This is a genomic window from Sphaerisporangium rhizosphaerae, assembly GCF_042665155.1.
In the GTDB taxonomy this organism is placed as follows: Bacteria; Actinomycetota; Actinomycetes; order Streptosporangiales; family Streptosporangiaceae; genus Sphaerisporangium; species Sphaerisporangium rhizosphaerae.
In genome coordinates this window covers 1-115,343 of sequence record NZ_JBHTCG010000008.1, presented here as the reverse complement: position 1 = coordinate 115,343, position 115,343 = coordinate 1, and the positions used below count along the sequence as shown (strand labels likewise).

At 71.8% G+C, this 115,343-nt stretch carries 98 protein-coding genes and 1 tRNA gene (1 of these 99 running past the window's edge); 72 read left to right on the top strand and 27 right to left on the bottom strand.

Annotation, left to right across the window (positions count from 1 at the left end):
- Positions 1 to 938, bottom strand: the 5' portion of a protein-coding gene (locus ACFQSB_RS14340; protein WP_380826869.1) for a tetratricopeptide repeat protein. It extends 382 nt beyond the left edge of the window; the window shows 938 of its 1,320 coding nt (coding positions 1–938); it begins with the start codon at positions 936 to 938; its stop codon lies off the left edge, out of view.
- Positions 939 to 1,164: 226 nt separating this feature from the next.
- Positions 1,165 to 2,556, bottom strand: coding sequence for a DUF4331 domain-containing protein (locus tag ACFQSB_RS14335; protein ID WP_354842113.1), 1,392 nt, complete (start codon positions 2,554 to 2,556; stop codon positions 1,165 to 1,167).
- Between the two features lie 244 nt (positions 2,557 to 2,800).
- Here ACFQSB_RS14335 and ACFQSB_RS14330 point away from each other — a divergent pair, with 244 nt between their 5' ends.
- From ACFQSB_RS14330 to ACFQSB_RS14280, 11 genes are all read left to right on the top strand, one after another.
- Positions 2,801 to 3,733 carry a MurR/RpiR family transcriptional regulator gene (locus tag ACFQSB_RS14330; protein ID WP_380826867.1) on the top strand — a complete coding sequence of 311 codons (933 nt, stop codon included), beginning with the start codon at positions 2,801 to 2,803 and terminating at the stop codon, positions 3,731 to 3,733.
- A 26-nt stretch (positions 3,734 to 3,759) separates the two neighbouring features.
- The gene (locus ACFQSB_RS14325; RefSeq protein ID WP_380826865.1) at positions 3,760 to 4,455 is read left to right on the top strand and encodes an SDR family oxidoreductase; all 696 of its coding nucleotides are present in this window, start codon (positions 3,760 to 3,762) and stop codon (positions 4,453 to 4,455) included.
- A 97-nt stretch (positions 4,456 to 4,552) separates the two neighbouring features.
- Positions 4,553 to 5,908: a formimidoylglutamate deiminase gene (locus tag ACFQSB_RS14320; RefSeq protein ID WP_380826864.1), complete on the top strand. Its 1,356-nt coding sequence runs from the start codon at positions 4,553 to 4,555 to the stop codon at positions 5,906 to 5,908.
- A 243-nt stretch (positions 5,909 to 6,151) separates the two neighbouring features.
- The gene (locus tag ACFQSB_RS14315) at positions 6,152 to 7,093 is read left to right on the top strand and encodes a sigma-70 family RNA polymerase sigma factor (RefSeq protein WP_354842125.1); all 942 of its coding nucleotides are present in this window, start codon (positions 6,152 to 6,154) and stop codon (positions 7,091 to 7,093) included.
- Between the two features lie 251 nt (positions 7,094 to 7,344).
- Positions 7,345 to 8,658 carry an ammonium transporter gene (locus ACFQSB_RS14310; RefSeq protein ID WP_354842128.1) on the top strand — a complete coding sequence of 438 codons (1,314 nt, stop codon included), beginning with the start codon at positions 7,345 to 7,347 and terminating at the stop codon, positions 8,656 to 8,658.
- A complete protein-coding gene (locus ACFQSB_RS14305) occupies positions 8,655 to 8,993 on the top strand; it encodes a P-II family nitrogen regulator (protein WP_354842131.1) in 339 nt (112 codons plus the stop codon). Before ACFQSB_RS14310 ends, ACFQSB_RS14305 begins: the two co-directional genes overlap by 4 nt.
- A gap of 7 nt (positions 8,994 to 9,000) precedes the next feature.
- On the top strand, positions 9,001 to 11,364 hold the full coding sequence (locus ACFQSB_RS14300) for a [protein-PII] uridylyltransferase (RefSeq protein WP_380826861.1): 2,364 nt from the start codon (positions 9,001 to 9,003) through the stop codon (positions 11,362 to 11,364).
- Between the two features lie 169 nt (positions 11,365 to 11,533).
- Positions 11,534 to 15,220, top strand: a complete 3,687-nt coding sequence (locus ACFQSB_RS14295) for a sensor histidine kinase (RefSeq protein WP_380827133.1) — start codon at positions 11,534 to 11,536, stop codon at positions 15,218 to 15,220.
- Positions 15,221 to 15,251: 31 nt separating this feature from the next.
- Positions 15,252 to 15,674 (top strand): roadblock/LC7 domain-containing protein, encoded by a 423-nt coding sequence (locus tag ACFQSB_RS14290; RefSeq protein ID WP_380826859.1) that lies wholly within the window; start codon positions 15,252 to 15,254, stop codon positions 15,672 to 15,674.
- Positions 15,674 to 16,033 (top strand): DUF742 domain-containing protein, encoded by a 360-nt coding sequence (locus ACFQSB_RS14285; RefSeq protein ID WP_354842137.1) that lies wholly within the window; start codon positions 15,674 to 15,676, stop codon positions 16,031 to 16,033. Before ACFQSB_RS14290 ends, ACFQSB_RS14285 begins: the two co-directional genes overlap by 1 nt.
- Positions 16,034 to 16,046: 13 nt before the next feature.
- Positions 16,047 to 16,604 carry a GTP-binding protein gene (locus tag ACFQSB_RS14280; protein WP_354842381.1) on the top strand — a complete coding sequence of 186 codons (558 nt, stop codon included), beginning with the start codon at positions 16,047 to 16,049 and terminating at the stop codon, positions 16,602 to 16,604.
- Positions 16,605 to 16,772: 168 nt separating this feature from the next.
- Here the strand turns inward: ACFQSB_RS14280 and ACFQSB_RS14275 are convergent, their stop codons facing one another.
- The gene (locus tag ACFQSB_RS14275; RefSeq protein ID WP_380826856.1) at positions 16,773 to 17,756 is read right to left on the bottom strand and encodes an SIS domain-containing protein; all 984 of its coding nucleotides are present in this window, start codon (positions 17,754 to 17,756) and stop codon (positions 16,773 to 16,775) included.
- Positions 17,753 to 18,892, bottom strand: coding sequence for a hypothetical protein (locus tag ACFQSB_RS14270; RefSeq protein WP_380826855.1), 1,140 nt, complete (start codon positions 18,890 to 18,892; stop codon positions 17,753 to 17,755). The genes ACFQSB_RS14275 and ACFQSB_RS14270 overlap by 4 nt, the downstream gene beginning before the upstream one ends.
- A 153-nt stretch (positions 18,893 to 19,045) precedes the next feature.
- On the opposite strand from ACFQSB_RS14270, the gene ACFQSB_RS14265 reads away from it, so the two are divergent.
- Genes ACFQSB_RS14265 through ACFQSB_RS14250 form a run of 4 tightly spaced genes read left to right on the top strand, consistent with a single transcriptional unit; the run spans position 19,046 to position 22,958 of the window.
- Positions 19,046 to 20,182, top strand: a complete 1,137-nt coding sequence (locus ACFQSB_RS14265; protein ID WP_354929078.1) for a polyamine ABC transporter substrate-binding protein — start codon at positions 19,046 to 19,048, stop codon at positions 20,180 to 20,182.
- A 10-nt stretch (positions 20,183 to 20,192) separates the two neighbouring features.
- Positions 20,193 to 21,131 carry an ABC transporter permease gene (locus ACFQSB_RS14260; RefSeq protein WP_354842148.1) on the top strand — a complete coding sequence of 313 codons (939 nt, stop codon included), beginning with the start codon at positions 20,193 to 20,195 and terminating at the stop codon, positions 21,129 to 21,131.
- A complete protein-coding gene (locus tag ACFQSB_RS14255; RefSeq protein ID WP_354842151.1) occupies positions 21,124 to 21,897 on the top strand; it encodes an ABC transporter permease in 774 nt (257 codons plus the stop codon). Before ACFQSB_RS14260 ends, ACFQSB_RS14255 begins: the two co-directional genes overlap by 8 nt.
- On the top strand, positions 21,894 to 22,958 hold the full coding sequence (locus tag ACFQSB_RS14250) for an ABC transporter ATP-binding protein (RefSeq protein WP_354842154.1): 1,065 nt from the start codon (positions 21,894 to 21,896) through the stop codon (positions 22,956 to 22,958). Before ACFQSB_RS14255 ends, ACFQSB_RS14250 begins: the two co-directional genes overlap by 4 nt.
- 95 nt (positions 22,959 to 23,053) lie before the next feature.
- Here ACFQSB_RS14250 and ACFQSB_RS14245 read toward each other — a convergent pair whose 3' ends face one another.
- Positions 23,054 to 23,668 carry a TetR/AcrR family transcriptional regulator gene (locus ACFQSB_RS14245; RefSeq protein ID WP_380826851.1) on the bottom strand — a complete coding sequence of 205 codons (615 nt, stop codon included), beginning with the start codon at positions 23,666 to 23,668 and terminating at the stop codon, positions 23,054 to 23,056.
- Positions 23,669 to 23,801: 133 nt separating this feature from the next.
- On the opposite strand from ACFQSB_RS14245, the gene ACFQSB_RS14240 reads away from it, so the two are divergent.
- From ACFQSB_RS14240 to ACFQSB_RS14215, 6 genes are all read left to right on the top strand, one after another.
- Positions 23,802 to 25,085 (top strand): glycosyltransferase, encoded by a 1,284-nt coding sequence (locus ACFQSB_RS14240; protein ID WP_380826850.1) that lies wholly within the window; start codon positions 23,802 to 23,804, stop codon positions 25,083 to 25,085.
- Positions 25,086 to 25,158: 73 nt separating this feature from the next.
- Positions 25,159 to 26,589 carry an aminobutyraldehyde dehydrogenase gene (locus tag ACFQSB_RS14235; RefSeq protein ID WP_380826848.1) on the top strand — a complete coding sequence of 477 codons (1,431 nt, stop codon included), beginning with the start codon at positions 25,159 to 25,161 and terminating at the stop codon, positions 26,587 to 26,589.
- Positions 26,590 to 26,898: 309 nt separating this feature from the next.
- Positions 26,899 to 30,006, top strand: coding sequence for a sensor histidine kinase (locus ACFQSB_RS14230; protein WP_380826846.1), 3,108 nt, complete (start codon positions 26,899 to 26,901; stop codon positions 30,004 to 30,006).
- A complete protein-coding gene (locus ACFQSB_RS14225) occupies positions 30,003 to 30,425 on the top strand; it encodes a roadblock/LC7 domain-containing protein (protein ID WP_275411993.1) in 423 nt (140 codons plus the stop codon). Before ACFQSB_RS14230 ends, ACFQSB_RS14225 begins: the two co-directional genes overlap by 4 nt.
- A gap of 23 nt (positions 30,426 to 30,448) precedes the next feature.
- Positions 30,449 to 30,910 (top strand): DUF742 domain-containing protein, encoded by a 462-nt coding sequence (locus tag ACFQSB_RS14220; RefSeq protein WP_380826844.1) that lies wholly within the window; start codon positions 30,449 to 30,451, stop codon positions 30,908 to 30,910.
- Positions 30,911 to 30,923: 13 nt separating this feature from the next.
- A complete protein-coding gene (locus tag ACFQSB_RS14215) occupies positions 30,924 to 31,487 on the top strand; it encodes a GTP-binding protein (protein ID WP_354842388.1) in 564 nt (187 codons plus the stop codon).
- A gap of 150 nt (positions 31,488 to 31,637) precedes the next feature.
- On the opposite strand, the gene ACFQSB_RS14210 is transcribed toward ACFQSB_RS14215, so the two are convergent.
- Genes ACFQSB_RS14210 through ACFQSB_RS14195 form a run of 4 tightly spaced genes read right to left on the bottom strand, consistent with a single transcriptional unit; the run spans position 31,638 to position 35,067 of the window.
- The gene (locus ACFQSB_RS14210; RefSeq protein ID WP_380826842.1) at positions 31,638 to 32,435 is read right to left on the bottom strand and encodes an ABC transporter ATP-binding protein; all 798 of its coding nucleotides are present in this window, start codon (positions 32,433 to 32,435) and stop codon (positions 31,638 to 31,640) included.
- A 9-nt stretch (positions 32,436 to 32,444) separates the two neighbouring features.
- Positions 32,445 to 33,311, bottom strand: coding sequence for an ABC transporter permease (locus ACFQSB_RS14205; protein WP_380826841.1), 867 nt, complete (start codon positions 33,309 to 33,311; stop codon positions 32,445 to 32,447).
- Positions 33,308 to 34,081 (bottom strand): ABC transporter permease, encoded by a 774-nt coding sequence (locus ACFQSB_RS14200; protein WP_354842174.1) that lies wholly within the window; start codon positions 34,079 to 34,081, stop codon positions 33,308 to 33,310. The genes ACFQSB_RS14205 and ACFQSB_RS14200 overlap by 4 nt, the downstream gene beginning before the upstream one ends.
- On the bottom strand, positions 34,078 to 35,067 hold the full coding sequence (locus ACFQSB_RS14195; RefSeq protein WP_380826839.1) for an ABC transporter substrate-binding protein: 990 nt from the start codon (positions 35,065 to 35,067) through the stop codon (positions 34,078 to 34,080). Before ACFQSB_RS14195 ends, ACFQSB_RS14200 begins: the two co-directional genes overlap by 4 nt.
- A gap of 544 nt (positions 35,068 to 35,611) precedes the next feature.
- On the opposite strand from ACFQSB_RS14195, the gene ACFQSB_RS14190 reads away from it, so the two are divergent.
- The 18 genes from ACFQSB_RS14190 to dprA all read left to right on the top strand — a co-directional run bounded on the left by ACFQSB_RS14190 (position 35,612) and on the right by dprA (position 54,895).
- On the top strand, positions 35,612 to 38,803 hold the full coding sequence (locus tag ACFQSB_RS14190) for a nitrate- and nitrite sensing domain-containing protein (protein WP_380826837.1): 3,192 nt from the start codon (positions 35,612 to 35,614) through the stop codon (positions 38,801 to 38,803).
- A complete protein-coding gene (locus ACFQSB_RS14185) occupies positions 38,800 to 39,222 on the top strand; it encodes a roadblock/LC7 domain-containing protein (RefSeq protein ID WP_248960559.1) in 423 nt (140 codons plus the stop codon). Before ACFQSB_RS14190 ends, ACFQSB_RS14185 begins: the two co-directional genes overlap by 4 nt.
- Positions 39,223 to 39,227: 5 nt before the next feature.
- Entirely contained in the window at positions 39,228 to 39,611 is a 384-nt protein-coding gene (locus tag ACFQSB_RS14180; RefSeq protein WP_354842392.1) for a DUF742 domain-containing protein, read from the top strand.
- A gap of 10 nt (positions 39,612 to 39,621) precedes the next feature.
- Entirely contained in the window at positions 39,622 to 40,182 is a 561-nt protein-coding gene (locus tag ACFQSB_RS14175; RefSeq protein WP_354842182.1) for a GTP-binding protein, read from the top strand.
- 124 nt (positions 40,183 to 40,306) lie between these two features.
- Positions 40,307 to 41,860 (top strand): signal recognition particle protein, encoded by a 1,554-nt coding sequence (gene ffh, locus ACFQSB_RS14170; protein ID WP_380826834.1) that lies wholly within the window; start codon positions 40,307 to 40,309, stop codon positions 41,858 to 41,860.
- A 241-nt stretch (positions 41,861 to 42,101) separates the two neighbouring features.
- Entirely contained in the window at positions 42,102 to 42,569 is a 468-nt protein-coding gene (rpsP, locus tag ACFQSB_RS14165) for a 30S ribosomal protein S16 (protein ID WP_354842188.1), read from the top strand.
- A gap of 1 nt (position 42,570) precedes the next feature.
- Positions 42,571 to 42,813, top strand: a complete 243-nt coding sequence (locus ACFQSB_RS14160) for an RNA-binding protein (protein ID WP_354842190.1) — start codon at positions 42,571 to 42,573, stop codon at positions 42,811 to 42,813.
- Between the two features lie 143 nt (positions 42,814 to 42,956).
- Positions 42,957 to 43,472 (top strand): ribosome maturation factor RimM, encoded by a 516-nt coding sequence (rimM, locus tag ACFQSB_RS14155; RefSeq protein WP_380826833.1) that lies wholly within the window; start codon positions 42,957 to 42,959, stop codon positions 43,470 to 43,472.
- A gap of 40 nt (positions 43,473 to 43,512) precedes the next feature.
- Complete coding sequence (gene trmD / locus ACFQSB_RS14150; RefSeq protein WP_380826832.1) at positions 43,513 to 44,349, top strand: tRNA (guanosine(37)-N1)-methyltransferase TrmD; 837 nt, start codon at positions 43,513 to 43,515, stop codon at positions 44,347 to 44,349.
- A 234-nt stretch (positions 44,350 to 44,583) separates the two neighbouring features.
- The gene (gene rplS, locus ACFQSB_RS14145) at positions 44,584 to 44,949 is read left to right on the top strand and encodes a 50S ribosomal protein L19 (RefSeq protein ID WP_354842196.1); all 366 of its coding nucleotides are present in this window, start codon (positions 44,584 to 44,586) and stop codon (positions 44,947 to 44,949) included.
- 269 nt (positions 44,950 to 45,218) lie between these two features.
- Positions 45,219 to 46,040 carry a signal peptidase I gene (lepB, locus tag ACFQSB_RS14140; protein ID WP_354842198.1) on the top strand — a complete coding sequence of 274 codons (822 nt, stop codon included), beginning with the start codon at positions 45,219 to 45,221 and terminating at the stop codon, positions 46,038 to 46,040.
- 150 nt (positions 46,041 to 46,190) lie between these two features.
- Complete coding sequence (gene lepB, locus ACFQSB_RS14135; RefSeq protein ID WP_380826831.1) at positions 46,191 to 46,967, top strand: signal peptidase I; 777 nt, start codon at positions 46,191 to 46,193, stop codon at positions 46,965 to 46,967.
- Positions 46,968 to 47,097: 130 nt separating this feature from the next.
- Positions 47,098 to 47,793 carry a ribonuclease HII gene (locus ACFQSB_RS14130; RefSeq protein WP_380826829.1) on the top strand — a complete coding sequence of 232 codons (696 nt, stop codon included), beginning with the start codon at positions 47,098 to 47,100 and terminating at the stop codon, positions 47,791 to 47,793.
- A gap of 39 nt (positions 47,794 to 47,832) precedes the next feature.
- The gene (locus tag ACFQSB_RS14125; protein WP_012888569.1) at positions 47,833 to 48,156 is read left to right on the top strand and encodes a DUF2469 domain-containing protein; all 324 of its coding nucleotides are present in this window, start codon (positions 47,833 to 47,835) and stop codon (positions 48,154 to 48,156) included.
- Between the two features lie 510 nt (positions 48,157 to 48,666).
- Positions 48,667 to 50,853 (top strand): CehA/McbA family metallohydrolase, encoded by a 2,187-nt coding sequence (locus ACFQSB_RS14120; RefSeq protein ID WP_380826827.1) that lies wholly within the window; start codon positions 48,667 to 48,669, stop codon positions 50,851 to 50,853.
- Between the two features lie 326 nt (positions 50,854 to 51,179).
- Positions 51,180 to 51,533, top strand: coding sequence for a YraN family protein (locus ACFQSB_RS14115; RefSeq protein ID WP_354842211.1), 354 nt, complete (start codon positions 51,180 to 51,182; stop codon positions 51,531 to 51,533).
- On the top strand, positions 51,534 to 53,081 hold the full coding sequence (locus tag ACFQSB_RS14110) for a YifB family Mg chelatase-like AAA ATPase (protein ID WP_380826825.1): 1,548 nt from the start codon (positions 51,534 to 51,536) through the stop codon (positions 53,079 to 53,081).
- A 683-nt stretch (positions 53,082 to 53,764) separates the two neighbouring features.
- Complete coding sequence (dprA, locus tag ACFQSB_RS14105; RefSeq protein ID WP_380826824.1) at positions 53,765 to 54,895, top strand: DNA-processing protein DprA; 1,131 nt, start codon at positions 53,765 to 53,767, stop codon at positions 54,893 to 54,895.
- 349 nt (positions 54,896 to 55,244) lie between these two features.
- On the opposite strand, the gene ACFQSB_RS14100 is transcribed toward dprA, so the two are convergent.
- Positions 55,245 to 55,862 (bottom strand): M23 family metallopeptidase, encoded by a 618-nt coding sequence (locus tag ACFQSB_RS14100; RefSeq protein ID WP_380827132.1) that lies wholly within the window; start codon positions 55,860 to 55,862, stop codon positions 55,245 to 55,247.
- A 228-nt stretch (positions 55,863 to 56,090) separates the two neighbouring features.
- Here ACFQSB_RS14100 and ACFQSB_RS14095 point away from each other — a divergent pair, with 228 nt between their 5' ends.
- Entirely contained in the window at positions 56,091 to 57,761 is a 1,671-nt protein-coding gene (locus tag ACFQSB_RS14095; protein ID WP_380826823.1) for a CoA transferase, read from the top strand.
- Positions 57,762 to 57,781: 20 nt separating this feature from the next.
- Here ACFQSB_RS14095 and ACFQSB_RS14090 read toward each other — a convergent pair whose 3' ends face one another.
- Positions 57,782 to 59,206 (bottom strand): MFS transporter, encoded by a 1,425-nt coding sequence (locus tag ACFQSB_RS14090; RefSeq protein ID WP_380826821.1) that lies wholly within the window; start codon positions 59,204 to 59,206, stop codon positions 57,782 to 57,784.
- Positions 59,207 to 59,487: 281 nt separating this feature from the next.
- On the opposite strand from ACFQSB_RS14090, the gene ACFQSB_RS14085 reads away from it, so the two are divergent.
- The 6 genes from ACFQSB_RS14085 (at position 59,488) to ACFQSB_RS14060 (ending at position 64,856) form a co-directional block, all read left to right on the top strand.
- Positions 59,488 to 60,066: a helix-turn-helix domain-containing protein gene (locus ACFQSB_RS14085; RefSeq protein ID WP_354842229.1), complete on the top strand. Its 579-nt coding sequence runs from the start codon at positions 59,488 to 59,490 to the stop codon at positions 60,064 to 60,066.
- 300 nt (positions 60,067 to 60,366) lie between these two features.
- Complete coding sequence (gene rpsB, locus ACFQSB_RS14080) at positions 60,367 to 61,344, top strand: 30S ribosomal protein S2 (RefSeq protein ID WP_380826819.1); 978 nt, start codon at positions 60,367 to 60,369, stop codon at positions 61,342 to 61,344.
- A 114-nt stretch (positions 61,345 to 61,458) separates the two neighbouring features.
- Positions 61,459 to 62,292: a translation elongation factor Ts gene (gene tsf / locus ACFQSB_RS14075; protein ID WP_354842234.1), complete on the top strand. Its 834-nt coding sequence runs from the start codon at positions 61,459 to 61,461 to the stop codon at positions 62,290 to 62,292.
- Positions 62,293 to 62,421: 129 nt separating this feature from the next.
- Positions 62,422 to 63,120, top strand: coding sequence for a UMP kinase (pyrH, locus tag ACFQSB_RS14070; protein WP_248960581.1), 699 nt, complete (start codon positions 62,422 to 62,424; stop codon positions 63,118 to 63,120).
- Positions 63,121 to 63,129: 9 nt separating this feature from the next.
- A complete protein-coding gene (gene frr, locus ACFQSB_RS14065) occupies positions 63,130 to 63,687 on the top strand; it encodes a ribosome recycling factor (RefSeq protein ID WP_354842238.1) in 558 nt (185 codons plus the stop codon).
- 167 nt (positions 63,688 to 63,854) lie between these two features.
- Positions 63,855 to 64,856, top strand: coding sequence for a phosphatidate cytidylyltransferase (locus tag ACFQSB_RS14060; RefSeq protein ID WP_380826815.1), 1,002 nt, complete (start codon positions 63,855 to 63,857; stop codon positions 64,854 to 64,856).
- A gap of 9 nt (positions 64,857 to 64,865) precedes the next feature.
- Here ACFQSB_RS14060 and ACFQSB_RS14055 read toward each other — a convergent pair whose 3' ends face one another.
- On the bottom strand, positions 64,866 to 65,894 hold the full coding sequence (locus ACFQSB_RS14055) for a suppressor of fused domain protein (RefSeq protein WP_354928834.1): 1,029 nt from the start codon (positions 65,892 to 65,894) through the stop codon (positions 64,866 to 64,868).
- Positions 65,895 to 66,002: 108 nt separating this feature from the next.
- Here ACFQSB_RS14055 and rlmN point away from each other — a divergent pair, with 108 nt between their 5' ends.
- A complete protein-coding gene (gene rlmN, locus ACFQSB_RS14050; RefSeq protein ID WP_380826813.1) occupies positions 66,003 to 67,103 on the top strand; it encodes a dual-specificity RNA methyltransferase RlmN in 1,101 nt (366 codons plus the stop codon).
- 2 nt (positions 67,104 to 67,105) lie between these two features.
- Here the strand turns inward: rlmN and ACFQSB_RS14045 are convergent, their stop codons facing one another.
- Positions 67,106 to 67,360, bottom strand: a complete 255-nt coding sequence (locus ACFQSB_RS14045; RefSeq protein ID WP_380826812.1) for a hypothetical protein — start codon at positions 67,358 to 67,360, stop codon at positions 67,106 to 67,108.
- A 312-nt stretch (positions 67,361 to 67,672) separates the two neighbouring features.
- Between ACFQSB_RS14045 and rnhA the strand changes: the two genes are divergently transcribed.
- Positions 67,673 to 68,158, top strand: a complete 486-nt coding sequence (rnhA, locus tag ACFQSB_RS14040) for a ribonuclease HI (protein ID WP_380826810.1) — start codon at positions 67,673 to 67,675, stop codon at positions 68,156 to 68,158.
- Between the two features lie 308 nt (positions 68,159 to 68,466).
- On the top strand, positions 68,467 to 69,348 hold the full coding sequence (locus tag ACFQSB_RS14035) for an LLM class F420-dependent oxidoreductase (RefSeq protein WP_380826809.1): 882 nt from the start codon (positions 68,467 to 68,469) through the stop codon (positions 69,346 to 69,348).
- Here ACFQSB_RS14035 and ACFQSB_RS14030 read toward each other — a convergent pair.
- The 3 genes from ACFQSB_RS14030 to ACFQSB_RS14020 form a co-directional block, all read right to left on the bottom strand.
- On the bottom strand, positions 69,332 to 70,138 hold the full coding sequence (locus ACFQSB_RS14030; RefSeq protein WP_380826808.1) for a methyltransferase domain-containing protein: 807 nt from the start codon (positions 70,136 to 70,138) through the stop codon (positions 69,332 to 69,334). The genes ACFQSB_RS14035 and ACFQSB_RS14030 overlap by 17 nt on opposite strands.
- A 206-nt stretch (positions 70,139 to 70,344) precedes the next feature.
- Positions 70,345 to 71,028, bottom strand: coding sequence for a hypothetical protein (locus ACFQSB_RS14025; protein WP_380826807.1), 684 nt, complete (start codon positions 71,026 to 71,028; stop codon positions 70,345 to 70,347).
- Positions 71,025 to 71,987, bottom strand: coding sequence for an ABC transporter ATP-binding protein (locus ACFQSB_RS14020; protein WP_380826805.1), 963 nt, complete (start codon positions 71,985 to 71,987; stop codon positions 71,025 to 71,027). Before ACFQSB_RS14020 ends, ACFQSB_RS14025 begins: the two co-directional genes overlap by 4 nt.
- A 112-nt stretch (positions 71,988 to 72,099) precedes the next feature.
- On the opposite strand from ACFQSB_RS14020, the gene ACFQSB_RS14015 reads away from it, so the two are divergent.
- Positions 72,100 to 73,236, top strand: a complete 1,137-nt coding sequence (locus ACFQSB_RS14015) for a DivIVA domain-containing protein (protein ID WP_380826804.1) — start codon at positions 72,100 to 72,102, stop codon at positions 73,234 to 73,236.
- Positions 73,237 to 73,267: 31 nt separating this feature from the next.
- On the opposite strand, the gene ACFQSB_RS14010 is transcribed toward ACFQSB_RS14015, so the two are convergent.
- Positions 73,268 to 73,768: an Lrp/AsnC family transcriptional regulator gene (locus ACFQSB_RS14010; RefSeq protein WP_354928852.1), complete on the bottom strand. Its 501-nt coding sequence runs from the start codon at positions 73,766 to 73,768 to the stop codon at positions 73,268 to 73,270.
- A 216-nt stretch (positions 73,769 to 73,984) separates the two neighbouring features.
- Here ACFQSB_RS14010 and ACFQSB_RS14005 point away from each other — a divergent pair, with 216 nt between their 5' ends.
- The 6 genes from ACFQSB_RS14005 to ACFQSB_RS13980 all read left to right on the top strand — a co-directional run bounded on the left by ACFQSB_RS14005 (position 73,985) and on the right by ACFQSB_RS13980 (position 81,118).
- A complete protein-coding gene (locus tag ACFQSB_RS14005) occupies positions 73,985 to 75,418 on the top strand; it encodes a gamma-aminobutyraldehyde dehydrogenase (protein WP_354842277.1) in 1,434 nt (477 codons plus the stop codon).
- A 64-nt stretch (positions 75,419 to 75,482) separates the two neighbouring features.
- On the top strand, positions 75,483 to 76,634 hold the full coding sequence (locus ACFQSB_RS14000) for an ABC transporter ATP-binding protein (protein WP_354842280.1): 1,152 nt from the start codon (positions 75,483 to 75,485) through the stop codon (positions 76,632 to 76,634).
- Between the two features lie 8 nt (positions 76,635 to 76,642).
- On the top strand, positions 76,643 to 77,914 hold the full coding sequence (locus tag ACFQSB_RS13995; protein ID WP_380826802.1) for an ABC transporter substrate-binding protein: 1,272 nt from the start codon (positions 76,643 to 76,645) through the stop codon (positions 77,912 to 77,914).
- Between the two features lie 4 nt (positions 77,915 to 77,918).
- A complete protein-coding gene (locus ACFQSB_RS13990) occupies positions 77,919 to 78,773 on the top strand; it encodes an ABC transporter permease (RefSeq protein ID WP_380826800.1) in 855 nt (284 codons plus the stop codon).
- 44 nt (positions 78,774 to 78,817) lie between these two features.
- Positions 78,818 to 79,657 carry an ABC transporter permease gene (locus ACFQSB_RS13985; RefSeq protein ID WP_380826799.1) on the top strand — a complete coding sequence of 280 codons (840 nt, stop codon included), beginning with the start codon at positions 78,818 to 78,820 and terminating at the stop codon, positions 79,655 to 79,657.
- 66 nt (positions 79,658 to 79,723) lie between these two features.
- Entirely contained in the window at positions 79,724 to 81,118 is a 1,395-nt protein-coding gene (locus tag ACFQSB_RS13980) for an NAD(P)/FAD-dependent oxidoreductase (protein ID WP_380826798.1), read from the top strand.
- Between the two features lie 112 nt (positions 81,119 to 81,230).
- Here ACFQSB_RS13980 and ACFQSB_RS13975 read toward each other — a convergent pair whose 3' ends face one another.
- Positions 81,231 to 83,687 carry an N-acetylmuramoyl-L-alanine amidase gene (locus tag ACFQSB_RS13975; RefSeq protein ID WP_380826796.1) on the bottom strand — a complete coding sequence of 819 codons (2,457 nt, stop codon included), beginning with the start codon at positions 83,685 to 83,687 and terminating at the stop codon, positions 81,231 to 81,233.
- Positions 83,688 to 83,943: 256 nt separating this feature from the next.
- Here ACFQSB_RS13975 and ACFQSB_RS13970 point away from each other — a divergent pair, with 256 nt between their 5' ends.
- The 8 genes from ACFQSB_RS13970 (at position 83,944) to ACFQSB_RS13935 (ending at position 95,110) form a co-directional block, all read left to right on the top strand.
- On the top strand, positions 83,944 to 86,505 hold the full coding sequence (locus ACFQSB_RS13970) for a glutamate--cysteine ligase (RefSeq protein WP_380826795.1): 2,562 nt from the start codon (positions 83,944 to 83,946) through the stop codon (positions 86,503 to 86,505).
- Positions 86,505 to 88,334, top strand: a complete 1,830-nt coding sequence (locus ACFQSB_RS13965; protein WP_380826794.1) for an N-acetylglutaminylglutamine amidotransferase — start codon at positions 86,505 to 86,507, stop codon at positions 88,332 to 88,334. The genes ACFQSB_RS13970 and ACFQSB_RS13965 overlap by 1 nt, the downstream gene beginning before the upstream one ends.
- Complete coding sequence (locus ACFQSB_RS13960) at positions 88,294 to 90,081, top strand: S9 family peptidase (RefSeq protein ID WP_380826793.1); 1,788 nt, start codon at positions 88,294 to 88,296, stop codon at positions 90,079 to 90,081. Before ACFQSB_RS13965 ends, ACFQSB_RS13960 begins: the two co-directional genes overlap by 41 nt.
- A 119-nt stretch (positions 90,082 to 90,200) precedes the next feature.
- Positions 90,201 to 91,088: an alpha/beta hydrolase gene (locus tag ACFQSB_RS13955; RefSeq protein WP_354928882.1), complete on the top strand. Its 888-nt coding sequence runs from the start codon at positions 90,201 to 90,203 to the stop codon at positions 91,086 to 91,088.
- An 8-nt stretch (positions 91,089 to 91,096) separates the two neighbouring features.
- Positions 91,097 to 92,035, top strand: coding sequence for a ribonuclease Z (locus tag ACFQSB_RS13950; RefSeq protein ID WP_380826790.1), 939 nt, complete (start codon positions 91,097 to 91,099; stop codon positions 92,033 to 92,035).
- 26 nt (positions 92,036 to 92,061) lie between these two features.
- On the top strand, positions 92,062 to 92,850 hold the full coding sequence (locus tag ACFQSB_RS13945; RefSeq protein ID WP_380826789.1) for an IclR family transcriptional regulator: 789 nt from the start codon (positions 92,062 to 92,064) through the stop codon (positions 92,848 to 92,850).
- Positions 92,851 to 92,930: 80 nt separating this feature from the next.
- Positions 92,931 to 93,944 (top strand): zinc-dependent alcohol dehydrogenase, encoded by a 1,014-nt coding sequence (locus tag ACFQSB_RS13940; protein ID WP_380826788.1) that lies wholly within the window; start codon positions 92,931 to 92,933, stop codon positions 93,942 to 93,944.
- Positions 93,945 to 94,036: 92 nt separating this feature from the next.
- Positions 94,037 to 95,110, top strand: coding sequence for a zinc-dependent alcohol dehydrogenase (locus ACFQSB_RS13935; RefSeq protein ID WP_380826787.1), 1,074 nt, complete (start codon positions 94,037 to 94,039; stop codon positions 95,108 to 95,110).
- Between the two features lie 98 nt (positions 95,111 to 95,208).
- On the opposite strand, the gene ACFQSB_RS13930 is transcribed toward ACFQSB_RS13935, so the two are convergent.
- Positions 95,209 to 96,924 (bottom strand): IlvD/Edd family dehydratase, encoded by a 1,716-nt coding sequence (locus tag ACFQSB_RS13930; protein ID WP_380826785.1) that lies wholly within the window; start codon positions 96,922 to 96,924, stop codon positions 95,209 to 95,211.
- A gap of 376 nt (positions 96,925 to 97,300) precedes the next feature.
- Positions 97,301 to 97,374, bottom strand: a tRNA-Met gene (locus ACFQSB_RS13925).
- 201 nt (positions 97,375 to 97,575) lie between these two features.
- On the opposite strand from ACFQSB_RS13925, the gene ACFQSB_RS13920 reads away from it, so the two are divergent.
- The 3 genes from ACFQSB_RS13920 to ACFQSB_RS13910 all read left to right on the top strand — a co-directional run bounded on the left by ACFQSB_RS13920 (position 97,576) and on the right by ACFQSB_RS13910 (position 100,953).
- Positions 97,576 to 98,727, top strand: coding sequence for a Gfo/Idh/MocA family protein (locus tag ACFQSB_RS13920; protein WP_380826783.1), 1,152 nt, complete (start codon positions 97,576 to 97,578; stop codon positions 98,725 to 98,727).
- A gap of 181 nt (positions 98,728 to 98,908) precedes the next feature.
- On the top strand, positions 98,909 to 100,057 hold the full coding sequence (locus ACFQSB_RS13915) for a dihydrodipicolinate synthase family protein (RefSeq protein ID WP_380826782.1): 1,149 nt from the start codon (positions 98,909 to 98,911) through the stop codon (positions 100,055 to 100,057).
- On the top strand, positions 100,054 to 100,953 hold the full coding sequence (locus ACFQSB_RS13910; RefSeq protein ID WP_380826781.1) for a sugar phosphate isomerase/epimerase family protein: 900 nt from the start codon (positions 100,054 to 100,056) through the stop codon (positions 100,951 to 100,953). The genes ACFQSB_RS13915 and ACFQSB_RS13910 overlap by 4 nt, the downstream gene beginning before the upstream one ends.
- An 85-nt stretch (positions 100,954 to 101,038) precedes the next feature.
- On the opposite strand, the gene ACFQSB_RS13905 is transcribed toward ACFQSB_RS13910, so the two are convergent.
- The gene (locus tag ACFQSB_RS13905; protein WP_380826780.1) at positions 101,039 to 101,473 is read right to left on the bottom strand and encodes a hypothetical protein; all 435 of its coding nucleotides are present in this window, start codon (positions 101,471 to 101,473) and stop codon (positions 101,039 to 101,041) included.
- A 164-nt stretch (positions 101,474 to 101,637) separates the two neighbouring features.
- Here ACFQSB_RS13905 and ACFQSB_RS13900 point away from each other — a divergent pair, with 164 nt between their 5' ends.
- Positions 101,638 to 102,549, top strand: a complete 912-nt coding sequence (locus ACFQSB_RS13900) for a TIGR03564 family F420-dependent LLM class oxidoreductase (protein WP_354842331.1) — start codon at positions 101,638 to 101,640, stop codon at positions 102,547 to 102,549.
- 349 nt (positions 102,550 to 102,898) lie between these two features.
- On the opposite strand, the gene ACFQSB_RS13895 is transcribed toward ACFQSB_RS13900, so the two are convergent.
- From ACFQSB_RS13895 to ACFQSB_RS13885, 3 genes are all read right to left on the bottom strand, one after another.
- Positions 102,899 to 105,571 carry a PEP/pyruvate-binding domain-containing protein gene (locus ACFQSB_RS13895; RefSeq protein ID WP_380826778.1) on the bottom strand — a complete coding sequence of 891 codons (2,673 nt, stop codon included), beginning with the start codon at positions 105,569 to 105,571 and terminating at the stop codon, positions 102,899 to 102,901.
- A 133-nt stretch (positions 105,572 to 105,704) separates the two neighbouring features.
- Positions 105,705 to 106,424, bottom strand: coding sequence for an SDR family oxidoreductase (locus ACFQSB_RS13890; RefSeq protein ID WP_380826776.1), 720 nt, complete (start codon positions 106,422 to 106,424; stop codon positions 105,705 to 105,707).
- Positions 106,425 to 106,618: 194 nt separating this feature from the next.
- Positions 106,619 to 107,269, bottom strand: coding sequence for a VC0807 family protein (locus tag ACFQSB_RS13885; protein ID WP_354842338.1), 651 nt, complete (start codon positions 107,267 to 107,269; stop codon positions 106,619 to 106,621).
- 275 nt (positions 107,270 to 107,544) lie between these two features.
- On the opposite strand from ACFQSB_RS13885, the gene ACFQSB_RS13880 reads away from it, so the two are divergent.
- Positions 107,545 to 107,886, top strand: a complete 342-nt coding sequence (locus ACFQSB_RS13880; RefSeq protein WP_380826775.1) for a luciferase domain-containing protein — start codon at positions 107,545 to 107,547, stop codon at positions 107,884 to 107,886.
- Positions 107,887 to 107,920: 34 nt separating this feature from the next.
- Here ACFQSB_RS13880 and leuE read toward each other — a convergent pair whose 3' ends face one another.
- Entirely contained in the window at positions 107,921 to 108,586 is a 666-nt protein-coding gene (gene leuE / locus ACFQSB_RS13875) for a leucine efflux protein LeuE (protein WP_380826773.1), read from the bottom strand.
- A gap of 480 nt (positions 108,587 to 109,066) precedes the next feature.
- Between leuE and ACFQSB_RS13870 the strand changes: the two genes are divergently transcribed.
- The 3 genes from ACFQSB_RS13870 to ACFQSB_RS13860 all read left to right on the top strand — a co-directional run bounded on the left by ACFQSB_RS13870 (position 109,067) and on the right by ACFQSB_RS13860 (position 113,609).
- On the top strand, positions 109,067 to 110,434 hold the full coding sequence (locus ACFQSB_RS13870; protein ID WP_380826772.1) for a cellulose binding domain-containing protein: 1,368 nt from the start codon (positions 109,067 to 109,069) through the stop codon (positions 110,432 to 110,434).
- Positions 110,435 to 110,446: 12 nt separating this feature from the next.
- Positions 110,447 to 112,000, top strand: coding sequence for a glycoside hydrolase family 18 protein (locus ACFQSB_RS13865; RefSeq protein ID WP_380826770.1), 1,554 nt, complete (start codon positions 110,447 to 110,449; stop codon positions 111,998 to 112,000).
- Positions 112,001 to 112,364: 364 nt separating this feature from the next.
- Positions 112,365 to 113,609 (top strand): hypothetical protein, encoded by a 1,245-nt coding sequence (locus ACFQSB_RS13860; RefSeq protein WP_380826769.1) that lies wholly within the window; start codon positions 112,365 to 112,367, stop codon positions 113,607 to 113,609.
- A 125-nt stretch (positions 113,610 to 113,734) separates the two neighbouring features.
- Here the strand turns inward: ACFQSB_RS13860 and ACFQSB_RS13855 are convergent, their stop codons facing one another.
- Positions 113,735 to 114,784, bottom strand: a complete 1,050-nt coding sequence (locus tag ACFQSB_RS13855) for an AI-2E family transporter (RefSeq protein ID WP_380826768.1) — start codon at positions 114,782 to 114,784, stop codon at positions 113,735 to 113,737.
- A gap of 379 nt (positions 114,785 to 115,163) precedes the next feature.
- Positions 115,164 to 115,343: hypothetical protein (locus tag ACFQSB_RS13850; RefSeq protein ID WP_380826767.1), on the bottom strand; the 180-nt coding region annotated here is incomplete at its 5' end.

Genomic DNA, 115,343 nt, shown 5'->3' with positions numbered 1-115,343 from the left:
GCGGGGTCCCTGCCGAGCTTCCGCAGGACCTCGCCGTACTCGACGATGTACTGGGCCAGGGGGAGGCGCTCGACCACGGCGGCGTACCCGGCGGCGGCGTCGCCGAGCCGTCCGCCGAGCGCCTCGGCGCGGGCCCGGCCCGCCAGGGCGGGGACGAAGCCGGGCAGGGCGCGGAGCGCCTCCTGGTACATCCGCCCGGCCCGCGCCAGGTCGCCCGCGCGCAGCGCCAGTTCACCCAGGTAGTAGCGGCAGTAGGCGACGTCCTCGGGGGCGAGCGCGTCGTCCAGGGCCGCCGACAGCATCCGCCGGGCCTCGTGGAGGTCTCCGCGCAGCTCGGCGTCGTAGGAGGCGCGGGTGAAGGAGGCGACGCCGGGCCGCAGGTCCATCATGCGCCGCACGGCGGCGGTGGCGCCCGCGTAGTCGCCGAGTTGGGTGCGGGCGTCGGTCAGCACGCCGTAGGCGGCGGCGCCGTAGGGATCGGCCGCGATCGCCCGCAGTGCCAGGCGGGCCGCGTCGGCGAAGTCGTGGCGCCCGGCGGCGAGCGCGGCCCGGCCGGTGAGGACGGCCGGGTCGCCCGGCGCCAGGGCGGTCGCGCGGGCCAGCGCCCGTTCGGCCCTGACGTAGGACGAGGGGTCGGCGGTGACCCGGGCCTGCTCCACGTAGGCGACGCCGAGCGACGCCCACGCCTGGTGGTCCTCGGGCAGCCTCCTCAGCCGCTCCGTCAGGGTCTTCACGGCCGCGGCCGCCTCCGCGGGCGAGCGCGGCGCCGCGGCGAGCGCGGGGGCCTGGGCGGCGGGCGCGGCGGCGGCGGCGGGCGAGGCCGGCGACGGGGGCAGCAAGGTCGCCGCGGCCGTGACCGCCAGGGCCACCGCGAGGGCACCAGCCCCCGTGAGGGCCGCCGCGCGCAGGCCGCCGCGATGGCGATCGAGATGGGACATGGTGATTCTCCTGGTGCTCCCGTGATCGTTCCTGGACGGCCGTGGCGGTCCCCACCGGCCGTGGAGGCCGGTGAAAGGACTGGAGGAGGCGGCGGCGCCGGGGGACGCGGCGAGGCGGCGGGGGGTCGCCGGCCTCGTCGCGAAGGGGTGTGGTGCGCCGGGGCGCGGTCAGCGATATGGCGCGCGCCGGGGTGGGGTCAGCGGTGTGGCGCGCGCCGGGGCGCGGTCAGCGCTGGTTGACGGCGGCGGAGCCGGGCAGCGGGATGTAGGGGAAGTGCGGCTGGGACGGCTTGTCGTTGGCGTCGACCTTGTCGCCCGCGGCCAGGGCGTCGACCAGCTTGCCGGTCAGCGCGGCGCCTTCGACGGCCTGGAGCGAGATGTCCACGACGTCGTCGCCCAGACGGCGCCCGTTCGGGAAGCCCTGCAGGTCGCCCGCGAGGACGCCGAGCCGGTTGGGGTCGCGCGCCGGCGGCACCGCCATGTTCAGCCGCAGCATCTCCGAGGGCCGGAACGCCCTGGGGTCGGCGTCCCTGTTCAGGATCTGCGAGTTGAGGTCGGCCTTGATGGGACCGTTGGCCTTGGCGATGCCGGTCAGGAAGATCTCGACCAGGTCGGCGCGGGGCGTCTTGGGCGCGGGGATCTTGTAGATGCCCTCGACGAGCTTGGGCAGCTCGGGGTGGGTGACCCGCTTGACGACCGCCGGGATGCCGGCGTCCTTGTCCGGGCTGATCGCGTTGAAGGTGTCCTTCAGGGCGGCGGGCACCACGACCTCGTTGACCAGCGGGTTGCCGAGCCGCGACACCTGCCGGTACCCGCCCGGGCTCCACTTCTCGGTGGTGGACCACACGCCGATGACCGGGTTGCGCCGGGCGTCGCCCTTCAGCGCCACCTCGTCCTTGGGCACCTGGATGGCGATGCTGTGGACGTTGTAGCCCCTGGTGGTGTCCTGGCCGACCTCCGACAGGTCGCCGCCGTACAGCAGGTCGAAGACCCGCAGGTCCACGAAGAACGCCTCGTCGGCCTGCCCGGCGAAGCTCTGGCCGCCGCCGGGCAGCCGGCGCAGCGACTGGGCGCGCAGCCTGCCGTAGTCGGGCATCGACGCGGCGCCGGTGTTGCTCGGCGCGACCACGCCGTCCTTGACCACCGTCGTCCACCCGTCGCGGGCCGTGAACTTCTTGAGCGTGTAGCGCTGGCGGAACAGCAGGTTCTCGTCGCCGATCGAGGTGACCGGACCGTTGTTGTACAGGAAGGTGGAGGCGCCGCGGCGGTCCTCGTCGCGGAAGGTCCACTGGTAGGTGACGTCCGGCAGCCCGTTGCCGTTGTTGTCGATCTTGATGTTGTAGCGCGACCTGGTGTCGAAGGTGTAGAAGTTCGGCCCGCCGGCCGGCTCCTCGAACGGGATCCAGTTGGCGATGAGCGTGACGGTGTCGGGCCTGTCGGGGCTGACGAAGGCGTACACGTCGGTGTTGTCGTTGCGCGGGTCGCCGGCGATGAGCGGCGCCTCGCGGTGGGAGGAGGCGCCGCCGGCCTCGGGGCGCAGCAGGGTGAGCGAGGAAGCGGCCACCACCCCGGCGACGCCCAGAGCCAGCAGGGCTCGCCGGTTGATCCGGAGCTCCATGTCGTCGAATCCTTTCGGCCACCGGTCGCGTCGCGACCGGGTGTCGGCTTGTGTGGAAGAGGTCCGGCCGGGTCCTCACGACGAGATACGGGGCCGCGGCGACTTCGGATTGGCCGTGGACGCGGAATCGTGAAAACGGTTCCGGCGGCGGCCCGGCCGCGCGGGGCCAAGGGCGGTCGGGCGTAACGGGGTTCCCGGGCGGGCCGATCCTGATCGGCGGGGATGAGGACGGCGGTCTTGTGCGTTGTCGATCGCGGGGGGCGCGCCCCGGGGGCTGGAGGTGACGGTGGCGGACGGGCTCGGGCAACTGATCGGGGACAGGCGTCTTTCACCCGTGCAGCAGCGCATCGCGCACTACTTGAGCGAGAACCTCCCTGACGCGATCTTCCTGTCGAGCGTTGAGTTGGCCGAGCGCGCAGGGGTGAGCCAGCCGTCGGTGACCCGGTTCGCGATGGCCCTGGGCTTCGCCGGGTACCCGGAGTTCCGCCACGCGCTCCGTCCGCTCGTGCTGAACGGCGACGGTCCCGCCGACGCCGTGCCGCGTGCCGCGGGCGACGGGGCCGCCGTGGGGCGCTCCCTGCTGGAGATGATCGACCGCGAGATCCGCAACCTCGCGGCCGTCCGCGACCGCCTGGCCGGCGGGGTCCCGTCGCCAGGCCGGCCCGCCGACGGCCTGTCCGGGCGCATCCGGGGGCTCGGCGCGGCGCTCGCGGTGTGCGAACCGCTGCCGGTGGTCGGGCTGCGGGTGTCCTCCGGGCCGGTCATGACCTTCGCCTACTACGCCCGGCGCATCCACCCCGACGTGCGGCCGCTCGTCCACGGTGGCTCCGAGCTGACCGACGGGCTGCACGCCGCCCGCCGGGCGGGTTCTGAGTGGCTGCTGGCCGTCGTCCTGCCCCGCTATCCGCTGGAGGTCGTGCAGGCGCTGGAGTACGCCGCCAAGCTGGGCCTGCGCACGGCGGTGATCACCGACCGCGCCGAGGTGCCGTTCCCGGCGGACGTGGTGCTGCACGCGCCGGTGGGGGAGGAGCCGGTCTGCGGTTCCCACGCGGCGCCGCTGACGGTGGCGATGCTGCTGCTCGCGGCCATGGCCGAGGCGGCGCCGCTGCGCACCCGGGCCCGGCTGGAGGAGGACGAGCGCATGAGCGGCCAGACCGGGGTCTTCCTCCAGCCCTGAGCGCTCCTGCGCCTAAGGTGAGGCGCATGACGGCACGACCCATCGCACTGATCACCGGCGGCTCCCGTGGCGTGGGCGCGGCCATCGCCCGGGCCCTGGCCCCCACGCACGACCTGATCCTCGGCGGGCGCGACGGCACCGCGCTGCGCGCCGTCTGCGACGAGCTCGGCGCGCGGCCCTGGTCGGTGGAGCTGACCGACGAGCGCGCCGTGGCCGAGGCGGCGGCGGACGTCGAGCGCCTCGACCTGCTCGTGCACAGCGCGGGCGTGGCGCGGCTCGGCACGGTTGCCGAGCTGCCGGTGCGGGCGTGGCGCGAGACGATGGAGGTCAACGTGATCGCCGTCGCCGAGCTGACACGCCTGCTGCTGCCGGCGCTGCGGGCCGCCCGCGGGCACGTGGTGCTGATCAACTCCGGGGCCGGCCGGCGGGCCAACCCCGGCTGGGCCGCCTACGCCGCCGGCAAGTTCGCGCTGCGCGCCCTCGCCGACGCGCTGCGGCAGGAGGAGGAGCCGCACGGCGTGCGCGTCACCTCGGTGTACCCGGGGCGGGTGAACACCGACATGCAGCGGGACGTGCGCGAGCAGGAGGGCGGCGCGTTCGAGCCCGAGCGCTATCTGGTGCCCGAGTCGGTGGCGCGGGCCGTCCTCGCGGCCGTGACGGCGGGCGGGGACGCGCATATCACCGAGATCGACATACGCCCCTCCGCGGGACCGGTCGCCTGAGCGTCATCTCTTCCCGGCATCCCCCTTCCCGACATTTCATATGACGCAAATGAATTGATTCATATATCGGGACATACGTTGACTTTTTCCTGGACAGATGGGGGGAGTGTCCGACCTTAGCTACTGGTGCGAGCTGGCCTGGTTGCATCCCGGCGAGGTGGTCGCCGGGGTCCTGGTCCAGGTGGAGGGCAGCCGCATCTGCGAGGTCTCGCGCGGCGTCCCCGCGCCCCGGGGAGTCGTGCGCCTCACCGGCCTGACGGTGCCCGGCCTGGCGAATGCCCACTCCCACGCCTTCCACCGCGCCCTGCGCGGCCAGGCCCAGGGCGGCACCGAGAGCTTCCAGGCCTGGCGCGAGCGCATGCACGCGGTGGCGGCGCGGCTCGACCCCGACACCTACCTCGACCTGGCCAGGGCGACCTTCGCCGAGATGGCGCTGGCCGGCATCACCTGCGTCGGCGAGTTCCACTACCTGCACCACGGCGTGGGCGGGCGGCCGTACGCCGACCCCAACGCGATGGGCCACGCTCTCATCCGGGCCGCGAGGGAGGCCGGCCTGCGCATCACCCTCCTGGACGCCTGCTACCTGACCGGTGGCATGGGCGCGACGCCGAGCGGCCCGCAGCTGCGCTTCGGTGACCGTGACGTGGACCGCTGGGCCGAACGGGTGGACGCCCTGGCCGGCGAGTACGCGGGCAGCGGCGACGTGGTGGTCGGCGGGGCCGTGCACTCGGTGCGCGCCTGCCCGCCCGAGCGGATGCCCGTGGTCGCCGAGTTCGGCCACCGCAGGGCCGCTCCCGTGCACGTCCAGGTCTCCGAGCGGCGCACCGAGAACCGTCACTGCGTCGAGACCTACTGCGCCACGCCGGTCCAGGTGCTGTACGAGCACGGCGTCCTCGGCCCCCGCACGACGGCCGTCCACGCCACCCACCTTTCGGACGTCGACGTGGCCCTGCTCGGCGGGTCCTCCACCCACGTGTGCGTGTGCCCGACCACCGAGCGCGACCTGGCCGACGGCATCGGCCCGGCCCGCCGGCTGCACGACGCGGGGTCGCCGGTCACCCTCGGGAGCGACAGCAACGCCATGATCGACCTGCTGGAGGAGGCCCGGGCCGTCGAGCTGGGGGAGCGCCTGACGACGGGCGAGCGGGGCCACTGGACGGCCGCCGACCTGCTCAGATCGGCCACGATGGTCGGGCAGGCCTCGCTCGGCCACCCCGACGCGGGCTTCATCACCCCCGGCGCCTGGGCCGACCTGGTGTCGGTGCGGCTGGACTCGGTGCGCACCGCGGGCGCGGGCAGCGGCTGCCCCGCCGAGACCGTCGTCTTCGGCGCCTCGGCCTGCGACGTCCACTCGGTCGTCTCCGGCGGCCGCAGGGTGGTCGTCGAGGGCGGCCACGTTCTCGGCGACGTCGGGCCGATGCTGGCCGACGCCATCTCCGCGCTACGCGAATGATCCCATTTGTCGCTGTTTGACGGTCGGTTATCCGGGCATCCGTGTGTCTCTCAGGTGCGAAGTCATCCTTGAGGAGGAGCCCGGAAACCATTCTCCGGTCGTATCTCTTTAGGGAATCTTTGCCTTGGACTGAACGTTGATCCGGCAAAGAGGGGGAAGCGCGTCGCACCGGTCACTGGACGGCCGGCACGACGGGCTCACCCGCACACCAGGGCGGGCGCGGCGAGACGAGGTGCCATCAGGATGGCAAGGCCGACGGGGATTCGGACGCAGGACCAGCAGGCCGCTGAGAGGGACCTTCTCGGCACCTACCTGGCCGAGATCGGGCGGGTGCCACTGCTCAGCGCGGACCAGGAGGTCGAGCTGGCCAAGCGCATCGAGGCGGGGCTGTTCGCCGAGCAACTGCTCGACAGCGGGGAGCCGGAGCCCAAGATCGCCGGCGCCCTCGACGAGGAGCTCGAACGGCTCGCGGTCTCGGGGCAGCGGGCCAAGGACGAGTTCATCCAGGCCAACCTCCGGCTCGTGGTGGCCGTCGCGCGCAAGTACTCCGGCAGGGGGATGCCGCTGATCGACCTGGTCCAGGAGGGGAACCTGGGCCTGGTCAGGGCCGTGGAGAAGTTCGACTACCGCCGGGGCTACAAGTTCTCGACCTACGCCACCTGGTGGATCCGCCAGTCGGTCGGCCGCGCCATCCACGAGCAGGCCAGGCCGGTACGCCTGCCCACCCACGCCGGTGAGCAGATGACCCGCCTGATGCGCGTGCGCCGCGACATGATGGCCGAGCTGGACGCCGAGCCGACCGACGCCGACCTCGCCGAGGTCCTCGACCTGCCGATCGAGCGGGTGCGCGAGCTGCGCCGCTGGGCCTCCGACCCGGTGTCGCTGCAGCTCGGCGTGGGGGACGAGGACGAGACGGAGCTCGGCGACATGATCGCCGACGACACCTGGGCCGACCCCGAGCAGCAGGCGATGGACACCCTCGAGCGCGAGCGCCTGGACGACTGGCTGCAGGGCCTGGAAGGCCGCACCCGCGAGATGTTGCGCTGGCGTTACGGCCTGGTCGACGGGCGTGAGCACACCCTCACCGAGGTCGGCGAGCGGTACGGCATCGGCCGCGACCGCGCGCGGCGCATCGAGCGCGACGCGCTGGCCCGCCTGCGCAAGATGGCCCAGGCGGCCGCCTAGCGCTTTTCTGGAACACCCGCATCGGCGCGTCCTTTTGGGACGCGCCGATGTCGTTCTGGCGACCCTCCGAAACGTGGCCGAAACATCGATGTCGTGAGTTTCACGTACGTGAAACACGCCAGGTCCAGACCTGAAACGGCAGAAGAACACGCTTTCGCCCAACGTCAGTGTGCAGCCGGTCAATGAAGCCCTGGAGCGCCCACTGCGGGAGAAAACGGCCACACGCCATTTGTAAGGGAGGGTCGCATCGAATGAAGATCGATAGCGGCACCACAGCCTGGATGCTCGCGGCCACCGCGTTGGTGCTGCTGATGACTCCGGGCCTCGCGTTCTTCTACGGGGGCATGACCAGGGCCAAGAGCGTCCTGAACATGATGATGATGTCGTTCGTCAGCATCATCACGGTAACCATCGCCTGGGTCATCTACGGTCACTCGCTGGCGTTCGGCACGAACGGCAACGACTTCCTCAACAAGTTCGTCGGCGGGCTCAAGGAGGTCGGGCTGCAGAGCCTGGTCGACACCGCCACCAAGGACGACGGCACCGGCATGCCGAGCCTGGTGTTCTCCGCCTTCCAGCTCACCTTCGCCATCATCACCGTCGCTCTGATCAGCGGTGCGATCGCCGACCGGGCCAAGTTCGGCGCCTGGGTCGTCTTCTCCATCGTGTGGGCGACGATCGTGTACTTCCCGGTGGCCCACTGGGTCTGGGGCGGCGGCTGGCTGACCCAGCTCGGCATCGAGGACTTCGCCGGCGGCACGGTGGTCCACGTCAACGCCGGTGCGGCGGGTCTCGCGCTCGCCCTGGTGATCGGCAAGCGCAGCGGCTGGCGCAAGGACCCGATGCGTCCGCACAACCTGACCCTGGTGCTGCTGGGCGTCGGCCTGCTGTGGTTCGGCTGGTTCGGCTTCAACGCCGGCTCCGAGCTGGCCGTCGACGGCACCGCGGGCCTGGCCTTCATGAACACCCAGGTCGCGACGGCGGTCGCCGCCGGCGCCTGGATCCTGGTCGAGAAGCTCCGTGACGGGCACTCCACCACGCTGGGCGTGGCCTCCGGCGCCGTCGCCGGTCTGGTCGCCATCACCCCGGCCTGTGGTTTCGTCGACCCCTGGGCGGCGATCGTCATCGGCGCCATCGCCGGCGCGGTCTGCGCCTACGCCGTGGGCCTGAAGTACAAGCTCGGCTACGACGACTCGCTCGACGTGGTCGGCGTCCACCTGGTCGGCGGCGCGCTCGGCGCCATCTCCCTGGGCTTCCTGGCCGCCTACCCCTTCCTGGACCCGCAGGCCAAGGGTCTGTTCTACGGCGGAGGGTTCACCCAGCTCGGCCGCCAGATCCTGGGCCCGGTCGTCGTGGGCCTCTACTCCTTCATTCTCGCCTGGATCATCGGCAAGATCATTGACAAGACGATGGGCTTCAGGGTCACTGAAGAGGACGAGGTCACCGGCATCGACATCACCACCCACGCCGAGACCGGCTACGACCTCGGCTCCGTTCACGCCTCCGGCGTCGCCGCCAAGGTGAACGGCCCAGTCCCATCAGTGGCGAAGAAGGTAGACGCATGAGGCTCATCACAGCGGTGATCAAGCCCTTCAAGCTCGACGACGTCAAGGCCGCTCTCGAGCAGTTCGGGGTCAAGGGCATGACCGTCAGCGAGACCAGCGGTTACGGCCGGCAGCGCGGCCACACCGAGGTCTACCGCGGCGCCGAGTACCAGGTCGACCTGGTGCCCAAGGTGCGCGTCGAGGTGCTCACCGAGGAGGAGGACGCCGAGGACGTCATCGACGTCATCGTCAAGGCGGCGCAGACGGGCAAGATCGGCGACGGCAAGGTCTGGTCCGTGCCCGTGGAGACCGTGATCAGGGTCAGAACGGGAGAACGCGGACCGGAGGCCCTCTAACCGGATGATGAGAGGCGACGCTCGCTCATATGCCGCGGCCCGCAAGGAGCGGGCCGCGGACATCGACCGCTGGCTGGCCGACCTCTTCCGCACGGCGTATCCACAGCCGCACGGAGGACGCGAAGGCCGGATCGGGCTCGGGGGGGCCAAGAGCGGGTTCTCCTCCGGAGACGAACGCGGCGCCGGCATCTCCCTCGGGGGAACCGGCGCACCGTCCGCGGGGGCCGGCGCGGCCCTGACGGGCACCGGCATCGCGCTGGTGGCCGTCGGAAGCCTGGGCCGCGCCGAGTTGGCCCCCGGCAGTGACCTCGACCTGGTGCTGCTGCACAACGGGCAGGAGGACATCGGCCGCATCGCCGATCGCCTCTGGTACCCGATCTGGGACTCCGGCCTCGGGCTGGACCACTCGGTGCGCACCGTCGAGGAGGCCACCAAGGTGGCCCGCGAAGACCTCAAGGCGGTGCTCGGGCTGATCCAGGCCCGGCACATCGCCGGCGACCCCGAGCTGACGCGGGCCGCCCGCGAGGCCGTGCTGGCCGAGTGGCGCTCCGACTCCCGCCGCAGGCTGGCCGAACTGCACGAGTCGGCCGACAAGCGCGCCGAGTCCTCCGGCGAGCTGGCCTTCCTGCTCGAACCCGACCTCAGGGACTCTCGCGGGGGCCTGCGCGATGTGCAGGCCATGCAGGCCGTGGCCGCCGCGTGGGTGGCCTCCGCGCCCGGCCCGCGGGTCCGCGAGGCCTACGAGTTCCTCCTGGACGTGCGCCACGGGCTGCACCTGGTCACCGCCCGCGGCGCCGACCGCCTGGTGCTGCAGGAGCAGGACGCCGTGGCCGGGGCGCTCGGCCTGCTGGACGCCGAGGCCCTGATGCGCCGCATGGCCGAGGCGGGCCGCACGATCTCCCATGCCTTCGACGCCACCTGGCGCACCGTGGACCGCCTGCTGTCCGGGCCGGCTCCGCGCGGGCGGCGCCCGCTGGCCGACGGCGTGGTCGAGCACGGCGGGGAGGTCGTCCTCGCGCGCGGGATCAACCCCAAGAACGACCCCATCCTGGTGCTCAGGGCGGCGGCCGCCGCGGCCGAGGCCGGGCTGCCGATCGCCCCCGCCACCGTCTCGGTGCTCGCGGCCCAGTCGCCGCCGCTGCCGGTGCCCTGGCCCGACGAGGCCCGCGACGCGCTGGTCGCGCTGCTCGGCGCCGGGCGCGCGGCCGTGCCGGTGTGGGAGGAGCTCGACCAGGCCGGCGTCATCGTCCGGCTCATCCCCGACTGGGAGCGGGTGCGGCACCGCCCGCAGCGCAACCCCGTCCACCGCTTCACCGTCGACCGGCACCTCATCGAGGCGGCCACGGGCGCGGCGTCGTTCACCCGCGAGGTGTCCCGGCCCGACCTGCTGCTGATCTCCGCCCTGCTGCACGACATCGGCAAGGGCTGGCCGGGCGACCACTCGACCACCGGCGAGATCGTCGCCAGGGACATCGGCGCCCGCATGGGCCTGGTTCCCGCGGACGTCGACACCCTGGCCACCGTGGTGCGCCACCACCTGCTGCTGCCCGAGACCGCCACCCGCCGTGACCTCGACGACCCGGTGACGATCTCGCGGGTCGCCGAGGCGGTCGGCACCCGCGAGGTGCTGGAGCTGCTGGCCGCCCTCGCGGTCGCCGACGGCAACGCCACCGGGCCGGCGGCCTGGAACACCTGGAAGGCGTCCCTGGTCTCCGAGCTGGTGCGCAAGGTGCGGTCGGCGCTGTCGGGCAGCCCGCCCGCGCCCGCGCCCTCGCTGTCGGCGCAGCAGGCGTCGCTGGCCAGGCACGGCGGCGGCGCGGTGCGCGTCAACGGCGGCGCGGTCACCGTGGTCGCGCCGGACCGGCCGGGCCTGCTCTGGCGGGCGGCCGGCGTGCTGGCGGCGCACCGCATGGTCGTGCGCTCGGCCTCGGCCGCGTCGGCGTCCTCCACGGCGGTGATCGAGTTCGCGGTCATCCCCGAGTACGGCACGCCGCCCGACCCCGCCACCCTGGAGGCCGATCTGCGCCTGGTGCTGGCCGGGCGGCTGGACATCGAGCAGAGGCTGGCGCGGCGCACCCGGTCGGTGCGCCCGGCGCGGGTTCCGGTTGCCCCGCCGCGGGTCAGCCTGGTCGACGACGCCTCGCAGACGGCCACGGTCGTCGAGGTGCGGGCGCACGACCGTCCGGGACTGCTGTGGCGCATCGGGCGCGCCTTCGGCGAGTGCAACCTTGACGTGAGGGCGGCTCGCGTGGAGACTCTGGGCGCGGAAGCGGTGGACGTCTTCTACGTGGTCGACCGATCGGGGCAGCCCATCATGGACGCCGCGCAGCGGGTGCAGGTGCGCGAGCACGTGCTCGCCGCCCTGCGCTGAACCCGCAGGTCAGCCGACCAAGATCGCTCCCCGATTCATAACAATTACGTTGGGTGTGCCGGTTCGGTCCTCGGCAATGGTGACCTTGTGGTCGAATTGTCCCGGTTATGTCCTTATCAGCCATGCCGTCATCCATGCATGGAAGAGCGCAGGGGGTGGCGCGGTGAGCATGATGGATCCCGAGACCAAGGCGGCACACCCGGGGGCCCACCCGGAGGCCGGCACGGGCGCCAAGCGGCGCAGGCACGGGGGCGGGCAGGCAGGCCAGAGCGGCCCCGGCGGCCAGCACGGGGCACACGGCCAGCACGGCCAGCACAGCCAGCATGGTCAGCGTGCCCGTCGCGGGCCGGGGCGCCTCGCGCCGCGCAACTGGCGGGTGCCCGCGCGCCTGACGGCGCTCATCCTGGTGCCCACGCTCGTCGGTGTCCTGCTGGCGGGTCTGCGCGTCGTGTCCTCGATCGACGGCGTCGCCGCCTACCAGCGCAACGCCGCCGAGGCCACGATCGCCGCCCATCTGCGCGAACTCAGCCTGCAACTGGGGTTGGAACGCGACAGGTCGGTCTGGTTCCAGACCACCCGCCAGCAGCGCGCCGCCCTGCTCGACCAGCGCGGCGCCGTCGACGCGGCGATGACGAAGGTGCGCGGCGACCTCGGCACCATCGACTCCGAGTACGGCGTGCGCGCCGTCCAGGACGCCCAGCAGGTCAAGAACCGCCTGGACACCATGCCGGTCATCCGCAAGGGCGGCCAGGCGGCCAAGTACACCGACATCGTGTCCTCGCTGCTGCGGCTGCACGACGAGATCATCCAGAGCAGCGAGGACCCGCAGCTCGTCGGCGACCTGCGTGGCCTGAGCGCCCTCGCCCACGCCAAGGAAGAGGCCTCCCAGCAGCGCGGCACGCTCATCGGCACCCTGGCGCGCGGCCAGCGGTTCACCGCGGACAAGCTGGAGGACTTCATCGCCGCCCGGTCGCGGCAGAAGAGCGCCGTCGCCACCTTCAGCGGTGAGGCCGGGGCCGACAACGGCCGGCTGCTGTCGTCCACGCTCGTGGGCGAGCAGGCGATCAGGGCCGAGCTGACCAAGTCGTGGGCGATCGCCCTGGCCTCGCGGAATCTGCCGGTGCAGGCGAACGGGGCGCGCGGGCCCGCGGCGGTCAAGCAGTGGTTCGACGACAGCACCAAGACCATCGACCTGTTCCAGCGGGTGGAGAACCAGGTGGCCGCCACGGTCGCGGCCCGCGCCTCCGCGCTGGAGTCGGCCGAGCGCCGCAACGCGATCATCGCCGGGGTGCTCATCCTCGCCCTGATCCTGCTGGTGCTGGCCACCACGGTGCTCATCGCCCGCTCGCTGGTCCGCCCGCTGCGGCGCCTGCGCTCGGAGGCGCTGGAGATCGCCGGGTTCCGCCTGCCGGCCGTCGTGCGGCGCATGCGCGAGAGCGGCGACGTCGCCGAGGCCGCGGACGTCCAGCCGATCGTGGTGGGGACCAACGACGAGATCGGCGAGGTGGCGTCCGCCTTCGACGAGGTCCACCGGCAGGCCCTGCGGCTGGCCGCCGAGGAGTCCCAGCTCCGCGGCAACGTCAACGCGATGTTCGTCAACCTCTCACGGCGGATCCAGACGCTCGTCGAGCGGCAGATCTCCCTCATCGACGGCCTTGAGCGCGGCGAGCAGGACGGCTCGCGCCTGGCCGACCTGTTCAAGCTGGACCACCTGGCCACCCGCATGCGGCGCAACAGTGAGAACCTGCTGGTCCTGGCCGGGCACGAGGCCGCGCGCAAGCGCAGCCAGCCCGCCAAGCTGGTGGACGTGGTCCGCGCGTCGCTGTCGGAGGTGGAGGACTACGAGCGCGTCAGCGTCAAGGTCCACCGCAACGCGGCCATCGCCGGGCACGCGGCCAACGACGTGGTCCACCTGGTCGCCGAGCTGGTCGAGAACGCCCTGGCCTTCTCGCCGGGCAACACCCGCGTGGTGGTGTCCAGCAGCATGATCGAGGGCGGCGGCGCGCTGCTGGCCGTCAGCGACTCCGGCATCGGCATGACCGTCGAGGAGATCACCGAGACCAACCGCAAGCTGGCCGACCCGCCGGTCGTGGACGTCTCGGTGTCGCGCCGCATGGGCCTGTTCGTGGTCGGCCGCCTGGCCTTGCGCCACGACATCCGCGTGCAGCTCCGGCGCGGCGACGCGGCCGGGCTCATCGCCATGGTCCTGTTCCCGCCGCAGCTCATCTCGGTGTCCGCCGGGCGCGGGCCGGTCCTCCCGCAGCGCGGCGCGGCGCAGGAGACCCCCTCGCCCGCGTTCGGCGGCTCCGACGGGGTCGCCAACGCCGCCAACGGCGCCTATGGCGGCGGCGAGCCGTTCGCCGCCTTCAACGGGCGCGGCGCCCAGCCCGCCGCCGGCGCCGGCCCGCTCACGAACGGCGCCACGCCGCCGCCGAACGGCGGCGGGCCCACCCCGGTGCCGAACGGCACCGGGCCGTACTCCTCGCAGAGCCCGTTCCAGCCGTTCCGCACCGGCGCGGGCGCGGCGGTGGTCGGCGGGGACACCCCGGCGTCCGGGGCGCGCCTGAGCGCCTTCGGCGGTCCCGCGCCCGACGCCGCCCCCGGTGGCACCGGCCCGGTCCCCGCCGGCCCCGGTCGCGGGCGGGGCGCGCGGGGCGACGAACCGCTCTTCGGGGCCGTGCGCGGCGACGAAGGCGCCTTCGTCGGCGGCAGGGGCGACGAGGCGGCGTTCGGTCCCGTGGGCCCCTCCACGGGGCCCTCCGGGCCGTCCGGACCCCTCACGCCGCCCGTGTGGCCCACCGAACCCGCGGGCTCCGCGGAGCACGCGGGCCCGTCCACCGATTCCTCCGGCCGCTTCGCCGCCTCGGCCGGTCCGTCCACCGGAGCCGCGGGCACGTCCGCCGGTCCCGCGACCGGTCCCGCCGGTTCCGCGGGTCCGTCCGGGAGGCCGGCCGGTCCGTCCGCCGGGCTGCCCGTGCGCGCGCCCGGCCGGTACACCCAGGCCGACCCGCCGACCGCGCCCTTCTCGCCCGGCCTCCCGCCCGCTGACGCCTCCGGGCCGCGGACGGGCGCCGGCGCCTCCGGCGCGCACGCGGGCCCGGCGGGCCCGCGCACCGGCCCTCTGGAGCCGGACACCGGCCCCGCCGGGCCGAGCGGCCCGCGCACCGGCCCGTCCAGTCCGTCCGGCTCGTTTGGCTCGTCTGGTCCGGCCGGCTCGGCCGGTCCGGCCGGCTCGGCCGGTCCGGCCGGTCCGCGGACGGCGCCGCCGGTGCCCGCCGAGTCGCTGCTGGAGCATGGCGACGAGTTCCTGCCGATCTTCGCCGCCGTCGAGTCGGCGTGGTTCCGCCGTCCCGACCCGCACGAGATCGCCGTCGCCCGGGGTCAGGCCCCGGCCGGCCAGGCGGCGGGCGCGGAGACGGCTCGCCCCGAGGACGTCGAGGAACCGGCCGGCTACGCCGAGCAGGAGTCCGGGACGTGGGAGCCCGAGGCGCGCGAGCCCGAGCGCCGGGAGGCCGTGCTCCGTGAGGCCGGGCTGCGTGAGACCGAGCCGCCCGCCGCGGGCGCGGCGGCATGGGGTTCCACGGCCGACTCCGGATGGCAGGCCGCCGACGCGGCGAAGGAGCCCTCCCTCGGCGGCGTCACCGCCGCGGGCTTGCCGAAGCGGACGCCGAAGGCCAACCTTGTCCCGGGATCGGTCGCCGGTCCGTCCGCTCCGGCGGCCGCGCCTCCGCTCCCGTCGCCGCAGGTGTCCGCCGACCAGGTGCGCGCCAGGATGTCGCGGTTCCAGCAGGGCATCCAGCGCGGCCGCGCCGACATCACCGAGGCGTCCCGCACCACCGACAACGACAACCCCTGACCACTTGACGCGGTACTGATGAGGAGGGCTCGTGATCGACCTGAGTCACGAGGCACGCAGGTTCGACTGGCTGATCACCGAGTTCGTCAGCGGGACACCGGGCGTGGCGCACGCGGTCGTCGTCTCGGCCGACGGACTGCGGCTGGCCAACTCCGAGGGGTTCCCGCCGGACCGGGCCGACCAGCTCGCCGCGGTGGCCGCCGGCCTGCTGAGCCTGACGGTGGGCGCATCCCGCGTGTTCGACGGCGGCGGTGTGACCCAGACCGTCGTCGAGATGCAGTACGGCATCATGCTGGTCATGGCGATCAGCGACGGCTCCTGCCTGGCCGTGCTGGCCTCCCCCGACTGTGACATGGGCCTGGTGGCCTACCAGATGACGCTGCTGGTGGAGCGCGCCGGGCAGGTGCTGACGCCCGCGCTGCGCGCCGAGTTGCAGACCTCCAGGATCCGGTGATGCTCGAGGGTGACGGGACCGAGGACGAGCCCCTCTTCCGTCCGTACGCCGTCACCGGGGGCCGTGCCGAGCCGAGCTACCACCTCGCGATGGAAACTCTGGTCTCATCGGCCCCCATAATGGGCGATGATTTGTCCCTGCTCACTCCCGAGCAAGAAGCGATCATCGTGCTCTGCCACTCCGTGCGTTCGGTCGCCGAGATCTCCGCGCTGCTGCGGGTGCCGCTCGGCGTGGCCCGCGTGCTGATCGCGGACATGGCCGACGAAGGTCTGGTACGCCTGCATCTGCCGCGGCTCAACCAGGGACAACCAGACCACAACCTGCTTGAAAGGGTTCTCAGTGGACTTCGCAGGCTCTAGCCGCGGCCCGGCGCTGACGTCGACGAAGATCGTCGTCGCGGGCGGGTTCGGCGTCGGCAAGACCACCTTCGTTGGAGCGGTGTCGGAGATCCTCCCGCTGACCACCGAGGCGGTCATGACCGACGCCAGCGCGGGCATCGACGACCTGGGTCTGACCCCGCACAAGACCACGACCACGGTGGCGATGGACTTCGGCCGGCTCTCCCTGGACCAGGACCTGATCCTGTACCTGTTCGGCACGCCGGGGCAGCACCGGTTCTGGTTCATGTGGGACGACCTGGTGCGGGGCGCCATCGGCGCCGTCGTGCTGGTGGACACGCGCCGTCTGGCCGACTGCTTCCCGGCGATCGACTACTTCGAAGAGGCAGGGCTGCCCTTCGTGGTGGGCATCAACGGCTGGGACGGGCACTACCCGCACGTCGAGCAGGAGGTGCGCGAGGCGCTCACGCTCGCCCCGCACATCCCGATCGTCCGGACCGACGCCCGCTCGCGGGACGCCGTGAAGTCCACCCTGATCACGCTCGTCGAGTACGTCCTGACCCTCAGGTCGGCCTACGGCCGCACCAGTTAGTGCGCCGTCCGGGAACGTTCACCGGCTCGGGCGCCGCAGCGGGCGCCGGCATCGCCGCACCGCGACCCGCCGACCCGGCGCCTTTCATCTCCAGCACACGGCGGGATGAGGAGCCGCTCCCAGTGGACGTAGGTGGGTCACCGCATCAGCGGCCAAGCGGCCGGCGTGTCAGGCGGCCGAGCCGGACCACCAGGTCGCGGCGACCAGTTCGGCGACGAGGGTCTCGGTGAGCAGGGCCACGTCGGCGTCCTCGTCGCCCGCGTACCTGAGCGTGCGCGCCCCCTCCAGCGCCCCCTTCGCCGCGCCCTCCGTCGCGCCGCCGACGGCGAGTACGGCCGAGCCCCGCTGCCGCACCCACTCCATGGCCTGGCCGTCGTAACGCGAGCCGGGGAACAGGATGGCCCGGTAGTCGAGGGTCTTGGTGAGGTACACGTCCACGTGGGCCCAGTCGCCGGTCTCGCACGCGTCGGCCGGCCGGCGCGGCCCCTCGCGGACCATCAGCGCCGACTGCTCGGCCGAGGACAGCCGCTCGGCGGGGGCGATGGCGTAGACGCCGTGCGGCCCGTCGAGCAGGGTCAGCGCGTCGGCCAGCCAGACGCCGCGACGGTCCAGCAGGTCGGCGTTCGCCTCCGCGGCCCGGCGCACCAGGCCGGGGACGTCGGCCTTGACCCCGGTCAGCCTGGCCTGGAGCGCGAGCAGCAGCGCCAGCGTGTGCTGGAAGGTGCGGCAGGAGACCCCGCCGCGCTCCTCGCCCGCCGCCATGTCCACCACCAGGTCGGCCCCCTCGGTCACCGGGGAGCCCGCGGTGTTGGTGAGGGCCAGGACGGTGGAGCGCCCGCGATGGCGGGCGAGGGCGTCCAGGGTCTCCCGGCTGCCACCGGTCGCCGAGATGGCGACGACCAGCGTGTCGCGCGACGGCGGGTGCCCGAGCGCGGCCGAGGCGTACTCGGCGACCGCGTCCACCCCGGCGGCGCGCAGCCGCAGCGCCGCGACCCCGGCGGCGTAGCGCGAGCTGCCCATGCCGAGGAAGACCACCCGCCGAACCTCCTGAGGGATCTCCTCGAACGGGTCGCGTTCCTCCAGCGTGGCGGCCAGCGCCGCGAGCGCGGCGGGCTTGGCTTCCAGGTCGGCCAGGAACAGTTCGGGGTTCACGCGGTCTCCTCGGTGCGGTGCGGGAAGCGGGCGCGCAGGACGCCCATGGGGGCGTAGCGCCAGCGGGGGAGGTGCAGGGCGGCGTAGATCAGCTCGCGGCACTCCTGCTCGATCTCGAACGGGCCGAGCAGCGACTCCTCCAGCAGTTCCGGCCTGCCGTGGGCGGCCAGGCCTTCACGGTAGGCGGTCAGCAGGACGGCGCGCGCCTCGGCGGCCCAGGCCAGTGCCCGCGCCGGGTCGGCGCCGCGCCGCAGGATCGCCACCTGCGCCACGTGTTCCAGGCTCGTCCCGAGCTGGGCCAGGTCGCGGGCGGCCGGTTGGAACGGGTCGGCGCCGGTCACGGTCGGGTTGCCGTCGAAGTCGATGACGGCGTACCCCTCGCGCCAGCGCAGCGTCTGTCCGACGTGCAGGTCGCCGTGGATGCGGATGAGCGGGGTGCCGGCCGCCCGGCCGAGCCCGCGCAGGCCGGCGGCCAGCTCGGAGGCGTGCCGGGCCAGCCAGGCGCCGTCCTCGCCGCAGGTCAGCTCGAGCGCCCGCGCCAGGGCGTCGCGGGCGCGGGCCGCCCACCCGCCGTCCGCGTCCCCGTCCGCGACCCGGACCGGCTCGGGGAAGGCGGGGGAGGGGGTGGCCATCGCGGCGTGCAGGCCGGCGGCCAGCCGGCCGAGGTCGGCGGCGAAGGCGGTGCGCCCGGCCACCGCCTCCTCCACGCACCACTCCCACCCGTCGGCGGCCTCGGGCAGGTAGGCGGTGACCAGGGCGACCAGCGTCTCGGCCCCGCCGGCGGAGCGCCCGGTCAGCGCCGCGTAGGGCAGGGCGGTCGCGGTGAAGCCGACCGAGGTGAGGTGGGCGAACATCTGGGGCGCGGGCTGGGGGAGCGGCGGGGGCGGCGTGAGCCACTTGACCACCACCCGTTCGTCCACGACCACCGAGTTGTTGGTCTGGTCGACGTCGAACCCGCGCTCGTGCGCCGTGGCCCGCACCGGCGGCAGGGGATGGAAGCGCACGACCGCCTGGCCGCCGGGCGGGTCGTCGCCCCGCGACAGGGCCGCGACGAGCGCCGCCGTGGCGCCGTCCCCGGCGGTCGGCGTTCTCTCCGGCGACGGCGGGCCGTCAGGTTCTGTTGAACTCGGATTCAACTCGGCAACCAAACTACGAGCTAACAATGTCCGGGAAAGTCTTGCTCATGTTGATATTCGCTGCAACACTCCTGCTTTGGTCTGCCGTGCGAAGGTCAGGCACCGCGGTCTTTCTCGTACCACAGAACCTTGAGAACCTAAGGAGTAGCGGCCGTGTCCCGAACCCGGTACACCCGTCATCTTCCGGCTGCGGCGGTCGCCGCCGGTCTTGTGCTCGCCCTCGCGGCGTGTGGCGGTGGCAGCTCGACCAGCGCCGACGGCGCCGCGCCGAGCGCGGCGGCCGACGAGCTCAACCCCAACGCCGATCTGAGCAAGCAGTCGCTCACCATCACGATCTGGGACGGCTACAGCCCGAAGGACCTGCCTCAGCAGGTGGAGCAGAAGCTGAAGTTCCCGCTGAAGATCGCGATCCACGACACCAACGAGACGGCGATGGCCAAGCTGACGGCCGGCGCCGACAGCGGCGTCGACGTGGCGTTCGTCTCGGGCCAGTACGCGCAGGCGCTCAACGAGCAGGGCCTGCTCGAACCGCTGCACCCCGAGCTGATCCCGAACCTGGCCAACCTCTACCCCGAGGCCTCCCAGCTCTCCTTCGACAAGGGCACCAAGTTCTCGGTGCCCTACACCTGGGGCACGACGGGCATCTGCTACCGCACCGACATGGTGAAGACCCCGCCCACGAGTTGGAACGATCTTTTGAACCCGGCTCCCGACCTCAAGGGCAAGGTCACGATGATGACCACCGAGCGCTGGCTGGCGCTCCCCGCCCTGAAGGCCATGGGCGCCTCCATCAACACCACCGACGACAAGCAGCTCGCCCAGGCCAAGGACATGCTCCTGAAGGCCAAGCAGGCCGGCATGCTCTACGACGACACGACCTTCGGCGCCAAGCTCGACAAGGGTGAGGCCGCGCTGGTGGAGGCGTGGGACGGCTGGTGCCCGACCACCAACCCGAAGATCAAGTTCGTGGTGCCCAAGGAGGGAAGCGACCTCTGGTCGGACACCATGGTGATCATGAAGACCTCCAAGAACAAGGAGGCCGCCCACGCGTTCATCAACTTCATCCTCGACCCGCTCGTCCACAGCTGGGTGGCCGAGAACATCCTCTACAAGGTGCCGAACAAGGCCGCCATGGACCTGGTCGCCAAGAACGACAAGAAGCTCATGCAGGACAACGCGCCGCTGCAGATGACCCCGGCGGAGCTGCTGAAGGGCGAGTCGATCGTCGACCTCGGCGAGGCGTCGACCAAGTACACCCGTCTCGCCACCGAGATCTCCGCCAACCAGTGACGGTTTCGCGTTGACCACCGAGCACGACATCGCGCGTCCCGGCGCGGCGCCCCGCCCCTCCACAGGGCGGGCGCCGCGCCGTTCGCGCGCCCTCGGCGGGGCCGCCGCGCGCCTGGCGTTCCTCGGCCCCGGCCTCGGCTACCTGATCGTCCTGCTGCTCGTCCCGCTGGCACTGATCCTGAGCTACACGGTGTTCCGGCGCGGGCGGTTCGGCGGGGTGGTGTACGAGGCGACGGCCGAGAACTTCGCCCGCCTGTTCGACCCCCTCTACTTCGACATCGTCGTCGGCTCGGTGAAGACCGCGACGCTGACGACGCTGGCGGCGCTGCTGATCGGCTACCCCACGGCGTACGTGATCGCCGGGCTGCCGCGCCGCTGGAAGACGCTGGCGCTGGTCGCCATCGTCCTGCCGTTCTGGACCAACTTCCTCATCCGCGTCTACGCCTGGGTGATCCTGCTCAGCGGGCCCGGCCTGGTGAACAAGGCCCTCACCGGCATCGGCCTCATCGACGAGCCCCTGCGGCTGCTCTACAACCAGGGCACGATCGTCACCGGACTGCTGTACTCCTACCTGCCGCTGATGATCCTGCCGCTCTACGCGGCGATCGAACGGCTGGACCCGCAGCTGCGCGAGGCGTCGGCCAACCTCGGGGCGCGGCCCGCGCGCACGTTCTGGTCGGTGACGCTGCCGCTCACCGTGCCCGGTGTGCTGACCGGGTGCGTCTTCGTGTTCGTGCCGTGCCTGGGCAACTTCGTGATCCCCGAGATCCTCGGCGGCGGGCGCTCGATCATGGTGGGCAACCTGATCAGGGACCAGTTCCTCAAGGCGCGCGACTGGCCGTTCGGCTCCACCCTCGCCCTGGCGGTGATCGCGGTGCTCGTCCTGCTGCTGTTCCTGCAGGCGTGGGCCTCGCGCGCGTACGGCGGGACGGAGGGTCGTCGTGCCTAGGCGCCGCCTGATCTACGTGCCCTTCTGGGCCACCTACGTGTTCCTCTACACGCCGATCGTCGTGCTGGTGGTGATGTCGTTCAACTCCGGCAAGTCGCCGTACGTCTTCCAGGGCGTCAGCCTGAAGTGGTACGGCGAGCTGGCCGCGGACGCGACGGTCCGGCAGGGGCTGGTCAACACGCTGATCGTCGCGGCCGGCACCACGGTGCTGTCCACGGTGCTCGGCACCCTGCTCGCGGTGGGGATGGCCCGCCACACCCGCTCGCGGCTGCTGGACGCCCTCGGGCTGCTGCCGGCCGTGCTGCCCGACCTGGTGCTCGCCATCGGGCTGCTGGTGTTCTATTCCACGGTGCGGATGACCCTCGGCCTGCACTCGGTGATCCTCGCCCACACCGTGTTCGGCATGGCCTTCGTCGCCGCGGTCGTGCGCACCCGGCTCACCCACGCCGACACCTCGCTGGAGGAGGCCTCCCGCGACCTCGGCGCCTCGCCGCTGACCACGTTCACGCGCATCACCCTGCCCACCCTGGCGCCGGGCATCGCCGCCGGGGCGCTGCTGGCGTTCACGCTGTCCATCGACGAGTTCGTGATCGCCTTCTTCACCGCGGCCCCGACCGAGCCGACCCTGCCCATCGTGATCTACTCGATGGTGCGCTTCGGGGTCACCCCTGAGATCAACGCGCTGGCGACGATCCTGCTCGCGGTGAGCTTCACCGTGGTCATCGTCGCCCAGCGGATGACCCGACTGACGGAGTCCCTGTCATGAGCGCTGTATCCGACGCCCCTGCCGTGCCGCGGACGCTGGTGGGCATCGAGGGCGTCTCCCGGCGGTTCGGCGCGGTCACCGCCCTCGACGAGGTGTCACTGGACATCCGCCAGGGTGAGTTCTTCGCCCTGCTCGGCCCGAGCGGGTGCGGCAAGACCACGCTGCTGCGCATCCTGGCCGGGTTCGAGTCGCCGGACGCCGGCGCCGTCACGCTGGACGGCGCCGACCTGCTGGCGCTGCCGGCCCACCGCCGCCCGGTCAACCTGATGTTCCAGTCCTACGCGCTGTTCCCGCACATGAGCGTCGCCAGGAACATCGCCTACGGGCTGGAGCGCGAGAAGCTGCCCCGCGCCGAGGTCAGGACCCGGGTGGCGGAGGTGCTCGCCACCGTCGGCCTCACCGAGCAGGCCGCCCGCCGGCCCCACCAGCTCTCGGGGGGCCAGCGGCAGCGGGTCGCGCTCGCCCGGGCAATCGTCAAGCGTCCCCGCCTGCTCCTGCTGGACGAGCCGCTGTCCGCGCTGGACAAGAAGGTGCGCGCCGAGATGCAGCTGGAGCTCAAGCGCCTGCAGCACGAGGTCGGCATCACCTTCGTCGTGGTCACCCACGACCAGGAGGAGGCGATGTCGCTGGCCGACCGCATCGCCGTCATGCAGGACGGCCGCGTCCAGCAGGTGGACGCGCCGGTGCGGCTGTACGAGCGCCCGGCGACGCCGTTCGTCGCGGGGTTCATCGGCGCCAACAACCTCTTCGAGGGCACGGTCGCCGGCGACGGCCTGTCGGTCGCGGGCCTCGGCACGCTGCCCGCGCGGGGCGGCTTCGCCGCGGGCGCGCCGGCGCTGCTCGGCGTGCGTCCGGAGTCGGTCCGCCTGGGGGAGAACGGCATTCTCACCGGGGTGGTGGCGGACGTGAGCTTCTACGGGGGCGTGTCGCACATCGCGGTGCGGGTGCCCGGCCACGACCGGCCCATCCTGGTCGCGGCGCAGGGCCCGAGCCAGGTGCGGGCCGGCGCCGAGGTGGGCCTCGGCTGGTCGCCGGACGACGCCGTGCTGATCGCCGGATGAACCAGGTGACCCACGTCAGCCCGTGGCGGGGCCTACGTCCCGGCCACGGAAGCGCGTTCTTCGCGGGACTCGACGACGGCAGGCCGCCGCGGGGCTCAGGGAGCGGCGGGCGCGAGCTCGTTGCCGGTGACGGTCCTGGCGTAGCTCATGATGAGCTCGGCCGCCTCGGCGGGGCCGATGACCGGATGGCGCGCGGTGATGCGGTAGCCGTAGGCGTCCTCGAGCGCGACGAGGTTCCTCGCGATCGTCAGCGAGTCGCCGACCAGGGTGAACACCCCGAGCGCCGCCCCGGTGTCCAGGATCGACTGGTACATCGCCACCTGGCGGTCGTACAGGGTGGTCAGCAGCACGGCGTACACCCTGTTGCGCGCCGCCGCGCCGCCCAGCTCGTTGAGCAGCCGCACCCCCGGGTCGTCCGGCCCCACCGGCAGCCCGGAGCGGATGGTGACCACGAGCTTCTGCGCGGGGTCGGTGCACTGGGCGACGCGCTTGACGCGCAGCTCGTAGAAGCGCTCCATGCCGGCGTGGTGGGCCTCCACCAGCAGCTCGCTCAGGTCGGGGTAGTGGTACAGCACCGCGCCCGACGTCAGCCCGGCCTCCTCGGCGACGTGGTTGAGATGGACCCCCTGGGTGCCGTGACGCAGGATCGCCCGGCGGGCGGCCTCGATGAGGTCGACCCGCCGGTCCGCACGGCTCTTGCGCGAGCTCATACCAGCCTCCCTGTGCCCCGTTGTTGAACCTGGAGTCTAAAGCCCAGCACCGCCTTCAGACCATGAAAACCCGGCTGTTGACCCACCTACCCGTCAAGCATTTGAATCAGTCTTCAAAACCGATGGAGTACCGATGGCCACCATTCTGTTCATGCCGGAGAGCGCCTACGGGCCGACGAACAACTGCGTCGGCATCGGCGACATCCTGCGCCGCCGCGGCCACCGCGTGGTGTTCGCGGCCGAGGCGTCGTGGAAGGGCAAGCTGACCGCGCTCGGCTTCGAGGAGGACCTGGTCGACCTGGCCCCGCCGGCGGAGGAGGAGCAGGACGCGGGCCAGTTCTGGAAGGACTTCATCCGCGACACCGCGCCCGAGTACCGCAAGTCCACCCGCGAACAGCTCGAGACGGTCACCAAGCCGATCTGGGACGCCCTCATCGACGGCGTGAAGTACTGCGAGCCGCGGCTCAAGGCGATCATCGAGCGGGTGCGGCCCGACGTCATCGTCGAGGACAACGTCATCACCTTCCCCGCGCTGCTGACGGCCGGCAAGCCGTTCGTGCGCATCGTCTCGTGCAACCCGCTGGAGGTGAAGGGCGAGGACGTGCCGCCGGTGTTCAGCGGCCTGCCCTCCGGCGACCGCGCCGAGTGGGAGGCGTTCCGCGCCGAGTACGACCGCACCCACCGCGACGTCTGGGCGGCGTTCAACGAGTGGGTCGTGGAGCAGGGCGCCCCCGCGCTGCCCGAGCTCGAGTTCATCCACGAGGGCGATCTGAACCTCTACGTCTTCCCCGAGATCGCCGACTACACCGGCGCGCGCCCGCTCGGCCCGTCCTGGCACCGCCTGGACTCCTCGGTGCGCGAGACCGACGAGGCGTTCGAGGTGCCGGCCTCCCTGGCCGGCGGGGAGGGGGCGCTGGTCTACTTCTCCCTCGGCTCGCTGGGCTCGGCCGACGTCGAGCTGATGCAGCGCGTGATCGACGTGCTGGCCACCACGCCGCACCGGTACATCGTCTCCATGGGCCCGCTGCACGAGGAGATCAAGCTGGGCGGCAACATGTGGGGCGCGGAGTTCGTGCCGCAGACCAAGATCATTCCATTGGTCGACCTGGTGATCACGCACGGCGGCAACAACACCACCACCGAGGCGCTGCACTTCGGCAAGCCGATGATCCTGCTCCCGCTGTTCTGGGACCAGTACGACAACGCCCAGCGCATCGACGAGCTGGGGTACGGCGTGCGCCTGTCCACCTACGCCTTCGCCGACCAGGAACTGGTCGCGGCCCTGGACCGGCTGCTCGGCGACACCGCGCTGCGGGCCCGCCTGGCCGAGGCCGGCGAGGAGATCCGCCGCCGCGACGGCCTGCGCAGGGCCGCCGACCTCATCGAGGCGACGGCCGCGCCCGCGGCCTCCGCCTGACGTTCCACCCGCCGGCCCCGCCCCGCGCCGTGCGCGGGCCGCGGGCCGGCGGCCCCGCCGGAGAGAGAAGCACATGAACCACACCCCCATCGACCCCGCCACCGGAGCGCCGCTGGCCACGGTGCCCGACAGCTCCCCCGAGCAGGTGGCGGGCGCCGTGCGCGCGGCGCGGGAGGCCTACCAGCAGTGGTCGCAGGCCACGCCCGCGGAGCGCTCGCGGGTCCTGCTGCGCCTGGCCGATCTGGTGGAGGCCGACGCCGAGGAGCTGACGCGGCTGGAGGTGGCGCAGACCGGCAAGCCCGCCGCCGTCTTCCGGGACGGCGAGCTGCCGTTCGCGGTGGACAACCTGCGCTTCTTCGCCGGCGCGGCCAGGTCGCTGGACGGGACGGGCGCGGGCGTGCTGAGCGCCGGTTACACCTCGGTGCTGGTGCGCCGCCCGGTCGGCGTGGTCGCCTCCATCGCGCCGTGGAACTTCCCGCTGGTGATGGCGGTGTGGAAGATCGGCCCCGCGCTGGCCGCGGGCAACGGGGTGGTGATCAAGCCGGCGCCGCAGACTCCCGGCACGACGCTGCGCCTGGTGGAGCTGGCCGCCAAGGCCGGCCTCCCGGACGGGCTGCTGCGGGCCGTCACCGGCGACGCCGAGGTGGGAGAGGCCCTGACCGGCGACCCGGGCGTGGACATGATCAGCGTGACGGGCTCGACGGCGACCGGCCGCTCGGTCATGCGGGCCGCGGCCGGCGACCCGGCGGGCGGGCGCTCCGGCCTCAAGCGGGTGCACCTGGAGCTCGGCGGCAAGGCTCCGGCGCTGGTGTTCGGCGACGCCGACCTGGCCGAGATGGCGAGGGGCGTCGCCATGGGCGCCACCTACAACACCGGGCAGGACTGCACGGCGGCGACGCGCGTCTACGTGGAGCGCGAGGTCCACGACCAGGCGGTCGAGGCGCTGCGCGAGACCCTGGCCGCGATCGCCGCCGGCGACCCGTGGGACCCCTCGACCGACATCGGGCCGCTGATCTCGGCGGGGCACCGCGAACGCGTGCACGGGTTCGTCCAGCGGGCCGTGGCGGGCGGGGCCCGCGTGGTGACCGGCGGCGCGGTGCCGGAGGGCCGGGGGTTCTTCTACCCGCCCACGCTGATCACCGGAGCCGCCCAGGACAGCGAGGTCGTCCAGGGGGAGATATTCGGTCCGGTGGTCGTCGTGCTGCCGTTCTCCGGCGAGGACCAGGCCGTGCGGCTGGCCAACGACACCCCCTACGGCCTGGCGTCCTCGGTGTGGTCGCGTGACGTGGCGAGGGCCCTTCGGGTGTCGCACCGGTTGGATGTGGGTGTCACCTGGGTGAACGATCACCTTCCGATCGCCTCGGAGGCGCCGCACGGCGGGGTGAAGGGCAGCGGCTTCGGCAAGGACATGAGCCAGGAAGCGGTGCAGGAGTACTCCGTCACGAGGCACCTCATGATCAAACACGCGCCGTCCGAGACCCGTGAGGGCTTCCGTCCCGCATAGTTACGGAAGCGAGTCGACGGTTTTATCCCTAGAAGTACCAGTTTGAGTTGATTGTCCATACATGTTCTGTTGGCCGATCTGGTAGGGGTGTGCTGCAATTACCATCGCCTGATGGATGTCTCGGACGTCTCATGCGCCTCGCGCGTGACGTACCCCCCTGCACGCCAGGCTCGGTGAGAGGTTGCGAAATCAGTGAGGAACCCAGAACCCCGGGGCAACCCGGGGCGAAATGACCGTGTGGAGCGGTCCGAGCCGGCCATGACGGGCACTCCGAAGACGGGAAGCCGTCTGAGGCTGAAGAACTGGCGTGTGCGGTCCCGCCTGATCGCCCTCATCATCGTCCCGACGATCGTCGGCGTCATCCTCGGCGCGGTGCAGCTCACCAACGCCGTCGGAAACTCCGCCGAGTACAGCCGCCTCAGCGAGGTGGCCGCGCTCGTGCAGAAGATCGACGTCCTGGTGCACGAGGTCGACCGCGAGCGCGACCTCACCGCCTGGTACCTCGCCGAGGGACGCCGCCAGGCGCGCCTGAAGAAGGTGCGCGCCCAGCAGGCCGTCGTGGACCGCGCCAGAGAGCCCGTGCTCGCCGCCGTGTCGACGCTGGACGACACCCACACCGCCCGTGTCCGCGCCGAGGCCGCGCAGATCCGCAGATGGCTGGAAGGCCTGCCGGGCCTGCGCACCCGTATCGCCGCCGGCGTCCCCCCGCGAGCGGCGCTCGGCATCTACTCCAGCCTCATCAACGTCCTCACCTCCATGCAGGGCGAACTGGGCGCCTCCGGCAAGGACCAGCGCCTGTTCGGTGACACCATCGCCCTCGGCGCGCTCAGCCGCGCCAAGGAAGAGGTCTCGCGCCAGCGCGGCCTGATGACGGTCGGGCTCACCACCCTCGGCACCCTGGGCGGCGGCTTCGACTACGACGACTTCGTCGACTTCCCCGGCTCCTGGAGCCGTCAGCAGAGCGAGACCGCGACGTTCCTGTCCGAGGCCCAGCCCGCCGACGTCAAGTTCTACAACGACACCGTCCGCGGGCAGCAGATCGACAAGGCCGACTGGATGCGCGCCCTGGCGCTGGCGCAGCTCCGACAGTTCAAGGAGATCCAGGACCTCGACCCGATCCGCCGCGACGACACCACCATCTGGTACACCTCCACCAGCGCCGTCGCCGACCGCATGCGCAAGGTCGAGGAGCGGCTGGTGGACTCGGTCGTCCAGCAGAGCCAGGCGCTCCAGCAGGAGGCCGGGCGGCAGGCGTTCATCTCCGGCGCCGTCATCATCCTGCTGCTGCTGCTGGTCCTCATCATCACCGCCGTGGTCGCCAGCTCGCTGACCCGCCCGCTGCGCCGCCTGCGCGCCGAGGCCCTGGAGATCGCCGGCAGCCGCCTCCCGCAGACCGTCCAGCGGCTGCGCGAGAGCGGCGACACCGCCCCGGCCGCCGACGTCGTGCCCATCGGCGTCAACTCCAGGGACGAGATGGGAGAGGTCGCCCGGGCCTTCGACGAGGTCCACCGCGAGGCGATCCGGCTGGCGGGCGACGAGGCCCGCCTGCGCAGCAACGTCAACGCCATGTTCGTCAACCTCTCCCGGCGCAGCCAGACCCTCGTCGAGCGCCAGCTCAGCCTCATCGAGGGCCTGGAGCAGGGCGAGGAGGACGAGACCCGGCTCGGCAACCTGTTCAAGCTGGACCACCTGGCCACTCGTATGCGGCGCAACAGCGAGAACCTGCTGGTCCTCGCCGGTCAGGAGACCGCGCGCAAGTGGAGCGACCCGGTGCCGCTGGTCGACGTCTGCCGCGCCTCGCTGTCGGAGGTGGAGGGCTACGAGCGCGTCGACGTGCGCGTCCAGTCGGCCACCGCGGTCACCGGCCAGGCCGTCAACGACGTCGTCCACCTGATCGCCGAGCTGGTCGAGAACGCCGTCTCCTTCTCCCCGCGCGAGACCAAGGTCGTCATCACCAGCAACCGCGTCGACGGCGGCGGGGTGATGGTTTCGGTCAGCGACACCGGCATCGGCATGACCGCCGAGGAGGCCGCCGAGGCCAACTGGCGCCTTGCCAACCCGCCGGTCGTGGACGTCTCGGTGTCGCGCCGCATGGGCCTGTTCGTGGTCGGCCGCCTCGCGCTGCGCCACAACATCAAGGTGCAGCTGCGCCAGCAGGACGGCGGCGGGCTCACCGCGATGGTGATGATCCCCGAGTCGCTCCTGTCGGTCCCCGGCGGGCCGCGGATCCCCGGCGCGCCCGCCGAGACCGCCGCCGGCCAGTTCGGCGCCACGACGCAGGCCGCCTCGTTCGGCGCGGGAGGCTTCCCGGCCCCGGCCGGCTTCGAGGCACCCGCCTCGCGCGGGATGCGCGCGCCGGTCTTCGGAGCCGACGACCCCGGGGTGGCCGCGGCCCCCGGTCCGCAGAAGCGCGGGCCGTTCGAGCGCGGGCCGTTCGAGCGCGACCCCTTCGAGCGTCCCCCGCTGCCCACGCGCGACCCGTTCGAGCGCCCGCCGGCGGGGCAGGGCAGCGCGTTCGCCGCCACGCCGTCGCCCGGCGACCGCGGGCCGTTCGACCGGGACCCGGCCTCCATGGACGACCTGTTCGACCGCTACTTCGACCCCAACCCGCCGATCGACACCCCCTGGCCGGCCGACGTGCCGGCTCCCGGCACCACCGGCGAGGGCGCGGCCCCCTGGTCGTCGGACCTGGCCGACCAGGACACCGCCTCATGGCCGGCCGTCCCCTCGGGGCCCGGCGGGATGACCGGGCCGCTGACCGGAGGCGGGCCGGTGACCGGCGGTCCTGGCGGCCCCGTCACGGGCGGCTCCGTCACGGGCGGCCCGGCCGGTCCGATCACCGGCGGGGCGGCCGGGGCCCCGAGGCGCGGCTTCGGGGCGATCCCCGACGACCACACCGGCCCGCTGCCGGTGGTCCACACCTCGGCCCTCGACGACGGGCCGGAGGAGTTCCTGCCGATCTTCGCGGCGGTCGAGTCCGACTGGTTCCGCCGTACCGACCTGGAGCCGGCCCCGCGCGAGAGCGCGCCCGGACTCCCGCAGGAGCCGGCGCTCCCGGTGGAGCGCGAGGCCGAGCAGGCCGTCGTCGTGCAGCCGGCCGAGGGCAGAGGCTGGTCCTCGCCCGCCGACGCCGGCTGGCAGGCCGCCCGGGCGGCCAGCGATCCCTCTCTGGGAGGCGTCACCCCCTCCGGGCTCCCCAAGAGGGTGCCCAAGGCGAACCTGGTGCCGGGGTCGGCCGACCCCGGGCCCTCGGTCTTCACCCCGCAGCCCTCGCTGTCGCCCGACCGGGTGCGCAGCCGCCTGTCGAGCTTCCAGCAGGGCGTGCGGAAGGGGCGGGCCGTCGCCCGCGGCGAGAGCGAGCAGAACGACGACTTTGCCCCCAACTGGAACGTTGACCGCAACAAGGAGGACTCGTGAGGGAGCTGAGCCAGGCCGCCCGTGGAGTCAACTGGCTTATCACAGACTTTGTGAACAATGTCCCCGGTGTGGCGCACACGGTGGTCGTGTCGGCCGACGGGTTGCCGCTGGCCTACTCGGAGGGGTTCCCCAAGGACAGGGCCGACCAGCTCGCGGCGGTGGCCGCGGGTCTGATCAGCCTGACCCAGGGCGCTTCCCGGGTGTTCGAGGGCGGCGCGGTCACCCAGACCGTGGTGGAGATGCAGCGGGGCCTGCTGCTGATCATGTCGATCAGCGACGGATCCTGCCTGGCCGTACTGGCCGCGGCCGACTGCGACATGGGCCTGGTCGCTTATCAGATGACGTTGCTGGTGGAGCGTGCCGGTCAGGTGCTGACCCCGGCCGTGCGTGCCGAGCTGCAGGCGTCTCAACCCAGGTGAGGGGCCGATGACAGGAGGACGCTGTGGCACGCCGCGGCTGGACAGATGACGGCGATCCGCTGAGCGGCGGATCGCCGTACCCGCCCATCGAGGACGTCCGCCGGTTCTCCGGCGCGGCGGCCCCGCTTCCCAACCCCGAACCGGTGGAACGCAGTTCCCTGGTCCGGCCGTACGCGGTGACCGGGGGCCGTACCGCCCCCCGGACCTCGCTCGCCATGGAGGCGCTCGTCTCCTCCTCCACATCGTCACATCAAGATCTGTCGACTCTCACTCCGGAGAAGCAGGCGATCAGTACGCTGTGCCGTCAGGTGCGGTCGGTCGCCGAGATCGCCGCGATGCTGCGCATGCCCCTCGGCGTGGCCCGCGTCGTGATCGCCGACATGGCGGCAGAGGGCCTGGTCCAGGTGCACCACCCGCAGCTGGAGACGGGTAAGCCGGACCTCAACTTGCTTGAAAGGGTTCTCAGTGGACTTCGCAGGCTCTAGCCGCGGCCCGGCGCTGACGTCGACGAAGATCGTCGTCGCGGGCGGGTTCGGTGTCGGCAAGACGACCTTCGTCGGGGCGGTGTCGGAGATCGTGCCCCTCACCACCGAGGCCGTGATGACCGACGCCAGCGCGGGCATCGACGACCTGGGTCTGACGCCGCACAAGACCACGACGACCGTCGCCATGGACTTCGGGCGCGTCTCCCTGGACCAGGACCTGATCCTGTACCTGTTCGGCACGCCGGGTCAGCACCGGTTCTGGTTCATGTGGGACGACCTGGTGCGGGGCGCCATCGGCGCGGTCGTGCTGGTGGACACGCGCCGTCTGGCCGACTGCTTCCCGGCGATCGACTACTTCGAGGAGGCCGGCCTGCCGTTCGTGGTGGGCGTCAACGGCTGGGACGGGCACTACCCGCACGCCGACGAGGAGGTGCGCGAGGCGCTCACGCTCGCCCCGCACATCCCCATGGTGCGCACCGACGCCCGCTCACGCGACTCGGTCAAGGGCACCCTCATCGCGCTGGTGGAGCACGCCCTGACGATGCGGGTGGCCGTTCCCGGCTGGGGAGGCCGCTGAACCGGCCGGGCCGCCCGGGCGCGTCCCGGCCGCGCCGCCGTCACGGCGGTGGCGCGTCCTGTACGGGCGATCGTCGCACCGGCCGGCGGAACGTGAGAAGGGGGACGCGGTCCCGGTGAGCCGGGCCGCGTCCCCCTTCCATGTGCGCCTCTAGGCGTCCGCGGGCCGGGCCCCGGCCCCCATGGCGTGGTCCTTGCCGCGCACCAGCCGCCCGACCTCGGCGCGCAGGTGCACGAACGCCGGAAGCTCCCGGGTCGCGATCTGGTCGCGCGGGAACGGCAGGTCCACGCTCAGCTCGCCGGCCACCCGCGCCGGCGACTTGCTCAGCACGACGACGCGGTCTCCGACGTACACGCTCTCGTCGATGTCGTGGGTGATCAGCAGGATGGTCATGCGGTGGTCCTCGCGGACCCGCAGCACCAGGTCCTCCAGGTCCTCGCGGGTCTGGGCGTCCACCGAGCCGAAGGGCTCGTCCATGAGCATCAGCGCGGGACGGTAGGCGATCGCCCGGGCGATCGCCACGCGCTGCTGCATGCCGCCGGACAGCTCCCAGGGGTACTTGCCCGACGCGCCCGGCAGACCCACGGCGTCCAGGGCCTCCGCCGCGGCCGCCCGGCGCGCCGCGCGGTCCTTGCCGCGCCGGCGCAGCGGCAGGGCGACGTTGTCCCCGACCGACATCCAGGGGAACAGCGACCGGCTGTAGTCCTGGAAGACGACGGCCAGGTCACCGGGGGTGTCCGCGATCTCGGTGTCGCGGATGCGGATGTGGCCCTCGGTGGGCTTGATCAGTCCGGCGATGGAGCGCAGCAGGGTGGACTTGCCGCAGCCGGAGGGTCCGACGACGCTGACCAGCTCGCCCTCGGAGACCTTCAGGTCGATTCCTCCAAGGGCCTGGTGGGCCTTCGGGCCTTCGCCGTACGTGTGACGCAGGTTGACGACATCGAGCACGATGGTTCCTCAGTTTGTCTGCCGGGCACGCCGGTGCCAGGAAAGGACGCGGCGCTCGATCATGATGAAGGACGCGTTCAGCGTGTAACCGAGGAGGCCGAGCAGGACCACGCCTCCCCACATCCCTGGCAGGTCGAAGCTCTGCTGCTTGAAGAGGATCAGAAATCCGATGCCGTTGACCGCGCCGACGAGCTCGGAGACCACCATGAGGATCACGGCGATCGACAGGCTCACCCGCATCCCGGCGAAGATCTTGGGAGCCGCCGCGGGCAGGATGATGCGGAAGAACCGCTGCGCCCGGGTCAGCCCGAACACCTTGGCGGTGTCGGCGTGGACGCCGTCCAGGTAGCGGGCCCCGTCCACGGTGTTGATCAGGATGGGCCAGATCACCGTGTAGACGATCGTGGCCAGCTGCATCGGCGTGCCGATCTTGAAGATGATGATGAACAGCGGGATCAGCGCGGGCGGGGGAGTGGCCCTGGCGAACTCCACGATCGGGTTGATGTAGTCGTACAGGGCGGAGGACCGGCCCAGGGCGATGCCCAGGGTGATCCCGACGACGCAGGCGATGATCCATCCGCCGAACAGCCTGCCGAGGCTCGGGCCGAAGTTCTCGGCCGCCTCCTCGGTGAGGAACAGGTGGCTCGCGGGCCCGGAGAACCACAGGTCGTACATGCGCACGACGATCGCCGACGGCGGCGGGAAGTAGAACGACTCGGCCTGCCGGGTGGCCAGCTCCCAGGCGGCGATCGCCACCGGGATCAGCCAGACCCGGGTCAGCACCGTGGCCGGCGAGAGCCGCAGGCTCCTGGAGCGGGAGGAGGGGGAGGGGCCGGTGGAGCCCCGCAGATCCTCGGGGACCGTCGTGACGCTCATGTGGCGCCTCCAGACTTCACCACGTGCCATCGGAACGCCCAGCCGTGCACCTTGACCAGCAGGGCGTTCGCCAGGAGCCCGAGCGTTCCGGTCCAGACCGTGGCCGCGAGCACCAGGTCGGTGCGGAAGCCGGACTGGGCGCGGATCATGTAGGTGCCGATGCCGTCCACCCCTCCGGCCAGCAGTTCGGCGCTGACGGTCACGATCAGGCCGATGGAGGCGGCGACGCGCACACCGGTGAGCACGAACGGCGCCGCGCTGGGCAGCGAGACCCGTGCCAGGACGGCGAGCCTGCCGAACCCGAAGCTGCGCAAGGTCTCCTTGGCGACCGGGTCGACGTCCCGCAGGCCGTACATGGTGTTGATGAGGATGGGCCAGATGGCGCCGTACACGACGATCGTCATCTTGGTGCCGTGGTCCCAGGCCATCAGCAGCGTGACCAGCGGCAGCAGGACGACCGACGGGATCGGGCGCATGAACTCGACCAGCGGCCGCACCGCGAGCTCGACCTTGGGAAGGCTTCCGAGCAGGAGGCCGAGGGGGGTGCCGAGCAGCACGGCCACGAGCAGTCCACCGCCCCAGACCTCCAGGGTGCCGCTCAGGTAGGACAGGAACTCCGGGTCGACGATGAGCCGGCCGGCGGCCGGAAGCACCGTGGAGACCCGTGGGAGGAGGGCGGGGTCGACCAGTCCCGACCGCCCCACCAGCTCGGCGACGACCAGAAGGCCCGCGACGCCGATGGCGCCGCGGACCGCTCGTGCTCGGATCATTGAGGCAACGGCACCAGGAGCGGAGCGGCCTCCATCTTGCCCTTGAGGAAGCCGTACTCCAGCATCAGGTCCGGGACCCGCTGGATGCGCGTGGCGTTCAGCGAGGTCGGGAAGACGCCCAGCTTCATGACCGCGGCGACGTCCGGCTTGATCTGGGTGTAGTCGGGCAGCACGGCCTCGACCGCCTTGCGGTCGGACGCGGCGACCTGCTGTCCCTTGAGGATGGCGCGCTGGAAGGCGGCCATGGTCTTCGGGTACTTCTTGGTCCACTCGGCGGTGGCGGCCCAGCCGGCGATCGGGAAGTCCGCCATGGCGCCGGTCATGGTGTCGGCGATCACCCTGGCGCCGTTCTCGCGCTGGATGTTGGACAGGAAGGGCTCGGGCAGCCAGGCGGCGTCGATCTCACCGGAGATGAGCTTGGCCGGCATCTCGGGGAAGGCCAGGGGAACCCAATGGACGCTCTTGTTCGGGTCGAGCCCCGCGGTCTTCAGCGTGGCGCCGACCGCGAGCTGGCCGACGCTGTTCGGCGCCGCGATGGAGACCCGCTTGCCGTCGAGGTCCTTGACCGAGGTGATCTTGGAGTCCTTCGGGACGACCAGGTCGATGACGTCCGGGCCGGCCTGGTAGGCGTCGGCGACCACGCGCCAGTCGCCGGCCTTGGCCTCCTGGGAGGAGAAGATGGAGAAGTAGGCGAGGGCCGCGACGTCCAGGCTGCCGTTGATCAGCCGGGGCAGGGTGGCCGCGGTGCTGGGAGTGATCTCCGTCTTGACCGTCAGCCCTTCCTCTTTGAAGAAACCCTTCTTCTGGGCGATGTAGAGAGCGGAGTGGTCGGCGATCGCCGAGGTCGAGACGGAGATGGTCGTCTTCTCCAGCCCGCTGCCGTTCGCCGGCGCCGCGGAGGATTTCGGCTCGTTGCTCCCGCATGCCGCGAGCGCCAGGCTGGCCAGTAGTCCGACGACGAAGGTACGACCCCTAAGGCTTCTCATTGAGGTGTCCTTTTAGTTGTGGGGGAAGAGTGCCTAGCCCGCCTCTGGGGAAGGCAAAGGTGGCACGGCGAGCGTGAAGCCTAGCGGAGGAAGATCTGCGCTCACACGAAAGCGTTCCCTATGTGGGGGAAGTTGTAGCAAAATCCGCTTTAGTGTGAAATATAGCGATATGTCTGTTTTTGTGACTTTGGAACGGTGTAGACGGCGATGTATGAGCGTGACACCGGTCCGGAGGCGCGGCCGGGGCAGTGATCTCGCATGGCCCCTTTGGCGAGGATCCGTCCGGGCCGAATAATGCTTTGGACCGTTCTAATTACCCATAGCTATTGGTCGACCTCGTAGGCTTATGCTCCAATTGCCCCTTGACTTGCCACGTGTAACACGCGCGTGGCCTTCCCCCCCATGAAGCAGACCAGCTGGCGAGAGGTTGCGACCAGTGAGGACAGCAACAATCGAGAGCGGTCGCCGTACCACGCCGGACGCAGCCCAACCGCCTTCGGATCCGGGTGCGCCCACCGACCAAGGAACCAAACCCGAACGGTCGATGGCTCTGCGTAACTGGCGGGTGCGAACCCGTCTCATCGCGCTCATCCTGGTGCCCACCACGGTGGCCGTCCTGCTCGGTGGACTCCGAGTGGCCACCTCCATCCAGAGCGCCACTGAATATGAACGCGTACGGACCGTCGCCGAGTTCGTCACGACTCTGAGCGACCTTGTCCACCAGCTCGACCTCGAACGCGACCTCACCAGCAGGTTCGTCGCCAACGGTCGCCGCGGGACGCAGGCACGCCTGCTCATCCGCGAACAGCAGAACGACGTCGACGTCGCCGTGCAGAGAGTGCTCGACCGCAAGTCGACGGTGCAGCAGGCCCTGGGCGAGGTCGGCAAGCAGGAGTTCTCCCGCGTCCTCGACCGCCTGTCGGAACTGCACACGCTGCGCGACATCGCGGTGAGCTCCCAGCTCCCGCCCCTTCCAAGCCTTAAGAAGTACGACTTCGTCATCGACGACCTGCTCGCGGTGTTCGACGAGACGGCGCGAGGCAGCACCAACGAAACGCTGGGCTCCAGCGCCGCCGCCTTCGCGGCGTTGTCGCGCTCCGCCGAGCAGGCGTCCAGGCAGCGAGGGCTGATGCTGACGGCGCTCGTGGTCCGCGCCTTCGACAAGAACACGCTCAGCGCCTTCCAGACCGCCAAGTCCCAGCAGGCGAGCGAGTACAACTCCTTCCTCTTCCTGGCCACGCCGGCCCAGCGCCAGGCGTACTCCGACACGGTCAGCGGCCGGCAGATCGACCTCGCCGCCGCCATGGTGGACCGCGCCCTGTTCATCACCCAGTCCGGCCCCGTCCGGTCACTGGCGGGAGGCCCGCCGCAACCCGGATCCGCCGCGCTCGACCTCATCGAGGGCGGAAACGACGTGCAGGCCTGGTTCGACGCCGCGAGCGACGGCCTGAACCGCATGCACGAGGCCCAGCGGACGCTGGGACGTTCCATCGTCGACCAGGCCGCCGATCTGGCGCGCGCCGACCAGAGCCAGGCCGCCGTCAACATCGGCGTCGTGGCCCTGCTGCTCATCCTGGTGCTGGTCATCACCACCGTCATGGCGCGGTCGCTGGTCAGCCCGCTGCGCCAGCTCCGCCGCGAGGCCCTGGAGATCGCCGGCCGCCGCCTGCCCGAGATGGTGCAGAAACTGCGCGAGTCGGAGGGCAACTCCGGCCCGCCCGACGTGCGCCCGATCGGCGTCGGCTCCACCGACGAGGTCGGTGAGGTGGCCCGGGCCTTCGACGAGGTCCACCGCGAGGCGATCAGGCTGGCGAGCGACGAGGCGCAGCTGCGGAGCAACGTCAGCGCCATGTTCGTCAACCTCTCCCGGCGCACGCAGACCCTCGTGGAACGGCAGATCACCCTGATCGACGGCCTCGAGCAGGGCGAGCAGGACGACAAGCGCCTCGGCGACCTGTTCCGCCTGGACCACCTGGCGACCCGCATGCGCCGCAACAGTGAGAACCTCCTGGTCCTCGCCGGCCAGGAACCCGCACGCCGCTGGAGCCAGCCGGTGGCGCTCCTCGACGTCACCCGGGCCTCGCTGTCGGAGGTCGAGAACTACGAGCGCGTCGCCATGAACGTCCCGGGCGGCGTCTCCATCGTCGGCCAGGCCGTCAACGACGTCATCCACCTGCTGGCCGAGCTGGTCGAGAACGCCATCTCCTTCTCGCCGCGCGAGACCAGGGTCAGCGTCACCGGCAACCGCATCGACGGCGGCGGCGTGATGATCTCCATCACCGACGCCGGCATCGGCATGACCGACGAGGAGCTCGCCCAGACCAACTGGCGGCTGGCCAACCCGCCGGTCGTCGACGTCTCGGTCTCCCGCCGCATGGGCCTGTTCGTGGTCGGCCGCCTCGCGCTGCGCAACGGCATCCGCGTGCAGCTACGGCGGCACGACACCGGCGGCCTGACCGCCATGGTCCTGCTGCCGGAGTCCCTGATGGGATCTCCCACGCATCTCGGCGGCGGCGCCCCGGGCGCGCATTCCGGGGCGCAGGCCCCGGCCTGGTCCGCGATGGGAGGGCAGCCCGCGGGGCAGGGCATGTTCGGCGCGACCCCGCAGACCAGCGGCGCGTTCGACGTGCCGGCGGGCGCCGGCGCCTTCGGCGGCTCGTTCGCCGACGCGGGGGCCTTCGGCGGCCCCAACGGCGCCGGCCCCATGGGCCCGACCACGGGCGGCGGCTTCGGCGGCCCGAGCACCGGCCCCGGCTCCTTCGGCGGCCCGGCGACCGGCTCCGGCGGGTACTCCGGACCCCCCACCGGATCGGGTGGTTTCTACGGCCCCGGATCCGGCGGCTTCGGCGGCCCTCCCACGGGCGGCGGCTACGGCGGACCGCCGAGCGGCCCGAGCTCCTTCGGCGGCCCGGCCACCGGCGGCGGTTACGGCGGCCCGGCCTCGGACGCCTTCACCCGCGGTCCCGCCCCCGACGCCTTCGGCACCCGTAACGGCCCGCCCTCGGACGCCTTCGGCGCCCCCACCGGCGGGCAGGGGAGCTTCGGCCCGTCGGCCTTCGGCGGCCCCCCCACCGGGCCAGGGTCTTTCGGCGGCCCGGCGACGGGAGCGGGGTCCTTCGGCGGCCCGGCGGCCGGAGCGGGCTCCTTCGGCCCGCCCACGGGACCGGGTTCCTTCGGCGGCCCGCCCACCGGGCCGGGCGCGCGAGGCGGCGAGGCGGGCGAACTGCCAGGGCGCCTGCGCCCGCGCCGCTACGACTCCTCCGACCTCGACGCCGTCACCGGCCCCCTGCCCGCCGTGCACACCTCGCCCATGGAGCAGGAGGAGGAGTTCTTGCCGATCTTCGCTTCCGTCGAGTCGGCCTGGTTCCGCAGGGTGGACAGCGAGCAGGAGAAGGACAAGGATCTCCCGGGATGGCAGCAGATCCCCGCCGACGCCGGCTGGCAGGCGGCGGCCGTCGTCCAGGAACCGGTGCGAGACGGCACCACGGCCGCGGGCCTGCCCAAGCGCGTGCCCAAGGCCAACCTCGTCCCGGGGTCGGCGGGCACGCAGGAGGCCGCCGCGTCGCCGCCACCCGCCATGCCGGCGCTCTCACCCGACCGGGCGCGCAGCCGCCTGTCGAGCTTCCAGCAGGGCATCCGGCAGGGCCGGGCGGTCGCCCGCGGTGAGCTGAGCGAGGACGAGGTGGCGTACAACGCCGAGCTGCGGCGCATTCAGGGCGACAAGGAGGACAAGTGAGAGAGCTGAGCCAGGCCGCCCGCGGAGTCAACTGGTTGATCACCGACTTCGTCCGGGGGGTCCCGGGAGTGGCGCACACGGTGGTCGTCTCCTCGGACGGCCTGCCACTGGCCTACTCGGAGGGGTTCCCGAAGGACCGGGCCGACCAGCTCGCGGCGGTGGCCGCGGGTCTGATCAGCCTGACCCAGGGCGCCTCCCGGGTGTTCGAGGGCGGCGCGGTCACCCAGACCGTGGTGGAGATGCAGCGGGGCCTGCTGCTGATCATGTCGATCAGCGACGGATCCTGCCTGGCCGTACTGGCCGCTCCTGACTGCGACATGGGTCTGGTGGCCTACCAGATGACGCTGATGGTCGAGCGCGCTGGGCAGGTGCTGACGCCGGCCGTGCGCGCCGAGCTTCAGGCGTCGTCCCCGCGGTGACCTCCATGGGCGGCCCGGGCTGGGAGGACGGGTTACGACGCTACCAACAGGAGCCGTCGTCGCCGGTCCGGCCTTTCACGGTCACCGGCGGCAGGACGACGCCGCGGACGCACTTGGCCATGGAGACGCTGGTACATTCCACGATTCCGCCATACCAAGATATTTCCGGCTTGATCCCGGAGTACCAGGCGATCAACACGCTGTGCCGCCAGGTGCGCTCCGTGGCCGAGATCTCCGCGCTTCTGCGGGTCCCGCTGGGCGTGGCCCGCGTGCTGATCTCCGACATGGCCGCGGAAAACCTCGTCCAGCTGCACCAGCCGCAGCTCGACGCCGGCAAGCCGGATCTCAACTTGCTCGAAAGGGTTCTCAGTGGACTTCGCAGGCTCTAGCCGTGGCGGGTTGACCTCGACGAAGATCGTCGTCGCCGGCGGTTTCGGCGTCGGCAAGACGACCTTCGTCGGGGCGGTGTCGGAGATCGTGCCTCTCACCACCGAGGCCGTGATGACCGACGCCAGCGCGGGCATCGACGACCTGGGCCTCATCCCGCAGAAGACCACGACCACGGTGGCGATGGACTTCGGGCGCGTGTCGCTGGACAGCGAGCTGATCCTCTACCTGTTCGGCACGCCCGGCCAGCACCGGTTCTGGTTCATGTGGGACGACCTGGTGCGCGGCGCCATCGGCGCCGTCGTGCTGGTCGACACCCGCCGCCTGGCCGACAGCTTCCCCGCCGTCGACTACTTCGAGGAGGCGAAGCTGCCGTTCGTCATCGGACTGAACGGGTGGGAGGGGCAGTACCCGCACAGCGAGGAAGAGGTGCGCGACGCCCTCACCCTCGCTCCCCACATCCCGATCGTCCGCACCGACGCCCGTCAGCGGGAATCGGTGAAAAGCACCCTGATCTCGCTGGTCGAGCACGCCCTGACCATGCGGGTCTCGGTGCCCGGCTGGCGCGGCTGACGGCGTCCGGCCTCCCCGCCTCCGCTCGATACGCGTGACCGGGCCGCGGAGCGGATAGGCTGGGAGGTCGAGTCGCAGACGCGAAGACCCCGGACGACCCGTAGCGCAGAGGCTGGCCAATCACGTGTTCGAGACGCTTTCCGACCGGCTGACATCGGTCTTCTCCTCCCTCAGGTCCAAGGGCAGGCTTACCGACGCCGACATCGACGCCACATGTCGAGAGATCCGCATCGCCCTGCTCGAGGCGGACGTCGCGCTTCCGGTCGTCAGGGACTTCGTGTCCCACGTCAAGGAGCGCGCACGCGGCGCGGAGGTCTCCCAGGCGCTCAACCCCGCCCAGCAGGTCGTCAAGATCGTCAATGACGAGCTGGTGCAGATCCTCGGCGGCGAGACCCGCCGCCTGCGGTACGCCAAGACCCCCCCGACCGTCATCATGCTCGCCGGCCTCCAGGGCGCCGGCAAGACCACGCTGGCGGGCAAGCTCGCCCGCTGGCTGCGCGAGCAGGGCCACGCCCCGCTTCTGGTCGCCGCCGACCTTCAGCGGCCCAACGCCGTCCAGCAGCTCCAGGTGGTCGGCGAGCGCGCCCAGGTCGCCGTGCACGCCCCCGAGCCCGGCAACGGCGTCGGCGACCCCGTCGCGGTGGCCCGCGGGTCGATCGACCACGCCCGGCGCCAGCAGCACGACATCGTCATCATCGACACCGCCGGCCGCCTCGGCATCGACCAGGAGCTGATGAAGCAGGCCGCGGACATCCGCGACGCCGTCAGCCCCGACGAGGTGCTGTTCGTCGTCGACGCGATGATCGGCCAGGACGCCGTCACCACCGCCCAGGCGTTCATGGACGGCGTCGGGTTCGACGGCGTGGTGCTCACCAAGCTCGACGGCGACGCGCGCGGCGGCGCCGCCCTGTCGGTGCGGCACATCACCGGCCGCCCGATCATGTTCGCCTCCACGGGCGAGAAGCTCGAGGACTTCGACGCCTTCCACCCCGACCGCATGGCGTCCCGCATCCTCGACATGGGTGACATCCTCACCCTCATCGAGCAGGCCCAGCGCACCTTCGACGAGGAAGAGGCCGCCAAGATGGCGGGCAAACTCGTCTCGGGCGACGGCTTCACGCTCGACGACTTCCTCGAGCAGATGATGATGGTCCGCAAGATGGGGCCGCTCAAGAACCTCCTCGGCATGATGCCCGGCATGGGGCAGATGCGTGAGCAGCTCAACCAGGTCGACGAGCGCGACCTCGACCGCGTCGCCGCCATCATCCGCTCCATGACCCCGGCCGAGCGCCAGGACCCCAAGATGATCAACGGCTCGCGGCGCGCGCGCATCGCCCGCGGTTCGGGGGTCTCGGTCACCGAGGTCAGCAACCTCGTCACCCGCTTCTTCGACGCCCAGAAGATGATGAAGCAGGTCGCCGGGGGCATGGGCATCCCCGGCATGCCCGGCGGACGCAAAGGCAAGGCCGCGCAGAAGAAGCCGAAGAAGGGGCGCAGGGTCAGCGGCGACCCCCGCAAGGCCGCCCTCGGCAAGGCGGGCGCGGCCGGCGCAGGGTCCCCGACGCCGCCGCAGCTCCCGCCGGGCCTCGGCGGCCTCGGCGGCGGCACGCTTCCGCCCGGGCTGGAGCTCCCGCCCGGCTTCGACCCCTCCAAGTTCCGCCTGCCCGGCCAGAAGTGACCCGCTTCCGCCGGCGCCTTCGGTCCGACCGATGCGCCGGCGGGAGAGGTGGTCAGGTGTCATGAGGCGTCGATTCGGACAGGCGTCCAATCATCTGGCACAATGACATGTTGGAACACCGTGACCGTGGGTGCCCTCTCACCCCCGCGCGTCATGCTTGTCCCTCGGGCGGTCATCCCGTCGTGCCCCACTCGGCGAGACGCCCGCTCACCCACGCGCGAAATCAGGAGAGACCACACCCGTGGCAGTCAAGATCAAGCTCAAGCGGCTCGGCATGATCCGCAACCCGCAGTACCGCATCGTGGTGGCCGACAGCCGCACCAAGCGTGACGGCCGTGCGATCGAAGAGATCGGCCTCTACCACCCGAAGGAGAACCCCTCCTTCATCCAGGTCGACTCCGAGCGCGCACAGTACTGGCTGGGTGTCGGCGCGCAGCCGACCGAGCCCGTCCTGAAGCTCTTCAAGCTCACCGGCGACTGGCAGAAGTTCAAGGGCGAGCCCGCCCCGCCGGCTCTGCTGGTGGCCGAGCCCAAGGCCGACCGTCACGCCATCTACGAGGCCGCCGCCAAGGAGTCGCTGTCCGGTGACACCGGCACCGGCAACGCCACCACGCAGCGCAAGGCCAAGAAGACCGTGAAGGCCGACGAGACCCCCGCCGCCCCGGCCGAGCCGGCCGCCGCCGAGGAGAAGCCGGAAGGCGAGGCCTGAGGTGCTTGAGGAAGCCCTCGAGCATCTGGTCAAGGGCATCGTCGAGCACCCGGACGACGTCCTGGTCCGCCCCCGCCGCATCCGCAGCGGGCGCGTCCTGGAGGTCCGGGTCCACCCCGACGACCTCGGCAAGGTCATCGGCCGTGGCGGCCGTACGGCCAAGGCGCTTCGCACCGTGATGAACGCCCTGGGCGACGGCAAGTACGTCCGGGTCGACCTGGTCGACCTGAACGAAGCCCGGTAACCAGACCACAGAGGCGAACCACCTCCGCACAGGGGACCCCCGGCACCCGGGCGGTCCCCTGTCGCGGTTGCGGCGTCCCCGCGGGGGCGCCGCGCCCGCCGGCCCCGTCAGGCCGGCCCCTTCAGCCCCTAAGGAGCAGCGACGTGCAGTTGGTCGTCGGCCGCATCGGCCGCCCGCACGGAATCCGTGGTGAGGTGACCATCGAAGTGCGCACCGATGACCCGGACACGCGCTTCGCCCCCGGCAGCGCCCTGGCCACCGACCCGCCGGGCACCGGCCCCCTGGTCGTCGAGAGCATGCGCTGGCACAAGAACATCCTGCTGCTCGGCTTCGACGGCGTGCGCGGCCGCGAGGGGGCGGAGGCGCTGCGCGGCACCATGCTCGTCATCGACTCGGCGGACATCCCGCCGACCGGCGACCCCGACGAGTTCCACGACCACCAGCTCATCGGCCTGCCCGTCGTCACCACCGGCGGCGAGACCGTCGGTGAGATCATCGACGTGCTCCACCACGGCCAGGACCTGCTGGTGATCCGCCGGCGCGGCGAGGAGGTGTTCGTCCCGTTCGTCAAGGCCCTGGTGCCCGAGGTCGACCTGGTCGCGGGGCGCGTCGTCGTCGACGCCCCTCCCGGGCTGCTCGACTCCGAGGAGACCTCGTGACCGGCGCCCGGCGGGCCGCGGGGGCGTGCGGGCGGTGACCATGCGCGTCGACATCATCTCGATCTTCCCGGAGTACTTCGCCCCGCTGGAGGTCTCCCTCATCGGCAAGGCGCGCCACAAGGGCCTGCTGGACGTCCGGCTGCACCAGCTCCGCGACTGGACCCGCGACGTGCACCGCACCGTCGACGACACCCCCTACGGCGGCGGCCCCGGCATGGTCATGAAGCCCGAACCGTGGGGCGAGGCCATCGACGCCGTCGTCGCGGCGGCGAGCGCGCCGCCCCGGCTGATCGTGCCCACCCCGAGCGGACGGCCGTTCACCCAGCAGGTGGCCCTGGAGTACGCCAAAGAGCCGTGGCTGCTGTTCGCGCCCGCCCGCTACGAGGGCATCGACTCCCGGGTCATGGCCGAGTACGGGGCGAGCCTGCGCCTCGACGAGGTCAGCATCGGCGACTACGTCCTGGCCGGGGGAGAGGCGGCGGTGCTGGTCATCGTCGAGGCCGTCGGCCGCCTGCTGCCGGGGGTGCTCGGCAACGCGGGCTCGGTGACCGACGACTCCTTCGCGCCCGGCGCGATGGAGGGCCTGCTCGAAGGCCCCGTCTACACCAAGCCTCCGGTCTGGCGCGGGCACGAGGTGCCGCCCATCCTGCTGTCGGGCAACCACGGGGCGATCGCCCGCTGGCGGCGGGACCAGGCGCTGCGGCGCACGGCCGCCAAGCGTCCCGAACTGGCGGCGCGGCTCGACCGGCGGGCTCTGGACCGGCGCGACCGCGAGGTCCTCGACGAGACGTCCACGGGTCCGGTCGTCCCCGAACTCCCTGAAACGTCCACGGGTCGTGGCGACGCGGTCGTCCCCGAACCCCCTGAGACGTCCTGAGGGCGACCACGCTTCGCCGTCGGCGCGGTGGTCGCGCTTCGTTTCGCTTCGAGGCGGAAGATATGGCAGACTGAATCGCTGCTGCCAACTGCCCTGTGGTTGGCGTGGTCGGCTCGGGCAGACGGCCCGGCCTTTGGACGTATCCAGCCCAGCGCTCGTGTCTTCCTCGTCGCCGTGCCTCTGGCATGGCCGGGCGGACCTCCGGGCGCTCGCTAAAATCGAGGAACCGCTGTCATGCACACGCTGATCCAGGAGCTTGAGAAGGCCTCCACACGCAGTGACGTCCCGAGCTTCCGCCCGGGCGACACGCTCGAGGTCCACGTCCGCGTCGTCGAAGGCAACCGGTCCCGCATCCAGGTCTTCAAGGGCTTCGTGCTGCGCCGGCAGGGCGGCGGCGCCCGTGAGACTTTCACCGTCCGCAAGGTGAGCTACGGCGTCGGCGTCGAGCGCACCTTCCCGGTGCACAGCCCGGTCATCGAGAAGATCGACGTCGTCACCCGCGGTGACGTCCGCCGGGCGAAGCTGTACTACATGCGCGACCTGCGCGGCAAGGCGGCCCGCATCCGCGAGAAGCGCGACGCGCTGCCCACCTCCAAGTAAGGCCGGGCGCCCGCGACGGCCCGCACCCGCTCAGGGATGCGGGCCATTTCGCTGAAGTCATGCCCAACTCGCACCCTGCGGCGGCGTCTCGCCGGGCGCCGGCCTTCGGGTCGGCGCCGGGTCCACTCTTGTTCGGACGCGGAGTTTCTTTGGACGTGATCCCGAGTCGGCGACCCGCCGTGGAGCGCGCATCATTTAGGCTCGACAGCGATGACTAGCGATGGCCAGGGGGCCGGCGTCCGCGCCGCCCCGTCGGGGACGAGGTAGACGTGGTCGCGGAAGACACCAAGCCGTCCGCCAAGGGCGGCAAGGATAAAAAGGGCTCGTTCTGGCGTGAGCTCCCGGTCCTGGTAGTGGTCGCCCTGGTCTTGGCGCTCATCATCAAGAGCTTCGTGATCCAGGCGTTCTACATTCCGTCGGAGTCGATGGAGAACACCCTGCTCGTCAACGACAGGGTGCTGGTCAACAAGCTCGTCTACCACACGCGCGACATCGAGCGCGGCGACATCGTGGTGTTCTCCGGGGTCGACTCCTGGGCCTCCGAGGTCGACGTCCCCGATCCGTCCAACCCGGTCGCGGGCTTCTTCCGCTGGGTCGGCACCGCCTTCGGGGTGGTCCCCGGCGAGAAGGACTACATCAAGCGCGTCATCGGCCTGCCCGGCGACACGGTGAAGTGCTGCGACGCCAAGGGGCGCATCACGGTCAACGGCGTCCCGCTGGACGAGAAGGCCTACCTGTACCCCGACGACCAGCCGTCGCAGAAGTTCTTCGAGATCAAGGTCGAGAAGGACCGCCTGTGGGTCATGGGCGACCACCGCTCGGTCTCCCTCGACTCGCGGTCCCACCAGGGTGACCCCGGTGGCGGGGCCATCCCCAAGGACAAGGTCGTCGGACGGGCGTTCGTCATCGTGTGGCCGTTCGCGCGCGCCACCACCCTGCCGATCCCCGACACCTTCAACCAGGCCGCCCTGAAGACCGTCGCCATGGCGGACGGCGCCGCGCCGCTGCTGCTGGGCTTCGCGGGGGCGTTCCCGCTGTTGGCGGTGCGCCGCCGGTGGGTCGTCCGCAGGGCCCGGGGCCGCGCCGGCTGACACTCTCCGGCGCCCACCTCCGCCTCCGTTTCCGCCCGCGGCTTTGACGCGGGCGGCCGGGCGCCGCGCACCGACGTCCCCCCGACCAAGACGAAGGAGACAGGGCCGCTCTCCCCGGGCCTCCCGGCGCCAGGGTGCCCCGCGATTCCGATGAGCGTCAGACAGGACAATCCGGATCCTCAGGACCCGGCCCCCGCTCCGCACTCCGCCGATCCCGCCGGCCGGGGCACCGCCGAGGACGTCCCCAGGCCCGCCGAGGGCTCCGAGGACGGCCCCGGGGCCACGGACGGGGCCGGTGGCGCGGACCGAGGCGGCGGCGCGGACGAAGGCGGCGCTTCCGGTGCTCCCGACGCTCCCGGTGTGGCGAAGGAGAAGAAGAAGTCCGGCTGGCGCGAGTCCGTCGTCCTGGTGCTCATCGGGGTCCTCGCCGCGGTGCTGGTGCGCCTGTTCGTCCTGGACTCCTTCTGGATCCCGTCGGAGTCGATGGAGGACACCCTGCTGATCGACGACCGGGTGGTCGTCAACCGCATCACCGGCGACATCGACCGCGGTGAGGTCGTGGTGTTCACCGGCTGGGACGGCACCACGCTCATCAAGCGGGTCATCGGCGTCGGCGGCGACCACGTCAAGTGCTGTGACGCCAAGGGCCGCATCACCGTCAACGGCGTCGCGCTCGACGAGCGGTCCTACCTCAACCCGCAGGACTACCCCTCCCAGGAGAACTTCGACATCACCGTGCCGAAGGGCCGGCTGTGGCTCATGGGCGACCACCGGGCCGCCTCGGAGGACTCCCGCGCGTTCATGAAGAACCGGTACCACGGCACGATCTCCACCGGCGACGTGGTCGGCAGGGCCTTCGCCCTCTACTGGCCCCTGTCCCGCGTCGGCACCCTCCCCGTCCCGGAGACCTTCGCAAAGGTGCGATAACGTACCCCTCCCTTCGATTGGGGCGTAGGCTTGTGTTCATGGTCGCGCTCGCATCGCCGTTCTCCGGCCGAAGGGCCCGACCCTCGCGCCGGTCCGTTCCCTCGCGGCGGGGCGCCGAGCCGCACGCCTCATGACCGTCACCTACCGCCCGCGCCCGAGCGTCGTACGGCGGGACTCCGGGCTCTACGGCTACGAGCGGGCGCTCGCGCGGCGCGGGCTGTCGCCGATCGCCGGGGTGGACGAGGCGGGCCGAGGCGCCTGTGCCGGGCCGCTCGTGGTGGCCGCCGTGGTCCTGCGGTCCGAGATCGACGGCCTGGCCGACTCCAAGCTCCTCACCCCCGCCCGGCGCGAGGTGCTGTACGACCGCATCCTCGCCACGGCCCGGGCGGTGCAGGTCGTCGTGACACCGCCCGAGGAGATCGACGCACGCGGGCTGCACAAGTGCAACATCGCCGGGATGCGGCGGGCCGTCGCCGGTCTCGGGTGTGATCTCGGGTACGTTCTGATCGACGGGTTCCCGGTGCCCGGCCTGCCCGCGCCGTCGTTGGCCGTGTGGAAGGGCGACCAGGTCTCGGCGTGCGTGGCGGCCGCGTCCATCGTCGCCAAGGTGACCAGGGACCGCATGATGACCTCGCTGGACGATCTCTATCCCCAGTACGGCTTCGCCGAGCACAAGGGATACGTCACGGCCGGTCACCGGCGCGCTCTGGCCGCCCACGGCCCCAGCCCGCATCATCGATTCTCCTTTGTGACGGTGAACTCGGTGGTGCGGTCAGGAGCGGGTGGCGAGATAGGCGACAATGAATTGGGGGCCGGTGTCCTCTGATGGGCGGCACCGGGGGAGGAAGGGAAGTGGAGGACCGGGATGAGCGCAGAGGATCTCGAGAAATACGAGACCGAGATGGAGTTGCAGCTCTACCGGGAGTACCGCGATGTGGTCGGTCTCTTCACCTACGTCGTTGAGACCGAGCGGCGCTTCTACCTGACCAACTCCGTCGATCTCGACGTCCGCACGGCGGAGAACGGCGATGTCTTCTTCGACGTCAAGATGCAGGACGCCTGGGTCTGGGATATGTACCGCCCTGCCCGCTTCGTCAAGAATGTCCGAGTAGTCACCTTCAAGGACGTCAACGTCGAAGAACTGGCCAAGCCCGACCTCGAGATGCCCAAGGAAGGCTTCTCCAACTAACACCCGCGAACCACCGGCGAACCCCTCACCCCGCCTCCTCGGCCGCGCTCCCGCGGCCCCGGCGGGGCCACCGGCCGATCCCGGCCGCTGCCGGCCTGACGCTGGTCGCGTCTTCCGTGCCGCGCGGGGCGATCGTGGAACCCCGGCCGCAGCGCCCAGTGCCGGCCGTCTGTCCCCACCACGCGGGGCCGCCGGCCTCCCGGCGGCCCCGCGTCTGGCCGTCGACGGGGGCCGCTCGCCCTCTCCCGCGCATGGACACGCCTTTCCGTGCCGGCTCTGAGCGGGGGCTACCGACCTCAGCACTTCAGCAGTAGGCAAATCGCTCCGTGTGCTGTCTGCGCGTCGCCTTCCTACGGCTGTACGGCCGCCGGGGATCCCGGCAGCGACTCGCGGCTGTACAGAGGCGATCCGAGGGAGGAAGAAACCTCACCCGTCTCCCGGGACCTGCGGCCGGGTTGCCTCCTGTCGATGTGACCATTGCGGCACAACGACGGTTCCCGGGAGGACGAGTTGACCGACGATCCCCTGCTTCCGCAGGTCGTGGCCAAGGCGCTGCGGGAGTACCGCGATGCGCTGGCCGAGCACGGAATCACCTGGGGTGAGCCCCCGATCGCGTACGTCAGGGCCATGAGCCCGTCGCGGTTCGTCGACGACGAGGCGTTCTCTCGGGCCGCCTCCGACCGCGTGCGAGCCGAGTGTCCGGACGCCACCGCCGCCGAGCAGGAGGCCCTCCTGCGCGAGCTGGACTTCGACGAGGTGCTCAGGGACGCGCTCCACGGAGAGCCGCCCGACGGGAAACCGGTCATTGGAGAGCCGCTCGATGGGAGGCCGATCAATGGACCGCTCGACGGGAAGCCGCTCGACGGGAAGCCGCTCGACGGAAAGCCGCTCGACGGGGACCTGCCCGATGGCCTGGCCGTGCTGCGGCTCACGCACGGAGGCCATCGACTGGACGGCCGGCCGCGTACCGTGCTCGAACCGGGCGGAAGGCCACTCCCGCTGGCCCTGCTGATCGACAACGGCCGCGCGACCGAGGCCGAGATCCGCGTCGGTGGACGAGCGCACCGCGTCGCCCCCGGCGGGGCCCGGCTGGTCGAGCTCGACACCGCGACCGAGGTGACGGTCGGCGCTGAGCGGGTCGACCTGTCCGATCTGACCCGTCTCGCCCCACGGGCGCGGCTGCGGGTCCGCGCCGGGTTCCCCTGCCGGTGGAGCGTATGGAGCGCCGGCGGCCAGGGTTGGTACCCCGAGGGCGCCCCCGCCAGATACGACCACCACAACGTGCCGTACTTCCACGGCGACGACATCGCCCTCGACGTACCCGCCGAGCCCCTGACCGTCCGCGTGACCCGAGGCATGGAATACGACCCCGCGGAGACCATGATCACCCCTAGCGGGGAGACCGTGGACGCGCCCTGCGTGGAGACACTGGTCGAGTTGAGACCGGCGCGGGTCCACGACGCGGCGGCCAGGGGATGGTACGGCGCGGACCTGCACGTCCACCTCAACTTCGCCGGGGACGTCGTCGCGACCCCGGCGATGGCGGCGGCCATGCAGCATGGCGAGGACCTGCACGTGCTCAACCTGCTCGCCGCGAACGTCTCCGGCCGGCGCGTCTATGACCGGGAGGCGCTGGAGCACTGGGCGGGCGAGGACCTGCCGTGGTCGGACGCCACCCACATCGCCCGCATGGGCGTCGAGTACCGCAACGACATGTTCGGGCACCTCCACGCCTTCGGGTTGACCGCTCCGCCGGCCCGCTACCACAGCGGGTTCGACGGCACCGCCGACTGGCCGCCCACCAGCACGGCCTGCGAGGAGCTCCGCGACCTCGGCGCGATCGTCGGCTACGCGCACTGCTTCCACTCGCCGATCGATGCGCCGGAGGACATCATCGGCACTGGACGGCCCGCCTGCACGGCGCGGATGGCGGTGGTCGACGCCGCGCTCGGCTTGGTCGACAGCATGGAAGTGCTGCACTTCTCCTCGGCCGCCGGATCGTCGGCGGTGTACCGGAGGCTGCTCGGCGCGGGCAACCGGCTGGCCGCCGTCGCGGGCACCGACTCGATGCTGTCGTTCACCCGTCAGCGGATCGAACCGGTGGCGAGTCCGCTGGGCTGGGAGCGGACCTACGCCAAGGTGGACGGGCCGCTGACCGCCGCCTCCTACGCCGACGCGGTGCGGCGCGGACGCACGTTCGCCACCACGGGGCCCTTCCTGGAGCTCACCGTGGACGGTCACCACCCTGGGGACACGATCGACCGCGCCCTCGGCGACCGGGTGAGAGTCACGGTCAGGGTGATCGGACCGGAGGTCGAGCGACTCACGATCCGCACCGCGACCGGCATTCTCGCCGAGGGCCCGCCCAACGACCTCACCACCGCGGATTCCACGGCCGAGTTCGGCGTTGAGTTCACCGTCGGTGAGCCCACCTACATCGTCGCCCTCGCCGAGGGCGGCCCGCACCCGCGCTCGCTGTTCACCCACGTGTTCGCGCACACCAGCCCGGTCTACGTGGACGTGCGCGGCCGGCGGGTGTCCCGGGCCGAGGACGTCCACTGGTGCCTCGAGTGGCTCGACCGGCTGGAGCGACTGATCCGAGAACGGGCACGCCTGGACACCAGTGGGCAACTCGACGACCACCTCGGCCGGATCGAAGAAGCCAGACGCGTCTATGCCGCCCGCCTACGCCCCTGACCTTCCTCCACGCCCACCCCTCGAAGATCGCCCCCACTCCGACCCCCGGTGCCGAAGCCGGTGGCGCGCTGAGTTGTGCTCTGGCCCACAGCAGCGAACTGTCGTCGTCTGTCCACAGCCCCGAGATGGCCTTAAATATCATCATTCGGGGTCGTTTCGCCGTGGCGCGGCATTGGAAATCAGCCGCGTATCAGGACGTTTCTCTCCTCACTTCGGTGTCTGTGGACGCGTACCTCACCACCAGCGGTGTGGTCTGTCCACAGAAACTCGTTCGGCGAGCCGGGTGGCAGGCGGCGTGCGCGAAGGTCGGGGCCGGAGGTGGTCCCATGGCCATGGCACACGAGCTTGGACGGCACGGCGAGCAGCTCGCCGTCGACTATCTGCGGGCGGCGGGCCTGCGCATCCTCGAGCGCAACTGGTGCTGTCCCGAGGGAGAGATCGACATCCTCGGGCGTGAGGGCCCGGTCCTCGTGGTCGTCGAGGTCAAGACCCGCTCCGGGCGCAGCCACGGCTCCGCCTTCGAGGCGGTGACCGCGGCGAAGCTGGCCAAGCTCCGCACGGTCGCGGCCCGCTGGCTCAGCGGCCAGAGCGAGTGGTTCTCCTCCATCCGCATCGACGTGATCGCCCTTGAGCGCTTCGCCGGCGAGTTCTCGATCAGGCACGACCGGGGGGTGTCGTAGATGGCCGTCGCTCGCACGCGGTGCGTCGCGCTGGTGGGCGTGAGCGGCCACGTGGTGGAGGTCGAGGCCGACGTGGGCCACGGCATCGCCGGCGTCCACCTGATCGGCATGCTCGACACCGCGCTCAGCGAGGCCCGCGACCGCGTCCGCTCGGCCGTCATCAACAGCAGATTCCCCTGGCCGGACGCACGGGTCACCATCAGCCTGTTCCCGGCCAGCCTGCCCAAGCGCGGCAGCCTGTTCGACCTGGCCATCGCGGTCGCCCTGCTCGGAGCCGCCGGGGTGATCCCCAGGCAACGCGTCGCACCACCCTTCTTCCTCGGCGAACTCGGGCTGGACGGCTCCGTGCGGCCCGTGCGAGGCGTACTTCCCGCCGTGCTCGCCGCGGTGGAGGCCGGCGCGCAGTGCGTGGTGGTCCCCATGGCCAATGCCGAGGAGGCATGCCTGGTCCCCGGAATCACCGTGGTGCCCGTCCTCACGCTCGCCGAACTGGTCGAGAACCTCCGCGGCGGTGACGAGGCATGCCTGCCGGTCATGCGAGAGGCAGAGCAACCCCCGCCGGGCGCCGTCCCCGAGGCATTCGAGGGCCCGGCCCTCGATCTGGCCGACGTCGCCGGGCAGGCCATGGCCCGCCGGGCTCTGGAGGTGTGCGCCGCCGGCGGCCACAACCTGTGGATGCTCGGCCAGCCCGGCACCGGCAAGACGATGCTGGCCGAACGTCTGCCCACCCTGCTGCCACCCCTCGATCGCGACCAGGCGCTGGAGGTCACCGCCATCCACTCGGTCGCGGGCGCCCTGCCGCCGGGCCGCCCGCTGCTGCGGCACCCGCCGTTCATGGCGCCGCACCACACCGCCACCGTCGCGGCGATCGTCGGTGGTGGAAGCGGCGTCATCCGGCCGGGCGCCGTCTCCCTCGCCCACCGCGGTGTGCTGTTCCTGGACGAAGCACCCGAGTTCCCGGCGCGCGTGCTCGACTCGCTCCGGCAGCCACTGGAGTCCGGGCAGGTCACCGTCGCACGGGCCATCGGCACGGTCACCTTTCCCGCCCGGTTCATGCTGGTGCTGGCCGCCAATCCCTGTCCCTGCGCCCAGCCGTCAACCCCCGAAAGTCCCTGTCAGTGCACGCCCCACCAGCGGCGACGCTATCTGGCCCGGCTCTCCGGGCCGCTCGTCGACCGCATAGACGTCAAGGTCAAGCTCGCGCGCTCGACCCGGCGCGAGTTGCTGTCCGACCGCCAGTTCATCGAGCCGAGCGCCGTGGTGGCCGAGCGGGTGGCGCTGGCTCGCGAGCGCACGCTCAAGCGGCTTGCTGGCACTCCGTGGAGATGCAACGCCGAGATTCCCACGGCGGCGCTCCACGCCGACTACCGCCTCCCCGCTCCGGCGATGTCCCCCCTGTACCGCTGCCTGGACACCGGCGAACTGAGCGCCCGAGGTCTCGACCGCGTCATCCGCCTGTCCTGGACCCTCGCCGACCTTGTGGGCAAAGACCGCCCCGAGCTCCGAGATACCACCGCCGCCCTCGCGTTATGGCTGGGCACCGACTAATCCCTCCTCCCTCCTCTCCCCTCGAGGCCCCAATGCCCATCCCCACCCCCCTCCCGCCCTCACATCCACCCGGCGCACTCCAACCCTCCAGCCACCACCAGCCCTCCGCCGTCTGCTCTGGCAGACCACCCGTCCCGGACTCCGCTCTGTATGCGAGGTCTTTCCATGCCGATGGAGATATCGCCCTATGTGCCACCGATGTGGAGCACGGGTCGTGCAGCGTTGGGGGCGGCGGTTCATCGCCCACCGACGCGACCCAACCCGTGGACGTGCCACAAGCCGCCGGCACGCCGCCGGGAGTCGCCGCGGCATCCTCCGTGCCGGCCGAAGTCGTCTCCGCGCATGCCCGGTCGCCCGCGCCGGTCACCGCGGCCCCCGCGCGGTCCCAGGCGGACACCGCCCTCACAATGCCGACCGCCGAGGACATCAAGGGGCCTTCCGCACCGCCACGTGATGGGACCGCCCTTTCATCCATGCCCTCTGCGGAGGGAACGGTCGCGCTGTCCGTGTCGCCTGGGGGCGGGGCCGTCATCTCGGCTGTACCAGCCGGGGCCGTCAGTGGAGGCGCCGGTGAGTCTCTGGTCGGTCGGTCGTCCCCCGGTCGCCGGGGTGATTCTCCGGGGAGAGGCGGTAGCGGCACCTCCTTCCAGCGTGGTCCCGGGAGGCTGGCGAGGGTCACATTGATGCGTATCTCCGACGTGGGTGACGGTCTCATGGGCAGGCTGATCGCCGCTTACGGGCCCGAGGGCGCGTTGGGGCAGGTGCGACAGGGGCGGCTCGATCCCTGCTTCGTCGATGAGATGACCTCCGGTAGGAGCAGACCACCGGATGTGGACCGTCACCTCAGGGCGTGGCAGGCCAGGCTTCAGGCGGCCGATCCGCTGGCCGACCTCGACGAGGGCGAACGGCTGGGCGCACGCCTGATCGTTCCCGGAGACCTGGAGTGGCCGACCCAACTGGACGATCTCGGACCTGAACGTCCTGTCGCCCTCTGGCTGCGCGGAGACGCGGATCTTCGGTTCTCCTGCCTTCGCTCGGTGGCGATGGTCGGTTCCCGCGCGGCCACGCCGTACGGCGCTCACGTCTCGGCGGAGATGAGCGCCGACCTGTCGGAGGGGGGTTGGAGCGTCATCTCGGGAGGCGCCTACGGGGTGGACGCCGCCGCGCACCGCGGCGCCCTGGCCGGTTCGGCCTCGAGCATCGCCGTACTCGCGTGCGGCATCGACATCGTCTACCCCGCCGCCAACCATGATCTGTTCGCGGCGGTCCGCAGGAAGGGGGTGATCGTGAGCGAGTGCCCGCCCGGGGTCCGCCCCACCCGGCCGCGCTTCCTCATCCGCAATCGGGTGATCGCGGCGCTGGCCCGAGGCACCGTCGTCGTAGAGGCGGCTCTGCGCAGTGGAGCGCTGAACACCGCCGCGCACGCGGTCGCTCTCCACAGGCATCTCGCCGCGGTGCCGGGTCCGGTCACCTCCGAGATGTCCGCGGGGTGTCACCGGCTGATCCGCAGAGCCGAGGCCGTCTGCGTCACCTCGGCAAGGGACGTGATCGAGCTGGTCGGTGCCATCGGTGGTGACCTCGCACCCGAGCCCCGGGGACCGGTGGTGCCACGCGACCGCCTTGACGAGGAGACCCGGGCCGTGCTGGAAGCGGTGCCGGCGAGGTCAGGAGCCGGTCCTGCGACGATAGCCGTAGCAGCCGGCGTGGATCTCGCGACCGTTCTCAGTCGCCTCGGAGCCCTGGCGGCGGCGGGATATGTCGAACGCTCAGACCGCGGCTGGCGCCTGCGCCGCATTGCTCGAAACGAGCGCTAACCCCGGCCACCTGCACCGACACCGTCCACAACGTCACGTGACAGAAGCTAAGAGGACGTCCACCTTGACGCGCCTCGGCGGGGATCGTCTCCGCTTCCGCGGGACGGGAGGTCGGTCAGGGGTATCCGCGTTGATCGGCCTGGGGAAGGTGCTCGGCGAGGTCACGTGACGGAAGCAGTCGAGTTTCCACCTTGACCGGTCGCCGCTGCACGTGATCGGCGCCGATTGGACCGCCTGGCTCGTCGGCGGTGTGATGCCGAGGTTGCACTGTGGGGCTGTGTGCTCGTGCTTCCGCGAGTGGGAGTTTGGAGTTACCTCTGCCTTGAGCCGCTTCAGGCCATTTTGCTGGTCATGGTCGGGCGGGGGTGTCTGTGGGCCAGTGGGGGAGGAGCCGTACTTGGCCGTGGGCGACGAGGAGCAGTGGATCGAGGTAGCGCCACTTGTCGATCAGGCCCCAGTGCAGGCAGGGGGACGTGCAGTGGGAGGTGGATGCTTCGACGGTGCCGATGGTCTGGCCGAGCGTCACCCTCTGTCCACGCCGGACCTTCGCGTGCACCGGTAGGTACGTCGTGCGCAGCCCGTTCGAATGCACGATCATCACCACGCCACGACCGGCGAACGGTCCCGCGTAGCCGACGATGCCGGGGCCCGCCGCCTTCACTCGTTGTCCGGGGCGTACGGCGAGATCGGTTCCTCGGTGCCCGGCGAGCCACGGCCGCGCTGGGGGAGCGAAATGGCGCAACACCCTGACGTGACCCTCCACAGGCGGGCCCCAACGGGCCTGATCACCAGGGGCGTCCGAGGACGCCGTTCCACCCGGCGCCGAGGGCGGTGAGGCGGCCGAGGTGGGTTGGGTGGCGAGGAGCGGCGAGACGGTCGAGGTGGGTGGGGTGGCGAGGGGCGACGGCGCCGCCGCAGTGGGTCGGGTCGGGGACGGCGGGGTGGTCGAGGCGGTTCCCAGGGCCATGGCGGTGGCGGAGGTTGGGGCGACTTGCGGGTGGGGTGGGGACGCGGATGCGGCGGTGACGACGGTGATGAACGTCAGGGCCAGGCGGGTGGTCGAAGGGCGCATGGCAGGAGACTGTCCTGGAGGAGGCCGCCATGGTCTCGCTGAATCGGATTCTGTGTATAACCGCGCGAGCGCGGTGAGTACGTCGGGTCTGTGGCCGGCGTCGTGTTGGAGTCAGGGGGAGCGGTGGAGGTCAGAGAGATCATCGGTGGCCTGGCGGCGGAGGTCGAGGTGGACCTGCCGGCAGTGCGTGTGGTCGGCGATGATCCGATCCTTCCCTCCGTGTTCCGGGTCGGGGCGGCCGCGGCCGCCTGCGTCGGTGCGGTGACGGGCGCCGTCGCGACGTATTGGTCGCACAATCCGGGGACGGTGGCCGGGGCCGCGTCGGGGGAGGTGGCGGTCGACGTGCGGGAGGCGGCGGTCGCGTTCCGGGACGAGCGGTATTTCCGCATCGACGGGATGACTCCCGAGCTCTGGGCGCCGCTGTCCGGGGACTATCGCACGGCCGACGGCGGATGGGTCCGTCTGCACTGCAACTTCGATCATCATCGGGACGCCGTGCTGCACGCGCTGGAGTTGCCCCGAGGTGCGGACAGGGCCGCCGTGGTCGCCGCCTGCGCCGGGCGCGCGGCCTTGGACGTGGAGGATGTGGTGACTCGGGCAGGGGGATGCGCGGCCGCCATGCGGAGCCGCGCGCAGTGGCGGTCGCATCCACAGGGCAGAGCCGTGGAAGGACTCCCTCTTATCGGCCTCAGTCCCCTTGATCGCAGTCCCGTCATCGGCTCGGTCCGGGGCATTGAGAGCGCTATCACTGATGTGGTCAGAGGCGGTGACGGTGGTATCTCTGGCTTGACCCAGGGCGGCAGTGCGGTGATTGGTCGGGCCGGGGGCGCGGAGGCTGCTGCGATCGGTTCGGTCGAGCGTGGCCGCCGTGCTGCCACGGGTTCGTCCGGAAGTGGTGGGAGTGGTGTCACGGGTCCGGCCCTGGGTGATGGTCGTGCTGTCACGGGTTTGATCAAGGGCGAGGGGAGTGCCGTCGCCGGGGCGGTTCGCAGGCCGGGGGCGCGGCCGTTGGCGGGGGTGCGGGTGCTGGACCTCACTCGGGTGATCGCCGGCCCGGTGGCGACGCGGACGCTGGCGGCGTACGGGGCCGAGGTGCTGCGGGTCGGGGCGGCGCATCTGCCGGAGGTCCCGGGGCTGGTGATCAGCACGGCGCTGGGCAAGCGATCGTGCGAGATCGATCTGCGTACCGCGGAGGGGACGGCGGCGTTCAAGGACTTGGTGATGGGGGCGGACGTGGTCGTCCAGTCCTACCGGCCGGGGGCGCTGGCGCGGCTGGGGTTCGGGCCGCGTGAGCTGGCGGCCATCCGGTCGGCGGGCGCCGCGGGCACGCCGAGGCGGCCGGGGGTCGTCTGCGTGGACATCTCGGCGTACGGCTCGCGTGGGCCGTGGTCACGGCGACGGGGGTTCGACAGCCTGGTCCAGATGGTCTGCGGCATCGCACACGAGCAGGGACAGGGGGCTCGTCCTGTGCCGCTGCCGGCCCAGGTGCTCGACCATGCGACCGGCTGGCTCGCCGCCCTCGGGGCGATCGCCGGCTTGCTGCGCCGGCAGCGGGAGGGCGGGTCATGGCATGTCGAACTGTCCCTCGCTCGTACCGCCCTCTGGCTCGACCGGCTCGGCCGGGTCGACGGCATGGCGGTCGGCGAGCCCGAGGTGGGCGACCTGCTGGAGGAGATGGACAGCTCATTCGGCACGCTCACCTACGTCCGTGCCCCTGGGGCGATCGGCGATGTCCGGCCTTCCTGGACCACGCCGCCGCCCCGGCGCGGCGAACACCTTCCCGCCTGGAGGTGAAGAGCTGGGGGCGGTGTGGTTCAGGCCGGGGTGGGGCGGTGGGGTGCGGAAAGGGCGTGGCGGAGGGGTGAGGACCAGACGAGGGCCACCGCGAGGAGGACCACGAAGGCGCACGCCCACATCGTGGGACGCAGGCCGAGGAACTCGCCGAGCACGCCGCCCGCGACACCTCCCAATGTCATGACGCCGAGCGTGGAGACGGTCATGGTCGCGTTCACCCGGCCGAGCATGTCGGGCGGGGACTCGCGAAGCTGGATGGTCCCGTAGCAGACGCTGAACAGCACCGCCGCCATGCCGCTGACCGCGAAGGCGCCCATCAGCAGCGGAACCAGCACGACGGCCGAGCCGTGGGCGGAGGCGATCGCGACGAACTCGAGGGGGAAGAGGGCGACGGCGATCAGGATGGTGCGGTCTTCGGTGAGACGGCCGGTCAGCCGGGGGGCCGTCACCGCGCCGAGCAGGCCGCCAACGCCGGACGCCGCCACCAGCAGGCCCACCACACCCGGTTGCATCCCGAGGGTCCGCACCGTGAACAGGACCAGAAGCGCCATCTGAGCGGCCGAGGCGAAGTTGATCAGCACTCCCGCGCCGATCAGCGTCCTCAGTGTGCCGTGTCTCATGACGGTCAGCATGCCTTCGCGCGTGTCCCGCAGAAGGCTCGTCCGGGTGCCGATCGTCGCCTCCGCCGCGGCGTCGGTCTCGATCTCGGTGCTGGTATCCGTCCCGCTCGTGGTGTCACGCATGAACTTTGTCGCGGTGGCGCCGCTGGTGGCGCCGGAGGCGGCGCTGTCGCTCGCGGCGGTGGAAGACGTGCTCTCGGGGGTGGTGAGGGACGTGCTGTCGGGGCTTGTGGCGGTTTCGGGGGATCGGAGGGAGTGGAGGAGGAGGGCCGAAACGGCGAACGACGCCGCGTCCGCGACCAGGGCCAGTGGGGCGGTGATCGCCTGAACCAGCAGGCCGGCCAGTCCCGGGCCGCAGATGCCGGCGGTCGAGTAGACCATCTGGAAGCCGGCGATCGCCGCCGTGCGCTGCTCGCGCGCGACGACGCTGGGCAGGTGCGGGAACCAGGCCGCCCGGTAGAAGACCGAGCAGGTGCCGACCACCAGGGCGACCGTGATCAGCCAGGGCACCGTCAGCAGGCCGGCCAGCCAGCCGAGCGGCACGGTGAGCACGGCGGCTCCCGAGAGGACTTCGCACAAGACCAGCAGGGGACGGTGCCGGCGGAGCCGGTCGGCGTACGCGCCGGCGGGCAGGCCGATGAGCAGGTACGGAAGTGACGTCGCCGCCGTCAGCAGGCCCATCTGGACCGGAGTGGCGTTCAGCAGAGCGGCGGCGGTGAGGGGGACGGCCAGGCGGGAGACCTCGGTGCCGGTCTCGGACACCGCACGGGCGGACCACAGCAACCGGTAGTCCCGTTGCCGTCGGAGGGAGAGAAGCTCGACCATGAATATGAAAGTAACGCTTCACAACTCTGAAAGCCACCCTTCATTGATGGCGGATTCCGCGGAGTCCCGCCCTGAGCCGGGTCGGATGGAGACGGCGGAGGTCCGGGGTGCGCGGCTCGGCGGGTGGTGAGGGGTGCACGGTGGCGGTCATGGTCATGCGGGGCATGAAGGCGAAGGTGGGGGCGTTCTAGGGCATCGCGCCCACGGGGGCGCCGTGGGCGTCGGGCTCGGCGGGGGCAGGGGCGGGGCGGTGGGGGTGGGGACGCATTACGGTTCGTTGTATGAGTCAGCGGAACCATCTGGTCGAGGACCCGCGGGCCATGCGGGCGCTCGCGCATCCGGCCAGGCTGGCGATCCTCGGCCGGCTTCAGACGGAGGGGCCCGCGACGGCGACCGAGTGCGCGCGGGTGGCCGGGCTGTCGCCCAGCGCGTGCAGCTACCACCTGCGCATGCTGGCCAAGTACGGGTTCGTCGAGGACGCGCCCCCGCGCGGCGACGGCAGGGAACGGCTGTGGCGCGCCCCGCACCGGGGGATCACCATCTCCGAGCCCGACGAGTTGACCTCCGAACTCGTCGAGGCCAAGAACGTGCTCTCCAGGACCGTCGTCGACCAGATGGTGGAGGAGACGTTCCGCTACTTGGAGTCCAGCGCGCGCGAGTCGAAGCAATGGCGGCAGGCGGCGCTGCTCGCCCACATGCTGCTTCGGGTCAACGCCGAGGAACTCGCCGAGCTCGGTGAGCGGGTGACCGCGATCCTCGAGCCCTATCTCTCCAAGTCGCGCTCCCCGGAGGAGGCTCCGCCGGACGCCCGTCTGATCAGGGGGATCGTCCACCTCTTCCCGCACTCGCCCGCCCCCTGACACGCGACGCGGTCCGGGACGCCTGAGGCGGGACCGGGGCGACGGGCCCGGCGGAGGGCCATGCCCGTGTCGCCGAAGGGGGGGAAGCCTGTGCGGTGGGCTGGGGGCGGCCGGGTTCCGGGTACACTTTTGGTGGCTCGCCAAGCGGGCCGACTTCGCACGCCCACAGGCGATTCGTCCTCTCGGTCCGGGTCTCGACTCGGATGGGACGACTCAGGGCGTCAGGGCGGGAGCCATGCGCTTCCGCGGACAACCGAGAAACGCGCCCCTGCGGCGCTCTACCCAGGAGGACCATCACTCATGGCCCCCGTCGTCACCATGCGGCAGATGCTCGAGAGCGGCGTCCACTTCGGGCACCAGACCCGGCGCTGGAACCCGAAGATGAAGCGCTTCATCCTCACCGAGCGCAACGGCATCTACATCATCGACCTGCAGAAGTCGCTGGCCTTCATCGACCGCGCCTACGACTTCGTCAAGGAGACCGTCGCCCACGGCGGCACCATCCTGTTCATCGGCACCAAGAAGCAGGCCCAGGAGGCCATCGCCGAGCAGGCCGCGCGGGTCGGCATGCCCTATGTCAACCAGCGCTGGCTGGGCGGCATGCTCACGAACTTCTCCACCGTGCACAAGAGGCTTCAGCGTCTGAAGGAGCTCGAGGAGCTCGACTTCGACAACGTGGCAGGCTCCGGGCTCACCAAGAAGGAGCTCCTGATGCGCCGCCGCGAGAAGGACAAGCTCGAGCGCACCCTCGGCGGCATCCGTGACATGGCCCGCGTCCCGAGCGCCGTGTGGGTCGTCGACACCAAGAAGGAGCACATCGGGATCAGTGAGGCTCGCAAGCTGAACATCCCGGTCGTCGCGATCCTCGACACCAACTGCGACCCCGACGAGGTCGACTACCCGATCCCGGGCAACGACGACGCGATCCGCGCCGTCAGCCTGCTCACCCGCGTGGTCGCCGACGCCGTCGCCGACGGTCTGATGGCGCGCGCCGGCGCGACGACCCGCGGCGACGACAAGCCCGCCGCCGTCGCCGAGCCGCTGGCCGAGTGGGAGCGCGAGCTGCTCACCCGCTCGGACGAGGAAGCCGCTTCGGAGGCTCCGGCCGAGGCCGCCGCCCCGGAGGCCGCCGAGGCCCCCGCCGCTGAGACGGCTGAGACCGCCGAGGTCGCTGAGGTCGCCGAGACCGCCGAGGCCCCCGCCCAGCAGGACGCCGAGGCCGCTCCGGCCGCCCCCGCCGCCGAGGCCGAGGCCGAGGGCACCGAGCAGCAGGGCTGAGACCCCGTCAGGCCGTACGGGCACGGCGCCGTACGGCGAGCAAGGCTCTTCACGGGTGGGTGTGCCTCACAGGGCGCACCCACCCGATCCACGACGACTCGACGAGGAAAGACAATGGCTTCCGTGAACATGGCCGACGTCAAGCGGCTTCGTGAGCTGACCGCCGCCGGCATGATGGACTGCAAGAAGGCCCTGGAGGAGTCGGAGGGCGACTTCGACAAGGCCGTCGACATCCTGCGCGTCAAGGGCGCCAAGGACGTCGGTAAGCGCGAGGCGCGCACCGCCTCCAACGGCCTGATCGCCGTCAAGCACGAGGGCGAGTCCCTCGCGGCGCTGCTCGAGCTCAACTGCGAGACCGACTTCGTCGCCAAGGGCGACCGCTTCCAGGAGCTGGCCGCCCGGGTCGTCGAGCACATCCTCGCCACGCGGCCGGGCGACGTGCCGAGCCTGCTGGAGTCCGACCTGGACGGCAAGAGCGTCAAGGAGCACCTCGACGAGGCCAACGCGGCGCTCGGCGAGAAGATCGAGATCCGTCGTTTCGTCGTGCTCGACGGCGGCTTCGTCGCCTCCTACATGCACAAGACCGACCCGCAGCTTCCCCCGGCCGTGGGCGTCCTGGTGCAGCTCGACACCCCGAACGCCGAGCTGGCCAAGGACATCGCGCAGCACACCGCCGCGATGGCCCCCAAGTACCTCAGCCCCAACTCCGTCCCGGCAGACGTGATCGAGAAGGAGCGCACGGTCTTCGAGCAGATGACCCGCGAGGAGGGCAAGCCGGAGGCCGCCATCGGCAAGATCGTCGATGGTCGCATCAACGGCTGGTACAAGGACTTCACCCTCCTGGAGCAGGCGTTCGTCAAGGACAACAAGAAGACCATCGGCAAGCTCGCGGCCGAGGCCGGGGTGAAGGTCCTGGGCTTCGCCCGCTACAAGGTCGGTCAGGCATAGGCTTAGCCCCGAGAGGGACCTGACCAGCTCATCATCACCACCGAGGAGGCCGCCGTCGTGCAGGAGAACCATCGATCCGCTACGCCGGCGGCTTCGTCGTACGACGGGCCGCTCCGCTGGAAGCGCGTCATGCTGAAGTTGTCGGGCGAGGCGTTCGCGGGCGCCGAGCCGCTGGGCATCGACCCGGTGGTGGTCGCCAAGCTCGCCGACTCCGTCGCCGAGGCCGTGCGCGAGGGCGTGCAGGTCGCGGTGGTCGTCGGCGGCGGCAACATGTTCCGCGGCGCCGCGCTGTCCGAGCGCGGCATGGACCGCGCCCGCGCCGACTACATGGGCATGCTGGGCACGGTCATCAACTGTCTCGCCCTGCAGGACTTCCTGGAGAAGCGCGGCGTCGAGACGCGCGTGCAGACGGCCATCACGATGCAGCAGGTCGCCGAGCCGTTCCTGCCCCGGCGCGCCATCCGCCACCTCGAGAAGGGGCGGGTGGTCATCTTCGGCGCCGGCCTCGGCTCGCCGTTCTTCTCCACCGACACCTGCGCCGCGCAGCGCGCGCTCGAGGTCGGTGCGGAGGCCGTGCTCAAGGGCACTCAGGTCGACGGGGTCTACGACTCCGACCCGCGCAAGAACCCCGATGCCGTCCGCTTCGACCAGCTCGACTACAGCGAGGTGCTGACGCGGGGCCTTGGAGTCATGGATGCCACCGCGATCAGCCTGTGCATGGACAACGGCCTGCCCATCGTGGTCTTCGACCTGATGGGCGAAGGGAACATCCTGCGGGCTGTCCGCGGTGAGAAGATCGGCACGCTGGTGAGTCCGGCAGGGAAATAGGGAGCCGCTGTGATCGACGAAACCCTCTTCGAAGCCGAGGAGAAGATGGACAAGGCGGTCGCGGTCGCCAAGGAGGACTTCGCGGCGATCCGCACCGGCAGGGTCAGTCCCTCGATGTTCAACAAGATCAATGTCGACTACTACGGGTCGCCGACCCCGGTGCAGCAGCTGGCCTCGTTCCACGTCCCCGAGGCCCGCATGGTCATCATCCAGCCCTACGACAAGGGTTCGATGAGCGCCATCGAGAAGGCGATCCGCGACAGCGACCTCGGGGTCAACCCCGGCAACGACGGCGCGGTGATCCGGGTGGTGTTCCCCGAACTGTCGGAGGAGCGCCGCCGGGAGTACATCAAGGTCGCCAGGAACAAGGCCGAGAGCAGCAAGGTCTCGGTGCGCAACATCCGCCGTCACGCCAAGGAGACCCTCGACAAGATGGTCAAGGACGGCGACACCGGTGAGGACGAGGTGCGGCGGGCCGAGAAGGAGCTCGACGACCTCACCCAGAAGCACGTCGCAAAGATCGACGAGCTGCTGAAGCACAAGGAGTCCGAGCTGCTCGAGGTCTGAGCAGGACGGCGGTTCACAGGTCAGGTTGGGGCGCTTCCACTCCGGTGTTGGCCGTGGGGGAGCGCCCTTGCCTCGTTCGACGCCCATCGCGCCCCCTCCCCGCCTCGCGGCGGCGCCGGCGGGAACGGGCGGCCGAGCGTGGTCGTGCCAGGAGAGTTGGGATCACTGTGGAAGGTACGGCGGCGGACGGTACCGAGCCGGCCGGCGGCCAGGGGCCCGACGAGCGTCCGTCCGCGCCTCCGGGCGCCGCACATCGGAACGCCACCGCCGAGGCCGCGGGCTCCGCGCAGGACCTCGGGCCGCAGGGCCCGCGCCCGGCCGGCGAGCCCGCCGGTGGTTCGCAGGGCGGTGGGCGGCCGAAGGGCATTCGTACCGGGCGTAATCTGCCCGCCGCGATCGGGGTGGGCGTCGTCCTCGGGGCGCTCGTGCTGGTGTCCCTCTACACCGTCAAGGCGCTGTTCCTGCTGGTGGTCCTGGCCGCGGTGGGCATCGGCGTCGTCGAGATGGCCCGCGCGCTCGCCACCCGCGATGCCCAGGTGCCGATGCCGACCGTACTGACCGGCCTGGTCGCCATGCTGGCGGGAGCATATTGGGGCGGCACGATCTGGCTGCTGGGCGCCTTCACGCTGACGGTGCTGGTCCTGCTCGTCCAGCGCATGCTCAAGGGCGCCGAAGGGTACGTCCGCGACGCCTCCGCAGGTGTGCTGACCGCGGTGTACCCGGCGCTGATCGCCGAGTTCGTGCCGCTCATGCTGAGCCATGAGGATGGCGCGGACCGGGTGGTGATCTTCGTCGCCGTCACCGTGTGCAGCGACATCGGCGGCTACTTCGCGGGCATCCTGTTCGGCAAGCACAAGATGTCTATCATCAGCCCGAAGAAGACCTGGGAGGGTTTCGCCGGGTCCGTGCTCGCATGCGTGCTGTGCGGGGCGCTGCTGGTGCGCTTCCTCCTGGAGGGCCAGTTCTGGCAGGGCGCCGTTGTGGGGGCGGTGGTCGCCGTGTGCGCCACGCTGGGCGACCTCGTCGAGTCGGTGATCAAGCGCGATCTCGGCATCAAGGACATGGGGAACGTGCTGCCGGGCCACGGCGGGCTGATGGACCGCCTGGACTCGCTGCTCGCCACGCTGTTCCCCGTCTGGCTGCTCCTGGCGATCTTCATCCCCTCCTGACGGCCGCTGTCAGGGGACGCGTGCGGACAGCGGCAGCGCCTGGTGGCCGTGCTCGGCCACGGCGTGCAGCTCCTGTTCGGTGACCGGGGCGAGCCAGAGCCACCGCACCTCGTCGCCGCTGAAGGCGAACCCCGACAGATCCGGCAGCCCGGGCACGGCGTCGATCAGCACCACCCCCTGGTAGGCGGGTCCGAGCGGGAACGACGCGGCCTCGCGGTACCAGCGCGCCGTGTGGCCGTGCCCGAGCCAGGTGACCGAGTGCCACGGGTAGCGCGCCAGCCACAGCAACAGCTGCGCCGCCTCGGTCGCCTCGCTCCGCGTGGCGACGGCGAGTTCGATGCGCGCGTGGGTGTCCGGCCGGTCGTACTGCTCGACGGTGGGCATGCGCTGGCAGCTCATCCCCACGGTGGACAGCACGGTGTATCCGTCCTGCGGGCGCTCGGTGATGCCCACGGCCGGCAGCCGGTCGCCGCCGACGTCCCAATATCGCGCGGCCGGGCCGACGCGGGCGTCCAGGTGGCTCATCACGAACTGCTGGAACGACGGCCAGGCGGCGTCGCCGTGCCGCCATTCCCAGTACGAGCGGGCTTTGGCGATGCGCGGGGCCAGCCCTTCGAGGGCCTCGGCCAGCGGCCAGGCGAACGGCGACTCGCTGACGACGTCTCTGGCGTAGCCGGGCATGCCGCGTTCGAGGTCGGCCCACCCGGGAATGACGGCCAGCAGGTCGCCGTTGCGGTACAGGGCGGCGCCGTCGCCCTCCTCGAACCACAGCACTTCGAGCTCCTCCGCCGTGAACGGCGGGGTGCCTTCGGGGACGCGGGTGGTGCCGAGCGGCATGACGGGGGTCTGTCCGGACTCGATGCGCACCAGATCGACCGAGGAGGGTGCGGGGCCATGGTTGGCGAGCCACACGGCTCCGTGGATCCCGCCTTCGGCGTCGCGCAGGTAAGCTACCGAGGACAGCCCGTCGTGTTCGACGGTCACCACGCGGCTACCGTAGGGGCTGGTGTCGGTGAGGACGACATCGGTGGTGCCCAACGCATATCCGCCTTTCCGGTGAACGTCTCCCCGTTCGGCCGACGATCGCAATAGATCACACGGAATGGCTGTCCGCTGCAGCTTCCGGCAAACCGTTAAGAGAAGGACATGTCCGCCGAGCTAACCTTTGTCGCCCCCCGACGGGCGAAGCCGTCACGCCACCTGGCCGACCTGTCCATGGCGGAGCGCCGCACGGCCGTCGCCGAGCTGGGCGAGAAGCCTTTCCGTGCCGACCAGTTGTCCCGGCACTACTTCGAGCGGCTGACCACCGACCCCGAGCACATGACCGACCTGCCGGCGTCGTCGCGCGACCAGCTCGTGACGCGTCTGATGCCGAATCTGCTGACCTCGGTGCGCGAGATCACCTGTGATGAGGGCATGACGCGCAAGACGCTGTGGCGGCTGTTCGACGGGGCGCTGGTCGAGTCGGTGCTGATGCGCTACCCCGACCGCGTGACGATGTGTGTGTCGTCCCAGGCCGGGTGCGGCATGAACTGCCCGTTCTGCGCCACCGGGCAGGCCGGCCTGACCCGCAACATGTCCACGGCCGAGATCGTCGAGCAGGTCGTGTCCGGTGCCCGTGCCCTGGCCAGGGACGAGGTGCCCGGCGGGCCCGGGCGGGTGAGCAACATCGTCTTCATGGGCATGGGCGAGCCGCTGGCCAACTACAAGGCCGTGATCGGCGCCGTGCGCCGCATCGTCGATCCCGCTCCCGAGGGCCTCGGCATCTCCGCCCGTGGCGTGACCGTCTCGACGGTCGGGCTGGTGCCCGCCATCGACAAGCTCGCGAACGAGAGGCTGCCGGTGACGCTGGCGGTCTCCCTGCACGCCCCCGACGACGAGCTGCGCGACACGCTGGTGCCGGTCAACACCCGCTGGAAGGTCGGCGAGGTGCTGGACGCCGCCTGGAAGTACGCCGCCACCACCAAGCGGCGCGTCTCCATCGAGTACGCCCTGATCAAGGACATCAACGACCAGGAGTGGCGGGCCGACCTGCTCGGCCGCCTGCTCAAGGGCAAGCTGGTGCACGTCAACCTGATCCCGCTCAACCCGACCCCCGGCTCCAAGTGGACGGCCTCCCGCCCGGAGGACGAGCGGGCCTTCGTCCGCCGCCTGGAGTCGCACGGCGTGGCGGTCACCGTCCGTGACACCCGCGGCCGCGAGATCGACGGCGCCTGCGGCCAGCTCGCGGCCGCGCCGGAGGCCTGAGGTCACATATACCTGATCGTGTTCGCCAGCAGCGCGAGCAGGAGCAGGGTGCCGGCGCCGATGACGACCATGCGCCAGAACGCCGCCCACGCGGCCGACTTGGCGCCGGAGATCTTGCCGGCGGCGTCGGCGGCGGCCTTCGCCGCCTTGCCCCAGCCCGCCCAGGTATCGAGGGCGCGCTGGAAGTTGCGGCCGACGATGAACAGGATCGTCGCGATCACGATGATGATCAGAATGCGGCCGTCCGAACTTTCCATGGCGTACTCCCGCGGGGACGATTCCTGGCCCAGGCATGCCGAATTTATGGCAAACGCCTTGGCCGTGTGGGCGAAAACCGGCGAGGACATCGGCCCAGGTCCGCTCGGCGAAGTAGCCATATACTGAAATATGCTCTTCATTCAGGTGAAGGCTTGCTTATCGGTTGATCTACGGATAATTGCCGTCATATCCGCCATATTCTGGCCGTCAGGTGAAGAGCCGAGAACTCATCGCCCTGTCCGCCGGACGGCGCGGCGGGAGTGGTAAGACTGGTGCCGACCGTGAGACGCGATGGGCGGGAGCGCGCGGCTGTGCAGGATGACGGGAAGACGGCCGGGAGGGCCGTGGACATCTACACCGACGGCGCGTGCAGCGGCAATCCGGGGCCCGGCGGCTGGGGGGCGGTGCTGCGCTACGGCCGCACCGAGAAGGAGATCTTCGGCGGCGAGGCCGGCACCACCAACAACCGCATGGAGCTGATGGCCGCCATCATGGCCCTGGAGAGCCTCACCCGGCCGGTCGCCGTGCGCCTGCACACCGACAGCACCTACGTGCGCAACGGCATCACCCAGTGGCTGCGGAGCTGGAAGCGCAACGGCTGGCGGACGGCCGGCAGGCAGCCGGTCAAGAACGTGGACCTGTGGCAGCGGCTCGACGCGGCCGCCGCCCGGCACACCGTCGAGTGGCTCTGGGTGAAGGGCCACTCCGGTCACCCCGAGAACGACCGCGCCGACGCGCTGGCCCGCCGCGGCGCCGAGCAGGCCCGCGCCCATCAGGGCGCCCCGCACCCCGCCTGACGGGTCCCCGCGCGGGAGGGGGCGTGAGAAAACATCCTTAATGCGGCTTTTTGCGTAGTTCGCTGGACGACTCGCTGGGAACCTCGGAGCAACTCACACCGATCGTCCGAGGAGGCCGACATGCGCGCCCTGATCCCCGCCGGCCCCCGCCAGTTCGCCGCGGCCTTCGTCGAAGGGCTGCGGGTCATCGCCCGCCACACCCGCGCCTCGCGCCGAACCGGCCGAGACCGGAGGGCGCGAGGGGTTGAGGCGTCACGGGGCACGGAATGATGGCAGCGAGTCAACCGGACGGCCGACGGGAGCCACGCATGCGCATCGGTGTTGTCTTTCCCCAGACCGAGATCGGCTCGGACGCCGGCGCGGTGCGGGCGTACGGGCAGGCGGTCCAGGAGCTCGGCTACCGGCACGTGATGGCCTACGACCACGTCGTCGGCGCCGACCCCGAGGTGCACCGCGACTGGCGCGGCGTGTACGACGTGCACACCACCTTCCACGAGCCGATGGTGCTGTTCGGGTTCCTCGCCGCGCTGACCTCGCTGGAGCTGGTCACCTCCATCATCATCCTGCCGCAACGGCAGACGGCCCTGGTGGCCAAGCAGGCGGCCGAGGTCGACCTGCTCACCTCCGGCCATTTCCGGCTGGGCGTTGGCCTGGGGTGGAACGCGGTCGAGTACGAGGCCCTCGGACAGGACTTCGCCGTCCGCGGCAGGCGCGTCGAGGAGCAGGTGGGCCTGCTGCGCCGGTTGTGGACCGAGCGCACCGTCACCTTCCACGGCGAGTACGACCGGATCACCGGGGCGGGTCTCGCGCCCCTGCCGGTGCAGCGGCCGATCCCCCTGTGGTTCGGCGCGCAGTCGCTCCCGGCCTATCGGCGCGCCGGACGGCTGGCGGACGGCTGGTTCCCGCAGATGGGTCCCGGACCGAGGCTGGTGGAGGCCAAGGCGGTGGTCGACGAGGCCGCGCTGCGGGCGGGGCGCGATCCCTCCACTCTGGGCATGGAGGGACGGGTGAGCTGGCAGGGCGACCCGGAGGAGGTGGCCGGCCTGGCCCGCCAGTGGCGGGAGGCCGGCGCCACGCACATCGCCGTCAACACCATGAACGCGGGCCTGGCCGGGGTGGAAGGACACCTCGCGGCGCTGGAGACCGTCGCCGCGACGCTCGGACTGCGCGAGGTCAGGCCCGGCAGATGATCTCGCCGTGGACGACGGTGAACCAGGCGTCCTGGTGGGTTCCCCACTCCTGCCAGGCCTCGCTGATGCGTTGAAGGTCGCTCCGCGTGGCGCCGTAGGCCAGGGCGTGGTCGGCGAAGGCGGAGGCGACGACCCGTTCGGCCCACAGGCCGCTCCACCAGGCGCGGTCCGCCGGGGCGGCGAAGCACCAGACCGACGCGGTGGCGGTGACGTCGGTGAAGCCGGCCTGGCGTGCCCACGAGAGCAGCCGCCGGCCGGCGTCGGGCTGTCCGCCGTTGGCCGCCGCGACGTGCCGGTACAGCTCGCGCCACTCGTTGAGCACCGGCGACTCCGGATACCAGGTGAAGGTCGCGTAGTCGGAGTCGCGGGCCGCGACCACCCCGCCGGGGCGGCAGGCCCGGCGCATGGCGGCCAGAGCGCCGACGGGGTCGGCGACGTGCTGCAGCACCTGATGGGCGTGCACCACGTCGAACGAGCCGTCGGGATGGTCCAGGTCGTACAGGTCGCCGGTCTGGAAGGTGAGGTTCGTCAGGCCGGAGGATGCGGCCGCGTCCCTGGCCTGGGCGACGATGCTCTCGCTGGTGTCCATCCCGACGACGCGGCCGGGGGCGACCAGGTGGGCGAGGTCGGCGGTGATGGTGCCCGGACCGCAGCCGACGTCCAGCAACGACATCCCGGGTTGCAGGTGCGGCAGCAGGTAGGCGGCGGAGTTGGCCGCCGTCCGCCAGGTGTGGGAGCGGAGCACCGACTCGTGGTGCCCGTGGGTGTAGACGGCGCGTGGTGCCGGCATGTCGATCAGTCTCCTCGGTGGCGTGATACCCGGAGACTATGCGGTCATCCACATCGTGAACATATTCGTCTTGCATCGTGAGACCAGATGGCATCGCCGCCGACGGTGAAGCAGGTGGCGGCAGGCGTGCGCACGGGTACGCCGGGCATGCCGGTCAGGCCGCTCGCCACGGTGACGTGGGCGGTGCGGGCGTGAGGGCCTGGTGGCTAGGGCCGGGTGCGGCGCAGGCGGATGTAGGCGGCCAGGGCCAGCGCGCACCAGAGGGCGGTGATGACGGCCAGCCCCGGCAGATGCCCGCCCAGGAAACCGGGCCGTCCGGCGGCGCGCATCCAGCCGATGATCGGGACGGTCAGCCAGGCGATCGGGGCGAGGCTGACCAGCAGCATCGCCACGTACCCGCCGAGCAGGGCCAGGGCCGAGACCGCCGGGTCGGGCAGGATCGGGCGGCTGGTCAGCGCGCCGAGGGCGGTGCCGGTGACCAGCGACAGCACGTGCAGCGCGAGCCCGCCGAGCAGCACGACGGCGCCGGGTGTCGCGGTGAAGCCGATGGCCAGCGGGACGGCCAGGGCGAGCGCGGCCAGCACGGCGTTCACGGCCGCCGAGGCGGCCAGGCCGCCCGCCACCTCGCGTCCGGGGCGCCCGGCGGCGGTGGCGGAGATCAGTCGTTGCACGTCCGGCTCGGCGTCGAGCAGCCCGCGCGCCGCCCAGGCGAAGACGGGGACCAGCAGCGCCGCCGAGTCGGCGTAGGAGGACAGCTCCGTCCCGGGCGCCACCCGCACGGAGTACAGCACGATCATGATGGCCAGCAGCCCGGCGAACGGATGGAGGACGCGGTGTGACCGCACGTAAGTGGCGATCTTGAACTGGGTGAGGGAGACCGTGGCTCTCATCGCGCCTCGCTTCCGGCGTGCGGCAGGGGGCGGACCACGGCCGGGTAGCCGTCGGCCCGCAGCTTGCGGACGACCGCCTCGGCCTCGCCCGCCTCCACCGCGATCTCGATGACGACGGCCGCGGCACCCATGGCCCCGGACGGGACGCCGGCAGGCGCGACCGGCGGGGACGGGGCGCCGGCAGGCGTCACAGATGGCGACGGTGACAGTGTGGCAGGCGGGGACGGCGCGTCCGCCGTTGCGGCCGGCGTGGGGAAGGCGTCGGCGGGGGCGACACGTGGGGACGGTGTGCTGGTGGACGCGGTCGGCGGGGACAGGGCGCCGGCGGCGGTGGAGAGGGTGTCGGACGGGGCGTCGTGGCCGAGGGGGCGGATCGTCCGGTCGCCCACGTGCAGGCGCAGGACGCCCCGGTGCCCGGCCAGGCCGTTCTGGTGGTCGCTGACCACCACGATGCCGCCCGTCGCCACGACCTCCTCCACGATGGCCGGCAGCTCGGCGCGGGCCTGCGCGTCCAGTCCGGAGAACGGCTCGTCGAGGATGAGCAGGCCCGGCGGGGCCAGCAACGCCTGCGCCAGGCCCACCTTGTGGGCGCTCCCCTTGGACAGGTCGCCGAGGGGCACTTCCAGCAGCGCCGCCATGCCCAGGCGCTCCACCCAGGGGTCGATCGCCGCCGGGGTGAGGCCGCGGACGCCGGCCATGCGGGCCAGGTAGGCGGCCACCGTGAACGGCTGCTCGACCGGGAAGATCTCCGGCGCGTACCCGACGACCGGCGGGCGGCCGGTGACGTGGCCCCGCGTCGGGGGCGTGGTGCCCGCGAGCAGTCTCAGCAGTGTGGACTTGCCGGCGCCGTTGCGCCCCGTGACCTCGGCGATCGTGCCGGGCGGGAGGTCCAGGCCGACCTCGTGGAGGACCCAGGGGGCGCGACGGGCGTAGCGGAAGGAGAGGTTCGCGAGCCGCATAGGTCGGCAAGCCTACCGGTCGGCGGCTAACTTCCTGGATTTCCCCATGTCATACGTTCAGAATGGTAAAGGAGGGAAATAATGGCCGGGGTGTGAACCTGGAGGATGTGGCGTGAACCGCTTTCCCCGCGTGCTCGGCGTGCGGACCGGCTATGACCCTGACCAGGTCGACGCGCTTATTCAGCGCATTGAGGCGACCCTCGGCCGCGGTGTCCTGGACGGCCCGCCGATCACCGCCGAGGAGATCCGCTCGGCTCGCTTCAACGCCAAATTGGGGGGATACAACGAGACGGCCGTCGATTACGCGCTCGACGCCTTCGTGATCGCGGTGGAGATCCGCGGCGATACGGCCGCGACGGGGGCTCCCGGCTCCGCGCCTTCACCGTCCGCCGCCGCTCCCGTGGCCGCGTCGCCCGCCGCCGCCGCGGAGTCCGCCTGGCCCAAGCCGGTCGCCGCCGCGGAGTCCGCCTGGCCCAGGCCGGCGGCCCCTTCGGAGTTCGCCCGGCCCAAGCCGGCCGCCCCGTCCGACCCTGCCTGGCCGAAGCCGCCCGGTCCGCCGGAGTCCGCCCGGCCGAGGCCCGCGTTCGAGCCGTTCCGTCCCGCTCCGGCGTCCGGCACGCCGAGGCCGGCCTCCCTGTTCGAGCCGGCCGACCCGCTGTCCGCGCCGGCCTTCTCCGCCCCGCAGGCCGCCCCGGTGCCCGAGCCCTCCGTGGCCGCCCCGATGCCCGGGCCGTCCGTGGCCGTGCCGCCGTCAGGGGCGCGGGAAGGCCAGACGGGCGCGGAGGGCGCCACAAGCAGGGTGGGCGTCAAAGGCGCGAAGGGTTCCAGTGGTTCGGAGGAAGACGACGACGCGCCGACGCTGCCGGGAATGCCCAAGGTGACGGCACGCGGCCCGGCCGCGCCGGAGGCGGGGGAGGCGTCCTCCGAGCGGTCCGGGACGGGCCGGCCGGCCGCGGCCTGGCTGGAGGAGCAGGCGGCGCGGGTCGAGCGCGTGCTGTTCCGGCCCGCCCGGCTCGGGGCCGGCTACAACGAGGACGAGGTGGACGTCTTCCTCGACCACGTGGTCGCGACCCTGCGTGGCACCGGTGACCACCCGTTGACGGCCGAGCAGGTGAGGAAGGCGACCTTCTCCACCGTCGTGTTCAAGACCGGTTACGCCGTGACCCAGGTGGACGCGTTCCTCGCCGAGATCGCCGGCGTCCTGGACCGCCGCGAGGCCCTGGTCGGGGAGCAGGGCCAGCCCGTGTGACGCCGTGCGGCGGTGGCGGGCCCCGTGCCGGTCAGCGGGTGCCCCAGGAGTAGGTTTGCTTGCGCAGCTTGAGGTAGACGAAGGTCTCGGTGGCGCGCACGGTGGGGATGGCCCTGATCTTGCCGAGGATCTCCAGCAGGTGGCTGTCGCCCTCGCAGACGACTTCGACCATGATGTCCAGCGATCCGGCCGTGAGGACGACGTAGTCGATCTCGTCGATGGACGACAGCTTGTCGGCGACCGTCTCCAGGTCGCCCTCGCACTTGATGCCGATCATGGCCTGGCGCGGGAAGCCGAGGGTGAGGGGGTCGGTGACGGCCACGATCTGCATGACGCCGGCGTCCAGGAGGCGTTGCACCCGCTGGCGCACGGCGGCCTCCGAGAGCCCGACGGCCTTGCCGATGGCGGCGTAGGGCTTGCGCCCGTCGGTCTGCAACTGCTCGATGATCTGCTTGGAGATCTCGTCCAGCACCACCGGACCCGGCTTGGCGTCGTGGTTGTTGTCCCGTCGCGCCTTCGGCGGCGTCGTCATCTCCGCGTCCTTCCTCAGCACCCGAGACCGCTACAGCGCGGCGATTACGGAGTTGTTCCCGCCATGTTGCGGTCCTGGTGCGACATGTTGTCAGCTCGTCGTGCCCTGTCAAGCGAATTCGTAGCAATTTGATATATTCGCGACGAAATCCCTTGTCGTAGCCCCTGGCCTCTGTCAGAGTCGCGACAACTCAGCCACCTCCAGAGGAGGTCAACGTTGACCAGCCGTCTGCAGAACTTCATCAATGGTGAGCTCGCGGACGCCAAGAGCGGCCAGTTCTCCGACGTGATCGACCCGAGCACGGGGGAGGTCTACCTCCAGGCGCCGGTCTCCGGGCAGGAGGACGTGGACGCGGCCTACGCCGCGGCGCTCGCTGCGTTCGAGTCGTGGGGCCAGAGCACCCCCGGGGAGCGCGCCGGCCACCTGCTGAAGATCGCCGACGCCATCGAGGCGCGGGCCGACGAGCTCGTCGAGGCCGAGTGCCGCAACACGGGCAAGCCGCGTGTGCGCATGGCCGAGGACGAGATCCCGCCGGCGGCCGACCACTTCCGCTTCTTTGCGGGCGCCGCGCGCACGCTGGAGGGCCCGACCTCCGGGGAGTTCCTCGCCGACCACACCTCGGTGATCCGCCACGAGCCGATCGGCGTGGTGGGCCAGGTGACCCCGTGGAACTACCCGATGATGATGGCGGTCTGGAAGATCGCCCCGGCCCTCGCGGCCGGCAACACGGTCGTGCTCAAGCCCTCCGACACCACCCCGGTGTCCACGGTGAAGCTGGCCGAGATCATCGGCGAGATCCTCCCGCCCGGCGTCTTCAACGTCGTCGTCGGCGACCGTGAGACCGGCGCGAGGGTGGTGGGCCACCCGTCGGCGTCGATGGTGGCGATCACCGGCTCGGTGGGCGCGGGCGTCCAGGTCGCCAAGTCGGCGGCCGACGACCTCAAGCGGGTGCACCTGGAGCTGGGCGGCAAGGCGCCGGTCGTCGTGTTCGAGGACGTCAGGGACATCCCCGCGGTGGCCGAGGCGATCGCGGGCGCCGGCCTGTACAACGCGGGCCAGGACTGCACCGCGGCCTGCCGGGTGCTGGTCCACGAGAGCATCCACGAGCCGTTCCTCGCCGCGCTGGCCGAGGCGGCGGCGGCCACCAGGACCGGCGGCCTGGAGGTCGAGGACGCCTTCTACGGCCCGCTCAACAACGCCGGCCAACTGGCCAGGGTCGAGGGCTTCCTTGAGCGCGTGCCCGGTCACGCCAAGGTCGTCACCGGCGGGCGGCGCGTGGGCGACAAGGGGTACTTCTTCGAGCCGACGGTGGTCGACGGGCTCCAGCAGGACGACGAGATGATCCAGACCGAGGTGTTCGGGCCGGTCATCACGGTGCAGACCTTCTCCGACGAGGCCGAGGCGCTCACCAAGGCCAACGACGTGAAGTACGGCCTGTCGGCGTCGGTGTGGACCTCCGACCACGGCCGGGCCATGCGGATGTCGCGGCGGCTGGACTTCGGCGTGGTGTGGGTGAACACCCACATCCCGTTCGTCTCGGAGATGCCGCACGGCGGGTTCAAGCACTCGGGCTACGGCAAGGACCTGTCGGTCTTCGGCCTGCACGACTACACCCGGGTCAAGCACGTCATGCACTACATCGGTGAGTGATCACCGAGCACCACACGCACTACATCGGCGCACGCCGCCGACATAGGTAAGGGATAAGCCTGGAATGACGGATATCCAGGCGGGCAAGGAGGCGGCCTCCGCGGTCGCCTCCGACATCTCCACGGTGCCCGCCATCGAGCTCGACGGGGTCGTCAAGGAATACCAAGCGCACGGGGAGATCGTCCAGGCCGTCAAAGGGGTCAGCCTGTCGATCTCCGAAGGCGAGTTCTTCTCCATGCTGGGGCCCTCGGGCTGCGGCAAGACAACCACCATGCGGATGATCGCCGGGTTCGAGGACCCCACGCGGGGCGCCGTACGGCTGCACGGGCAGGACGTCACCGACGTCCCGCCGAACAAGCGCGACGTGAACATGGTCTTCCAGTCCTACGCGCTGTTCCCGCACATGAACGTGTGGGAGAACGTGGCCTTCGGGCTGCGGCGCAGGCGCGTCCCCGACCAGGAGCTCAGGCGGCGGGTCGGCGAGATGCTGGAGATCGTGGACCTCACCGGCCGCGAGAAGCGCCGGCCGCGCGAGATGTCCGGCGGTCAGCAGCAGCGGGTCGCCCTGGCCCGGGCGCTGGTGAACCACCCCCGGGCGCTGCTGCTGGACGAGCCGCTCGGCGCGCTGGACCTCAAGCTGCGCCAGGCGATGCAGATCGAGCTGAAGCGCATCCAGCGCGAGGTGGGCATCACCTTCGTGTACGTGACCCACGACCAGAACGAGGCGCTCACCATGAGCGACCGCATCGCCGTCATGAACGACGGCCTGGTCGAGCAGCTGGCCGGTCCGAGGGAGATCTACGAGCGGCCGGCGACCAAGTTCGTCGCCGGGTTCATCGGCACCTCCAACCTGCTCGCCGGCACGGCCGAGCGGGTCGACGGGGGCATGGCGATGGTGCGGCTCGGGGAGCGTGACCGGGTGCTGGTGCCGGTCGCCGAGGGGACGGGGCTGGACGGCCCGGTCGAGGTGACCGTGCGGCCCGAGAAGATCAGGATCTCGCGGGAGGAGCCCGTCGCGGACCTCAGCGCCGTACGGGGCACCGTGGCCGAGGTGGCCTATCTCGGCACCTACAACAGCTATGCCGTGAACCTGGCGGGCGGGGCGGAGTTCACGGTCTTCGAGCAGAACGCCAACGACAGCAGCATCACGGCGGAGCGCGGTGACTCCGTCTGGCTGTCCTGGCAGCCGCACCACTCGTACGCGATAGGAAGTTGAACCACCTCATGACCCCTCCTCGTGATCTCGCGTTCCTGCGTGGCCTGACCCAGCGTCGCGGCCTGCCCCCGAACCGTGGCGGCGACGGCGTCAGCCGGCGTGACGCCCTGCGCCTGGCGGGCCTGTCCGCCGCCGCGATGGGCCTGGCGGCCTGCGGCGTCCAGGGAAAGAAGGTCGAGCCGCCCAAGCCCAGCGCGGCCGCCGGCTACTGGGCCGACAAGACCAAGAACGGGACGCTGCGCTTCGCCAACTGGCCGCTCTACATCGACAAGGACGGCAAGAAGTACCCGACCCTGGAGAAGTTCACCAAGGAGACGGGCATCAAGGTCACCTACCAGGAGGCCATCCAGGACAACTCCACCTGGTTCGGCAAGATCCAGCCGCAGCTCGCCGCCGGCCAGGACATCGGCTACGACCTGATGGTGATGACCAACGGCATCCAGCTGACCCGGGCGATCGCGCTCGGCTACCTGGTGGCGCTCGACCACGAGAAGCTGCCGAACTTCGCCGCCAACGCGGGCGCCAAGTACAAGAACCCCACCTACGACCCGGACAACACCTACACGATTCCGTGGCAGTCCGGCATCACCGGCATCGCCTACAACCCCAAGTACGTCGACGGGGAGATCGCGAGCATCCAGGAGCTCTGGAACCCCAAGTACAAGGGCAAGGTCGGCATGCTGCTCGACACCCAGGAGATCGCCAACTTCGGGCTGTTCGCGCTGGGCATCGACCCGGACAAGTCCACCCAGGCCGACTGGGAGAAGGCCGGCCAGAAGCTCCAGCAGCAGCGCGACGCCGGGCTCGTGCGCAAGTACTACGAGAACGACTACGTGGACGCGCTGGTGCGCGGCGACATCTGGATCTGCATGGCCTGGTCGGGCGACGTGTTCCAGCAGATCGCCGAGGGCCAGGATCTGAAGTTCGTGATCCCCCAGGAGGGGGGCACGATCTGGACCGACAACATGTGCATCCCCAAGACCGCGCAGAACCCGGTCGACGCCCTGGCCATGATGGACTACGTCTACAAGCCCGAGGTGGCGGCGGCCCTGGCCGAGTCCATCAACTACATCACCCCCGTGCCCGGCGCCCAGCAGGTCGTCAAGGCCGACGCCGCCAAGGCGAGCGGGGAGGACAAGAAGTCGCTCGACCTGCTGGCGAGCAGCCCGCTGATCTTCCCGTCGGAGTCCGACCTGGCCAAGCTGCGCACCTACAAGACCCTGACGCCGGCCGAGGAGAAGGTCTTCGAGCACATCTTCCAGCCGATCGCCCAGGGCTAGCGCCATGAGACGCAAGCTCGCGCCCTACCTGCTCATCCTCCCGGGCGGGCTGTGGCTGGTGCTGTTCCTGGTGGTCCCGCTGGTGTTCATGGCCTCGGTCTCCACCCAGGAGGGCGACGTCGTGTACGGCTTCGCCCAGACCTTCCACTTCGCCAACTACACCGACGCGCTGGTGCAGTACAAGACGCAGTTCCTGCGGTCGGTCGGCTACGGCCTCATCGGCACGGTGGCGGCCATCGCGCTCGCCTACCCCGTGGCGTACTGGATCGCCTTCAAGGGCGGCAGCCGCAAGTCGACCTACCTGCTGCTGGTGCTGCTGCCGTTCTTCGTGTCGTTCGTGCTGCGCACGGTGTCGTGGAAGTTCCTGCTCGCCGACGACGGCATCCTGCTGCAGCCGCTGAAGGACGCGGGGATGCTGCCGGCGGACTTCCACATCCTGGCGACCTCGGTCGCGGTCATCTTCGGCCTGACCTACAACTACCTGCCGTTCATGATCCTGCCGATCTACGTTGCGCTGGAGCGGGTGGACCCCCGCGTGGTGGAGGCGGCCCACGACCTGTACGCCACGCCCCGGGAGTCGTTCACCAAGATCGTGCTGCCGCTGTCCCTGCCGGGGGTGTTCGCCGGAGTGCTGATGACCTTCGTCCCGATGACCTCCGACTACGTCAACGCCGCGATCCTCGGCGGCCCGGCCAACACGATGATCGGCAACATCATCCAGACAGAGTACCTGACGAACAACAACTACCCGGTCGGCGCCGCGCTGTCGTTCACGCTGATGGCGGTGATGCTCGTCGGCATCTTCGTCTACGCCCGGGCCCTTGGCACCGAGAACGTCCTCGAGGCGGCGGCCCGATGAGCGGCCCGGCGAGCATCCCTCCGAGCCCCCCGGCGAGCCCCCCGGTGAGCACCGCGACCGCGCCGCGGGCCGAGGCGCCCGCGCCGGGGCCGCCGCGCCGCGGACGCTCCCGCAAGGGCGACCGCGTGCTGTTCGCCTACACCTGGCTCGTGCTGGTGTGGCTGTTCCTCCCGATCGCCGTGATGATCGTGTTCGGGTTCAACGACACCAAGAGCAAGTCGAACGTGAGCTGGCAGGGCTTCACCTTCAAGTGGTGGGGGCGGCTCGGCGACTACCCCGAGCTGACCGGCGCCCTGTGGAACTCCATCTCGATCGCGCTGATCGCCACGGCCGTCACCACCGCGCTCGGCACGCTGATGGGCATCGCCCTCGGCCGCTACCGCTTCCGCGGGCAGGGGGCCACCAACCTGGTCATGTTCGCGGCGATCTCCTCGCCCGAGCTGGTCATGGGCACCTCGCTGCTGTCGCTGTTCATCAGCATGGGCGTGCAGACCGGCTACTGGACCGTCGTCATCGCGCACGTGCTGTTCTCGGTGTCGTTCGTCGCGGTGACCGTGCGGGCCAGGGTCGTCGGCCTGGACGGCTCGGTGGAGGAGGCCGCGCGCGACCTGGGCGCCTCGACCTGGATCACCTTCTGGCGGGTCACCTTCCCGATGATCCTCCCGGGTGTCATCTCCGGAGCCCTGCTGGCGTTCGCGCTGTCGATCGACGACTTCGTCATCACCCAGTTCACCAGCGGCACGACCACCACCTTCCCCCTGTGGATCTACGGCGCCGTCCGCATCGGCGTCCCGCCACAGGTCAACATCCTCGGCACGCTGATCTTCGCGGTCGGCGTGGCGATCGCCGTGATCAACACGGTGACCTCCCGCCGTCGCACCTGACGCGGGAGACCATCACCCGGCCACCCTGCCGGGACATACGACGCAGTTCGTAGGGACGTGAAATTCGTGGATCCGCTGAAAGCACTGGCTGACGCGGAGCGTAAGCCGTACTGGTTGGACAGTCCGGACAAACCTGAGCCGCTGCGGCGGCTCTTCGAGGAGACGGCCGCCGACCTGGCCGTGGTCGGCGGCGGGTTCTCCGGCCTGTGGGCGGCCCTCCTGGCCAAGGAACGCGACCCCTCGCTCGACGTCGTCCTGCTCGAGGGCCGGCGCGTCGGCTGGGCCGCCTCCGGGCGCAACGGCGGCTTCTGCGTCGCCAGCCTCACCCACGGGCTCGCCAACGGCCTGGCGCGCTGGCCGCAGGAGATCTCCACCCTCGTGCGGCTCGGCCGGGACAACCTCGACGAGATCGAGCGGACGGTGGCCCGGTACGGCATCGACTGCGCCTTCGAGCGCACCGGCGAGCTGCACGTGGCCACCGAGCCGTGGCAGCTCGACGGCATGGCGCAGGACGTGGAGATCGCCCGCGAGCTGGGCATGGACCACCGTCTGCTGGACCGGGACCAGGTGCGCGCCGAGGTCGCCTCGCCCACCTACGCGGGCGGGCTGTGGGACCGTGACGGCTGCGCGATGCTCGACCCGGCGCGGCTCGCCTGGGGCCTGCGCGAGGCGTGCCTGTCGCTCGGGGTGCGCATCTACGAGCGCAGCCCGGTGCGCTCGCTCAGGGACGACGGGACGGCCATCGAGCTGACCACCCCGCACGGCAAGGTGCGCGCCGCCAAGGTCGCCCTCGGCACGGGGGTCTTCCCGCCGCTGCTCGGCCGGCTGAAGAACTTCGTCGTGCCGGTGTACGACTACGCGCTGATGACCGAGCCGCTGTCGCCCGAGCAGCTCGCCTCCGTCGGCTGGCGCAACCGGCAGGGCATCGGCGACGGGGCCAACCAGTTCCACTACTACCGGCTCACCGAGGACGACCGCATCCTGTGGGGTGGCTACGACGCCGTGTACTACAACGGCGGCCGGGTCAGGCAGGAGTACGAGCAGCGCGACGCGACCTTCGCCACGCTGGCCTCGCACTTCTCCACGACCTTCCCCCAACTGGAGGGGGTCCGCTTCACCCACCGCTGGGGCGGGGTGATCGACACCTGCAGCCGGTTCAGCGCGTTCTTCGGCAAGGCGCACCGGGGGCGGCTGGCCTACGCGGTCGGCTACACCGGGCTCGGGGTCGGCGCGACGCGGTTCGGCGCCAACGTGATGCTGGACCTGCTGTCGGGGGAGCCGACCGAGCGCACCGAGCTTCACATGGTCCGCGAGAAGCCGGTGCCGTTCCCGCCGGAGCCGCTGAGGTCGGGCGTCATCCAGCTCACCCGCTGGTCGATCGCGCAGGCCGACGCCCACGAGGGCCGCCGCAACATCTGGCTGCGCACCCTGGACCGGCTGGGGCTCGGCTTCGACTCCTGAACGCGAGGCGGGCGACCGGTCATCGGCGAACCGGCGACCGGTCGTCCGTGATCGGCGGCCGGTCGCCGGCGGACCGGCCCCGGCTCGCGAGGGCCGGGGCCGGTACCGGAGATCAGTGCCCTGAGCGCACCTTCGCGGTGGGCGCGGAGGTCGCGGTCGCGGGGTTGTAGCCGGTGGCCGACACCGTCACCCGGACCGAGATCCGGGCCCCGCGGTCGTGTCCCGTGAGGTGGTAGGCGTGGCCGGTGGCCCCCCTGACGGGGACGCCGTCGCGCAGCCACCGGTAGGCGACCTTGTCGGGGGACGGCGTCCAGGTGCCGGGGGAGGCGGTCAGCGTCCGGCCGACCTTGGCGGCGCCGGTCACGGCCGGCGCCCGGCCCGGGGCGATCGTCCCGCGCGCGACCGGCGCGGTGGGCTGCGAGGTCGCCGACGCCGGGGCGAGGTAGGGGTCGTCGGTGCTCACCGTGACCGTCACGGCCTTGCCGAGGTCGGCCGGGCGTGGACGGAACGTCGGGCCGGTCGCGCCGGAGACCGGCGCCCCGCCGACCGACCACTGGTAGGTGAAGCCCGCCACCTGCCGCGACCAGGAGCCGCTGGAGGCGGTGAGTTCGCCGCCGACCGCGGCGGCGCCGCTGATCACCGGGGCCGCGGTGGCGGTCACCGCGGGCCTGCGGGCATCGTGCAGGTCCACCTCGGCGGCGCGGACGAACACCTGCCGGTGGGCGTACCAGAGCTGGTAGTACCGGTCCTGGCCCTTCAGGTCGGTGCGGTCGCCGGGCGCGGACCCGTCGAAGGTGGTCGCCCGGTAGTAGTCGGTGACGACGTCGTCGTCGCTGACCGCGTACTCCTGCCCGGCGGGGATCTTGTACTCCAGCGGAGACAGCGCCTGCACCGGGATGCCGGTGCCGGTGTAGGCCGAGGTCTCGGGGTAGGCGCGGCCGTAGATGTTCGCCGGGGTCGTCGCCGGGGCGGCCGTGACGGTCTTGGCCAGGGCGCGCACCGCGACGGGCCTTTCGGCCGGGTTGTGCAGCCAGGTCAGCGACCCGGCCCACCACACGCCGAGCCAGTCGCCCTGCACCTGCGCCACGACGAGCTTCTGCCCGGAGGTCACGCGCGCGCTGACGTCGCTGGCGTAGGTCGTGCCGTCCGCGCCGGCCGGCTTCCAGCCCGGGTCCCTGGCGAGCGGCGCGTCGTCGGAGGGGGCCTGGTGCAGCGGGACGAAGTTGGTGCCCGCGCCGGGGACGCATTCGGGCGAGTTGGGGGAGGCCGCGGCGCATCCGGTGACGGTCTGCGGGTTGCCGGCGTAGCCGGTGCGCACCTCGACCACGTCGCCGGGCGCGACGTCGGCCGTGGCCGGCCGCGCGCCGCCGACCGGGGCGCCGAGCAGCTCGAAGTAGTGGTCCCAGTCCCAGTACGGCCCCGGGTCCCAGTGGACGCTCTTGGTGGCGCCGAGCACGGTCCCGGGCACCTGGTCGTGGCCGATGACGTGCGCGCGGTCCAGCGGGATGCCGTACTCGGCCGCCAGGTGCCTCACCAGCGCGGCCGAGGTCTGGTACATCGACTCGGTGAACCACGCGGCGGTGCCGGCGAAGCCCTCGTGCTCGATGCCGATCGAGTGCATGTTCACATACCAGTTGCCGGCGTGCCAGCCCACGTCCTTGGGGTCGAGGTGCTGGGCGATGTGCCCGTCGGAGGAGCGGATGGTGTAGTTCCACGCCAGGTAGGTCGGGTCCTGGACCAGCCGGATGGACGGGGCGTAGTAGCCCTCGGTGTCGTGGATCACGATGTACTTGAGCTTCGGCCCGCCGGGCCCGGTGCGGTCGGCGAGGTCGTGGTTGCCGTAGGCGGTGGTGCCGTCGGGGTCGGTGGCCTTCGCCTTGGCGTACGGCGCCTCGATCCACTCGCAGTCCGGCCCCGCCGGGCAGTCGATCTCGACGGCGGCCGCCTGGGCGGGCACGGGGGCCGAGGCGTCGGCGGGCAGGGTGACCCGCTGGCCGTCCTGGGTGAGGCGGCTCTGGCCGTTCTTCAGGGTCCGGTACACCTGCGGGACGAAGTCCTTCTTGCCGCCGAGGCGGGCGACCGCGTCGCGCCAGCCCCCGAGCCCTTCGCCGCCCTGGTGGTAGGAGGCCAGCACGGCGGCGCCGCCGCAGACGCCGGCGTTGGCGTCCTGCCTGAGGGCGGTCGGCGACAGGCCGGTGAGGGCGGCGGCGGTGTCGATCTGGCTCGCGGGCGCGGCCGTGCGGCCCTTGCCGGCGCCGTCCTGGGCCGGGGGCGCCTGCGCGCTCAGACCGAACAGTCCGTAGCCGCCGTCGCCGTTCGGGCGGCCCTGGTGGTCGTCCCAGCGGGACTGCATGTAGGACACGGCCTTCAGCAGCGCCTCGGGCACGCGGGAGGCCTTGGCGGCCTCCGCGAACGCGGCCTCGCGCGTCGGCGCGGCCACCGTCGCGGCGCAGGAGACGGAGGGGGCTGAGGCGGGGCCGGCGCTCGTCGCGAGGGCGGCGGAGCCGGCCGACAGCAGAAAGGCCGTGGCCACGCCCGCCACGGCCATGCTGCGTGCTGGAGATTTCACGGATGTGACTCCTTTTCGACCGCCCGGGAGTGGAGGCTCCCGGGCTTGAGCCATCACATCGCCGTGACGTCGCTTCGCGCCAGGGCATCGAGTAAAGAAACGGTTAAGATCGGCAGCAAAGTAGTAGTACGGCACACTCTGGGCGTCTTCCCCCGAAATCACACCCTGCGAGTTGCGGTGTGACGTGCATTTTGCTCCGTTATGGGCAGTAGGCCATCAATCAACCCCTGCTAGAGGGCGTAATAAGGATGGTGGGATGTCCGGTCTCGGGGAATCGATCGCCGTAGGTGTCGAAGAGGAATTCCACGTCGTGGACCTCGAGACGCGTCACCTGGTGCCTCGCGCCGAGAGCCTGCTGGAGCGTTTACCGCAGGAGCGGTTCACCCATGAGCTGCAGCGTTCGGTCGTGGAGTCCAACAGCCGTCCCTACGTCCGCCTGGAGGACCTCGGCCACGACCTGACCGCGCTGCGCCGCACGGTCGTCGAGGCGGCCGACGGCCTCGGGCTCGGCATCGTCGCCGCCGGCACGGTGCCGCTGGTCGACCGGGCCGCGCTCAAGGTCTCGCCGGACGCGCGGTACGAGAAGATGCTGGAGGACTACCAGCTCCTCACCCGCGAGCAGCTGATCTGCGGCGCGCAGGTGCACGTGGACGTGGCCAACCGCGACCTGGCCGTCGAGGTGGCCCACCGCGTCGCCCGGTGGCTGCCGCCGCTGCTCGCGCTCAGCGCGAGCTCCCCGTACTGGATGGGCGCCGACAGCGGGTACGCCAGCTCCCGCACCCTGGTCTGGCAGCGCTGGCCCACCACCGGGCCGGTGCGCCACTTCTCCTCGGCCGCCGAGTACGACCGGATGGTCGCCGACCTGGTGCGCTCCGGCGTGATCAGCGACCCCGGGATGATCTACTTCGACGTCCGGCCCTCGGCGCACGTGTCCACGGTCGAGATGCGCATGTGCGACGCCTGCCCCCGGGTGGAGGACGTCCTGCTGCTGGCCGGGGTGTTCCGCGCGCTCGTCATGCGCGAATTGGAGGCCATCGAGAACGACGGGCCCGTCCAGCAGGAGATCTCCATGGAGCTGGTGCGGGCCGCCACCTGGCGGGCCGCCCGGTCGGGCCTGGAGGGAGCCCTGGTCGACCCGGCCGACGGCACGGCCAGGCCCGCCGCCGAGGTGATCAGGCGGATGCTCGACGACCTGCGGCCCCAGCTTTCGGCCACCGGCGACTGGGAGGCCGTCACCACGCTGGCCGAGTACGCGATCGGCCGGGGAAGCTCGGCCGACCGCCAGCGTCAGATCCTCGCCCACGGCGGCACCTTCGCCGACGTGGTGGACCGGCTGGTGGCCGCCACCCGCTCCGACGGCTGGCAGGCGGAGTTCGGCGGCCCCATCCCGCGCCTGACCACCGAACTGCTGGAGGACTACCGGGCGGTGCAGGACGAGGCCGTGATCGAGGGCATCGTGCGCGAGCCCTACCAGCCGGTCTTCCAGATCCTCGACAAGCTCGGCTCCGCGGAGCTGTGCCGGCGCGAGGCCCTGCGCGACGCCCGCATGAGCGAGACCGGCATGACGTTCAACGCCGAAGGGCAGGACGGGCCGCAGGACCGCGGGCCCGGCCGGGAGAGTGCGGAGAACGACCGCAAGATGCCCCTGGACCTGGTGCCGAGGCTGATCGCCGGCGACGACTGGACCAAGATCAGCGGCGGCCTGCCGCAACGGGTCCGCGCCCTGGAGGCGTTCCTGCGCGACGTCTACGGCCGGCGCGAGGTGATCAAGGATCGGGTGATCCCGGCCTGGATCGTGGACGAGTCCCCGGGCTACCGCCCCGCCGGCTGGCGGGTGCACAGCGCCGCGATCAGGGCCTCGGTCGCCGGCCTCGACGTCGCCCGCGACGGGGCCGGACGCTGGGTCGTCCTGGAGGACAACCTCAGGGTGCCCTCCGGCATCGGCTACGCGGTCGGCAACCGCCGCACCGCCGTCCACGCCCTGCCCGAACTCGACCGCGCCGGCGTCCTGGACCCCGAGGGCGCCGCCGGGCTGCTGCGCGAGGCGCTGCTCGCGGCCTCCCCCGCCTCCGACCCGGTCCTCGGCGTGGTGACCTCCGGGCCGGTCGACCCCGCCTACTACGAGCACCGCACCCTCGCCGAGGAGATGGGCGCGGTCCTGGCCGAGCCCGGCGACCTGTCGGTCCGCGACGGCGCCGTGTACGCCGCGGGGCGGCGGGTGGACCTGCTGTACCGCAGGATCGACGAGGACGACCTGCTCGGCGGCCCGCTCGGCCCCGCCCTGCTGGAGGCCGTCGAGAGCGGCGCCCTCACCCTGGCCAACGCGCCGGGCAACGGCGTGGCCGACGACAAGAGCCTGTACCGCTACGTGCCCCGGCTCATCGACTACTACCTGGGAGAGCGCCCGTTGCTCGCCAACGTCCCCACCTACCTGTGCCGCGAGCCCGAGGACCGCGAGCAGGTCCTCGACCGCCTGCCGGAGCTGGTGGTCAAGCCGGTGGACGGCTACGGCGGCCAAGGAGTGATCATCGGTGAGCACGCCTCCGCGCGGGAGCTGGAGCAGGTGCGCGAGCGCATCCTCGCCGAACCCGAGCGGTGGGTCGCCCAGGAGACGATCGCCCTGTCCACCCACCCCACCTTCGACGGCGAGCGGATGCGCCCGCACGCCGTCGACCTGCGCGCGTTCGTGTTCCTGGGCAAGGACGCGGTCGTCCCGCGCGCGGCGCTGACCCGCGTCGCCCCCGCCGGGAGCATGATCGTCAACTCCTCTCAGGGCGGCGGGGCCAAGGACACCTGGCTGCTGAAGGAGGGCCTCTGATGTGCGGTCTCGCCGGAGAGATCCGGTTCGACGGCCGCGCGGCCGACATCGGCGCCGTCCAGCGCATGACCGAGACCATGACCGACCGGGGGCCGGACGGCACCGGCCTGTGGTCGCTCGGCCCGGTCGCCCTCGGGCACCGGCGGCTGCGCATCATCGACCTGTCCGACCGGGGCGCCCAGCCCATGGTCGACGCCGAGGCCGGCCTGACCGGGGTGTTCAACGGCTGCCTGTACAACTACCGGGAACTGCGCGAGGTGCTGCTGGCGGAGGGCTACCGGTTCTTCTCCACCTCCGACACCGAGGTGCTGCTGAAGTCCTACCGCCACTGGGGCCCGCGCTGCGTCGAGCGCTTCAAGGGCATGTTCGCCTTCGCCGTCGCCGAACGCGACACCGGCCGGCTCGTCCTCGGCCGCGACCGGCTCGGCATCAAGCCGCTCTACCTCACCCGGGACGCCGCCCGGCTGCGCTTCGCCTCCACCCTGCCCGCGCTCCTGGCCGGCGGTGGCGTGGCCACCGACATCGACCGGGTGGCGCTGCACCACTACATGACCTTCCACTCGGTGGTGCCCTCGCCCCGCACCATCCTGACCGGTGTGGAGAAGCTGCCGCCCGCCACGGTCCGCACCATCGAGCCCGACGGCACGAGCAGCGACGACCACTACTGGAACCCGCCCTACGCCCGCCCGGCCGGCGGCGCCCCGGGCAGCGGCGAGGTGCAGCTCGACGTGCTGCGGGCCGGGCGGGAGGAGATGGGCCCCGGCGAGTGGCGCGAAGCCGTGCTGGACGCCCTGCGGGCCGCCGTGCGGCGCCGCATGGTGGCCGACGTGCCGGTCGGGGTGCTGCTGTCCGGCGGCCTGGACTCCAGCCTGATCGTCGCCCTGCTGGCCGAGGAGGGCCAGCGGGACCTGGCGACCTTCAGCGTGGGCTTCCACGCGGCGGGCGGGGAGTCCGGCGACGAGTTCGCCTACTCCGACCTGGTGGCCCGGCGCTTCGGCACCGACCACCACCGCATCATGGTCGACGACCTGCGGCTGCTGCCGTCCCTGGAAAGCGCCGTGGCGGCGATGAGCGAGCCGATGGTCAGCCACGACTGCGTCGCCTTCCACCTGCTGTCGCAGGAGGTGTCCAAGCACGTCAAGGTGGTGCAGTCCGGCCAGGGCGCGGATGAGGTGTTCGCCGGCTACGACTGGTACCCGCCGCTTGAGGACGTGGCGCGCGAGGACGCCGCCGAGGTGTACGCGAAGGTCTTCTTCGACCGCCCGCACGAGGAGCTCGCCCGCATCCTCCAGCCGGACTACCTGCTGGAGGAGGACGTCAGCGGCGACTTCGTCCGCCGTCACCTCGCCATGCCCGGCGCCGACACCGCCCTGGACGCCGTCCTGCGTCTGGACACCGGCGTCATGCTGGTCGACGACCCGGTCAAGCGGGTCGACAACATGACGATGGCCTTCGGGCTGGAGGCCCGCACCCCGTTCCTGGACCACGAGCTGGTCGAGCTGGCCGCCACCTGCCCGCCGGAGCTGAAGCTGGCCTCAGGCGGCAAGGGGGTGCTCAAGGCCGCCGCGCGCGGCCTGGTCCCCGACGAGGTCATCGACCGGCCCAAGGGCTACTTCCCCGTGCCGGCCATCCGCCACATCCACGGGCCCTTCCTCGACCTGGTCGGCGACGCCCTCACCGGGCAGGTGGCCCGCGACCGCGGCCTGTTCCGGCCCGCCATGGTGGACAAGCTGCTCGCCGCGCCCGGTGAGCACCGAACGACCCTGGGAGCCAACGCGTTGTGGCAACTTGGACTCCTGGAGTTGTGGTTGCAAGCACAAGGAGTCTGACGTCGACATCTCATGGATCTGCCGATCGCCCGCCCTGTCGCCCGACAACAGGTCGCTCGCCTATGTCAGCGACCGCGACGGCTCCCCACGCGTGTGGGTCCAGCCGCTCGAACGCGACGGCGCGCGGCGCGCGCGGGTGCTCGACACCGGCCCCGAGCCGGTCGGCGACGTGCTGTGGTCGCCGGACGGCGAGTGGCTGGCCGTCACGGTGTCACCCGGTGGGGGAGAGCACACCCAGGTGTGGGCGATGCGGCCGGACGGCGCCGACCGCCGCCTGCTCGCCGGCCCGACCGGCAGCCCGGCCAAGGGCTCGGCGGTGTTCGTCCGCTGGACCGGGCAGGGCTCGACGCTGCTGGTCGCCGAGCTGTCGGGCTCCGGCGCGACCGAGGCGGTGCTCATCGACGCCCGCCTCGGCCACCGCGACACCATCGCGGCCGGCCCGCTGATGTGGCCGAGCGCGGTCAGCCGCGACCACCGCCGGGCCCTGCTGCGCCACGGCCCGCGCGGGATGCGCGAGATGGCGGTCGCCGATCTGCCCTTCGGCGAGGAGCGGCCGCTGCTGCCGCCCTCGACCGACCTCGGCGCGCTGTCCCCGGACGGTGAGGTCGCCTACATCCGCTCCAACGCCGGCCGCGACCGCACCGCCCTGATCGCCATGCCCGTGGGCGGCGCCCCGCGCGTCGTCGCCGAGCGCCCCGACGCCGAGCTCGACCGGTTCGCGGTGAGCATGGACGGCACCGTCGCCCTGCTGGCGTGGAACCTCGCCGGGCGCTCCGAGCTGGAGGTCGCCGACCTGATCGAGGGCGCCACCCGGCCGCTCCCGCCGCCGCCGGTGGAGGTGGTCACCTCCGTGCGGCTGTCGCTGGACGGCGCGCTGGCCGTCATGGCGGGGGAGTCACCGGACACCCCCTCCCACGTGCTGCTGTGCGACCTGGCGACGGGCGTCTACCACCGGGTGGCCGGGGACGAGCCGCTGCCCCACAAGGTGGACGCCGAGCTGGTCCGCTTCGCCGCCAGGGACGGCCTGGAGCTCACCGGCTGGCTCTACCGCGCCGGGCGCGGCGCGGGGCCGTGCGCCATCTGGCTGCACGGCGGTCCCGAGAGCCAGGAGCGGCCGGGCTTCAACCCGCTGTTCCAGCGGCTGCTCTCGGCGGGCGTCAGCGTCTTCGCGCCCAACGTGCGCGGCTCCTCCGGCTTCGGGCGCGCCTTCCAGGACGCCGACAACCACGCGCTGCGCTTCCACGCCATCGACGACGTCGCCGACTGCGCCGGGTTCCTCGTCGGCGCCGGCGTCGCCGACCCGGCGAAGGTCGCCTGCATGGGCCGCTCCTATGGCGGCTACCTCACCCTCGCCGCGCTCGTGACCTATCCCGAGCTGTTCCGGGCCGGGGTCGACGTGTGCGGCATGGCCGACTTCGCCACCTTCTACGCCCGCACCGAGCCCTGGATCGCCGCGGCGGCCGTCAGCGAGTACGGCGACCCGGTGGCCGACCGGGAGCTGCTGTGGTCGCTGTCGCCGCTGCACGCCTTCGACCGGCTGACCGCCCCGCTGCTGGTCGTCCACGGGGCGCAGGACACCAACGTCCCGGTCCACGAGGCCGAGCAGGTCGTCGCCGCCGCGACGGCCCGGGGCGTCCCGTGCCGCTACCTGCTGTTCGAGGACGAGGGTCACGAGACCCTCCGCAAGGCCAACAAGATCGCCTTCATGGACGCCGTCGTCGACTGGTGCGACCGCTGGCTCTGCTGACCGGTCATGCCCGCACGGGCCGGCGGCGTCCGGGCGGCGCGGGGCCGTGCGGGGCCGTGCCGCCCGGCCTTGCGATGATCGGGGAGCCGCCGGGGGCTCGGATGGGGTTGACTTGGGGCATGGCCGATCACGTTCAGTTCCAGGCCGACGGCGTCACGCTCGCCGGCGACCTGCGCGTCCCGCCCGGCGACGGGCCCCACCCGGCGCTGGTGCTCACCGGTCCGTTCACCGGGGTCAAAGAGCAGGTGACCGGCCTGTACGCCGCGAGGCTCGCGGACGCCGGCTACCTCACGCTCGCCTTCGACCACCGCGGCTTCGGCGCCTCGGGGGGCGAGCCCCGGCGGCAGGAGGACCCGCAGGGCAAACTGCGCGACCTGCGCGCCGCCGTCTCCTTCCTGCGCGGCCTGCCCGCGGTGGACGGCGGCCGGATCGGGGCCGTCGGCATCTGCCTCGGCGCGGGGTACGCCCTCCGCTTCGCCGCCTTCGACCCGCGGGTCAAGGTCTTCGTGGGCATCGCCGGGGCCTACAACGACCCCTACGCCATGCGGTCGGGCATGACCGACCAGGGCTACCAGCAGGCGCTGGCGTCCCTCACCGAGGCCCTCGAACGGCAGGACCGCGGCGGCGCGGTCGAGTACATCCCCGCGGTGGCCGAGTCGGGCGAGGCGGCCATGCCGGGCGAGGAGCCGTTCGCCTACTACGGCACCGAGCGCTCCGCGGCGTCCTCGTGGGTGAACGAGGTCACCCGCGCGTCGATCCGCGAGCTGATCACCGTGGACAACATGATGGGCGCCGACTTCCTGTCGCCCAAGCCGGGGCTGATCGTGCACGGCGTCGTCGACCGCTTCTGCTCGCCCGAGGGCGCCGAGGAGGCCTACAAGCGCATGGGCGAGCCGAAGCAGATCGTCTGGCTGGACGCCAAGCTCCACATCGACCTGTACGACACCGAGCCCTACGTCACCCAGGCCGTCGAGGCGACGGCCCGGTTCCTCGCCGGGCACCTGTAGGCCGGCCGGTGTCCTCGCGCGAACTCGTCGTGCTCGGGACGGGCAGCCAGACGCCCACCCGGCGCCGCAACCACAACGGCTACCTGCTGCGCTGGGACGGCGTGGGCCTGCTGTTCGACCCGGGCGAGGGCACCCAGCGCCAGATGATCATGGCGGGGGTCGCCGCGACCGACGTGAACCGCATCCTGATCAGCCACTTCCACGGCGACCACTGCCTCGGGGTGCCCGGCGTGATCCAGCGCATGTCCCTGGACCGCGTCCCGCACCCGGTGTACGCCCACTTCCCCGCGTCGGGCGCCGACTACTTCGCCCGGCTGCGCCACGCCAGTTCCTACCACGAGACCGCCACGGTGATCGCGCAGCCGGTCGTGTCGCCGGGCGTGATCGCGGCGGACCGGTCCGGCCGTCTGGAGGCCCATCCCCTGGACCACCCGGTGCCCGCGTTCGGGTACCGGCTGGTCGAGCCGGACGGGTGCCGGATGCTGCCCGAACGGCTGCGCCGGCACGGCATCTCCGGCCCGCGCGTGGGCGAGCTGCAGCGCGAGGGCTCGCTCCGCGCCGGCGGGCGCACGGTCACGCTGGAGGAGGTCAGCGTGCCCCGGCCGGGCCAGCGGTTCGCCTTCGTCATGGACACCCGGCTGTGCGAGGGGGTGTTCGCCCTGGCCGACGGCGCCGACCTGCTGGTGATCGAGTCGACGTTCCTGGACCAGGACGCCCGCCTGGCCCGCGACTTCGGCCACCTCACGGCGGGCGAGGCCGGTCGCGTGGCCCGTGAGTGCGGGGTGCGGCGCCTGGTGCTCACCCACTTCTCCCAGCGCTACAGCGACCCCGCGCTGTTCGGCGCCCAGGCGGCCCGCCACTTCGCCGGCGAGATCGTCGTCGCCGAGGACCTCACCCGCGTCCCCGTGCCGTCCCGCCGCCGAGCCGGCGACCTGAGTTCCAAATAGTGAAATAGTGGTCTACCATGTGGAACGTGGTGGACGACGGCGACACGACGGGCGAGGACGCCGGACGCCTCGTCGGCGCCGGCCGCGTGCTCGCCATCCTCGCCGAGCTGGCCCGCCACCCCGACGGCGTCACGCTCGAGGAGATGGCCCGCGCGGCCGCGAGCCCCAAGCCCACGGTCCACCGCGCGCTGGCCTCGCTGGCGCGCTTCGGCTTCGCCACCAGGAACGGCCGCGGCCACTACGTGCTGGGCGACGAGTTCCTCCGCCTGGCCTTCGCCCACCACGAGGCGCGCCCCGACCACGTCCGCGTCGGGCCTGTGCTGCACTCCCTGGCCGAGCGCTACGGCGAGACCGCGCACTACGCCATCCTGGACGGCGCCACGGTCGTCTACCGGTCCAAGGCCGACCCGCCGCTCGGCGCCGTCAAGCTGACCTCCACGGTCGGCGGGCGCAACCCCGCCCACTGCACCGCCGTGGGCAAGATGCTCCTGTCCCACGCGCTGCCCGACGACGCCGTCGTCGCCGCCTGGGCCGGCGGGCGGTCACTCGAGCGTCGCACCGGCAACACCGTCACCACCGCGCGGGCGCTGGCCGCCGAACTGCGCGCCACCCGCGAGCGGGGGTACGCCATCGACGACCAGGAGAACGAGCCCGGCATCGTCTGCGTCGCCGTCCCCGCCTTCCTGACCTCCCCGACCGTGCCGAGCGGCGCGGTCAGCGTCTCGGCGCCCGCCTACCGCACGTCCCTCAGCCGGCTGGTCGAGCAGGTGCCCGCCATCCGCGCGATGGTCGCCGAACACGAGACCCCGCGATGACCCCCGGCCGCCCCAAGGCACCGTCCCGCCGCCATCGTGGGCGCCGTCCAGGCCCGCGGGCCACGCCGGGGCGGTGAGAGATGCGCGCCTTCGTCGTCACCGGTCCCGGCGCGTCCGCCGTGCGTGACGTCGCGCCGCCCGAGCCGCGCCCCGGCGAGGTGGTCGTCGAGGTCGAACGGGCCGGAGTGTGCGGCACCGACATGGAGTTCCTCACCGGCCACATGTCCTACCTGCACAACGGCCAGGCCCGCTACCCCGTCCGCATCGGCCACGAATGGTGCGGCGTCGTGCGCGTCCTCGGCGACGGCGTCGAGCCGTCCTGGCTCGGCCGCAGGGTCACCGGCGACACCATGCTCGGCTGCGGGCGCTGCGACCGGTGCGCGAGCGGACGCCGCCACGTGTGCGCCGACCGGTACGAGGTCGGCATCCGCAACGGATGGCCCGGCGCCCTCGCCGAGAGGCTGCCCGTGCCGGTGACGGCGCTGCACCCCCTGCCCGACGGCATGGACCCGGCGCTCGGCGCGCTCGCCGAGCCGGGCGGCAACGCGCTGCGCGCCGTCCGCGGCGCGGCGCTGGAGCCGGGGGAGCGGCTGCTGGTCATGGGCCCGGGCACGATCGGCCTGCTCGCCGCCCAGATCGCCGCCGCCCGGGGCGCCGAGGTGCACCTGCTCGGCCTCGCCGCCCCGTCCCTGGACTTCGCCCGCTCCCTCGGCTTCGCGCACGTCTGGACCCGCGAGACGCTGCCCCGCCTGCGCTTCGACGCCGTGATCGACGCCTCAGGCGCTCCAGCGCTGCCCGCGCTCGCCGTGGACCTGGTCGAACCGGGGCGGCGGGTGGTGTTCATCGGCCTGTCCTCCGGGGCGAGCCTGGTCGACAGCAGGGCCGTCGCGCTGAAGGACGTCACCGCCGTCGGGGTGCTCAGCGGCTTCGGCGGCATGGCCGAGACGATCGAGCTGTACGCCTCGGGCGCGGTGGACCCGCGCCCGCTGGTGGCCGCGACCGTGCCCCTGGAGGAGGTCTCCGGCGTGCTCGCCGGACACCGCCCGCCCGGGTGGGCCCCCGCCCCCAAGGTCCATGTGGACCCCCGCCGGTGACCGGGCCCCGCCGCGCACGCGTGACGGTGACCACGTCGTGCCCGGTACGTGGACGCGTGACGGCGGCCACGTCCTGACCTGAAGGAGGAGACATGCGCGCACTGGTGTTCCACGGGCCATGGGAGATGACGGTCGAGGACCGCCCCGAACCCGTCCCCGGCCCCGGCGACGCGCTGCTGGAGATCGTCGCCACCGGCATCTGCGGCTCCGACCTGCACGGCTACACCGGCGAGAACGGGCGCAGGCACCCCGGGCAGGTGATGGGGCACGAGACGGTCGGCAGGGTCCTGCGCGACCGCACGGGTGCCCACCGTCCGGGCACCCTGGTCACCGTCAATCCGGTGATCGGCTGCGGGGGCTGCGCCGCCTGCGCCGCCGGGACGCCGCAGCGCTGCCCGGACCGGCGGGTGATCGGTGTCGGGCGGGAGATCAGCGCGGCCTTCGCCGAGCGCATGGTCGCTCCCGCCCGCAACCTCGTCCCGCTGCCCGAAGGCGTCCCGGCCGAGATCGGAGGGCTGGTCGAGCCCCTCGCGGTCGGCCACCATGCCGTGCGCCGCGCCGCCCTCCGACCGCAGGACAGGGTGTACGTGGTCGGCGGCGGCCCGATCGGGCAGGCCGTGGCCCTGGCCGCCCGCCGCGCCGGCAACCCGGGCGTCGTGGTCGGCGAACTGGACCCCGCCCGCCGCGCCCTGCTGACCCGCCTGGGCTTCGCCGCCATCGACCCGGCCGGGCCGTCCGCCGCCGTGTCGTCGCCTGTCGCGCCGTCCGCGACCGATGACCCGGCCATCCCGTCCGCCGGGGGCGTCGTCGCCGCTCTCGGCGGGGCGGCCGACGTGGTCATCGACGCGGTGGGGTCGGCGCGCACCCTGCAGGCCGCCTTCGAGGTCTCCGCGCTCGGCGCGCGCGTCGTCCTGGTCGGCATGGCGGCGCCGCGCGTGGAGATCTCCGCGTACGCGGTGAGCACCGAGGAGCGCACCGTCATCGGCAGCTTCGCCTACGGCGAGGCCGAGTTCCGTGACACCGCCGCGTGGGCGGGCGCGCACGCCGCGGAGCTGGAACCGCTGATCGAGGGCCGCGTCGGCCTGGAGCAGGCGCCCGGCACCTTCCGCGCGCTGGCCGACGGCACACTGAAGGCGAGCAAGGTCCTGGTCCACCCCTCCGGCTGAGGCCGGGCTCCCCAACGGCTCCCCCGGCACCCGGTGACCTTCTCCGGCCGCCCGGCCGCCCCGCCCCGGTGACGGGGCGGAGCGGGGCGGGCCAGGGGTCAGTGCGACTCGCGGGAGACCTCGTGGCCGCTGGACCCGAGCAGGAAGTCCTGGTCGGCGCCGGTGTCGGCGCCCATCACCGTGCGCACGTACAGCTCCTCCCAGCCGCGGCGCGGCCGGGCCAGGCCGTCGGTCATCGCCTGCGACGGCGCCCGGGCGTCGAGCTCCTCCTGCGGCACGTCGATGTCGATGCGCCTGGCCTCCACGTCGAGGGTGACCCAGTCGCCGGTGCGGACGCGGGCCAGCGGACCTCCGGCGGCCGCCTCGGGGGCGACGTGCAGCACCACCGTGCCGTACGCGGTGCCGCTCATCCGCCCGTCGCACACGCGCACCATGTCGCGCACGCCCTCCTTGAGGAGCTTGGCGGGCAGCGGCATGTTGGACACCTCCGGCATGCCCGGGTACCCCTTCGGCCCGCATCCGCGCAGCACCAGCACCGAGTCGGCGTCCACGTCCAACTCGGGATCATCGATGCGCGCGTGGAAGTCCTCGATGGAGTCGAAGACGACGGCCCGCCCCCGGTGGCGGAGCAGGTGGGGGGAGGCGGCGGCCGGCTTGATGATGGCCCCCTGCGGGGCGAGGTTGCCGCGGAGCACGGCGATGCCGGCCTCGCCCTGCAACGGCTCGCCGCGGCCGCGGATGACCTCGCGGTCCCAGATCTGCGCCTCGGGCAGGTAGTCGACCAGCGGCCGGCCGGTGACGGTGAGGGCGTCCTGGTCCAGCAGGTCCACCACCTCCCGCAGCACGGCGTGCAGGCCGCCCGCGCGGTGCAGGTCCTCCATCAGGTGCCGTCCGGCGGGCTGGAGGTCCACCAGCAGCGGCACGCCGGCGCCCACCTCGTCGAAGTCGTCCAGGGTGAGCGGGATGCCGAGGCGGCCGGCGATCGCCAGCAGGTGCACCACGGCGTTGGTGGACCCGCCCAGCGCGGCCAGCGCGATGATCGCGTTGCGGAACGAACCGCTGCTCAGCACCCGGCTGGGCCGGCGCTCCTCGGCGACCATCTCCACGATCAGGCGGCCGGTCTCGTGCGCGCGGGCCAGCAGCCGGCTGTCGGGGGCGGGCAGGCCGGCGGTGCCCGGAAGGGTGGTGCCGAGGACCTCGGCGAGCAGGCCCATGGTGGAGGCGGTGCCCATCGTGTTGCAGTGCCCGCGGCTGCGGATCATCGAGGATTCGGAGTCCATGAACGCCTGCTCCGACAGCGTGCCGGCGCGCACCTCCTCGCTCAGCCGCCACACGTCGGTGCCGCAGCCCAGCGGCACTCCGCGGAAGGTGCCGGTCAGCATGGGACCGCCGGGCACCACCACCGCCGGCAGGTCCACCGAGGCCGCGGCCATCAGCAGCGACGGGATGGTCTTGTCGCAGCCGCCGAGCAGCACCACCCCGTCGATCGGGTTGGCGCGCAGCATCTCCTCGGTGGCCATCGCCGCCATGTTCCGCCACAGCATCGCGGTGGGGCGCACCTGCGTCTCGCCGAGCGACACCACCGGCAGGTTGAGCGGCACGCCGCCGGCCTCCCAGATGCCCTGCTTGACGCTCTCGGCCACCTCGTTGAGGTGGCTGTTGCACGGGGTCAGGTCGGAGGCGGAGTTGGCGATCGCGATCTGCGGCCGCCCCTCGAACGCGGTGCCGGGCACGCCTCGGCGCATCCAGGCGCGGTGGATGTAGGCATTGCGGTCGTTTCCGGCGTACCACTGTGCACTGCGAAGATCAGCCATCGCCCTATTCCAATATGTGGAACTTAAGTTTGATATGCGGAACAGGCTCATCGTAGCTTCCAGCCCCGCCGCGCGGCACCCCGCCGGACGCCACGACGACCGCACGCACGGTGGCGCGTGTGCGCATGACGGAGTGGGCGGGGACGTGCGACCAAAAGGCGCCTCATCGGACGTGACGGCAGGTCTTGGAGACGGGGAAGAGTCCGCGCTGCCCGGCCTGCCGCCGAGGCCGGACCGCCGGCCGGGCGTGGACCGGTGGGCGACCGGCGCGGTCACGAGCAGGCCCCTCAGAGGGAAGGCGCGGTGGCCGGCGGGAGGGCGGGAACGACGAAGGCCCTGGTCGCCGGCGTGCCGGTCGTCCAGGGCCTTCTCTTTGTAGCGGGGGCAGGATTTGAACCTGCGACCTCTGGGTTATGAGCCCAGCGAGCTACCGAGCTGCTCCACCCCGCGTCGGTTCCTCTACGATACCGCCGATCTCGATCCGCGCAAACCGAAACCGGCGGCGTCCACGGCGGTCGAGGGCGCGGCGGCGTTCTTGACCATCCGGGAACGGGAATCTAAGGTGCCATGGAAAGCGCTTTCCGCAGCCTTGACCCGCATCGATGCCGGCAGCGCCTTCTCCTACCGTTGAAGAGGCAAGGAGGGTTCGGGGTGACGACACGGTCCCTGGGCGTCGTGCTGAACGGCGTCACCGGCCGCATGGGGTACCGCCAGCACCTGGTCCGCTCGATCCTGGCCATCAACGACGAGGGCGGCGTCGCCCTGTCCGGTGGTGACCGGGTGCTGCTGGAACCGGTGCTGGCCGGCCGCAGCGCGGCCAAGCTGCGCGAGATCTGCGAGCGGCACAACCTCAAGAGCTGGACCACCGACCTCGCGGGCGCGCTGCGCGACCCGGACAACGAGGTGTACTTCGACGCACAGGTCACCCCGGCGCGGGTGGCGGCCATCACCCGGGCGATCGAGGCCGGCAAGCACGTCTACACCGAGAAGCCGACGGCGGCGACGACGCAGGAGGCCGTCGAGCTGGCCCGGCTGGCCGCGCGTGCCGGGGTGCGGGGCGGCGTCGTCCAGGACAAGCTGTTCCTGCCGGGCCTGCTCAAGCTCAGGCGGCTGCTGGACGGGGGCTTCTTCGGGCGCGTGCTGTCGGTGCGCGGCGAGTTCGGCTACTGGGTGTTCGAAGGCGACTGGCAGCCCGCCCAGCGCCCGTCGTGGAACTACCGCGCCGAGGACGGCGGCGGCATCACCCTGGACATGTTCTGCCACTGGTCCTACGTCCTTGAGAACCTGTTCGGCCGGGTGGAGGCGGTCACCGCACGGGTGGCCACCCACATCCCCGAACGCGTCGACGAGGCGGGCCGCGCCTACCGCGCCACGGCCGACGACGCCGCCTACGGCATCTTCGAGCTGGCCGGCGGCGTGGTCGCGCAGATCAACTCCTCCTGGTGCGTCCGGGTCGACCGCGACGAGCTGGTGCGGTTCCAGGTGGACGGCACCGAGGGCAGCGCCGTCGCCGGGCTGCGCGGCTGCCGCGTCCAGCACCGCGCCGTCACCCCCAAACCGGTGTGGAACCCCGACGTGCCGGTCGCCCACCGTTTCCGCGACGACTGGCAGGAGGTCCCGGACAACGAGGAGTTCGGCAACGGCTTCAAGGCGCAGTGGGAGATGTTCGTGCGATCGGTGGTGGAGGACACCCCCTTCCCCTACGACTTCCTGTCCGGCGCGCGGGGCGTGCAGCTCGCCGAGTCGGGCCTGCGGTCCTCGGCGGAGGGCCGCCGCGTCGAGCTGCCGGAGCTCGTGTTGTGACCGCCAAGCCTTCGTGGTCCGGCCCCGTGCCTGCGTGGTCCGGCCCCGCGCCATGGTGGTCCGACCTCGTGTCCGCGCGAACCTGCGGCGTGCCCCGGAGGTCCGCCCCTGTGCCTTCGCGTACCCGCGCCGGGTCCCCGCCGTCCCGCGCCGTGCCGCCGTCCGTAGGGGAAGGGGCTCGATGATCCTGCTGCCCACCGCCGAGGGGACGCTGGAGCCGTACGAGCCGGGCCCGCCCGCCGCGTGGCCGCTCCCGCCGGGGCCGCCGCGCTCCCGCGTGGTCTACGCCGCCGCGCACGTCGTCGCCGACCCGCTCGGCGACAACACCCCGGGCGCCCCCGCGCGGGTCGACTGGGAGGCCACGCTGCGCTTCCGCCGCCACCTGTGGTCCTACGGCATGCGCGTGGCCGACGCCATGGACACCGCGCAGCGCAACACGGGCCTGGACTGGCCGGCGACCCGCGAGCTGATCCGGCGCACCGCGGCCGAGGCGGCGCGGTTCGGCGACCCGGCGGAGCTCGTCGCCTGCGGGGCCGGCACCGACCACGCGCCGCGGGCCGCCACGTGCGAGGAGGTGCTGAAGGCGTACGGCGAGCAGGTGGAGACCGTCCAGGCGGCCGGGGCCCGGGTGATCCTCATGGCCAGCAGGCAGCTCGCCGCGGTCGCGCGCACGCCCGGCGACTACCACGCCGTCTACGGCAGGCTCCTGGCGGAGGTGGACCGGCCGGCCATCCTGCACTGGCTGGGCGAGATGTTCGACCCGTCGCTCGCCGGATACTGGGGCTCGCGCGACCTGGACGCCGCCACCGACGCGCTGCTCACGCTGGTCCACGAGCACGCCGGCCGCGTCGACGGAGTCAAGGTCTCGCTGCTGGACGCCGAGCGCGAGGTGCGGCTGCGCGCGGCCCTCCCGGCGGGCGTGCGGCTCTACACCGGCGACGACTTCGACTACTCACCGCTCATCGAGTCCGGCAGTGACGCCCTGCTCGGCGTCTTCGACCCGATCGCCCCCGTGGCGTCGGCCGCCCTCCAGGCGCTGGACGCCGGCGACGCCGCCCGCTACCGGGAACTGCTGGAGCCGACCGTCCCGCTGTCCCGCAAGCTGTTCGAGACGCCGACCTACCACTACAAGACGGGCATCGTGTTCCTCGCCTGGGTGGCCGGGCACCAGGACGCGTTCACCATGGTCGGCGGGGCGCAGTCCGCCCGTTCGATCGTCCACCTCTCCGAGGTGTTCCGGCTGGCCGGACGGGCCGGCCTGCTGCCCGATCCCGGACTGGCGCAGGCCCGCATGCGCGCCCTGCTCGCCACGGCCGGGGTGGCGGCGTGAGCGCGCGCCACGGCCCCGCCGTGGACGTGCCGTCCGGGCGCCCGGCGACGGTCCGGACGCCGCCGCCGGGCGATCCGCGGCTCACCCGGCTGTCCCTCAACCAGTGGACGACCCGCCGGTGGGGCGTCGCCGAGGCGGTCGCGGGCTGCGCGCGCTTCGGCGTGCCGGCGATCGGCCTGTGGCGCGAGCAGGTCGCCGAGCACGGCCTGGCCGCGACCGCCCGGCTGGTCCGCGACGCCGGGCTCCAGGTGTCGTCGCTGTGCCGGGGCGGCTTCCTGACCGCCGCCGACCCCGCCGGCGCCTCCCGCGCGCTCGAGGACAACCGCCGTGCCATCGACGAGGCCGCCACCCTGGGCGCCGGCTGCCTGGTCATGGTCGTCGGCGGGCTGCCGGCCGGGTCCCGCGACCTGGCCGGCGCGCGCGACCGGGTGGCCGCCGTGCTGGAGGAACTGGTGCCGTACGCGGTGCGGGCGGGCGTGCGGCTGGCCCTGGAGCCGCTGCACCCGATGTACTGCGCCGACCGCGCCGTGCTCTCGACGCTCGGCCAGGCCGTCGACCTGGCCGCCCGCTGGCCCGCCGAGGCGGTCGGCGTGGTGGTCGACACCTTCCACGTCTGGTGGGATCCGGAGGTGCTGTCGCAGGTCGCGCGGGCCGGCCCGCGCATCGCGGCGTTCCAGGTCTGCGACTACCTGGTGCCGCTGCCCGCGGATCCGCTGCTCGGCCGGGGGATGATGGGCGACGGCGTGATCGACTTCCGCCCGCTGCGCGCCGCCGTCGACGCGGCGGGGTACACCGGGTTCGTCGAGGTGGAGATCTTCAACGCGGACGTGTGGGACGCCGACGGCCACGAGGTGATCGCCACGCTGATCCGCCGCTACGTCACCGAGGTCCTGTAGAGCACGCCCCCGGTGCGCCCGGCGGTGTCGCCCGCACCGGCGGAGCCGGACGGAGCGCTACGGAGCCGCCCGGCGGTACCTCCGGTCAGGAGGCGCAGGCCGTCGTGCCGGTGACCTCGACGTTCGGCCGGCCCGAGCGCACGATGACGGTGACCACGATGCCGAGCGACTCCTTCTTCATCGTGCTGACGTTCACGCCGAACCGCTCCTGCGGGTTGTCGCCCTCCTGGTAGCCCATGCGATGGAGATCGGAGGCGAGGATGGCGGTGACCGTCGCCATGGCGTGGGCGTCAGGCTCGGCGGGCAGGTCGCCGGTGAGTTTGTAGACGCTGCGGGCGGTGCCCGCCGGGCAGCCGGTCGTCTCGCGGGTGAAGGCCGTGGTCTTGCCCGGCAGCGAGAGCCGGCTCAGCGCGGCGCCGTCGTCGCGCAGGAAACGCGCGGCCTGCTCGAAGGACGGCTCGGGGCCGCCGCAGGCGCAGGCCAGCAGCAGGACCAGACCGCACGCCAGGACACCCCGCATCCCCGCCACTCTACCGATCATCCTCCGGCGCGCGGCGCGGGCGTCCGCCCGGCGGCCGTGGACGCGCGCCCGCGTGTGCGTTCGCGGACGGCGCGCGGTTGCGTACCATGAACCCGCACACGAACAGAATTTCATTCGGTATGGTGAGTGGACGGGACGGACGGATGCGCATCGGGTTGTACCTCAACGAGCCCTCGGGGCCGGACGCGATCGTCAAGCTGGAGGAGCGCATCGCCGGCGCCGCCGCCGACGGGTTCGCCTCGGCGTGGGTCTCCAACATCTTCGGGCTCGACGCGCTGACCGCGCTCGCGGCCGCGGGCGCCCGCGTCCCCGGCATCGAGCTCGGCACCGCCGTCGTGCCGACCTACCCGCGCCACCCGGCCGTCCTGGCACAGCAGGCCCTCACCGCCGACCTGGCCCTCGGCGGCAGGCTCGCGCTCGGCGTCGGGCTGTCGCACCGGGTCGTCATCGAGGACATGTACGGCTACAGCTACGACAAGCCGGCGCGCCACATGCGCGAGTACCTCGCGGTGCTGGCCCCCCTGCTGCGCGGTGAGCGGGCCGACGTCGACGGCGAGACGCTCCGGGCCCACGTCGAACTGGGCACTCCGCGCGCCCGGGAGGGGGTGCCCCTGCTGATCGCCGCGCTCGCGCCCCGCATGCTGCGCCTGGCGGGGGAGACGGCCGACGGCACGATCCTGTGGATGACCGGGCCCAAGACCATCGCCGACCACGTCGTCCCGGCCATCACCGGGGCCGCGGCGGAGGCGGGACGCCCCGCCCCGCGCGTCGTGTGCGCGCTCCCGGTCGCCGTCACCGGCGACCGGGACGCCGCCAGGGAGCGCGCCTCGAAGGTCTTCTCCATCTACGGCCAACTGCCCTCCTACCGCGCGATGCTCGACCGGGAGGGCGCGGCCGGCCCCGGCGACGTGGCGATCATCGGCGAGGAGGACGAGGTCGCCGCCCAGATCGCCGACCTCGCCGCGCTCGGGGTGACCGACTTCGCCGCCGCCACCTTCGTCACGGGCGAGGACGCCGCGCGCACCCGGCGCCTGCTCACAAGCCTGCTCACCTAGCGGTGACCGCGTACGTTCGCCAGGCGCGTCTCTCCGCCCCGGGCCGCGCCTGGTGCGGTGACCGCGTGCGTTCGCCGGGCGCGTCTCTCCGCCCCGGGCCGCGCCTGGTGCGGTGACCGCGTGCGTTCGCCGGGCGCGTCTCTCCGCCCCGGGCCGCGCCTGGTGCGGTGACCGCGTACGTGCGCCGGGTGCGGCTCTCCATCCCCGGCCACGGGCTGTAGTGATCGGCGCCGGGTCGGCGGGTCGTGGTGCGGCGATGCCGGCGCCTGCTACGGCGCCCGAGCCGGTGCACGTTCGTGGACAGCGCACCAGCGGCGACGGGCGGGCGGTCAGGTGATCGGTCGAGCGGTCAGGCGGGCGGTCGGGCCGGGGACGCGGCCGGGGACGCGGCCAGGGTGACGGCGCCGGTGGTGCCGTCCACGGTGATCTCGTCCCCGGTGGCGACCCGCGAGGTGGCGTCCGGCACTCCGACGACCGCCGGGATGCCGTACTCGCGGGCCACCACCGCGCCGTGGGAGTTCGAGCCGCCCATCTCCATCACCAGGCCGCCCGCCGTCAGGAACAGCGGCGTCCAGCCGGGGTCGGTGGAGGGCGCGACCAGGATCTCGCCGGGCGACAGGTGGGCGCCCACCGGGTCGAGGATGACCCGCGCCTTGCCGGTCACCGTGCCGGGGGAGGCGGGAGTGCCGGTCATGGCGCCCTCGACGGGCGCCGCGGCCCCCACCGCCTCCGGCTCGGTGCCGTCGGAGAGCATGACACGGGGAATGTGCCGCCGCCGCAGCTCCCGCTCGTAGGTCGCGCGGCGCGTGCGGACGAGCGCGCGCTGGTCGGCGCCGCCGAGCCCGGCCCGCGCCTCGGCGATGCTCAGCATGAACACGTCGTCCGGCTCCTCCAGCAGCCCGCGCCCGGCCAGTTCCTTCCCGACCGCCGCCAGGTGCCCGCGCATCTCGCCGAGGGCCACGATGAAGCAGAACTTGGGCATCTCCCGGTAGCCCGCCAGCTCGCGGGTGCGTCCCAGGGCGAAGCGCACGACGCGTCCGCGCAGGCCGCCCACCCGGCGGGCCAGCGTGCCGATCATCTCCTCCGCCTCGCGCGCCCCCCGGGCGAACTGCTCGTCGGGGGCCAGGGATGGGTCGTCCAGCCGCAGGTAGTTGGCGAGCACGCCCAGCACGTGCGACGGGTCGTCCGCCCAGCGGGGCATGCCCACGTCGATCTCGGCGACGGCCCGGTGGCCGTAGCGGGCCAGGAAGCCGTCCAGCTCCGCGCGCAGCACGGGCGGCAGTTCGCCCTGCGGCAGGGCCGGGCCGGCCAGCGCGCGGGCCGAGGCGGCGTCGGCGCGGATGCGCGAGGCCGCGTGCCACAGGGCCAGGTCCATCTCGGTGGTGACGTTGTGCGGCAGTCCTCGCAGCACGGTCGGCAGCTCGCCGGGCCTGCCGCGCCCGCGGAGCAGGCGGGCGGCCAGGGCCATCATCAGAAACCCGGCGGCCGGGAAGGGCACGATGTGCGGGATCATCGGCACCACCTGGGTGCCGAGGCAGTGTTCCACGTGGTCGAGCCGCTGCTCGGGGGTGGCGTCCGGCGACAGCGCCAGCCGCTCGCGCAGGCGCTCGACGACCCACGCCATGCGCCGCCGCGCGCTGCGCGGGTCGCGCAGCGCCTGCACGATGCGCACCGGTGTGCGATAGCGGGCGGCGACGCGCCAGACCCGGCGCACCGCGGGCAGCGGCGAACGGTGGGTCACGCTCAGCCGCGGGTCGTCGAACAGGCTCCGCAGCACGACCGCCGACCGCGCCTCCATGACGTCCAGCAGCCGGGGCACGACGGCCCGGCCCACCCGGCTGCGCATGACGCCGGTGACGTCCCCGAACAGGCGCATGCCCGGCTCCGTGAGCGGGAGGGGGCCGGTGCGCGGGCCGAAAAGAGTGGCGATGACCGAGCCGGCCAGCGTGCGGAAGGCCGAGACGCCCATCGGGGTGATCGGCCGGTGCAGGCCCTGCGCCAGGCTGAAGCAGAAGTACACCCTCAGGCCGCCTGGGTCCGTCTCGGGCAGCGGGTACAGGGTGGTGATCGGCCGGGCCTGGGTGAGCCAGAGCGCTCCGGAGGAGTCGATCGCCCACTCGGTGTCCTGCGGGGAGCCGTAGTGGTCCTCCACGCGGGCCCCGAGCCCGGCCAGGGCGACGATCTGGTCGTCGGTCAGGCACGGACCGTCGGCGGACTCCCGCGCGACCTGCTCGGTGCCGCCGCCCCCGACCGAGCGGATCACCGTCGCCTTGTCGCCGAGCACCCGCTTGGTGATCTTCTTGGCCGGGCCGACCACGAAGTGGTCGGGGTTCACCCCGCCGGAGACCACCGACTCGCCGAGCCCGGGGCTGGCGTCGATCACCACCTCGCGGCGCCGTCCGGTGACCGGGTTGGCGGTGAACATCACCCCGGCGACCTCGGCCTGCACCATGCGCTGGATGACCACGGCCAGGTGGACGGCGGCGTGGTCGATGCCGTTGGCCGCGCGGTAGGCGACGGCGCGGTCGGTCCACAGCGAGGCCCAGCAGCGGCGGACGGCGTCCAGCACCGCCTCGGGGCCGACCACGTTCAGGTAGGTGTCCTGCTGGCCGGCGAAGCTCGCGTCCGGGAGGTCCTCGGCGGTGGCCGACGAGCGGACCGCCACCGGGCCGTCGGCCGCGCGCCGCACGGCGCGGGCGATGTCGTCGGGCACGGGGGCGGCCAGGACGGCGGCGCGCGCCCGGCCGGCCAGCTCGGCCAGCGCGGCGGTGTCGCCGGGGGCGGTGCGCGCCAGGGCGTCCAGCACCTCGCCGAGGTGCGCGCCCTCGGCGACGCGGCGGTAGGCCCAGGTGGTCAGGCAGATCCCCGGCGGCACGGGCAGCCCGGCCCGGGTCAGCACGCCGAGGTTGGCGGCCTTGCCCCCGACCAGCGGCAGCGCGTCGGAGGCGATGTCCTGGAAGCCGAGGATCAGGGGGTGGTGCTCCGGGCCGGCGAGCCGGCGGTCACCGTCGGAGGTCAGCATGTCGGTCTCCCTGTGGAGCCGCCGGGGCGGACGGGGCCCGCACTTCCGGCGACGCTGTCCGTCGTATGACCCCACCATAAACTCATCAGTCGTTGAAATCAACGACCGATGAAATAAGGGTCATGACGCGGAGCTAGCTCATGGTGTTGCCCCCGTTGACGGCCAGCCGCTGGCCGGTGACGAAGCGGGCGCCGGGGGAGGCCAGATAGGCGACCGCCTCGGCGACGTCGGCGGGAACGCCCATGTGGCGCAGCGGCAGCCGCGCCTCGTAGTCGCTCCAGTCGTCGCCGGCGTGGCGCTCCACCGGGATCCAGCCCGGTTCCACGGTGTTGACGGTGATGCCGAGCGGTCCGAGCTCGCGGGCCCACGAGCGGGTCAGGCCGTGCATGGCCGCCTTGGCCGACACGTAGTGCGCGAAGTCGGCGTTGCCCAGATCGGCCACCTCGCTGCCGATGTTGACGACGCGCCCCTCACCGGCGGCCTTGAAGTCGGGCAGCACGGCGTGCAGGAGCAGCAGAGGCGCCTTGACGAAGAACCGGAGCTGGTCGAGGTGGTCCTGCCAGGTCTGCTTCTCGATCGGCATCATCGGCTGCGGGCCGGTCGCGTTGTTCACCACGACGCCGATCGGGCCGACCCGCTCGCGGACGTCCTCGACGCCGCGCGCGACCTCCTCCTCGTCGGTGACGTCGAACCGCGCCACGTACGCCGCCGCGCCGATGCGGCCGGCCACCGCCGTCGCGCCCGCGGTGTCGTGGGCGTAGTTGACGACGACCTTCCAGCCGTCGGCCGCCAGCCGTTCGGCGATGGCCGCGCCGAGACCCCGCGAGGCCCCGGTGACGAGTGCGCATCCCATGATTCCGTCCTCTCCGCACAGGAAATGCCCTCATCTTTGCCCATCGGCGCACATTCGCGCACATGTCGCCTAGGGCCGAGACGTGCGGATATCCCGGATCGCTTCCGGTCCATCGCATCGGGAGCGTCACGTCGGGCGGGGGAGAGGAGTCGCCAGTGGCAGCGGCCGTCCGCGCCGGCGGACGGCCGTCCGGTCTAGCCGGCGGTGATGGCCGGGGCGGGCGCGTCGGCGTGCAGGCGGTGCAGCACCCGGCGGAAGGCGTAGATCGAGACGCCGACCGCGACGCCGCTGATGGCCGCGACCACCGACGTGCGCACCAGGAGGTAGGTGCCGATCGACTGGTGCAGGAGCAGCCAGATGCTGACCGCGGAGTTGGCCAGCAGCACGAACGCCCACAGCAGCGTGATGCGGGCGAAGAAGCGCCGCACCCGCTCGTGCCGCAGCACGGCCGAGGGAAGGTGGATGTAGTCCAGGGTGAGCTTCTGGACCAGTGGCCTGTTCAGGCGGACCGAGGCGAGGAAGGCCATGCTGATGCAGATCGTGCCCAGTTCGGGCTGAAGGAAGTAGACGACGGCACTTCCCGTCCACCAGCCCAGCGCCGCCCGCGCGGTGATGGCGATCGCCGCCAGCAACATCGTGCCGGGGACGGGCCGGCGGCGGACGACCCGCCACAGCACCCCGGCGTACACCCAGCTCACCGCCGCCACCAGCGCCCCGTCCAGGCCGAGCACGGCCAGGGCGGTGTAGAACACGGCGAGCGGGGCGACGACGCCTTCGAGGAGCCGCGGCACGGCCTGCCGGAGCAGTGCGGTGATCCTCGGGAGGGTGAAGTGTGGAGCGTTCATGCTTCTCCCAGGGAGGACGTTCGGGGAACGACGCTAAAGCTTCGACGCCTACCCTGGGATGTGTTCGCCGAAACGCGACCGAAACGCCGAATTGTAGTCATTAGTGGCTCACGGTACACAATGTCCAGGTAAGGCGTACATATGTTGGTAATGATCGTTTAATCCGATCATTACTGAGCTTCGGGCAGTACACCCTTCATGAGGTGGTTGAACATTGGATAACGGTTCGGGAACGGAGGGTTTCCGGATGGCGAGCGGTTCGGGAGCATGAAGTCATGGCAGTGCTCTCACGCACGCATGTCCCCCCGTCCGCCGATTGCGTGGCCGACGTCGCCGTCGAGCTGACCCGTTGGCCCGACCTCGCGGTCAGCCACTCTCGCAAGGCCATCCGCTTCCGCGCGCGCGGCCGCGAGATCATCCGCATGCGCGGCGACCACACTGCCGAGCTGCTGCTCACCGCCTCCCTCGTCGACCGATGGGCCCGGGTGCTCGCCGACTCCCATCGTGTCACACCAGGTCACGGCACCGGCTGGATCCGTGTCGAGATCGCGGACCGCACCGACGCCGAGCTGTTCCTGTCACTGGTCAGCGTCGCGCTGAAGGTCAACGACGACTGAGCGGGTCGGCCGGCGGCCGCGCGAGCGGCGGCCGTCAGCCGAGGCTGGAGGTCGCCAGCCGGGCGCCGAAGGCGAGGAAGAGCGCCCCCACGCCGGAGGTGAGGCCGGCCGAGAGCCTGCGCCGCCGCCGGAACTGGGTGGCCAGGTACACCCCGCCGAAAATCAGCGTGGACAGGTAGATGACGCTGAAGAATTGGCAGATCGCGCCCAAGATCAGGAATGACAGCGCCGGCGCGCCGTAATGCGGGTCGACGAACTGCACGAAGAACGAGATGAAGAACAAGATCGCCTTGGGGTTGAGCAGGCTGATCGTGAGGGCCTTCCTGAACGGGTCGGCGAGGTCGGGCGCCGCCTCCGCCTGCCCGCCCGGCTCGTCCTTGCCCCGCCACGACCGCACGGCGGCGCGGATCATGTTGAAGCCCAGCCACGCGAGGTAGGCCGCGCCGGCGTACTTGACCACGTTGAACAGCATCGGCGTGGACCGCAGCAGCGAGGCGACCCCGGCCGCCGACAGCACCATCAGCACCGTGTCGCCCACGAACACCCCGCCGGCCGCGCGGTACCCGGTGCGCACGCCGCGCCGCGCCCCCACCGTCAGGACGTACAGCGAGTTGGGACCGGGAAGAAGAATGATCAGAAAGGCCCCGATCACGTAGGCCCAGATATTGGTGATGCCGAAGAACATGCCGCCGAACTCCATGTACGCAGGGAAGTGACACGCTATACCGCCGCAAACCCCACGTTCACCCCGTTAACGCGAGCCATCTGCCACGACACCGGCCCGGCGCCCTGGGCCGCTGCGCGTCCGGAGGAACGTGACCGCCGTCGTCGCGCCGGGCATGGCGAATCCGGGCCGGGCCGCCGCGGCGGGGTGACCGTATGTCTCCAGGCAGGCGGGTAGACCAGTGTGATCCGGCTGTCAAAGCCGCCCTGCCTGGGAGAAAACCTCGTCGTTTGGGCCTTGTGAGCGGCCTGCGCCGGAGCTACGATCGCGACAACTCTTAGGAAACTTTCCTAAAAGTATTGGCGACCTGCAGCCGTCCGCGCCCCTGCCCCCTCCAGTGCCGATGCCCCATGAGCTGCGGACATCCAGTGAGCCAGCGCCCATCCTCCCTCTCACCCCCCTCGCGTCCCGCGCCCGGGACGCGCGACGCCCGCCTTTCGCAGCATGGGAGCGATCATGCGACGCACCTTGCCCCTGCTCGTCCTCACAGCCCTGGCGAGCATCGCCGTCGCGGTGCTCGCGCCACCGGGCGCGCAGGCCGCCTCGGTGAGCGCCACCTTCGTCAAGACCTCCGACTGGGGGTCGGGCTTCGAGGCCAAGTACACCGTCGCCAACGGCACCGCGAGCACCGTCAACGGCTGGACCGTGGAGTTCGACCTGCCGTCCGGCACCACCGTCGGCACCTACTGGGACGCCCTGATGAACCAGTCCGGCGGCCACTACACCTTCAGGAACCGCGAGTACAACGGATCCCTGGCGCCCGGCGCCTCCGCCTCGTTCGGGTTCGTCGGCGCGGGGCCCGGAGCGCCGCTGAACTGCAAGGTCAACGGCGCGTCCTGCGGCGGCGGCACCACCCCCAGCCCGACGCCCACGCCGCCCGGACCGACTCCCACTCCCACTCGCACGCCCACCCCGACGCCCACGCCGACCCCGACCGTGACCCCGCCGCCGACCGGCGCGATCCTCCTCGCCCCCTACATCGACATCACGATGACCACGCCGTCGCTGGTCAGCGCGGCCACCGCGACCGGGGTGAAGAACTACACCCTCGCCTTCGCCCTCGGCGACAGCACCGGCTGCAACCCCGCCTGGGGCGGCACCATCCCGCTGAACGACTCGCGCGTCATCAACGACGTCCGCGGACTGCAGGCGCGGGGCGGCCAGGTGATCGTCGCCACGGGCGGCGCCGTCGGCCCGTACCTGGAACACAGCTGCGGCACCACGGCGCAACTGCTGGCGGCCTACAAGAAGGTGCTGGACACCGTCGGCACCAACCACCTGGACGTCGACATCGAGGCGTCCATCGACACCGCCAAGGTCAACTCGGCGCTCAGGCAACTGCAGGCCGAACGCGGCACGGTGATCAGCTACACCCTCCGCATCCAGGGCCAGGACTACGGCATGGACCCGTTCTCGGTCCAGATCCTCCAGGACGCCGCGGCGCGCGGGCTGAACGTGCTGGTCAACCCGATGCTGATGGACTTCGGCTACTCCGGCGCCTGGGGCGACGCCATGGTGTCCGCGGCCAACGCGACGCTCGGGCAGATGCGGACGATCTGGCCCTCGAAGACGGATGCGCAGCTCAAGCGGCTGCTCGGCCTCACCCCGATGATCGGCAAGAACGACACCGGCCAGACCACCACGCAGGCGGACGCGCGCAAGCTGCTGTCCTACGCCCAGGCCAACCACGTCGGCCGGATCGGCTTCTGGTCGGCCGGCCGCGACAACGGCGGCTGCCCGAACGGCACCCTCTCGCCCACCTGCAGCGGCGTCAGCCAGTCGGCCTACGAGTTCACCACCATCTTCAAGGCCTTCACCGGCTGAAAGGACGATCCGATGCGCCTGATCCGCTTATGCGTCGCGGCACTGCTCGCCGCCGGCGCCGTACTGGTGGTGACGACGGCCCCCGCCTCGGCGGCCTCGGCCACCGCGACCTTCACCAAGCCGCAGGACTGGGGGAGCGGCTTCGAGGGCAAGTACACCGTCACCAACGGCACCTCCAGCCCGCTGAACGGCTGGACCGTCGCCTTCGACCTGCCCTCCGGCTACTCCGTCACCACCGCGTGGGACGCGGTGATGACCAGGAGCGGCCAGCACTACACCTTCACCAACCCGAGCTGGGCCCCGACCCTGGCCGCCGGCGCCAGCACGACCTTCGGCTTCAACGGCAGCCCAGGCAACTTCGGCGCCCCGCTCAACTGCACGCTGAACGGAGCCGCCTGCTCGGGCGGCACCACCAACCCCGGCGCGCCCGGCACGCCCGGCACCCCGGCCGTCACCGGCACGTCGAGCACGTCGATCTCCCTGTCCTGGTCCGCCTCCAGCGGCACCGTGACCGGCTACCGCGTGTACGAGGGCTCGACCGTCAGGGCCACGGTGACCGGCACCTCGGCCACCATCGGCTCGCTCGCCTCCTGCACCTCGCACACCTACACCGTGAAGGCGTACAACTCGGTCGGCGAGTCGTCCGCGAGCGCGGCCGTCACCGCCACCACCACCGGATGCCAGCAGCCCACCGGCGGCAGCGGAGCCCCCTACCTGTACCTGGGCTGGGGCAGCCCGCCGAACCCCGCCACGGTCATGAACGCGACCGGGGTCAAGTGGTTCACCATGGCGTTCGTCCTGTCCGGCGGCGGCTGCACCCCGGCGTGGGACGGGCAGCGCCCGCTGCAGGGAGGCGCCGACGCGACGGCGATCGCGCAGATCAAGGCGGCCGGCGGCGACATCGTCCCCTCGTTCGGCGGCTGGAGCGGCAACAAGCTCGGCCCGAACTGCTCCACCCCCCAGGCGCTGGCCGGCGCCTACCAGCAGGTCATCAGCGCCTACAACCTGAAGGCCATCGACATCGACATCGAGAACAGCGACGAGTTCGAGAACGAGGCCGTCCAGGACCGCATCCTCAACGCGCTGAAGATCGTCAAGCAGAACAACCCCGGCATCAAGACGATCGTCACGTTCGGCACCAGCACCACGGGCCCGACGTACTACGGCACCCGGCTCATCAACCAGGCGGCGGCGCTGGGCGCGAACATCGACGTGTTCACGATCATGCCGTTCGACTTCGGCGGCGGCGCCAACATGTACCAGAGCACCGTCAACGCCTCCGAAGGCCTGAAGACCGCGCTGAAGAACGCCTTCGGCTGGTCCGACGCCACCGCCTACGCTCACATGGGCATCTCCGGCATGAACGGCCTGTCCGACCAGCAGGAGACCACCACGCCCGCGACCTGGACCCAGATCCGCGACTGGGCCAAGTCCAAGGGGCTGGCGCGTCTGGCGTTCTGGTCGGTCAACCGCGACCGCGGCTGCGCGGGCGGCGGCGTCCAGTCGGCGTGCAGCGGCATCGCCCAGAGCGACTGGCAGTTCACGCAGATCACCGCAGGCTTCTGACCGGCGGTCTCGCCTAGATCAGCCGAGTGCGAAGACCGGCCGCCGAGGACCGTGCGGCCCGCGGCTCCGACCCCCCACGGAGCCCGCGGGCCGCACGCTCGTCCCGCACAGCGCCTTCGGTTCCTCGTCGGTCCCTCGGAGAGGGCCGCCCGCCGTCTCCTCGCCGTCCCTGGACACCTCGTCCGTGACCTGCGCGTGTGCTCGACGGCCCGCCTCCGTGGACCGATCTAATGCACACTTAGCGCATGATCGTCACCCATAGGAGTCAAAACACTTCTTTGTGTGAACAATTCTGGATAGATGGTGGCAATTTTCACACCCGAGTGGTCGGTATGGGTTGTGTTCCGGCAGGCTAGTGAGCGTCATGGACAACGCAATTCTCACGGGGTGCGTCCTCGTCTCAGGTGTCGTGCTCGCGATCGTCGCCCAATGGAAGGGCTGGAGACCGTCGCCGGCCGTCACGCTCGCCGTCGGCGTCGGGGTGCGCGTCCTGATCATGATCTTGGCCGTGAAGTCCGTCTGGCAGCCCGTGGACTTCATGAAGAGCTTCCAACCGGCGGGCCAGGCGATCTTGGCCCACCGGGACCCCGTGCTCGAGAGCGACGGCGGCTGGCACTTCCTTCCCACGATCCCGTACGTGTACGGCTTACTGCTGTGGATGCACATCCCGTGGGAGGTCGCCGGCCGCCTGGTCACCGTGGTCGCCGACATCATCCTGATCCCCCTGGTCGGCAGGCTCGCCGGCGGCAAGGACGCCCGCCTGCGCGCCTTCCAGTACGCCTGCAACCCGCTCGCGATCCTGGTGGCCGCGGTGCACGGCCAGGTCGAGCCGGTCTCCCTGATGTTCGGCGTCGCGGCCTTCATCGTCGCCAGGAACGCCAGGACGTCCAGGCCCGTCCGCAACGCGATCGTCGCCGGCCTGCTCATGGGCCTCGCGCTGTGCGCCAAGAGCTGGCCGATCTGGTTGGTCCCCGGCATGCTGCTGTTCCTGCCCGACCTGCGCTCGCGCATCTACGCCTTCTTCGCCACCGGCGTGGCGCCGATCTTCTTCCTGGTCACGCTGCCCATCGGCGCGGGTACGTCCCTCGCCCAGCTCCCCAAGGTGATCCAGACCATCGGCGACGTGCGTCCCATCATCGGCGAGTGGGGATGGACCGCGCTCGTGGTCGGCGGCGACTGGACTTTGAACGCCGACCTCGCCCGCTACGGCCAGTGGGCCATCTACGGCACGCTGCTCGTCGTCGGCTTCCTGTGGCGCCGCGCCGACCCCGTCGACCTGACCACGGCGCTGCTGCTCGCGTTCATGGTCGTCACCCCGCGGCTGGGCGCGCAGTACCTCATGTGGTTCATGCCGTTCCTCGTCGCCCGTCCGACGCGGTTCGCCTGGCCGGTCATCATCGGCACCTCCACGTGGGCGGCCGTCGGCTATCTCTACCTGACCCAGTTCAACGACGTGCGCTGGTGGAACCTGCACTCACCGTGGGCGATGAGCTCGGCGGTGCTGCTTCCCCTCCTCATCGCCGCCATGCCCTGGGGCCGCAGGCACGGGAGCTCCACGCTCGCGACGAGCGAGGGAGTCCCCCGCACGGCGGTCGGAGCCTCGGCCTGAGGCGGGCTCGCTCTCCGGCATGATCCGCGTGCGCCTTCGCGATCGCGGACGCTCGCGAGACGCGTGGACGCCTGTCCTGACGCGCGGCCGGCGTCCATTCCTGCCGGGTCACGACCCCGGCCGGGTCACGACCCCGGCCGGTTCGCGGGCAGCTCGCCGGACACCAGGGCGGTCGACCACTTGAGCCCCGGATCGCTGTCGATGAACAGGGCACGGGTCAGCAGAGTGAGCGGGATGGCCAGAAGCGCTCCCAGCGGTCCCAGCACCGTCGCCCAGAGGATCAGCGACAGGAATGTCACCGTGGTGCTCAACCCGACGGCGTCGCCGAGGAACTTCGGCTGGATGAACGACTGGACCACGATGTTGATCACCATGTAGGCCACGATCACCAGGATCATGCTCTGCAGACCGCCCGTCAGGAGCGCCAACAGGGCCGGCGGCACCAGCCCGATGACGAACCCGATGTTCGGGATGTAGTTGGTGATCAACGCCAGCACGCCCCAAAGCAAGGGAAGCGGCACGCTCAGCACGTACAACGCGACCACGTCCAGCGCGGCGCAGATCAGACCGAAGATCGTGGAGACGAGCAGGTAACGCCGGGTCCTGTCGGCGAACGTCGTGAGCGCCTTGGTGATCGCCGGCCGCTCCGCCGCGGCGGCCGCGATGATCCGGGAGGTGACCGGTGCGTCCAGGCTCATCGCCAGCAGCAGCACGACGATGAGGAACAGGCTCGAAACCACTCCGAGCACGCTGGACACCAGGCTCTGCGCGATCCCCAACATCTTGCCCGGATCAAGGGACCGCAGCGCCTGGTTCACCTGTGGCGCGATGCCGCGCGCGCCCGCCCACGCCTGGGCGTCGGCCACCAGCTTGTTGAACTGACCCGAGTAGCCCGGCAGCAGCGCCGCCATCTGGACGACGGCGGTGGTGAGGATCGCCACCATGCCGAGCAGGACCACGATGACCACCGAGAACGGCACGGCGACGACCAGCCAGCTCGGCGCGCGCCTGCGGACGAGCCACCCCCTGATCGGGGCGACCGCCACGACCAGGACCAGGGCGAGCACGATGGGGCCGAGGATGGTGTTGACGGCCTTGATGCCGGCCAGCACGACGACGGCCGAGGCCGCCACCAGCAGCATGACCAGCGCCCGGGGGGTACTTCGCTCGCTCACGGTGGTCAGCCTCGATCCGGTTCGTGATCCTCGGTCCTACCGCTTGTTGTACTGGTCTTGCCCCGTGGGCCGAAAGGTTCTACTCGAACGTTGCCTGTATTGGATCGAGGGACGCGCGGACGGTGCTAATCTTTTGTCGTCGGCATCGCCCGGCCACCAACCAAGCCCACCACCTCGAGTGGTTGCGGCCTGGGCGCTGGCGGGAGCGCATGTCGGTACCCCTCGAAAAAATCTTCGCAGAGGCGCTTGCGTCACTACGACAGAGTGTGTAAGTTAGAGGGGTTGCCCTGGAGACGGGGCGGCCTGAATGCTCGTTGGTTCGGGTGGCGGGAGTCAAGTGCCGGTAACGGCGCGATTTGGTTCCGGTCGACCGGATCGGCTAAAATGAAGGCATACGAAATGAACGCCCCAGTCGGGGGTCGGGTCCTTGGTGGGTCTGGTTTCCGGTGGTGTACGCGTCCGTTTCTTGAGAACTCAACAGTGTGTTAAAAGCCAGTGCATGAATATGCATTTTCCCGTCTTCCGTGGCTTTCGTGGTCGCGGGGATGGTTCCTTTGGT

Excerpts from the sequence above, each read along its gene's own strand:
- ACFQSB_RS14335 (WP_354842113.1), bottom strand. The coding sequence starts at position 2,556 with ATGGAGCTCCGGATCAACCGGCGAGCCCTGCTGGCTCTGGGCGTCGCC.
- ACFQSB_RS14325 (WP_380826865.1), top strand. The coding sequence starts at position 3,760 with ATGACGGCACGACCCATCGCACTGATCACCGGCGGCTCCCGTGGCGTG.
- ACFQSB_RS14320 (WP_380826864.1), top strand. The coding sequence starts at position 4,553 with ATGGGGGGAGTGTCCGACCTTAGCTACTGGTGCGAGCTGGCCTGGTTG.
- ACFQSB_RS14315 (WP_354842125.1), top strand. The coding sequence starts at position 6,152 with ATGGCAAGGCCGACGGGGATTCGGACGCAGGACCAGCAGGCCGCTGAG.
- ACFQSB_RS14310 (WP_354842128.1), top strand. The coding sequence starts at position 7,345 with ATGAAGATCGATAGCGGCACCACAGCCTGGATGCTCGCGGCCACCGCG.
- ACFQSB_RS14305 (WP_354842131.1), top strand. The coding sequence starts at position 8,655 with ATGAGGCTCATCACAGCGGTGATCAAGCCCTTCAAGCTCGACGACGTC.
- ACFQSB_RS14300 (WP_380826861.1), top strand. The coding sequence starts at position 9,001 with ATGAGAGGCGACGCTCGCTCATATGCCGCGGCCCGCAAGGAGCGGGCC.
- ACFQSB_RS14295 (WP_380827133.1), top strand. The coding sequence starts at position 11,534 with ATGATGGATCCCGAGACCAAGGCGGCACACCCGGGGGCCCACCCGGAG.
- ACFQSB_RS14285 (WP_354842137.1), top strand. The coding sequence starts at position 15,674 with ATGCTCGAGGGTGACGGGACCGAGGACGAGCCCCTCTTCCGTCCGTAC.
- ACFQSB_RS14250 (WP_354842154.1), top strand. The coding sequence starts at position 21,894 with ATGAGCGCTGTATCCGACGCCCCTGCCGTGCCGCGGACGCTGGTGGGC.
- ACFQSB_RS14245 (WP_380826851.1), bottom strand. The coding sequence starts at position 23,668 with ATGAGCTCGCGCAAGAGCCGTGCGGACCGGCGGGTCGACCTCATCGAG.
- ACFQSB_RS14240 (WP_380826850.1), top strand. The coding sequence starts at position 23,802 with ATGGCCACCATTCTGTTCATGCCGGAGAGCGCCTACGGGCCGACGAAC.
- ACFQSB_RS14235 (WP_380826848.1), top strand. The coding sequence starts at position 25,159 with ATGAACCACACCCCCATCGACCCCGCCACCGGAGCGCCGCTGGCCACG.
- ACFQSB_RS14205 (WP_380826841.1), bottom strand. The coding sequence starts at position 33,311 with ATGAGCGTCACGACGGTCCCCGAGGATCTGCGGGGCTCCACCGGCCCC.
- ACFQSB_RS14200 (WP_354842174.1), bottom strand. The coding sequence starts at position 34,081 with ATGATCCGAGCACGAGCGGTCCGCGGCGCCATCGGCGTCGCGGGCCTT.
- ACFQSB_RS14195 (WP_380826839.1), bottom strand. The coding sequence starts at position 35,067 with ATGAGAAGCCTTAGGGGTCGTACCTTCGTCGTCGGACTACTGGCCAGC.
- ACFQSB_RS14190 (WP_380826837.1), top strand. The coding sequence starts at position 35,612 with ATGGCTCTGCGTAACTGGCGGGTGCGAACCCGTCTCATCGCGCTCATC.
- ACFQSB_RS14180 (WP_354842392.1), top strand. The coding sequence starts at position 39,228 with ATGGGCGGCCCGGGCTGGGAGGACGGGTTACGACGCTACCAACAGGAG.
- trmD (WP_380826832.1), top strand. The coding sequence starts at position 43,513 with ATGCGCGTCGACATCATCTCGATCTTCCCGGAGTACTTCGCCCCGCTG.
- rplS (WP_354842196.1), top strand. The coding sequence starts at position 44,584 with ATGCACACGCTGATCCAGGAGCTTGAGAAGGCCTCCACACGCAGTGAC.
- lepB (WP_380826831.1), top strand. The coding sequence starts at position 46,191 with ATGAGCGTCAGACAGGACAATCCGGATCCTCAGGACCCGGCCCCCGCT.
- ACFQSB_RS14130 (WP_380826829.1), top strand. The coding sequence starts at position 47,098 with ATGACCGTCACCTACCGCCCGCGCCCGAGCGTCGTACGGCGGGACTCC.
- ACFQSB_RS14125 (WP_012888569.1), top strand. The coding sequence starts at position 47,833 with ATGAGCGCAGAGGATCTCGAGAAATACGAGACCGAGATGGAGTTGCAG.
- ACFQSB_RS14115 (WP_354842211.1), top strand. The coding sequence starts at position 51,180 with ATGGCCATGGCACACGAGCTTGGACGGCACGGCGAGCAGCTCGCCGTC.
- ACFQSB_RS14110 (WP_380826825.1), top strand. The coding sequence starts at position 51,534 with ATGGCCGTCGCTCGCACGCGGTGCGTCGCGCTGGTGGGCGTGAGCGGC.
- dprA (WP_380826824.1), top strand. The coding sequence starts at position 53,765 with ATGCGTATCTCCGACGTGGGTGACGGTCTCATGGGCAGGCTGATCGCC.
- ACFQSB_RS14100 (WP_380827132.1), bottom strand. The coding sequence starts at position 55,862 with ATGGCCCTGGGAACCGCCTCGACCACCCCGCCGTCCCCGACCCGACCC.
- ACFQSB_RS14090 (WP_380826821.1), bottom strand. The coding sequence starts at position 59,206 with ATGGTCGAGCTTCTCTCCCTCCGACGGCAACGGGACTACCGGTTGCTG.
- ACFQSB_RS14085 (WP_354842229.1), top strand. The coding sequence starts at position 59,488 with ATGAGTCAGCGGAACCATCTGGTCGAGGACCCGCGGGCCATGCGGGCG.
- rpsB (WP_380826819.1), top strand. The coding sequence starts at position 60,367 with ATGGCCCCCGTCGTCACCATGCGGCAGATGCTCGAGAGCGGCGTCCAC.
- tsf (WP_354842234.1), top strand. The coding sequence starts at position 61,459 with ATGGCTTCCGTGAACATGGCCGACGTCAAGCGGCTTCGTGAGCTGACC.
- pyrH (WP_248960581.1), top strand. The coding sequence starts at position 62,422 with ATGCTGAAGTTGTCGGGCGAGGCGTTCGCGGGCGCCGAGCCGCTGGGC.
- rlmN (WP_380826813.1), top strand. The coding sequence starts at position 66,003 with ATGTCCGCCGAGCTAACCTTTGTCGCCCCCCGACGGGCGAAGCCGTCA.
- ACFQSB_RS14045 (WP_380826812.1), bottom strand. The coding sequence starts at position 67,360 with ATGGAAAGTTCGGACGGCCGCATTCTGATCATCATCGTGATCGCGACG.
- ACFQSB_RS14035 (WP_380826809.1), top strand. The coding sequence starts at position 68,467 with ATGCGCATCGGTGTTGTCTTTCCCCAGACCGAGATCGGCTCGGACGCC.
- ACFQSB_RS14030 (WP_380826808.1), bottom strand. The coding sequence starts at position 70,138 with ATGCCGGCACCACGCGCCGTCTACACCCACGGGCACCACGAGTCGGTG.
- ACFQSB_RS14025 (WP_380826807.1), bottom strand. The coding sequence starts at position 71,028 with ATGAGAGCCACGGTCTCCCTCACCCAGTTCAAGATCGCCACTTACGTG.
- ACFQSB_RS14020 (WP_380826805.1), bottom strand. The coding sequence starts at position 71,987 with ATGCGGCTCGCGAACCTCTCCTTCCGCTACGCCCGTCGCGCCCCCTGG.
- ACFQSB_RS14010 (WP_354928852.1), bottom strand. The coding sequence starts at position 73,768 with ATGACGACGCCGCCGAAGGCGCGACGGGACAACAACCACGACGCCAAG.
- ACFQSB_RS14000 (WP_354842280.1), top strand. The coding sequence starts at position 75,483 with ATGACGGATATCCAGGCGGGCAAGGAGGCGGCCTCCGCGGTCGCCTCC.
- ACFQSB_RS13995 (WP_380826802.1), top strand. The coding sequence starts at position 76,643 with ATGACCCCTCCTCGTGATCTCGCGTTCCTGCGTGGCCTGACCCAGCGT.
- ACFQSB_RS13990 (WP_380826800.1), top strand. The coding sequence starts at position 77,919 with ATGAGACGCAAGCTCGCGCCCTACCTGCTCATCCTCCCGGGCGGGCTG.
- ACFQSB_RS13970 (WP_380826795.1), top strand. The coding sequence starts at position 83,944 with ATGTCCGGTCTCGGGGAATCGATCGCCGTAGGTGTCGAAGAGGAATTC.
- ACFQSB_RS13965 (WP_380826794.1), top strand. The coding sequence starts at position 86,505 with ATGTGCGGTCTCGCCGGAGAGATCCGGTTCGACGGCCGCGCGGCCGAC.
- ACFQSB_RS13955 (WP_354928882.1), top strand. The coding sequence starts at position 90,201 with ATGGCCGATCACGTTCAGTTCCAGGCCGACGGCGTCACGCTCGCCGGC.
- ACFQSB_RS13940 (WP_380826788.1), top strand. The coding sequence starts at position 92,931 with ATGCGCGCCTTCGTCGTCACCGGTCCCGGCGCGTCCGCCGTGCGTGAC.
- ACFQSB_RS13935 (WP_380826787.1), top strand. The coding sequence starts at position 94,037 with ATGCGCGCACTGGTGTTCCACGGGCCATGGGAGATGACGGTCGAGGAC.
- ACFQSB_RS13930 (WP_380826785.1), bottom strand. The coding sequence starts at position 96,924 with ATGGCTGATCTTCGCAGTGCACAGTGGTACGCCGGAAACGACCGCAAT.
- ACFQSB_RS13915 (WP_380826782.1), top strand. The coding sequence starts at position 98,909 with ATGATCCTGCTGCCCACCGCCGAGGGGACGCTGGAGCCGTACGAGCCG.
- ACFQSB_RS13905 (WP_380826780.1), bottom strand. The coding sequence starts at position 101,473 with ATGCGGGGTGTCCTGGCGTGCGGTCTGGTCCTGCTGCTGGCCTGCGCC.
- ACFQSB_RS13900 (WP_354842331.1), top strand. The coding sequence starts at position 101,638 with ATGCGCATCGGGTTGTACCTCAACGAGCCCTCGGGGCCGGACGCGATC.
- ACFQSB_RS13895 (WP_380826778.1), bottom strand. The coding sequence starts at position 105,571 with ATGCTGACCTCCGACGGTGACCGCCGGCTCGCCGGCCCGGAGCACCAC.
- ACFQSB_RS13890 (WP_380826776.1), bottom strand. The coding sequence starts at position 106,424 with ATGGGATGCGCACTCGTCACCGGGGCCTCGCGGGGTCTCGGCGCGGCC.
- ACFQSB_RS13885 (WP_354842338.1), bottom strand. The coding sequence starts at position 107,269 with ATGAACGCTCCACACTTCACCCTCCCGAGGATCACCGCACTGCTCCGG.
- ACFQSB_RS13880 (WP_380826775.1), top strand. The coding sequence starts at position 107,545 with ATGGCAGTGCTCTCACGCACGCATGTCCCCCCGTCCGCCGATTGCGTG.
- leuE (WP_380826773.1), bottom strand. The coding sequence starts at position 108,586 with ATGGAGTTCGGCGGCATGTTCTTCGGCATCACCAATATCTGGGCCTAC.
- ACFQSB_RS13870 (WP_380826772.1), top strand. The coding sequence starts at position 109,067 with ATGCGACGCACCTTGCCCCTGCTCGTCCTCACAGCCCTGGCGAGCATC.
- ACFQSB_RS13865 (WP_380826770.1), top strand. The coding sequence starts at position 110,447 with ATGCGCCTGATCCGCTTATGCGTCGCGGCACTGCTCGCCGCCGGCGCC.
- ACFQSB_RS13860 (WP_380826769.1), top strand. The coding sequence starts at position 112,365 with ATGGACAACGCAATTCTCACGGGGTGCGTCCTCGTCTCAGGTGTCGTG.